The 109,715-nt window shown below is 62.1% G+C and carries 118 protein-coding genes and 1 pseudogene (1 of these 119 running past the window's edge); 60 read left to right on the plus strand and 59 right to left on the minus strand.

The window, feature by feature from the left end; genetic code table 11:
- Positions 1-33 precede the first annotated feature (33 nt).
- A complete protein-coding gene (locus AC1DWA_RS16020; RefSeq protein WP_477846443.1) occupies positions 34-876 on the minus strand; it encodes an NAD-dependent epimerase/dehydratase family protein in 843 nt (280 codons plus the stop codon).
- A gap of 86 nt (positions 877-962) precedes the next feature.
- Here AC1DWA_RS16020 and AC1DWA_RS16025 point away from each other — a divergent pair, with 86 nt between their 5' ends.
- The gene (locus AC1DWA_RS16025; protein WP_003940238.1) at positions 963-1,607 is read left to right on the plus strand and encodes a ScbR family autoregulator-binding transcription factor; all 645 of its coding nucleotides are present in this window, start codon (positions 963-965) and stop codon (positions 1,605-1,607) included.
- Positions 1,608-1,645: 38 nt separating this feature from the next.
- Here the strand turns inward: AC1DWA_RS16025 and AC1DWA_RS16030 are convergent, their stop codons facing one another.
- Complete coding sequence (locus AC1DWA_RS16030; RefSeq protein ID WP_070385230.1) at positions 1,646-2,533, minus strand: ScbA/BarX family gamma-butyrolactone biosynthesis protein; 888 nt, start codon at positions 2,531-2,533, stop codon at positions 1,646-1,648.
- Between the two features lie 167 nt (positions 2,534-2,700).
- Positions 2,701-3,246, minus strand: a complete 546-nt coding sequence (locus tag AC1DWA_RS16035) for a helix-turn-helix transcriptional regulator (protein WP_228117944.1) — start codon at positions 3,244-3,246, stop codon at positions 2,701-2,703.
- Between the two features lie 633 nt (positions 3,247-3,879).
- Between AC1DWA_RS16035 and AC1DWA_RS16040 the strand changes: the two genes are divergently transcribed.
- Positions 3,880-5,379, plus strand: coding sequence for a flavin-containing monooxygenase (locus AC1DWA_RS16040; RefSeq protein WP_477846444.1), 1,500 nt, complete (start codon positions 3,880-3,882; stop codon positions 5,377-5,379).
- Positions 5,380-5,747: 368 nt separating this feature from the next.
- Here the strand turns inward: AC1DWA_RS16040 and AC1DWA_RS16045 are convergent, their stop codons facing one another.
- The 3 genes from AC1DWA_RS16045 to AC1DWA_RS16055 form a co-directional block, all read right to left on the minus strand.
- Complete coding sequence (locus tag AC1DWA_RS16045) at positions 5,748-6,494, minus strand: phosphotransferase family protein (protein ID WP_020971013.1); 747 nt, start codon at positions 6,492-6,494, stop codon at positions 5,748-5,750.
- A 122-nt stretch (positions 6,495-6,616) separates the two neighbouring features.
- Complete coding sequence (locus AC1DWA_RS16050) at positions 6,617-7,486, minus strand: aldo/keto reductase (RefSeq protein WP_198586335.1); 870 nt, start codon at positions 7,484-7,486, stop codon at positions 6,617-6,619.
- Between the two features lie 184 nt (positions 7,487-7,670).
- The gene (locus tag AC1DWA_RS16055) at positions 7,671-8,129 is read right to left on the minus strand and encodes a hypothetical protein (protein ID WP_134998917.1); all 459 of its coding nucleotides are present in this window, start codon (positions 8,127-8,129) and stop codon (positions 7,671-7,673) included.
- A gap of 77 nt (positions 8,130-8,206) precedes the next feature.
- Here AC1DWA_RS16055 and lexA point away from each other — a divergent pair, with 77 nt between their 5' ends.
- Entirely contained in the window at positions 8,207-8,896 is a 690-nt protein-coding gene (gene lexA / locus AC1DWA_RS16060) for a transcriptional repressor LexA (RefSeq protein ID WP_477846445.1), read from the plus strand.
- 13 nt (positions 8,897-8,909) lie between these two features.
- Here lexA and AC1DWA_RS16065 read toward each other — a convergent pair whose 3' ends face one another.
- The 4 genes from AC1DWA_RS16065 to AC1DWA_RS16080 are packed head-to-tail and all read right to left on the minus strand — an operon-like array spanning position 8,910 to position 12,266.
- Complete coding sequence (locus tag AC1DWA_RS16065) at positions 8,910-9,323, minus strand: (R)-mandelonitrile lyase (protein ID WP_134998916.1); 414 nt, start codon at positions 9,321-9,323, stop codon at positions 8,910-8,912.
- A gap of 29 nt (positions 9,324-9,352) precedes the next feature.
- A complete protein-coding gene (locus AC1DWA_RS16070; protein ID WP_021331807.1) occupies positions 9,353-9,739 on the minus strand; it encodes a DUF2255 family protein in 387 nt (128 codons plus the stop codon).
- Positions 9,714-11,186, minus strand: a complete 1,473-nt coding sequence (locus tag AC1DWA_RS16075) for an MFS transporter (RefSeq protein ID WP_477846446.1) — start codon at positions 11,184-11,186, stop codon at positions 9,714-9,716. Before AC1DWA_RS16075 ends, AC1DWA_RS16070 begins: the two co-directional genes overlap by 26 nt.
- Positions 11,187-11,228: 42 nt before the next feature.
- Complete coding sequence (locus AC1DWA_RS16080) at positions 11,229-12,266, minus strand: zinc-dependent alcohol dehydrogenase family protein (RefSeq protein ID WP_477916819.1); 1,038 nt, start codon at positions 12,264-12,266, stop codon at positions 11,229-11,231.
- 167 nt (positions 12,267-12,433) lie between these two features.
- Here AC1DWA_RS16080 and AC1DWA_RS16085 point away from each other — a divergent pair, with 167 nt between their 5' ends.
- The gene (locus AC1DWA_RS16085; protein ID WP_007729733.1) at positions 12,434-13,318 is read left to right on the plus strand and encodes a helix-turn-helix transcriptional regulator; all 885 of its coding nucleotides are present in this window, start codon (positions 12,434-12,436) and stop codon (positions 13,316-13,318) included.
- A 26-nt stretch (positions 13,319-13,344) separates the two neighbouring features.
- Here AC1DWA_RS16085 and AC1DWA_RS16090 read toward each other — a convergent pair whose 3' ends face one another.
- From AC1DWA_RS16090 to AC1DWA_RS16110, 5 genes are all read right to left on the minus strand, one after another.
- Entirely contained in the window at positions 13,345-14,487 is a 1,143-nt protein-coding gene (locus tag AC1DWA_RS16090; RefSeq protein WP_477846448.1) for a GGDEF domain-containing protein, read from the minus strand.
- A gap of 118 nt (positions 14,488-14,605) precedes the next feature.
- Positions 14,606-15,070 carry an RrF2 family transcriptional regulator gene (locus AC1DWA_RS16095; RefSeq protein ID WP_020909359.1) on the minus strand — a complete coding sequence of 155 codons (465 nt, stop codon included), beginning with the start codon at positions 15,068-15,070 and terminating at the stop codon, positions 14,606-14,608.
- Positions 15,071-15,132: 62 nt separating this feature from the next.
- Positions 15,133-15,882, minus strand: a complete 750-nt coding sequence (locus AC1DWA_RS16100) for an SDR family oxidoreductase (RefSeq protein WP_477846449.1) — start codon at positions 15,880-15,882, stop codon at positions 15,133-15,135.
- Positions 15,883-15,956: 74 nt separating this feature from the next.
- Positions 15,957-16,805, minus strand: coding sequence for an LLM class F420-dependent oxidoreductase (locus AC1DWA_RS16105; protein ID WP_024487511.1), 849 nt, complete (start codon positions 16,803-16,805; stop codon positions 15,957-15,959).
- 44 nt (positions 16,806-16,849) lie between these two features.
- Complete coding sequence (locus AC1DWA_RS16110) at positions 16,850-17,170, minus strand: GYD domain-containing protein (protein WP_007729728.1); 321 nt, start codon at positions 17,168-17,170, stop codon at positions 16,850-16,852.
- An 81-nt stretch (positions 17,171-17,251) separates the two neighbouring features.
- Between AC1DWA_RS16110 and AC1DWA_RS16115 the strand changes: the two genes are divergently transcribed.
- The 4 genes from AC1DWA_RS16115 (at position 17,252) to AC1DWA_RS16130 (ending at position 19,393) form a co-directional block, all read left to right on the plus strand.
- Positions 17,252-17,434, plus strand: coding sequence for a hypothetical protein (locus AC1DWA_RS16115; protein ID WP_007729726.1), 183 nt, complete (start codon positions 17,252-17,254; stop codon positions 17,432-17,434).
- Positions 17,435-17,478: 44 nt separating this feature from the next.
- A complete protein-coding gene (locus AC1DWA_RS16120) occupies positions 17,479-18,294 on the plus strand; it encodes a DUF72 domain-containing protein (protein WP_069145496.1) in 816 nt (271 codons plus the stop codon).
- Between the two features lie 70 nt (positions 18,295-18,364).
- Positions 18,365-18,904: a hypothetical protein gene (locus AC1DWA_RS16125; RefSeq protein ID WP_256063875.1), complete on the plus strand. Its 540-nt coding sequence runs from the start codon at positions 18,365-18,367 to the stop codon at positions 18,902-18,904.
- A 33-nt stretch (positions 18,905-18,937) separates the two neighbouring features.
- Complete coding sequence (locus tag AC1DWA_RS16130; protein ID WP_007729721.1) at positions 18,938-19,393, plus strand: PPOX class F420-dependent oxidoreductase; 456 nt, start codon at positions 18,938-18,940, stop codon at positions 19,391-19,393.
- A 2-nt stretch (positions 19,394-19,395) separates the two neighbouring features.
- Here the strand turns inward: AC1DWA_RS16130 and AC1DWA_RS16135 are convergent, their stop codons facing one another.
- The gene (locus AC1DWA_RS16135) at positions 19,396-19,839 is read right to left on the minus strand and encodes a winged helix-turn-helix transcriptional regulator (RefSeq protein ID WP_019745592.1); all 444 of its coding nucleotides are present in this window, start codon (positions 19,837-19,839) and stop codon (positions 19,396-19,398) included.
- Positions 19,840-19,957: 118 nt separating this feature from the next.
- Here AC1DWA_RS16135 and AC1DWA_RS16140 point away from each other — a divergent pair, with 118 nt between their 5' ends.
- Positions 19,958-20,362: a PaaI family thioesterase gene (locus tag AC1DWA_RS16140; protein ID WP_019745591.1), complete on the plus strand. Its 405-nt coding sequence runs from the start codon at positions 19,958-19,960 to the stop codon at positions 20,360-20,362.
- A gap of 1 nt (position 20,363) precedes the next feature.
- Here AC1DWA_RS16140 and AC1DWA_RS16145 read toward each other — a convergent pair whose 3' ends face one another.
- Complete coding sequence (locus tag AC1DWA_RS16145; RefSeq protein ID WP_019745590.1) at positions 20,364-20,879, minus strand: MarR family winged helix-turn-helix transcriptional regulator; 516 nt, start codon at positions 20,877-20,879, stop codon at positions 20,364-20,366.
- A 58-nt stretch (positions 20,880-20,937) separates the two neighbouring features.
- Here AC1DWA_RS16145 and AC1DWA_RS16150 point away from each other — a divergent pair, with 58 nt between their 5' ends.
- Together AC1DWA_RS16150 and AC1DWA_RS16155 are read left to right on the plus strand one after the other, a co-directional pair.
- Entirely contained in the window at positions 20,938-22,371 is a 1,434-nt protein-coding gene (locus tag AC1DWA_RS16150; protein ID WP_069145499.1) for an FUSC family protein, read from the plus strand.
- Between the two features lie 58 nt (positions 22,372-22,429).
- The gene (locus AC1DWA_RS16155) at positions 22,430-23,029 is read left to right on the plus strand and encodes a TetR/AcrR family transcriptional regulator (RefSeq protein WP_182262913.1); all 600 of its coding nucleotides are present in this window, start codon (positions 22,430-22,432) and stop codon (positions 23,027-23,029) included.
- A 21-nt stretch (positions 23,030-23,050) separates the two neighbouring features.
- Here the strand turns inward: AC1DWA_RS16155 and AC1DWA_RS16160 are convergent, their stop codons facing one another.
- Positions 23,051-23,491, minus strand: coding sequence for a VOC family protein (locus AC1DWA_RS16160; RefSeq protein ID WP_029256408.1), 441 nt, complete (start codon positions 23,489-23,491; stop codon positions 23,051-23,053).
- Positions 23,492-23,666: 175 nt separating this feature from the next.
- Between AC1DWA_RS16160 and AC1DWA_RS16165 the strand changes: the two genes are divergently transcribed.
- Positions 23,667-24,830 carry a lipase family protein gene (locus tag AC1DWA_RS16165; protein ID WP_477846450.1) on the plus strand — a complete coding sequence of 388 codons (1,164 nt, stop codon included), beginning with the start codon at positions 23,667-23,669 and terminating at the stop codon, positions 24,828-24,830.
- On the opposite strand, the gene AC1DWA_RS16170 is transcribed toward AC1DWA_RS16165, so the two are convergent.
- Entirely contained in the window at positions 24,827-25,585 is a 759-nt protein-coding gene (locus AC1DWA_RS16170; RefSeq protein ID WP_477916821.1) for a TetR/AcrR family transcriptional regulator, read from the minus strand. The two genes, AC1DWA_RS16165 and AC1DWA_RS16170, sit on opposite strands and share 4 nt — an antisense overlap.
- A gap of 146 nt (positions 25,586-25,731) precedes the next feature.
- Between AC1DWA_RS16170 and AC1DWA_RS16175 the strand changes: the two genes are divergently transcribed.
- Genes AC1DWA_RS16175 through AC1DWA_RS16200 form a run of 6 tightly spaced genes read left to right on the plus strand, consistent with a single transcriptional unit; the run spans position 25,732 to position 32,942 of the window.
- Positions 25,732-26,754 carry an ABC transporter substrate-binding protein gene (locus AC1DWA_RS16175; RefSeq protein WP_041815331.1) on the plus strand — a complete coding sequence of 341 codons (1,023 nt, stop codon included), beginning with the start codon at positions 25,732-25,734 and terminating at the stop codon, positions 26,752-26,754.
- Complete coding sequence (locus tag AC1DWA_RS16180; protein WP_133727200.1) at positions 26,751-28,313, plus strand: multicopper oxidase family protein; 1,563 nt, start codon at positions 26,751-26,753, stop codon at positions 28,311-28,313. Before AC1DWA_RS16175 ends, AC1DWA_RS16180 begins: the two co-directional genes overlap by 4 nt.
- Positions 28,314-28,323: 10 nt before the next feature.
- On the plus strand, positions 28,324-28,671 hold the full coding sequence (locus AC1DWA_RS16185) for a plastocyanin/azurin family copper-binding protein (RefSeq protein WP_021331818.1): 348 nt from the start codon (positions 28,324-28,326) through the stop codon (positions 28,669-28,671).
- Between the two features lie 23 nt (positions 28,672-28,694).
- Complete coding sequence (locus tag AC1DWA_RS16190; RefSeq protein WP_477846452.1) at positions 28,695-30,497, plus strand: ABC transporter ATP-binding protein; 1,803 nt, start codon at positions 28,695-28,697, stop codon at positions 30,495-30,497.
- Positions 30,494-32,227, plus strand: a complete 1,734-nt coding sequence (locus AC1DWA_RS16195) for an ABC transporter ATP-binding protein (RefSeq protein WP_477846453.1) — start codon at positions 30,494-30,496, stop codon at positions 32,225-32,227. Before AC1DWA_RS16190 ends, AC1DWA_RS16195 begins: the two co-directional genes overlap by 4 nt.
- Before the next feature lie 25 nt (positions 32,228-32,252).
- Positions 32,253-32,942, plus strand: coding sequence for a SanA/YdcF family protein (locus tag AC1DWA_RS16200; protein ID WP_019745580.1), 690 nt, complete (start codon positions 32,253-32,255; stop codon positions 32,940-32,942).
- A gap of 72 nt (positions 32,943-33,014) precedes the next feature.
- Here AC1DWA_RS16200 and AC1DWA_RS16205 read toward each other — a convergent pair.
- The 8 genes and pseudogenes from AC1DWA_RS16205 to AC1DWA_RS16240 all read right to left on the minus strand — a co-directional run.
- Positions 33,015-33,632 (minus strand): annotated as a pseudogene (locus tag AC1DWA_RS16205) (methylamine utilization protein); the annotation flags it as partial.
- 74 nt (positions 33,633-33,706) lie between these two features.
- Positions 33,707-34,030, minus strand: coding sequence for a cupredoxin domain-containing protein (locus AC1DWA_RS16210; RefSeq protein ID WP_477846455.1), 324 nt, complete (start codon positions 34,028-34,030; stop codon positions 33,707-33,709).
- Positions 34,030-34,377 carry a plastocyanin/azurin family copper-binding protein gene (locus AC1DWA_RS16215; RefSeq protein WP_003940240.1) on the minus strand — a complete coding sequence of 116 codons (348 nt, stop codon included), beginning with the start codon at positions 34,375-34,377 and terminating at the stop codon, positions 34,030-34,032. Before AC1DWA_RS16215 ends, AC1DWA_RS16210 begins: the two co-directional genes overlap by 1 nt.
- A gap of 27 nt (positions 34,378-34,404) precedes the next feature.
- A complete protein-coding gene (locus AC1DWA_RS16220; protein ID WP_069145504.1) occupies positions 34,405-35,994 on the minus strand; it encodes a multicopper oxidase family protein in 1,590 nt (529 codons plus the stop codon).
- Positions 35,991-37,310 carry a hypothetical protein gene (locus tag AC1DWA_RS16225; RefSeq protein WP_477846456.1) on the minus strand — a complete coding sequence of 440 codons (1,320 nt, stop codon included), beginning with the start codon at positions 37,308-37,310 and terminating at the stop codon, positions 35,991-35,993. The genes AC1DWA_RS16220 and AC1DWA_RS16225 overlap by 4 nt, the downstream gene beginning before the upstream one ends.
- Positions 37,307-37,978 carry a methylamine dehydrogenase light chain gene (locus AC1DWA_RS16230; RefSeq protein ID WP_029256402.1) on the minus strand — a complete coding sequence of 224 codons (672 nt, stop codon included), beginning with the start codon at positions 37,976-37,978 and terminating at the stop codon, positions 37,307-37,309. Before AC1DWA_RS16230 ends, AC1DWA_RS16225 begins: the two co-directional genes overlap by 4 nt.
- A 75-nt stretch (positions 37,979-38,053) precedes the next feature.
- Positions 38,054-38,662 (minus strand): redoxin domain-containing protein, encoded by a 609-nt coding sequence (locus AC1DWA_RS16235; RefSeq protein WP_021345728.1) that lies wholly within the window; start codon positions 38,660-38,662, stop codon positions 38,054-38,056.
- A gap of 43 nt (positions 38,663-38,705) precedes the next feature.
- A complete protein-coding gene (locus AC1DWA_RS16240) occupies positions 38,706-39,296 on the minus strand; it encodes a MauE/DoxX family redox-associated membrane protein (protein ID WP_031330762.1) in 591 nt (196 codons plus the stop codon).
- 348 nt (positions 39,297-39,644) lie between these two features.
- Here AC1DWA_RS16240 and AC1DWA_RS16245 point away from each other — a divergent pair, with 348 nt between their 5' ends.
- A complete protein-coding gene (locus AC1DWA_RS16245) occupies positions 39,645-41,183 on the plus strand; it encodes an APC family permease (protein WP_020909340.1) in 1,539 nt (512 codons plus the stop codon).
- Positions 41,180-41,965 (plus strand): IclR family transcriptional regulator, encoded by a 786-nt coding sequence (locus AC1DWA_RS16250; RefSeq protein ID WP_477846457.1) that lies wholly within the window; start codon positions 41,180-41,182, stop codon positions 41,963-41,965. The genes AC1DWA_RS16245 and AC1DWA_RS16250 overlap by 4 nt, the downstream gene beginning before the upstream one ends.
- 2 nt (positions 41,966-41,967) lie before the next feature.
- On the opposite strand, the gene AC1DWA_RS16255 is transcribed toward AC1DWA_RS16250, so the two are convergent.
- The 4 genes from AC1DWA_RS16255 to AC1DWA_RS16270 are packed head-to-tail and all read right to left on the minus strand — an operon-like array spanning position 41,968 to position 46,076.
- On the minus strand, positions 41,968-43,290 hold the full coding sequence (locus AC1DWA_RS16255) for a bifunctional adenosylcobinamide kinase/adenosylcobinamide-phosphate guanylyltransferase (protein WP_477846458.1): 1,323 nt from the start codon (positions 43,288-43,290) through the stop codon (positions 41,968-41,970).
- A complete protein-coding gene (locus AC1DWA_RS16260; protein WP_477916824.1) occupies positions 43,290-44,078 on the minus strand; it encodes an ABC transporter ATP-binding protein in 789 nt (262 codons plus the stop codon). Before AC1DWA_RS16260 ends, AC1DWA_RS16255 begins: the two co-directional genes overlap by 1 nt.
- Positions 44,075-45,109, minus strand: a complete 1,035-nt coding sequence (locus tag AC1DWA_RS16265; RefSeq protein ID WP_477846460.1) for a FecCD family ABC transporter permease — start codon at positions 45,107-45,109, stop codon at positions 44,075-44,077. The genes AC1DWA_RS16260 and AC1DWA_RS16265 overlap by 4 nt, the downstream gene beginning before the upstream one ends.
- A 7-nt stretch (positions 45,110-45,116) precedes the next feature.
- Positions 45,117-46,076, minus strand: coding sequence for an ABC transporter substrate-binding protein (locus AC1DWA_RS16270; protein ID WP_020970983.1), 960 nt, complete (start codon positions 46,074-46,076; stop codon positions 45,117-45,119).
- 308 nt (positions 46,077-46,384) lie between these two features.
- On the opposite strand from AC1DWA_RS16270, the gene AC1DWA_RS16275 reads away from it, so the two are divergent.
- The 3 genes from AC1DWA_RS16275 to AC1DWA_RS16285 are packed head-to-tail and all read left to right on the plus strand — an operon-like array spanning position 46,385 to position 48,722.
- Positions 46,385-46,801, plus strand: coding sequence for a GntR family transcriptional regulator (locus AC1DWA_RS16275; protein WP_007729675.1), 417 nt, complete (start codon positions 46,385-46,387; stop codon positions 46,799-46,801).
- Positions 46,798-47,667, plus strand: a complete 870-nt coding sequence (locus tag AC1DWA_RS16280; RefSeq protein WP_477846461.1) for an ABC transporter ATP-binding protein — start codon at positions 46,798-46,800, stop codon at positions 47,665-47,667. The genes AC1DWA_RS16275 and AC1DWA_RS16280 overlap by 4 nt, the downstream gene beginning before the upstream one ends.
- Entirely contained in the window at positions 47,664-48,722 is a 1,059-nt protein-coding gene (locus AC1DWA_RS16285; protein WP_477916826.1) for an ABC transporter permease, read from the plus strand. The genes AC1DWA_RS16280 and AC1DWA_RS16285 overlap by 4 nt, the downstream gene beginning before the upstream one ends.
- 1 nt (position 48,723) lies before the next feature.
- Here the strand turns inward: AC1DWA_RS16285 and AC1DWA_RS16290 are convergent, their stop codons facing one another.
- Positions 48,724-49,365 carry a DUF4232 domain-containing protein gene (locus AC1DWA_RS16290; protein ID WP_134998904.1) on the minus strand — a complete coding sequence of 214 codons (642 nt, stop codon included), beginning with the start codon at positions 49,363-49,365 and terminating at the stop codon, positions 48,724-48,726.
- Positions 49,366-49,556: 191 nt separating this feature from the next.
- Here AC1DWA_RS16290 and AC1DWA_RS16295 point away from each other — a divergent pair, with 191 nt between their 5' ends.
- Positions 49,557-50,402: an alpha/beta hydrolase gene (locus tag AC1DWA_RS16295; RefSeq protein WP_003939910.1), complete on the plus strand. Its 846-nt coding sequence runs from the start codon at positions 49,557-49,559 to the stop codon at positions 50,400-50,402.
- A 24-nt stretch (positions 50,403-50,426) separates the two neighbouring features.
- The gene (locus AC1DWA_RS16300) at positions 50,427-51,500 is read left to right on the plus strand and encodes a VIT1/CCC1 transporter family protein (RefSeq protein WP_042924901.1); all 1,074 of its coding nucleotides are present in this window, start codon (positions 50,427-50,429) and stop codon (positions 51,498-51,500) included.
- An 8-nt stretch (positions 51,501-51,508) separates the two neighbouring features.
- On the opposite strand, the gene AC1DWA_RS16305 is transcribed toward AC1DWA_RS16300, so the two are convergent.
- Together AC1DWA_RS16305 and AC1DWA_RS16310 are read right to left on the minus strand one after the other, a co-directional pair.
- On the minus strand, positions 51,509-53,341 hold the full coding sequence (locus AC1DWA_RS16305) for an APC family permease (protein ID WP_477846499.1): 1,833 nt from the start codon (positions 53,339-53,341) through the stop codon (positions 51,509-51,511).
- A gap of 94 nt (positions 53,342-53,435) precedes the next feature.
- Positions 53,436-54,647, minus strand: a complete 1,212-nt coding sequence (locus tag AC1DWA_RS16310; RefSeq protein ID WP_041815323.1) for a DUF2254 family protein — start codon at positions 54,645-54,647, stop codon at positions 53,436-53,438.
- Positions 54,648-54,764: 117 nt separating this feature from the next.
- On the opposite strand from AC1DWA_RS16310, the gene AC1DWA_RS16315 reads away from it, so the two are divergent.
- Both AC1DWA_RS16315 and AC1DWA_RS16320 read left to right on the plus strand, forming a co-directional pair.
- Entirely contained in the window at positions 54,765-57,131 is a 2,367-nt protein-coding gene (locus AC1DWA_RS16315; RefSeq protein WP_477846463.1) for an arylsulfatase, read from the plus strand.
- Between the two features lie 47 nt (positions 57,132-57,178).
- Entirely contained in the window at positions 57,179-57,316 is a 138-nt protein-coding gene (locus AC1DWA_RS16320; protein WP_153211511.1) for a hypothetical protein, read from the plus strand.
- 8 nt (positions 57,317-57,324) lie between these two features.
- Here the strand turns inward: AC1DWA_RS16320 and AC1DWA_RS16325 are convergent, their stop codons facing one another.
- The 3 genes from AC1DWA_RS16325 to AC1DWA_RS16335 form a co-directional block, all read right to left on the minus strand.
- A complete protein-coding gene (locus AC1DWA_RS16325) occupies positions 57,325-58,980 on the minus strand; it encodes an FAD-binding dehydrogenase (protein ID WP_019745556.1) in 1,656 nt (551 codons plus the stop codon).
- Complete coding sequence (locus AC1DWA_RS16330) at positions 58,977-59,642, minus strand: TetR/AcrR family transcriptional regulator (RefSeq protein ID WP_029537099.1); 666 nt, start codon at positions 59,640-59,642, stop codon at positions 58,977-58,979. The genes AC1DWA_RS16325 and AC1DWA_RS16330 overlap by 4 nt, the downstream gene beginning before the upstream one ends.
- A gap of 141 nt (positions 59,643-59,783) precedes the next feature.
- Positions 59,784-61,115, minus strand: a complete 1,332-nt coding sequence (locus AC1DWA_RS16335) for an MFS transporter (protein WP_020909324.1) — start codon at positions 61,113-61,115, stop codon at positions 59,784-59,786.
- Positions 61,116-61,272: 157 nt separating this feature from the next.
- Here AC1DWA_RS16335 and AC1DWA_RS16340 point away from each other — a divergent pair, with 157 nt between their 5' ends.
- The 3 genes from AC1DWA_RS16340 (at position 61,273) to AC1DWA_RS16350 (ending at position 63,843) form a co-directional block, all read left to right on the plus strand.
- On the plus strand, positions 61,273-62,436 hold the full coding sequence (locus AC1DWA_RS16340; protein WP_003940457.1) for an LLM class flavin-dependent oxidoreductase: 1,164 nt from the start codon (positions 61,273-61,275) through the stop codon (positions 62,434-62,436).
- A 150-nt stretch (positions 62,437-62,586) separates the two neighbouring features.
- The gene (locus AC1DWA_RS16345; RefSeq protein ID WP_037133520.1) at positions 62,587-63,123 is read left to right on the plus strand and encodes a hypothetical protein; all 537 of its coding nucleotides are present in this window, start codon (positions 62,587-62,589) and stop codon (positions 63,121-63,123) included.
- A gap of 87 nt (positions 63,124-63,210) precedes the next feature.
- On the plus strand, positions 63,211-63,843 hold the full coding sequence (locus tag AC1DWA_RS16350; RefSeq protein ID WP_003940176.1) for a hypothetical protein: 633 nt from the start codon (positions 63,211-63,213) through the stop codon (positions 63,841-63,843).
- 10 nt (positions 63,844-63,853) lie between these two features.
- Here the strand turns inward: AC1DWA_RS16350 and AC1DWA_RS16355 are convergent, their stop codons facing one another.
- Positions 63,854-64,369 carry a CGNR zinc finger domain-containing protein gene (locus AC1DWA_RS16355; protein WP_003940315.1) on the minus strand — a complete coding sequence of 172 codons (516 nt, stop codon included), beginning with the start codon at positions 64,367-64,369 and terminating at the stop codon, positions 63,854-63,856.
- Between the two features lie 25 nt (positions 64,370-64,394).
- Here AC1DWA_RS16355 and AC1DWA_RS16360 point away from each other — a divergent pair, with 25 nt between their 5' ends.
- From AC1DWA_RS16360 to AC1DWA_RS16375, 4 genes are all read left to right on the plus strand, one after another.
- On the plus strand, positions 64,395-64,586 hold the full coding sequence (locus AC1DWA_RS16360) for a hypothetical protein (RefSeq protein WP_021331840.1): 192 nt from the start codon (positions 64,395-64,397) through the stop codon (positions 64,584-64,586).
- 103 nt (positions 64,587-64,689) lie between these two features.
- Positions 64,690-66,297 carry an AMP-binding protein gene (locus AC1DWA_RS16365; protein ID WP_387403286.1) on the plus strand — a complete coding sequence of 536 codons (1,608 nt, stop codon included), beginning with the start codon at positions 64,690-64,692 and terminating at the stop codon, positions 66,295-66,297.
- 127 nt (positions 66,298-66,424) lie between these two features.
- Positions 66,425-66,709 (plus strand): hypothetical protein, encoded by a 285-nt coding sequence (locus AC1DWA_RS16370; RefSeq protein WP_003939785.1) that lies wholly within the window; start codon positions 66,425-66,427, stop codon positions 66,707-66,709.
- 38 nt (positions 66,710-66,747) lie between these two features.
- The gene (locus tag AC1DWA_RS16375; protein ID WP_477846464.1) at positions 66,748-67,479 is read left to right on the plus strand and encodes a hypothetical protein; all 732 of its coding nucleotides are present in this window, start codon (positions 66,748-66,750) and stop codon (positions 67,477-67,479) included.
- 14 nt (positions 67,480-67,493) lie between these two features.
- Here the strand turns inward: AC1DWA_RS16375 and AC1DWA_RS16380 are convergent, their stop codons facing one another.
- Positions 67,494-69,449 carry an ABC1 kinase family protein gene (locus tag AC1DWA_RS16380; protein WP_477846465.1) on the minus strand — a complete coding sequence of 652 codons (1,956 nt, stop codon included), beginning with the start codon at positions 69,447-69,449 and terminating at the stop codon, positions 67,494-67,496.
- Here AC1DWA_RS16380 and AC1DWA_RS16385 point away from each other — a divergent pair.
- Entirely contained in the window at positions 69,424-69,774 is a 351-nt protein-coding gene (locus AC1DWA_RS16385; protein ID WP_477916828.1) for a hypothetical protein, read from the plus strand. The two genes, AC1DWA_RS16380 and AC1DWA_RS16385, sit on opposite strands and share 26 nt — an antisense overlap.
- Here the strand turns inward: AC1DWA_RS16385 and AC1DWA_RS16390 are convergent.
- Positions 69,752-69,889: a hypothetical protein gene (locus AC1DWA_RS16390; protein ID WP_021345701.1), complete on the minus strand. Its 138-nt coding sequence runs from the start codon at positions 69,887-69,889 to the stop codon at positions 69,752-69,754. The two genes, AC1DWA_RS16385 and AC1DWA_RS16390, sit on opposite strands and share 23 nt — an antisense overlap.
- A gap of 1,346 nt (positions 69,890-71,235) precedes the next feature.
- Here AC1DWA_RS16390 and AC1DWA_RS16395 point away from each other — a divergent pair.
- A complete protein-coding gene (locus AC1DWA_RS16395; RefSeq protein ID WP_003940398.1) occupies positions 71,236-71,610 on the plus strand; it encodes a hypothetical protein in 375 nt (124 codons plus the stop codon).
- A 34-nt stretch (positions 71,611-71,644) separates the two neighbouring features.
- On the opposite strand, the gene AC1DWA_RS16400 is transcribed toward AC1DWA_RS16395, so the two are convergent.
- Together AC1DWA_RS16400 and AC1DWA_RS16405 are read right to left on the minus strand one after the other, a co-directional pair.
- Positions 71,645-72,091, minus strand: coding sequence for a hypothetical protein (locus AC1DWA_RS16400; RefSeq protein WP_223257912.1), 447 nt, complete (start codon positions 72,089-72,091; stop codon positions 71,645-71,647).
- Positions 72,092-72,164: 73 nt separating this feature from the next.
- Positions 72,165-73,046 carry an alpha/beta fold hydrolase gene (locus AC1DWA_RS16405; RefSeq protein ID WP_021345697.1) on the minus strand — a complete coding sequence of 294 codons (882 nt, stop codon included), beginning with the start codon at positions 73,044-73,046 and terminating at the stop codon, positions 72,165-72,167.
- Positions 73,047-73,158: 112 nt separating this feature from the next.
- Here AC1DWA_RS16405 and AC1DWA_RS16410 point away from each other — a divergent pair, with 112 nt between their 5' ends.
- The 3 genes from AC1DWA_RS16410 to AC1DWA_RS16420 are packed head-to-tail and all read left to right on the plus strand — an operon-like array spanning position 73,159 to position 74,700.
- The gene (locus AC1DWA_RS16410) at positions 73,159-73,803 is read left to right on the plus strand and encodes a TetR/AcrR family transcriptional regulator (RefSeq protein ID WP_020970969.1); all 645 of its coding nucleotides are present in this window, start codon (positions 73,159-73,161) and stop codon (positions 73,801-73,803) included.
- A gap of 10 nt (positions 73,804-73,813) precedes the next feature.
- Entirely contained in the window at positions 73,814-74,263 is a 450-nt protein-coding gene (locus tag AC1DWA_RS16415; protein WP_477846466.1) for an FAS1-like dehydratase domain-containing protein, read from the plus strand.
- Positions 74,260-74,700 carry a MaoC/PaaZ C-terminal domain-containing protein gene (locus AC1DWA_RS16420; protein WP_021331850.1) on the plus strand — a complete coding sequence of 147 codons (441 nt, stop codon included), beginning with the start codon at positions 74,260-74,262 and terminating at the stop codon, positions 74,698-74,700. Before AC1DWA_RS16415 ends, AC1DWA_RS16420 begins: the two co-directional genes overlap by 4 nt.
- Positions 74,701-74,776: 76 nt before the next feature.
- On the opposite strand, the gene AC1DWA_RS16425 is transcribed toward AC1DWA_RS16420, so the two are convergent.
- On the minus strand, positions 74,777-75,631 hold the full coding sequence (locus AC1DWA_RS16425) for a hypothetical protein (RefSeq protein ID WP_477846467.1): 855 nt from the start codon (positions 75,629-75,631) through the stop codon (positions 74,777-74,779).
- Between the two features lie 123 nt (positions 75,632-75,754).
- Between AC1DWA_RS16425 and AC1DWA_RS16430 the strand changes: the two genes are divergently transcribed.
- The 4 genes from AC1DWA_RS16430 (at position 75,755) to AC1DWA_RS16445 (ending at position 79,848) form a co-directional block, all read left to right on the plus strand.
- Complete coding sequence (locus AC1DWA_RS16430; protein ID WP_477846468.1) at positions 75,755-76,816, plus strand: NAD(P)/FAD-dependent oxidoreductase; 1,062 nt, start codon at positions 75,755-75,757, stop codon at positions 76,814-76,816.
- A 118-nt stretch (positions 76,817-76,934) separates the two neighbouring features.
- Positions 76,935-78,122 carry an ATP-binding protein gene (locus tag AC1DWA_RS16435; RefSeq protein WP_021331853.1) on the plus strand — a complete coding sequence of 396 codons (1,188 nt, stop codon included), beginning with the start codon at positions 76,935-76,937 and terminating at the stop codon, positions 78,120-78,122.
- Entirely contained in the window at positions 78,119-78,838 is a 720-nt protein-coding gene (locus AC1DWA_RS16440) for a M50 family metallopeptidase (RefSeq protein ID WP_003940327.1), read from the plus strand. Before AC1DWA_RS16435 ends, AC1DWA_RS16440 begins: the two co-directional genes overlap by 4 nt.
- 173 nt (positions 78,839-79,011) lie before the next feature.
- Positions 79,012-79,848 carry an SDR family oxidoreductase gene (locus AC1DWA_RS16445; protein ID WP_046379384.1) on the plus strand — a complete coding sequence of 279 codons (837 nt, stop codon included), beginning with the start codon at positions 79,012-79,014 and terminating at the stop codon, positions 79,846-79,848.
- Between the two features lie 54 nt (positions 79,849-79,902).
- Here AC1DWA_RS16445 and AC1DWA_RS16450 read toward each other — a convergent pair whose 3' ends face one another.
- Positions 79,903-80,910, minus strand: coding sequence for an NAD(P)H-dependent glycerol-3-phosphate dehydrogenase (locus AC1DWA_RS16450; RefSeq protein ID WP_019745531.1), 1,008 nt, complete (start codon positions 80,908-80,910; stop codon positions 79,903-79,905).
- A 97-nt stretch (positions 80,911-81,007) separates the two neighbouring features.
- The gene (locus tag AC1DWA_RS16455) at positions 81,008-81,736 is read right to left on the minus strand and encodes a FadR/GntR family transcriptional regulator (protein WP_020909304.1); all 729 of its coding nucleotides are present in this window, start codon (positions 81,734-81,736) and stop codon (positions 81,008-81,010) included.
- A gap of 133 nt (positions 81,737-81,869) precedes the next feature.
- Between AC1DWA_RS16455 and AC1DWA_RS16460 the strand changes: the two genes are divergently transcribed.
- The 4 genes from AC1DWA_RS16460 (at position 81,870) to AC1DWA_RS16475 (ending at position 85,429) form a co-directional block, all read left to right on the plus strand.
- On the plus strand, positions 81,870-83,258 hold the full coding sequence (locus AC1DWA_RS16460) for a GntP family permease (protein WP_020909303.1): 1,389 nt from the start codon (positions 81,870-81,872) through the stop codon (positions 83,256-83,258).
- A 12-nt stretch (positions 83,259-83,270) separates the two neighbouring features.
- Positions 83,271-83,801, plus strand: coding sequence for a gluconokinase (locus AC1DWA_RS16465; protein WP_020909302.1), 531 nt, complete (start codon positions 83,271-83,273; stop codon positions 83,799-83,801).
- A gap of 72 nt (positions 83,802-83,873) precedes the next feature.
- Positions 83,874-84,314, plus strand: coding sequence for an SRPBCC family protein (locus tag AC1DWA_RS16470; RefSeq protein WP_477846469.1), 441 nt, complete (start codon positions 83,874-83,876; stop codon positions 84,312-84,314).
- A gap of 143 nt (positions 84,315-84,457) precedes the next feature.
- A complete protein-coding gene (locus AC1DWA_RS16475; RefSeq protein ID WP_041815310.1) occupies positions 84,458-85,429 on the plus strand; it encodes an alpha/beta hydrolase in 972 nt (323 codons plus the stop codon).
- 8 nt (positions 85,430-85,437) lie between these two features.
- Here AC1DWA_RS16475 and AC1DWA_RS16480 read toward each other — a convergent pair whose 3' ends face one another.
- Genes AC1DWA_RS16480 through AC1DWA_RS16490 form a run of 3 tightly spaced genes read right to left on the minus strand, consistent with a single transcriptional unit; the run spans position 85,438 to position 87,712 of the window.
- Positions 85,438-86,241: a transglutaminase-like domain-containing protein gene (locus tag AC1DWA_RS16480; protein ID WP_020970960.1), complete on the minus strand. Its 804-nt coding sequence runs from the start codon at positions 86,239-86,241 to the stop codon at positions 85,438-85,440.
- Positions 86,242-86,300: 59 nt separating this feature from the next.
- Positions 86,301-86,867 (minus strand): nucleotidyltransferase family protein, encoded by a 567-nt coding sequence (locus tag AC1DWA_RS16485; protein WP_046379382.1) that lies wholly within the window; start codon positions 86,865-86,867, stop codon positions 86,301-86,303.
- A gap of 2 nt (positions 86,868-86,869) precedes the next feature.
- Positions 86,870-87,712, minus strand: coding sequence for an alpha/beta hydrolase (locus tag AC1DWA_RS16490; protein WP_020970959.1), 843 nt, complete (start codon positions 87,710-87,712; stop codon positions 86,870-86,872).
- A 146-nt stretch (positions 87,713-87,858) separates the two neighbouring features.
- Between AC1DWA_RS16490 and AC1DWA_RS16495 the strand changes: the two genes are divergently transcribed.
- The gene (locus AC1DWA_RS16495; RefSeq protein ID WP_021331858.1) at positions 87,859-88,968 is read left to right on the plus strand and encodes a DUF6670 family protein; all 1,110 of its coding nucleotides are present in this window, start codon (positions 87,859-87,861) and stop codon (positions 88,966-88,968) included.
- Between the two features lie 18 nt (positions 88,969-88,986).
- On the plus strand, positions 88,987-89,562 hold the full coding sequence (locus AC1DWA_RS16500; protein ID WP_020909296.1) for a P-loop NTPase family protein: 576 nt from the start codon (positions 88,987-88,989) through the stop codon (positions 89,560-89,562).
- Here the strand turns inward: AC1DWA_RS16500 and AC1DWA_RS16505 are convergent.
- Both AC1DWA_RS16505 and AC1DWA_RS16510 read right to left on the minus strand, forming a co-directional pair.
- Complete coding sequence (locus tag AC1DWA_RS16505) at positions 89,545-90,189, minus strand: formylglycine-generating enzyme family protein (protein ID WP_030243927.1); 645 nt, start codon at positions 90,187-90,189, stop codon at positions 89,545-89,547. The genes AC1DWA_RS16500 and AC1DWA_RS16505 overlap by 18 nt on opposite strands.
- A gap of 26 nt (positions 90,190-90,215) precedes the next feature.
- A complete protein-coding gene (locus tag AC1DWA_RS16510) occupies positions 90,216-91,736 on the minus strand; it encodes a PucR family transcriptional regulator (RefSeq protein ID WP_223257826.1) in 1,521 nt (506 codons plus the stop codon).
- A gap of 175 nt (positions 91,737-91,911) precedes the next feature.
- On the opposite strand from AC1DWA_RS16510, the gene AC1DWA_RS16515 reads away from it, so the two are divergent.
- A complete protein-coding gene (locus tag AC1DWA_RS16515) occupies positions 91,912-92,376 on the plus strand; it encodes a nucleoside deaminase (protein ID WP_003940577.1) in 465 nt (154 codons plus the stop codon).
- On the plus strand, positions 92,373-93,704 hold the full coding sequence (gene codB, locus AC1DWA_RS16520; RefSeq protein ID WP_477846470.1) for a cytosine permease: 1,332 nt from the start codon (positions 92,373-92,375) through the stop codon (positions 93,702-93,704). The genes AC1DWA_RS16515 and codB overlap by 4 nt, the downstream gene beginning before the upstream one ends.
- A gap of 94 nt (positions 93,705-93,798) precedes the next feature.
- Here the strand turns inward: codB and AC1DWA_RS16525 are convergent, their stop codons facing one another.
- On the minus strand, positions 93,799-94,650 hold the full coding sequence (locus tag AC1DWA_RS16525) for a mechanosensitive ion channel family protein (RefSeq protein ID WP_020970954.1): 852 nt from the start codon (positions 94,648-94,650) through the stop codon (positions 93,799-93,801).
- An 80-nt stretch (positions 94,651-94,730) separates the two neighbouring features.
- Here AC1DWA_RS16525 and AC1DWA_RS16530 point away from each other — a divergent pair, with 80 nt between their 5' ends.
- The 4 genes from AC1DWA_RS16530 to AC1DWA_RS16545 all read left to right on the plus strand — a co-directional run bounded on the left by AC1DWA_RS16530 (position 94,731) and on the right by AC1DWA_RS16545 (position 98,458).
- Entirely contained in the window at positions 94,731-95,369 is a 639-nt protein-coding gene (locus AC1DWA_RS16530) for a DUF2461 domain-containing protein (RefSeq protein WP_003939783.1), read from the plus strand.
- Positions 95,370-95,797: 428 nt separating this feature from the next.
- Positions 95,798-96,790 (plus strand): ABC transporter substrate-binding protein, encoded by a 993-nt coding sequence (locus tag AC1DWA_RS16535; RefSeq protein WP_007729992.1) that lies wholly within the window; start codon positions 95,798-95,800, stop codon positions 96,788-96,790.
- Positions 96,791-96,873: 83 nt separating this feature from the next.
- Positions 96,874-97,659, plus strand: a complete 786-nt coding sequence (locus AC1DWA_RS16540; protein WP_029537092.1) for an alpha/beta fold hydrolase — start codon at positions 96,874-96,876, stop codon at positions 97,657-97,659.
- 70 nt (positions 97,660-97,729) lie between these two features.
- Positions 97,730-98,458 carry a Clp protease N-terminal domain-containing protein gene (locus tag AC1DWA_RS16545; RefSeq protein WP_019745512.1) on the plus strand — a complete coding sequence of 243 codons (729 nt, stop codon included), beginning with the start codon at positions 97,730-97,732 and terminating at the stop codon, positions 98,456-98,458.
- Positions 98,459-98,527: 69 nt separating this feature from the next.
- Here AC1DWA_RS16545 and AC1DWA_RS16550 read toward each other — a convergent pair whose 3' ends face one another.
- Positions 98,528-98,731 (minus strand): cold-shock protein, encoded by a 204-nt coding sequence (locus AC1DWA_RS16550; RefSeq protein ID WP_003939930.1) that lies wholly within the window; start codon positions 98,729-98,731, stop codon positions 98,528-98,530.
- A 346-nt stretch (positions 98,732-99,077) separates the two neighbouring features.
- Between AC1DWA_RS16550 and AC1DWA_RS16555 the strand changes: the two genes are divergently transcribed.
- Entirely contained in the window at positions 99,078-100,127 is a 1,050-nt protein-coding gene (locus AC1DWA_RS16555; protein WP_477916832.1) for an ABC transporter substrate-binding protein, read from the plus strand.
- A 46-nt stretch (positions 100,128-100,173) separates the two neighbouring features.
- A complete protein-coding gene (locus AC1DWA_RS16560; protein ID WP_019745510.1) occupies positions 100,174-100,893 on the plus strand; it encodes a dienelactone hydrolase family protein in 720 nt (239 codons plus the stop codon).
- Here AC1DWA_RS16560 and AC1DWA_RS16565 read toward each other — a convergent pair whose 3' ends face one another.
- The gene (locus tag AC1DWA_RS16565; RefSeq protein ID WP_019745509.1) at positions 100,894-101,619 is read right to left on the minus strand and encodes an SDR family NAD(P)-dependent oxidoreductase; all 726 of its coding nucleotides are present in this window, start codon (positions 101,617-101,619) and stop codon (positions 100,894-100,896) included.
- Between the two features lie 72 nt (positions 101,620-101,691).
- Between AC1DWA_RS16565 and AC1DWA_RS16570 the strand changes: the two genes are divergently transcribed.
- Positions 101,692-102,231, plus strand: a complete 540-nt coding sequence (locus tag AC1DWA_RS16570) for a MarR family winged helix-turn-helix transcriptional regulator (RefSeq protein WP_257207229.1) — start codon at positions 101,692-101,694, stop codon at positions 102,229-102,231.
- Here the strand turns inward: AC1DWA_RS16570 and AC1DWA_RS16575 are convergent, their stop codons facing one another.
- From AC1DWA_RS16575 to pcaH, 6 genes are read right to left on the minus strand one after another with little or no spacing between them, the layout of a single operon-like run.
- The gene (locus tag AC1DWA_RS16575; protein WP_019745507.1) at positions 102,232-103,443 is read right to left on the minus strand and encodes an acetyl-CoA C-acetyltransferase; all 1,212 of its coding nucleotides are present in this window, start codon (positions 103,441-103,443) and stop codon (positions 102,232-102,234) included.
- Positions 103,444-103,467: 24 nt separating this feature from the next.
- On the minus strand, positions 103,468-104,292 hold the full coding sequence (locus tag AC1DWA_RS16580) for an IclR family transcriptional regulator domain-containing protein (protein WP_007730008.1): 825 nt from the start codon (positions 104,290-104,292) through the stop codon (positions 103,468-103,470).
- A complete protein-coding gene (gene pcaDC, locus AC1DWA_RS16585) occupies positions 104,289-105,470 on the minus strand; it encodes a bifunctional 3-oxoadipate enol-lactonase/4-carboxymuconolactone decarboxylase PcaDC (protein ID WP_019745506.1) in 1,182 nt (393 codons plus the stop codon). The genes AC1DWA_RS16580 and pcaDC overlap by 4 nt, the downstream gene beginning before the upstream one ends.
- Positions 105,467-106,795, minus strand: coding sequence for a 3-carboxy-cis,cis-muconate cycloisomerase (pcaB, locus tag AC1DWA_RS16590; protein ID WP_019745505.1), 1,329 nt, complete (start codon positions 106,793-106,795; stop codon positions 105,467-105,469). The genes pcaDC and pcaB overlap by 4 nt, the downstream gene beginning before the upstream one ends.
- Before the next feature lie 11 nt (positions 106,796-106,806).
- Positions 106,807-107,448, minus strand: a complete 642-nt coding sequence (pcaG, locus tag AC1DWA_RS16595) for a protocatechuate 3,4-dioxygenase subunit alpha (RefSeq protein WP_019745504.1) — start codon at positions 107,446-107,448, stop codon at positions 106,807-106,809.
- Complete coding sequence (gene pcaH / locus AC1DWA_RS16600; RefSeq protein WP_019745503.1) at positions 107,441-108,160, minus strand: protocatechuate 3,4-dioxygenase subunit beta; 720 nt, start codon at positions 108,158-108,160, stop codon at positions 107,441-107,443. Before pcaH ends, pcaG begins: the two co-directional genes overlap by 8 nt.
- Positions 108,161-108,331: 171 nt before the next feature.
- Between pcaH and AC1DWA_RS16605 the strand changes: the two genes are divergently transcribed.
- Positions 108,332-109,078 (plus strand): CoA transferase subunit A, encoded by a 747-nt coding sequence (locus AC1DWA_RS16605; protein WP_007730016.1) that lies wholly within the window; start codon positions 108,332-108,334, stop codon positions 109,076-109,078.
- A protein-coding gene (locus AC1DWA_RS16610; RefSeq protein WP_019745502.1) for a CoA transferase subunit B crosses the window boundary here: on the plus strand, positions 109,075-109,715 show its 5' portion. The gene runs 7 nt beyond the window's last position; the window shows 641 of its 648 coding nt (coding positions 1-641); its start codon is at positions 109,075-109,077; its stop codon lies off the right edge, out of view. The genes AC1DWA_RS16605 and AC1DWA_RS16610 overlap by 4 nt, the downstream gene beginning before the upstream one ends.

Genomic DNA, 109,715 nt, shown 5'->3' on the forward strand with positions numbered 1-109,715 from the left:
GCAGTTGTTTTGGCGAGAGCAACCTTTGTGTCATCAGTACAGTCTCGACCGAAACCAGTGATCGAGACTGATCATGTCTATCTTGTGCATGTCGAGACCCAGCTGGGCAGCAGCTTTCACTGCGTCGGCGCGGGGGATAGAGCTTTGGGGCAGAGTCCAATTGGTCTCCCGCGCATGATGCTCGAGAAGGTCGATGACTGTCCGCGGGACAGGTTCGTTGACGTGAAGTGTTGAGCCGTAGCGAAATTGCTGTTCTGTCGACAGTTTGTAGATAGATCGGGCGAGTAGGTTTACGTCGACTACTGACAGGATCGCGCTACCATTGTCGATGATCGAGTCGAGTCGAGAGACGATTCGCGTCAGTGTCGGCAGAAACCATCTGTCGCCGGGTCCGTACACGAGATGGGGCCGGACGACGAGGCCTCCGGCGTCGCGCACGAACTCCTCGGCGAGGGCGCGCGTGCGGCTGGCAGGTGAGAGGGGTTTGAGAGGTGCGCCGTTGACGGGCAGGTCTCGAAACGGGCCTGGCCCGTACACCGCGGCGGTGCTGACGTAGAGCAGCCGTTCGACGCCGACGGCGACGGCGATCGACGCAACGTTTCGTATGCCGTGTTCGTTGACGCGAACGCACTGTTGTTCGTCGTCGCCCACGTACGACACGCAGCAGATGACGGTCGACGCCTGGCTCATTGCAACTCGTAGAGAGGCGCTTTCGTTAATGTCGCCGATAATGGCGGCAATTCCGTTGCGGCTGAGTTGTTTGGCTGCGCTGTCCGTGCGAACGAAACCGATTGCAGCGTTTCCGTCCCGGGAAACCAGCTGGTTCATCACTGCTGAGCCGATGAAACCAGTGGCTCCGAGTACCAGAGTCGTCATGGTGTGTCCGTGTCGAGGGCGTTGCTGCCGGGTCTTTCGACGTATCGTTGAGATTCATTCCGTCGGCAACGAGAGCTGGGTAGATCATGCAGGAGCGTGCGGTCCTCACGCGCCAGGCCGTCATTTTGGGTGCTGCGAAGAGCTTCGAGAAGTTCGGGTACTCCGCCAGTCTGGGCACGATCTTGCAACACGGGGGCGTGTCCAAGGGTGCGATGTATTTTCATTTCGCGTCGAAGGAGGAGCTTGCGCACGCGGTCATCGCAGCGCAGCACGGTATGGCGATGGAGGGTACCCGGAGGGTTGCTGCGCATTCCGACATCGCGGTCGAAACCCTGGTGCTTGTTTCGCAGGAGATGGCTCGGCAGCTTGTGACCGAGCCCATCGCGCGAGGTGGCATGCGGTTGACGATGGAGATCGGCAGTATTCAAGGTCCCATCGAACAGCCGTATCTCGATTGGATCGAGGCTATCAAGCAGGTGGCAACCCAAGCCGCCGAAGCCGGCGATATCGTCCCGGGCACCGATATCGACGCGTTGGCTCGATTTGTGGTGGGGTCGTTCACCGGAGTGCAGATTCTCTCGGAAATGCTTACGGGCAGAACCGATCTGTACGAGCGGTTGAGTCAGATGTGGAACTTGGTGCTGCCAACGATCGTCCGCGAGGACAAGTTGGCGCACGTCATGCAACTGGCGGCGCTTGCACCGAGAGAGTGGGAAGCACCGAGCGCTTGACGTGGAAGACGCGACGAGAAGAACGTGTTCGTTCCCTCTCATGATTGGTCCGCAACTGTAAGTTCAAGTTCCGCGGTGGTTTCCAGTTCTTGAGTGAACCGAACTCGGTGCACATGGCCTGACGCGTCAAGGGGGGTCGTTGACACCTCGCACGGCGTTTCCCATTCAGTGAACCTCGGAAAGACCGCCGAGAGTGAGGCGATCTTGGTTGCTGGGTTGCCGATGTGGAATCGGACCGCTTGTCGGGCGGCCTCGAAAAGAATCATTCCTGGGATGTGGTCGACGGGGTGGTCGAAAAGGGAGTGGTTGCGCGGATCGGGAGTGCAGAACATCGTGTGCCGAGCAGGATCAGTGCTGATGAGCACATCTCCATCGGTTAGGCGTCCGACTCGCTCCGATCCGACCACCGCGGTTCCGGAAGGAAGGATGCGCCGGCTCGGGCGGTGGTCTTCTCGTCCTTGCCGAATTCGACGGTATCCCTCAGGGCTGACTCCTCGCGCAACAGCTTTGCATCTGGCGACGTGCCGGTTGCCCTCTCTGAGGATCCCCGACACTTCGACCCCCGAGACCGCTCCGTCGCGATAAGTGAGGTTGTCCGCTGTCATCGAGAAACTCAACGGCTCCGCGACTGGTTGCACGTCGAGCGCATCCAACATCTCGAAGCTGAATGTTTCCATGAGGAACTTGTAGTGCAGTGGAATCTCGTATCGGGTGTGGCAGAGAAGCACCACTGCCTGTCGAAATGCTTCTGCCATCCCGAGTGGATCGTGTTGCTCGCTCGATACGTCGAATATCCGGTGCGAGACCGGGAGTTGCACAGCAACCTGGTACGCCGAGTCCGATTCGATCCGGTAGTCCGTCAAGAAAACCTCGGCAACAGCATGTCTGTGGACGAGATGCCGCGGCACTGTGCGTGTGTATTCCATTGATTGAATGCACCTTTCGATGTTCGCTCGTGTCTTCGGTGTCGTGTAGGAACCAATTTTCGACGTCCGGACACGTCGTCGAATCGTCAAAATTGACGATCTTTGCGAAGGTCGAGTTCGATCAGGGGTAGCACCCATCTCAACGAGTGTGTCTGGGGCACTTCCTGCTAGAAGCGTCCGATCCGAAGTTCCAGTGGGTGTCTACGTGCGTCGTGACCAGAGCGGCGGAGCATCGCGCATGCCTCCAGTTGGGAGTGCACCCCCAGTTTCTGCAGGATGCTTCGGACGTGGGCGCGAACCGTGGTCGGTGCGATGTGGGCGGTTCGAGCAATCGAGTCGACATTCGAACCGCCGTAGAGAAGACCCACGATCTCGAACTCGCGATCGGTGAGACTGCCGATTCGTGCGGATTCTTCGGTGCGCAACCGGATGCGTTGTACGAGCGAGGACTTCTCGTGTGCAAGTTGAGTGGAATTGGGGTTGAGTGCGGCCTGCAGCTCATCGAGCAGCGATGCGAACGGGAGTTGAGAGTTGAGCGCGGAGTGGGCGCCCGCAGCAAGCCCCCGAATCATGGAGCGGCCGCTACTGAGATCGCCGACCAGGACCGATCCCTCGAGTGCGGAAAGCTCCTTCACCTGCCAATCGACGCCCCCGAGTGGTAGGAGAACAAGCGCTCTACCGTGATCGCTGGTGTGGTGCCTTAACAGGCTCATGTCTGCGGTTTGTGGCGCGGAATAAGCCCCGGCGCTTATTCCGGCAGCGATTGCATTGGCGAACCCTCGATCGCTATGAGTGGTGTACACCGTGACTGTGCTGGAGTGTGTCATAGCGACTACATCACCGGCGGAGGTCCAGTCCGCCCGTTTTCCTCGTTGCAAATCCAAAACCGTTGGTTTCAGCGTGGTTTCGTCAGCGGGCTCGTTATCGGAGTGACCTCTTCACTGATGCGCACGAAGGGTGACAGCGATAGCGCAGTTGTCCGTCCGCCCATGGAGACTCGCGCGTCCGACACCTGATCGTGGACCTTCGAATTATGCTAGGGCGCTGAATATTTGGGCGATGAGTATCCCGCGTAGACGAGCCATTGGACGTTCCGTCGACGACGTGAACGACTCTCCAGTGGCTGGCGGCATTCAGTCGTCTCGATCGAGTTTCCGCGAGCCGGTGCGTCGCACTCTCAATGTTCTGTACCCAGTCGGGTCGAGATATTGACTGTTACCGTCAGTTGCACATACCCTGTACATTGGCGCTGACCTTAGGGAACCCGGCCTGAACCGGCCGATCGTTCTCGGCCACTGCCGACGCCAGATGTAGCTTCGCGACGACCTACGAAACGAGTTTCCTCCATGACAAAGCATGTCGACGTACTGATCATCGGCGCTGGCTTGTCCGGAATCGGCGCGGCTTGCCACCTCATTCGTGAGAAGACCGGAAGCACTTACGCGATCCTCGAGCGCCGCGAGAACATCGGTGGCACCTGGGACCTGTTCAAGTACCCGGGCATCCGTTCGGACTCCGACATGCTCACCTTCGGATTCGGTTTCCGTCCTTGGATCGGCACCAAAGTGCTCGCAGACGGCGCCAGTATCCGTGACTACGTCGAGGAAACCGCCAAGGAATACGGCGTCACCGACCACATCAACTTCGGCCGCAAGGTCGTGTCTATGGACTTCGGCCGTACCGCCGCGCAGTGGTCCGTGACCGTCCTGGTCGAGTCGACGGGGGAGACCGAGACGTGGACCGCGAACGTCCTCGTCGGCGCCTGTGGTTACTACAACTACGACAAGGGCTACCGCCCCGCCTTCCCCGGTGAGGACGACTTCCGCGGTCAGATCGTGCACCCGCAGCACTGGCCGGAGGATCTCGATTACACCGGAAAGAAGGTAGTGGTCATCGGTTCCGGCGCCACCGCGATCACGCTGATCCCGTCGATGGCCCCCACCGCCGGTCACGTCACCATGCTGCAGCGCTCGCCCACGTGGATCCAGGCGCTTCCGTCCGAGGACCCTGTTGCCAAGGGTCTCAAGCTCGCACGCGTTCCCGACCAGATTGCTTACAAGATTGGTCGAGCCCGCAATATCGCACTGCAACGCGCCAGCTTTCAGCTTTCTCGCACCAACCCGAAGCTGGCCAAGAAGCTGTTCCTCGCCCAGATCCGCCTGCAGCTCGGCAAGAACGTGGACCTGCGTCACTTCACTCCCAGTTACAACCCGTGGGATCAGCGCCTGTGCGTGGTTCCCAACGGGGACCTGTTCAAGGTGCTCAAGAGCGGCAAGGCCGACATCGTCACCGACCGTATCGCCACGTTCACCGAGAAGGGCATCGTGACCGAGTCGGGCCGCGAAATCGAGGCCGACGTCATCGTCACGGCGACCGGCTTGAACGTACAGATTCTGGGCGGGGCGACCATGAGCATCGACGGCGAGCCGGTCAAGCTCAACGAGACTGTGGCCTACAAGAGCGTGCTCTACTCCGACATTCCCAACTTTCTGATGATTCTCGGCTACACCAACGCGTCGTGGACGCTCAAGGCTGACCTGGCCGCGTCCTATCTGTGTCGCGTGCTCAAGATCATGCGCGATCGCAGCTACACGACTTTCGAGGTTCACGCCGAACCCGAGGACTTCGCCGAAGAATCTCTCATGGGCGGAGCCCTGACCTCGGGCTACATCCAGCGCGGCGACGGAGAAATGCCGCGTCAGGGTGCCCGCGGCGCGTGGAAAGTGGTCAACAATTACTACCGCGACCGCAAGCTGATGCACGACGCCGAGATCGAAGACGGTGTGCTGCAGTTCAGCAAGGTCGAGACCCTTGTCGAAACTGCAGACAAGGCCGCCAGCGCCTGAGCCGGCTCCACTCGAATCAACGGGCTGTACCTCGCATGTATCCGTGATCTTGTCGTTTTCGTTGGAGGGTCACGGTTCGCGCTCACCGGCGTTCCGAAAGTTGCTGCAGGAAGAGCGAGTCCAGACTTCGGTCTGCCATGTGGGCGGCTGGACGTGCTTGCCGCGGTCCGAAACTCGATTGAGACGACCACCGCTCGCTGACAATATCCAGGCGTTTGCCGGCTGACGGCAATCGACGGCGGCGCGAACGCGTCGCGACCTGCCTAACCGTGCCGTCATCGACACGAAATACTTTTGGCCGCAGCAATTTTGGCGCGAGTCGGAGGTTTGGCAGATTGGGGGAGGACGTCCTGATGGTTCGGTTATTGTCAGTCGCGCATCGCCTGTCGATTCAGCACGTCTACTTCGCAGCCCGGCGCGGCTGGATCGAAACCATGCTCGACCAGCCAGCGCACGCCTCTCAAGCTGCGCAACGACCACCACGCCTGGATGACCTCGAGGTCGACGTCAGCGCCGTAGCCCTCAACCACGTCATCGAGATGTTCCGGGTGGCCGAGGGTCAGTGTTGCGAGGTCGTACAAGGGATCGCCCTGCGCGGCTTCGGACCAGTCGATGACGCCGGCAACTTCGTCATCGGTTACGAACACATGGCAGGCTTGGAGATCACCGTGTGTGAATACCGGTGTCCACGACCTGAGCGCAATCTCGGCAATCCGACGGTTGGATGTAATCACTCCGGTGGCAACCACCCCGCTCCTGGTCAGCCATGCACATTCGCGGTCCAGTTCTGAGGCGATGTCGTCGAGACTACGGCCGGGCCAGGGCGGCAACGGTGCGTCGTGCAGCATTCGAACGGCGGCACCCGCTGCGGCCCACGCCGCTGAAGGCGTGGTCGACGGTCTGCCTAGGCGACCGAGCGCGTTTCCCGGCAGAGCGGCGAGCGCGAGCACGGGCGGCTTGCGCCACAGAATCTGCGCTGTCGGGATTGGGGCTCGGAGCATTGCTTCGACCTCGACGTCGGTATTCGACTGATCGGCGTCGATCTTGAGGAACACCTCGCCGACGCGCAGAGTCGCGCGCTCGCTATGGGCGACGACAACCTCGACTTCTGTCACGTCGGTCAGTATGGCTGGGATGCGCCTTGGCGTCGCCGGGTTTCTCGCGTGCGGTCATTCGCGATCGGAGCGCGGTATGTTCCGCTGACCTCCCGCACCTCAAACTTTCTCAACAAACTGCCTTACTGCTCCCTTGTTTGCTGCGTGACATCATCAAGGTCCGCCAAGTCAGTCTCACTGAGATCAATTCGCGAAGCAGCAATGTTGGCTTGTAGATGAGCGATGCTCGTGGTGCCGGGCAGGGGAATGACGGTGGCCGCGACCCCGCGCCCGCGCTGATGGACCCACGCAAGAGCGACCTGGCCAGCCGTCGCTCCGACACGAGAAGCGATGCTGGCGAGGGACCGAGCGACAAGATTGCCGGTGGAGTGGTTGAGGTTGCCGTGCCCCATCGGCGAATGTGCGACCAGTGTGATCCCGAGGTCGGCGAGCGTTGGGAGAAACAGTTCAACATCTCGCCGTATAAGGGACCATTGCTCTTGCACGGCAGTGATGGGGTGTACGGCATGAGCTCGTCGGATGTCATCGAGCGTGACATTGGACAGCCCCAGAGCCCGGATCTTCCCTGCCTGGCGGAGCTCGGCCATAGCGTTGACGGTCTCCTCGATTGGTGTGTCCTCGCTGCGGTGATGCAGGTAGTAAAGATCGAGGTGATCGACGTCGAGGCGCCTGAGTGAGCCCTCGATGGCCGCGCGCACCGTTGCAGAGTCCGCCCGAACATTCCAGTCATCAGGATGACCCGACGGCCCGCGGTAGACACCGAATTTGCTGCACAACGTGATGTGTTCACGGTTGGCGCCAATTGCCCGACCAACCAGCTCTTCGTTTCCATACATCTCGGCTGTGTCGAGCATGGGCACCCCGGAGTCGATCGCGGCGCGAACCAGTGCGGCGGGGTCGCGGTCAGCATCACCCCACCCGTTGTCGGTCAATCGCATCAGGCCCAGGCCCTGGATGGGCACATCATCGAATGTTTTCGGCGCGACAGTCATGAACGAGTACATTATCGGGGTCGCTGATCAGAACCAGGTCGCCAAAGAGGCCGATTCCGGCGACTTCGACATCTCGCTGCATCGCTCGTTCAGCGCTTGACGCGGTGCAGCTGTCGATCGCTGTTCCGAAGTGGGCGTAAACAGCTGAATATCACGCTGCGAAATGCCGAGTGTCCTGACTTGCTCAGGCTGATTCTGTCCGCTTGGCCCGCACGTTATGCACAACCATCGGGACAGTTATTGCCAGGGCCATCGCTATCACGAACACCGATATGAAAACCCAAGGACGTTCTGTAACGGATGCCCGGACGGTCAACACCGCTCCACTCGTAAGCAGGGGCATCCCTGCTGCCGCGAGTAGATCGACGTGCCGCGGGGCGACAGGAGGTCCGGCGAAGTATGGAACTCGAACCCCCGAGTTCTCCCGAAGCATCCGTCGCTCCGACATCGCATAAGTGCTCGCGCCGACTGCGAAAATGACCAGTCCCAGGACGACAAGACCAATTCCCGTTCGGGTGGTGAGTGCGGCAAACATGAACACCGATGTCACTGCCGGATAGAGAACCGCCATCTTCCAGAGTGGAGTCTTGGTCCGCGTGTCGACTGCAACACTGACCGGGCGCATCGGTTCGAGAGGCTCCATGAGCTCAGCGTGCCATGCGCCACTCGGGAAACAAACTGCCTGTGCCGTTTCTGGCAGGCTGCGGCTGCCTGGATTGGATGTCGGGACCCCTCACTACGATTCTCGTCGTGACCGATTACGACGATCTCGACATGTTCGGTGGCCTCGACGCCTCCTCCCTGCCGCTCCGCCAGCAGCAGATTCTGATGACCATCCGGGATCTCGTGGCTGCCAACGGGTGCACACCGAGCACGCGGCAGATCGGAGACGCGGTTGGTCTGCGCTCGACGTCGACGGTATCCAAGCACCTCAAGAGCCTCGAAGAAAAGGGCTTCCTCCGCCGAGGAGCGGCCATGGCTCGGCAGTTGGACGTGCGGCCGTTCCTCGTGGGAGCGAAGGAGCAATCGTCGTCGAATACGGTGACGGTTCCGGTCGTCGGTGACATTGCGGCCGGCGCGCCGATCCTCGCGGAGGAGCACGCCGACGAGGTGCTGGCGCTTCCTCGCGAGCTCGTGGGCTCCGGCACGGTGTTCGGACTTCGGGTGCGCGGTGAGTCGATGGTCGACGCAGCAATCTGCGATGGCGACGTCGTCGTGGTGCGGCGCGAGGACGAGGCCCATTCCGGCGAGATCGTCGCCGCGATGATCGACGGCGAGGCCACCGTGAAGGTGCTCCGGCGTCGCGACGGTCACGTGTACCTCGAGCCTCGTAATCCCGCATACAGCGTCATCGACGGCGATCGCGCGGCCATCTTGGGCAAGGTTGTTTCCGTGATGCGACGTATCTGAGAGGTGTCCGGTCTCAGCGATGGTTGGCGCGGGGACCGTTGTATTCCCCATCGGTGACTTTGTCGCCCCATGTCGTTTCGGTGCCTCCCTCGCCGGGTCCTTCCCACAGCGCAAGGTGGGTCATGAAACGGTCGGGTGCCGCGCCGTGCCAGTGTTCCTCTCCTGCCGGGGTATAGATGGTCTCGCCCGGGTGAACTTCGACGATCTCGCCGCCGCGAGCTTGAACCAGCGCGGTCCCGGAGACGATGTGGAGGGTCTGCCCGAGGGCGTGGGAATGCCAGTCGGTTCGCGCACAAGGTGCAAAGCGAACCATGTTGGCGCGCATCCTCGACGGCTCCTGGCCGGCGTAGATGACGTCCCACCAGACGTCGCCGGTGAACCAGTCGCTGGGTGCTTTGCTGGTGGGCTGGGGCTTCAAGATTTCCATGAGGTCTCCTCGGAATCGAAAGGGGCGGTTCAGTTCTGCGTCAGCGGAACAAGTCGAATGGTGTTGGGTGCGGCGGCGCGGCCGGTGACGGAGCCGACGATCTGCGGGCCGTAGCGGTCGTACTTGGTGTGGTAGGCGGAGTCGATCGCCGAGTGCGCATCCGGTGCGGCGGACTCGAACGCCACGTCCCGCTCAATTCCTCCTGCGCGGATTCGGCCCCTTCCACTTGCCGTTGCTCGGACGAACCACGGGTTGTCGGTTCCGTATGCCGAGCGCACGTACAGTTGGTTGTCGGCACGGACGACCCAAATCGTGACGTACGGCCTTGCGGTGCCGTCGCGGCGGTACGAGGAGATCTGCAATTCCTCGGCACCACCGATCTTGGTCAGTTCAGCCTCGGTCCACGAGTGCGACATCTCGGCTTCCTTTCTCCTGTTCGAATTGCTTTGTGGTACTTCGCGTTCTCGTAGCCGGGACGATCAGTGCGAGGACGATGACGAGACAAGCGGCCAGCAGGGCGGTGCCTGCGGTGAGAGCCGTTGATACGTGATCGGTGAGTGCCGTTGTGGCGTCGTCGGCAGAGGCTCCGGCGCCCGCGGAAACTGCGACGAGGATGCCGAGTCCGAGAGCACTGCCCAGTTGGTGTGCAGTGTTGACCAATCCTGATGCGGCACCGGCATCCTCGGCCTCTACCCCGGAGATACCGGCAGAAGTCAGCGGAGCGAAAGCCAACCCCTGCCCGGCGCCGATCAATATCGTCGGAAGTGCTATCGCAGTGAGATACGTGCTACCGGGATGGACCAGACTGAGCCACGCCATCCCGGCGAGGGTGACGGCAATGCCAACCGACAGAATTGCGGAATTTCCGAATCGTGGTGTCAGTCGCGGAATCAGCATCGCCACAGCAAAATTGACGATCGTCATCGGGAAGAAGGCGATGCCAGCTTGGAACGCGCTGAAGCCCATGACGCCTTGGAGTAGCTGAGTCGTGAAGTAGAAAAATCCGATCATGGCACCCAGATAGAGCATTCGGGCGGCGTACGCGCCGGATCGCTCCCGGCTGCGGAACAACCTCAGTGGCATGATCGGCTGCTCCGCTCTCGCTTCGTTGAGGAAGAGCAAGGTCAGTAGTATCGCCCCGGCCGCCAGTGTCGCAACAGTGATCGGTGAGGTCCACCCCGCTTCGGCCGAGTTGACGGTGCCGAAGACGAGTGCGGTCATGCCGAGTGTGGCGAGAACAGCGCCCGCCACATCGAAACGTCCGGAGTTGGGTTCGGTTTCCGGAATGAACCGGGGAGCGAGCGCGATCATCGCGATTCCGATCGGAACGTTGATGAAAAAGCCTGCGCGCCATGACACCCAGTCGGCAAGGGCGCCGCCGATCACGAGTCCGAGGCTGGCGCCTATTCCCGCCGCAGCGCCGTACCAGGCAACAGTGCGCGTTCGCTCCGGCCCGGGCGGGAAACTGGCGGTCAGTAGTGACAGCGACGCCGGGGCCACCACTGCGGCTCCGACGCCTTGGAGAGCGCGCGCCGCGATGAGCCACCAACCGTTCGGCGCGACCCCGACGAGAAACGACGCAATCGCGAAAATTGCGAGACCGGAGACGAATACGCGACGACGGCCGAAGATATCCCCGAGTCGAGCGCCCAGCAGGAGAAGGCCGCCGAACACCAGGGGGTAGGCGTCCTGGACCCAGGACAACCCGGTTGCCGAGTAACCCATGCTGCTTTGGATGCTGGGTAGCCCGCTGAAGATGATCGAATTGTCTAGCAGGATCATGAAATAGCTGATCAGAATGATCGCCAGGATCGCGGTGGAATTGATGCGACCGGCAACGGGACGGTTGGCAGTGTGGGTCACGCGCTTCTTCTTCGCAAGTGGTGGACGTTCGCAAGTGGTGGATTACGGGCGGACGAGGACCTTCAACGATTCACGGGAGTCCATGGCTCGATAGCCTTCCGCTACGTCGTCGAGCCCGACGGTGTGGTCGAAGACCTTGCCCGGCTCGATCTTTCCGTCGAGCACATCCRGCATCAGCTCTTCGATGTACGCGCGCACCGGAGCCGGTCCACCGGTGAGCGTGATGTTGGGTCCGAAGAGCGTCCCGAATCCGATTGGAGCTTCTTCGTATTGGGGTACTCCGACTCGGCTGATGACGCCGCCCGGTCGGACAACTCCGAGTGACTGCTCATAGGCAGGCATGTGACCTACCGCTTCGAGGACGACATGAGTGCCGTTGCCTCCGGTCAGTTCGCGGACTTTCTCGATGCCCTCGTCCCCACGTTCGGCAACTACATCGGTGGCTCCGAACTCGAGACCGAGATCCGTGCGGGTCTTGTGGCGCCCCATGAGGATGATGCGCTCGGCGCCGAGGCGTTTGGCGGAGAGCACTGCCATCAGCCCCACGGCTCCATCGCCGATGACCGTGACCGTCGTGCGTTGGTTGACGCCACCCTTGACCGCCGCGTGATAGCCGGTGCCGAAGACGTCGGAGAGCGTGAGCAGTGACGGCAGGAGTTCGGAGTCCTCACCGACCGGCGCCTTGACCAGGGTGCCGTCTGCCAACGGCACTCGGATGGCCTCCGCCTGCCCGCCTCCGATCCCGTTTCCGGCCCAGAAGCCGCCGTGTCGGCAGGACGTCTGCAAGCCTTCGCGGCAGAAGTCGCACGTCCCGTCGGACCAGGCGAAGGGGGCGATGACGAAGTCGCCCTTCTTCAACGTGGACACGTCGCGACCGGTCTCTTCAACTACTCCGACAAATTCGTGGCCCATCGGGGAACCACCGGGTGTTGCCGGCATGTTGTGGTAAGGGTGCAGGTCAGAGCCGCAAACGCAGGCCCTGACGACCCGCACGATCGCGTCCGTCGGCTGCTGCAGTACCGGATCGGGCACGGTCTCGACCCGAACGTCTCCGGCGCCGTACATGATGGTTGCTCGCATGGTGTCCCCTCTTGCTTCTGGTCTCGCGTGCTTGGAAGTCGACGTTTCTGCGTGAACCGGTCGACTGCAATCAGTCAACGCGGCGCCTCGCGAGCGCGGGAGTGTCTGTTGTTCCAGGTAACGGCAGTACCTCCCTCGGTCTTCGCCGCTCGAGTAACGTGAACTGCATGGACAACCGAGCCGAGATCCGCGAATTCCTCAGCTCCCGTCGTGCTCGCATCACACCCGAGCAGGCAGGGCTCCCGGCTTACGGCGGAAACCGTCGCGTCAAGGGGTTGCGCCGTGAGGAAGTCGCTCTGCTCGCCGGTGTGAGCATCGACTACTACGTGCGCATGGAACGCGGAAATCTGGCGGGAGCGTCGGATTCGGTACTCGAAAGCCTTTCCCGAGCACTGCAACTCGACGAAGCCGAAACTGCCCATTTGTACGACCTCGCGAAGGCCGCCAGTGCAGGCGCACCGAGTAGAAAGCGCCCCGCCCCCAAGGGCGTGAGCCCGGCGATTCAGCAGATACTCGACGCCATCACCGACGCGCCGGCGTGGGTACGCAATGCCAGGCACGACATGCTGGCGGCCAATCGCATGGCGCGCGCGTTGTATTCGCCAGTCTTGGCTGATCCGCGTAGGCCGGCGAACAACGCCCGCTTCGTGTACCTGGACCCGGCGTCGCAGGACTTCTTCGTAGATTGGGAACGCGCGGCAGACGACATCGCCGCGATGCTCCGCTCGGAAGCGGGACGCAATCCCCATGACAAGGCGCTGACCGAGCTCATCGGTGAACTTGCCACTCGCAGTGAGGTATTCCGCACCCGGTGGGCGAAGCACAATGTGCGCTTTCATCGGACGGGATTCAAGAAGGTTCGTCACCCCGTCGTCGGCGACCTGGAGCTGAACTTCGAGGCGATGGAACTGCCGTCCAATCCCGGGCTGACGCTGCTGGTCTACACCGCGGCGCCGGGGACGCCCACGGCTGACGCACTCAAACTCTTGGCGAGTTGGGCGGCAACCCAGGATCAGTTGGATCCGGCGAACGACAGCGAAGCGGCGCTCTGAGTTCGGTCGGCAAGTAGACCTGTCGATCAGCTCAGATGCGTTACCGCCCAGGCCACCTGGTCTCCACCCCGTCGCTTGGCTCGATACATCGCGTTGTCGGCGTCGGCAAGTATCCGATCGATGGTTCCTGAAGCGTCCGGGATTGTCGAGGACAGCCACACGCTGGCTCCGACGCTCACGGAAATCGACTGCCGACCGGCGGGCCGCGATATCGAATTGTGAATGTCCACCACGGTTTGTTCGATGCGACGTGGCTCCACGGGCATGAGAATCACGAACTCGTCGCCGCCTGTCCGGGCAACCAGCCCGACCTCTCCGACCGCTGAGTTCAGACGCCGACCGGCTGTCACCAGCATCCGATCACCTTCTGCGTGACCTAGTTTGTCGTTGACGCTCTTGAACGAATCGACATCGATCACCACCGCGAGGACAACGTGTCCTTGGAGTTCGCCGACACCGAACAGCTGTTGCCAGACGTTGTGCAGCCCACGTCGGTTCAGAGCAGCGGTGAGTGGATCGCGCCAAGAGTGTCGTGCATCGTCGGTCAAGTACAAGACGAGGAAATGCACGGTCATCGCGGCGGACGCGATAACACACCCGATGACGAATCCAGTGGACACCGACAGCGAAGAATCGGTATCCGGATCGGTTACAGCGCGAATTGTCAGTAGGGCAACGACGAACAGCGCGCCGACGATCTGTGCCGTGACTATTCGAGGGCTGTGGAATACCGACGAATAGTTCGCGACGACCACGAACAGAACGGCGCCGGTCAATGCCAGGAAGCTCGAATGGATTCCGGCGAGAAGTATCAAGGACAAGCAGATATTGGTGAGCGAAATGAAACGAACGGATTGGTGGTGGCTCGGCCAGGACCGTCCGAGTGACCAGCGAATCATGCAGTAGAGCGCGATCATGCATGCTGTGCCCGCCGCGAGCCGTTCAGGGAGGTCGGTTGCGCCACCCTTCACGAATTGAGCCAGTACGGCGAGTGCCACGAACACGGCGCACCAAAAGGTGACGACCACTCTGGCTGTCCCCAACATCGATCGAGCAGCCAGAAACCGAGGGAACCATTCACCGTCGTACGCAAGAGACCACCAGCGACGTAACAGTCCAGTTGTTTGACGAATGTTCTGCCCCAACCCCGCAGCGCCACTGACTCCCATGAAACCCCCTCCGAGATCTTGCGAAAATTCCCGGAAGATTCTTCGTCAAGATTTGATCCCCGAACAAGGTACCCGATAGTTGAACGATGGATTGATGCCTCGTGAGGTGTGGGCCGCTCTAAGGTGCGATCGGTGTGGTCAGGATCTTTCTGAGTGCCGGAAGATCCAGGGTTGCAGCAAGATCTGCAATCGTGACTCCCGACAGCGATGCGCGCCAGGCTTTTTCGGCGTCGGCCATGACTTTGGCAATTCCGCAGGCGGAACGGCATTGCTCCGGTGGAGCGGCGAGGATTCCTTGCTGTCGAATCTCCGTGCACCGGAACGCAGGTTCAGTGCCGTCAACCGCCTGGACGACGTCGAGAACGGTGATTTTCTCGGGAGCCCGGGTGAGGACGTACCCACCGTCTCGGCCCTCGGTCGGATTGACCAGACCGGCGTGCGCGAGCGCTCGCAGATGCTTCGCCAGGTATGTCTTCGACACCCCGTGAAGTTCGGCGAGTCTGGCTGTGGGTACCGGCCCCTCGGCCTGGCTGAGAACCACACAGCAGTGGAGTGACCACTCCACGCCTCCGGAAAGCTTCATGGTTGAACTCTATCGACGTGGTGGAACGTGATGCGGGCCGGACGTCGCTCGAGTGGTCGACGTCAGGCCTTCTCGGCAAGCCACGCGTCGTACGTTGTCGGCGCGATCCATGCGTCGGCGCCGGGTGTCGGGGTGAGTGCCGAGTTGTCGAGTTTCGCGCCGAAGTACCCGGCCTCGGGATCGGAAATCACCGAGCGCTTGTCGCCGGTGACGACGAACAGGCGCCGGACCAGTTCGTCGATGCCCAGTGGTTCGGGCCCGGCGATCTCGACCGTGCCGTTACGCGGCGCACCGGTCACTACCTCGGCGACGTGAGAAACGACGTCCCGTGATGCGATGGGCTGCAGATGTGCCTGTGTTGCATGGACCGTGCCGTCGGTGGTTCCGGCGTCGGCGATTCCGGCGACGAACTCGAAGAACTGGGTCGATCGGATGATCGTGTATGGTGTCGGGCCGGCTTTGACCAGGTCTTCCTGGGCGATTTTGGCTCGCATGTACCCGGAATCGGGCAGTCGATCGGCGCCGACGATGGACAGGATGACGTGGTGACCGACGCCCGCCTTCTCTTCTGCGGCGAGGATATGGCTGGTTCCGTCACGGAAGAAGGCCAAGACGTCTTCGTCCGACCACGACGGAGAATTGGTCAGATCCACGACGACGTCGGCACCATCGACTGCTTCGGCGATTCCTGCGCCGGTGGTGATGTCGATCCCGTCTGCGCGGCCGAGTGCCTTCACCTCGTGCCCGGCGTCAGCGAGCTTGGCGGCGACCTGGCTTCCGATCAGTCCGCTTCCGAAAATGACGATCTTCATGATTTTCTCCTTTACTCGGATAAGTTATGTCCAAGTATACTCGGACACAACTTATCCAAGTCAAGGGTGTCTGATCAGCCGAAGAGTTCGGCTGCGAGTGCTTCGTAGGTCGCGAGCGGATCACCCTCGGCGGGAAGTGCTTGGATCGCAACGTGATCGGCACCTGCCGCGACATGCTCCCGAAGTCGATCCGCGATGGACTTCGCGGTACCGCGCGCAACCAGAGCGTCGATGACGCGATCGTTTCCTTCGTTCGCCAACTCTTCGGGCGCAAAACCGAGGCGCTCGAGATTGCTCGTGTAGTTGCGCAGATACAGATACGGGTTGGCGACGGCGGGGCGACCGATTGCTCTGGCCTTCTCCGGATCGGTTTCCAGAACAACCTTGTGCTCAGGGGCAAGAATCTTCGAAGGGCCGAGGATTTCACGAGCTTCGGCGGTGTGTTCGGGGATGGTCAGGTACGGATGCGCGCCGGCAGCGCGATCTGCGGACAGTTTCAACACCTTCGGTCCCAGTGCGGCGAGGACGCGCCGCGATTCCGGGACCTGGGCCTCGTCGAGTTCGTCGAGGTACGACACGAGCGAGGCGTACGGCTTGGTGTAGTCGCCGGTCGCCTCCGGATGTCCGACGCCTACGCCGAGGAGGAATCGCCCCGGATGCGCGGCTTCGAGTCGGTGATAGGACTCCGCCACCTCGGCTGCAGGTGAGGACCAGATGTTGACGATTCCGGTCGCCACGGTGATGTGCTCGGTCGCGTCGAGAAGTTTCTCGGCGATCCGTAGATCGGCGCGTGGTGAGCCGCCGATCCAGATGGTGCCGAAACCGAGTTTCTCGATCGCTGTTCCCAGTTCGGGCGGCAAACCAGCCGCTCCTCGCCAGATTCCGTAGGTGCCCAGGTCAGGTGTTTTCGTAGTCTCCGTCACAGCGGGTGCAACTCGGCTGCTGCCGGGATCTATTCCTTCCGTCGTCATTTGCCCGGCGCGCGGTAGTCGGTCGGTCGCTTGACTGCCTCGTCGATCTGCTCCGGCGTGAGCAGCGTGATCGACTCCGAGCGTGCCGCACCTGCCGCAGCCGTGCGAATGCTCAATGCGGCTGCCGCGACGTCGTCCGGTAGGTTGCCGATGACGAACATGTCGTGACCGCCCAGCGCGAAGTGGCAGGATTCGACTGTGCCACCGATGCTTTCGACCATTCGCGTTATCGCGTCGCGCCGCGCAGTGCCTCCCTCCTGCTGTAGACCGGCGGCGCCGGAGGGTGAGTACGTCACTTGCCAGAGGTATTTCGGCATTTCCACTCCTTGCTCGGGATGGGTACTTCGATCGTGTACCCGTAGGGCGCTCGGTGGCAATGGGTAGGGGACAATCACGGCATGGTTGGAACTCCGGTGATCGTGACTATCGTGTCCGTGTGTGTAGGTTTTGTGATCTTCATGCTGGCTGCCAGTGGTGCACGCGGAAAGTGGGACCGTCGCCTCGTGATCGCGTTGTTCGTCGGTGCGGTGGTGTGCCTGACCGTCGTACCGGTATCCGTCGCGCTCAGTGCCGGAGTTTGAAACACGGAGTGTCAAAACGCTCGAGTGCCGCTTAGTCTGAATCGATGGCAGATATTCGGGTAGGTATCTCCGGGTGGACGTATCCCGCGTGGCGCGGAGATTTCTATCCGAAAGGTCTTGCTCACCGCAAAGAATTATCTTATGCCGCAGAGAGATTGACGTCGATCGAGATCAATGGCTCGTTCTATGCCCTGCAGAAGCCGGAAAGCTACACCAAATGGCGCAGTGAAACTCCCGAAGATTTTGTGTTCGCGATCAAGGGCGGCCGGTACATCACGCACATGAAACGACTGCTCGACGCCCGTGACGGACTCGCCAACTTTTTCGCCGCCGGAACACTCGCCATCGGTCCCAAGCTCGGACCGATCCTGTGGCAACTACCTCCGACGCTGCAGTTCGAACCGCAGCGGTTGACCGACTTCTTCGACGGTCTTCCCCGCACCACCCAGGCTGCAGCCGATCTGGCAGCACAGCACGACGACAAGCTCACCGAAGACCGAGTGTTCGCCCAGACCGAGAGGGACGTGCCGATTCGCTACGCGGTGGAAGCGCGGCACGCCAGCTTCGAGACCGACGAAGCCGTGGACCTGATGCGCGAGCACTCCATCGGTTTTGTCGTCGCAGACACCGCCGGCAGATATCCCCGCATCACCACTCCGACTACCGATTTTGTCTACGTGCGGATGCACGGGGACAAGGAACTGTATGCGAGTGGGTACACCGACGAAGCTCTGGACAAGTGGTCCAAGCGCTTTCGGGATTGGATGGACGAAGGCCTCGACGTGTACGTCTACTTCGACAACGACATGAAAGGCTTTGCGCCGCACAACGCAATGTCCTTGTTGGAGCGGCTGCGCTGACGGATCGCCTGGCCTGTCGGTGGGATGTGGAAGGCTTCCGCATGAACGCGAGGACCGAGGAGATACCACGATGACGCCAGAACAGCGGACGCCGGAACAGCGGACGCCGGAACAGTGGACGCCAGAACAGAGCTGGCCGACGCATTGGCCGAAGGTCGCCCGTGACATCGCCGATGCCACGGCCGACGCACTCGCGGCGGTGCGGGCGGCAAATCGTGACGGACTGCTCGTGGCTGTCGAGGAACTGCGCGGGCTCTCGTTCGAGCAGGTCAGCTCGGTTCACGCGGCGATCGTGCGCGAATTGCTCGAGGACACGCATCCGGACGGCTTGTCCAGCGAGGACGTGCAGGATGCGCTTACTGCCTGCGCCAAGTCCACAATCGTGTGGCTGCCGGATCTGGACGTGCAGGCGCTCGCTGCGGTCTACACCGGGGCGCTCGGGATTTCGGATTTGGAGGACGATTCGTTCCGCATCGGGCACGGCGCGTACCTGCGTTCGGCGGTTCTGGTCATCGGAAGTCTGTCGACCGGAGTGAAGAAAGCTCAGAGCGCGTACGTCATTCGTGCAATCGACGAAATCGCACGTGCTCAGACCATCGAGATGCCCTGAGCGTCAGCTCGTAAATCGAATTAGGCTGAGGTCATGTCCAAGATCGCCAGCGCAGATCGTGTTTCGTTTGCCGAACTCCTCGAGTTCATCAGGCCGCGTCATCGGGCCACGTTCGTCACGGTGAAGAAATCCGGCGAGTTGCAGATCTCTCCGGTGACGTGCGGGGTCGACGACGAGGGCCGGATCGTCATCTCCACGTACCCGGAACGGGCCAAGGCCGCGAATGTTCGCCGCACCCCGGCGGTGTCTCTGTGTATCCACTCCGACGAGTGGAACGGCCCGTACGTCCAGGTGAACGGAACCGCGGAGTTGATCGACCTCCCGGACTCGGTGGAACCGTTGGTCGACTACTACCGATCCATCGCCGGTGATCATCCCGACTGGGACGAGTACCGCGAAGCCATGCGCAAGCAGGGCAAGAGCCTGATCCGCGTCACCGTCGACTCCTGGGGTCCGATCGCAACAGGTGGGTTTCCGCCCGGACGCTGACGCTATCGAGCAGGTGGCGAGAGTTCGACTACGTGCGCATCTCTGGCGGCCAGCGGTTCTTTGCAGTGTGCGCAGACAACTTGGGCGTGCAGGATCTCACCGCAACGATGCTCGACGACGGTAGGCGGCGGACCCGTCGTCGCAAAGGTATCTCCCCATTCCATGAGTGCCATCAGGATCGGGTAGAGCGCCTTCCCTGATTCGGTGGCGACGTATTCGTAGCGCGGTGGATGGTCTTCGTAGCGACGCTTCGTGAGGACGTCGGCCTCGACGAGGGTGCGCAGACGCGCGGCGAGGATGTCGCGGCTCGCACCCGTGCCCGCGGCGATCTCGTCGAACCGTCGTTGCCCGAGGACGATTTCTCGGAGCACCAACAGTGACCACTTCTCGCCGACGACCTCCAAGGCGTTGGCGATGGAGCAGTTGCGTCCTTTTGTCGCCGTCATCTCTGGGGCCCCTGTTAGTTGGAAAAGTTAGTTGGGAATTCCAACTTAGCACTTGACGGTATGTATTCGAGGGCGGAAGGTAGGTCGAGAAATCCAACGGAGCAGATGAGGGGTCGTCATGACGGAATTGAATCTCGAGGCAGCAAGCGGATTTGTCAGCGCTGCCGGATTGCAACTGGACGAGGTGTCCGGCACGAAGGTCGTCGGACACATCGATCTGTCCGAGGCGCATCACACTCCGTGGGGTGTAGTCCACGGCGGTGTCTACACGACCGCCGTCGAGTCGGCCGCGAGTATCGGAGCCAGCACTGCAGTGGCAGATCGCGGCGAATTCGCCGTCGGCGTCCACAACGGAACGGATTTCCTGCGGGCGCGTACGGGTGGGCGCGTGGACGTCGTGGCTGTGCCGATTCAGCAGGGACGCGTTCAGCAGTTGTGGTCGGTGGTCATCACCGATCCGGAATCGGGCAAAGAGGTGGCGCGCGGTCAGGTGCGATTGCAGAACGTACCGCTGCCGAAATAGATCAGTCCCAGATCCCCGAGTCGATGTTGCGTGAGATTCGTTTGAGCAGCGCCGTCAACTGGGCACGTTCGTCCTCGTCGAGTCCGGTCAGTACTTGACGGTCTCGCTCGACGCGTCGGGGAAACTCTGCCTCGACCAATGCGCGACCGGCATCGGTGAGTTGAAGCAGAACCACCCGTCCGTCGTGTTCGAAACGCTGACGCTCGACAAAGCCCAGCTTGGCCAGACGGTCTGCGTGTTTTGTGGTGGCGGCGCCGCTGACCATCGTGACGGCGGTGACTTCACTCGCTCGCAGGGGGCGGTCACTGCGAGCGAGTGCACTCATCACGTCGAATTCGGCGCGAGAGACCCCGCTGGACGCCAGGGCGCGGTCGAGCTGGTGAAGAGACTGCGCGTTGATGCGGGCGATCCGGCCCATCACTTCGACGGGGGCGGTGTCGAACTCCGGGTAGGCGCGCTTCCATTCGCGACGGACTTTGTCGATGAAGTCGTCTTCGGATCTGTCAGTCGCACCCATGGCCCCATCTTAGCGACAGAATTCGCATTACTTCACAAGTAATTTACTGGTGAAATAAATGTATGCTGAGTCGGTGACCCGAACCGAAACCGCAGCCAGGACGCCCAGCCGTCTCACTCATTCGAGTGAGGCCATTGCACATACGGTCTCCGGGGCGACGTGGCGAGCGGCTTTTCGCGTCGGATCCGCCGACGCGACCATCGCCCCCGCGATCAGGGTCGGGCTCGCCACCGCCGTAGTCCTCGTGGTCGGCGGACTGCTCGGGCATCGGGAGTTGGCCGGCTTCGCGGCCTTGGGCGCGCTGTGCGCCGCGTTCGGTAGGTACGAGCCGTATCCCCGGTTGGCGGGCAAGCTGGCGATGGTCGGTGCCGCATTGGTGGTTTCCATCGCTTTCGGCAGCGCAATGGGTGTTGTGGGCGTTCCGATGTGGTTGCAGATCGGCATCCTCTCGTTGCTGGCCGGTGCGTCGTACTGCTTCATGTCGGGCTTCCGGATCACCGGACCAGGGCCCGTCATCCTCGTCTTCGCGGCGACCGGTGCAGCCGGATATGCCTCCAGTGTCGATGATCTGGCGAGGCTGGTGACTGCCGGTGCGCTCGGAGTTGTGGTCGGTTGGGTGGCCGCGATGCTCCCAGCGCTCGTACTGCCGATGGGACCTGCCCGTCTGGCAGTTGCTCGTGCAGTCTCTGCGGTGGGACGTCTCGAACAGTCCGGCACAGGCGCAGTGGAACCGGCGCTCGGATCGATTGCCAACGCCCGCTTGGTCATTGCGTCGAGCGGTCGGATCAAGTCGACCGTCGATCACGGACGCGAACTGGTCGCGGTGCTCGACGAAGCAGAAGCGGCAGTACAGCAATGGCAGTTGCACGGCGACGCGACTTTGATCCGGAGTATTGCTCAGCACGAGAAGGAACTTCGGAAGCTCAAGCGCTCCAGCATGATCGAACACGACCTCGCGCCGGCGCCCACGCTTGCCGCCCCCGAGGGCTATTTTCTCGAAGGATTGCGCCGACTGTATTCGCGCCCGGTGCGGATGAATGCTCTCCGCATCGTGGCGGCCTCGGCTCTGGCCGGTTGGCTCGCGGCAGGAGCCGGGTTGGAGCATCCGCTGTGGGCGTCGATGGGTGCCATCGCCGCGATGCAGGGACTGAACTACAAGCAGACCGTCCAGCGCGGGATTCAGCGGTTGGTGGGAAATGTCGGTGGCGCCGTCGTGGCCGCTGGGCTCATCGCTTTGACACTCGGCTACTGGCAAGCCGTTGCCGTGATCGTGATTCTGCAGACTGCTGCGGAGCTGCTCGTCATCAAGAACTATGCGCTGACGTCACTCGCCGTCACTCCGATGGCACTGCTTCTCATCGGTTTCAGTGCCCCGATCGGGACCGAAGCGGCAGTGGCTCGCGTCGCAGACACTCTCATCGGCGTGGTGATCGGTATCGTCGTCGCCGCTGTCACGATCAGTCGATCGGATCGCCACCACGTCACCGTGTAACCGGTACTGCTGTGTTTCCGGTACTGCTGTGTTTCCGGTACTGCGTAGGCTCCTGCAGGTGGAGGACAGCACGCCGATCGACGGCCGGAAACTGCGTTACCAGCATCGCCGTGCCGAATTGCTCGAGCAGGTAACCGCGTATGTCACGGCGAACGGCGTCGGTGAACTGTCCATGCGGCCGTTGGCCAAGGACCTGGGGATCAGCCATGCGACACTCATCCACCATTTCGGTTCGAAGGAACAACTACTCACTGAAGTAGTCGCCACCCTGCGAGACAGCTCTTCTCTCGACATCTCTTCCGGGACCGACATCGTCGAGATGTTGACGAGTTACTGGAATGGGCGCACATCAGCGGAATCGTTGCCGAGCTTTCGCTTGATGTTCGAGATCTACGGACAGGCGTTGTTGCATCCGGAGCGGTATCGCGAGTTTCTCGATCATGTGGTGGGGGACTGGTTGGGTGGTTTGACGGAAGCTGCGCTCGCGCATGGATGTCCGCCCGATCGCGCTGATCGCTACGCGACGATCGTGTTGGCGCAGATTCGGGGGTTGACGCTCGATCTCGTGACGACCGGTGACCGCGTCAGAATCGACGCGGCGTTTGCCGAATTCGCGGCCGCGATGGGCGCTCTGGTCAGCTCGTGGAAGGCGATCTGACGGTCCGATTGCCGTGACGCTTCAGGCGATCTGCTCGAACAGGGACACGATGATCCCTTCCGGCCCACGCACGTAGGCCATGCGCACGCTGTTCTCGTACTCGCCGATCCCGCCGATGAGCCCGTAACCATCCGCAGCCACCGCGTCGACCGCCGCCTGGAGATCGCCCACCTCGAAAGACACGTTGCGCAGACCGATCTCGTTGGCCATCGGAGCAGGCGATCCGGGTACGTGGTCGGGCGTGACGAAGGACGAGAGCTCCAGCCGTGACCCTTCGCCCGGAGGGCGCAGCATGGCGATTTCACACTTGGCTCCAGGGATACCGCAGACGGTTTCCACGAACTCGCCCTCCACGGATCCGGTGCCCTCCACCTCGAGACCCAGACCGACGAAGAACGCCGTCGCTGATTCGAGGTCCGCGACGGTGATGCCGATGTGGTCGAAACGCTGTACGTGTGCCATGGACACATCCTCCTACTGTTTCTTCGTGCCGGTTCGATACTGGGTCGGAGTCGGGGCCGGGATCTCGACATGTACGTGTCGCAAAGCTGCAAGATTTTGCTTGACCGATCGGTTAAACAAAATCTACGATAACGTCCAACGAGGTCGCCCACCGCACGAACCGGAGTCGTCAGACGTGAAATTCCAGTCGAAGTCGTTTGCCCGCATATCCATCGCAGCCCTCTGTGCTGCAACGATCGGCTCCGCCGTTGCTGCGCCCATCGCGTCCGCGCAGGCGCCGAGCGCGTCGCAAGCCACCGGCACTGTGGTGTCGAGTGAGCCGCTACCGAAGGATCTGTGGATTCCGGGTACCGCCGACGCCAAGCGATTCACGTACTGGACCATCGGTTCCAACGGCGGGCCCGCGCTGAGCAGTGGCGCGTACTACGTCCCGGCCGGCCCGGCACCGGAAGGTGGTTGGCCCGTCATCGCCTGGGCGCACGGCACCACCGGACTCGACGATTCCTGTGCCCCTTCGCTGGTCGGTCCCGGCCTGCCCGAACGTGACTACCCGTACCTGGGGCGCTGGCTCTCGGAGGGCTACGCCGTCGTCGCCACCGACTACGTCGGTCTGGGTACACCAGGGCTGATGCCGTACCTCGACGGAAAGGTGGAGGCGCACAGCGTAGTCGACTCGGTCAAGGCGGCCCGGGTCATCGACTCCTCCATCTCGAATCGTTGGGCAGTGGTCGGACAGTCGCAGGGCGGCGGTGCAGCCATCACGACGGCCCGCTACGCAACCGAGTACGGAGGGGATTCGCTCGACTACCGCGGTGGCGTGGGTACCGGAGTGCCGGCCAACATCGAGTTGACCCTCCTGCCTGCCGGTCCGGGCTTCCCTCCCATCGCCCTCGGCGGCGGGTTGACGTCGTACGCGCTCTACATCCTCGCGGGCTTGCGGGAAGCGCACCCCGAGATCGACTTGAATTCCTACCTGAACGACTTGGGAAGGGAAAAGGTCGACTCGGCCGAAAAGCTCTGCGCCGCAGACCTGGACGAGGCATCCAAGGATCTGGTCCTCGGTGACATCTTCTCCCGCCCGCTCAGTGAGATCCCGAACTTCCAGGGTCTGCTGAACGATTACATGGGTGTACCGACCAGTGGATACGACCGCCCTATCTTTATCGGCCAGGGCCTGCTTGACGTGGATGTCCCTGCACCGTCTGCACTTTCGCTGGTTGCAGCGTTGGTCGCCAACGGTGAACCGGTCACGTTCAAGACCTACAACACCGATCACAGCGGCGCTTTGGTCGAATCGCAGGCCGACACGATTCCGTTCGTCGCGAACCTGTTCCGCTAGGCATACCGAGAATCCAGATCATCCGCGGGGGGGGGGGGGGGGGGGGGGGGGGGGCGCGCCTCTAGACCGTCGAGGACACGGTCGAGTGTGTAGCGATAGTGTTCTGCCCGTGTTGCTTCCGCAGCATCCGGTGGACCGGCAAATTTCCCGATCAGTGTCTCCATCGATGAACGGGGATCTGAGGGTCCGTCGTTGCTCAGGCGTTCCAGCATCGCGCTGTGATCGGGTGAACGCTGTCCGCTGGGAATGCGCCTGGCGTCGTTCATGGCAATCAGTGTGGTTGTCGAAGTGAAGGCGACGGTGTAAGCCTGAGCGGCTTCTTCCCCGAACCCGGCGGCGGTCAGTGAAGCCAATCCGGCCTCCATGAGTTCCCGGCTGCGCTGGGTGGCAACTCCGTTCATCAGCAGCCACTGTGCCGCGCCTGGACACTCGATCAAGGCCTCTCGCATCTGCAAGAGCAGATGCGTCAGCCATTGACGCCAATCTTCTTGTGCGGATGGCACGTTCACGGCCGACACCGCACTGTCGACCACCGCAGCCGAGAGTGCGTCCCGATCTCCGACGAGTCGATAGACGACGGAGAACGACGTATCGAGTTCGCTGAGCAGCTGCCGCAGCGACCAGCCCTCGACTCCGTGCTCGCGACTGAGCCCGAGCGCCACGGTCAGCACGGCGTCCGCAGTGATCCCGGTGTTGTAACTCCGGCGGCGCTGTGATTTCGCGGCGGACTTCTTGTCAGGTGATGGCGCAGTCATGGTCCGACCGAGCTTAGCGGCGTCGGATCGGGTCGCGTAGTCGACGCAACCGATTGACGGATGAACTTAGGTGAGGTTTACTTGCCAAATCCGAGCAGTGCTCCGATTTGTAGCGAACCCCCGATTATTCGAAGCTGAAGGACACCATGAAGTTGAAAACGCGACCCGGTTACCTATCGAGGCTGGGTGCTTCGCTGCTGGTCAGTGTCGTTGCCCTGACTGCGGCCGCCTGTAGCTCGAGTGAGGCGGGACCGACGACGGAACCTGCCGAGGGAACGCGTGTTGTGTCCCACGAATTCGGTGAGACGTCGGTTCCGGGCGACCTCGGGCGAATTGTTTCCCTCGACGAATACGCCGCACTCGGTCTCCTTGCCGTCGGCATCACCCCTGACGTGGTCTTCACGTCGTGGGGATCGGAGATCGGCCAGGACATCTTGGCGTCAGCGGGTACCGAGGTGGTCACGGTGCCGCCGCTCGGTGCACCCCCGATCGAGCAGGTCCTCGCCCAGGATCCTGGACTGGTCATCTTCACGTCGATGGGCGATCGGAGCTACTACGACTCCCTTGCGTCGACCGTCCCCACAGTGCCGGTCCCGGCCGTCACAACTCCGTGGCGTGAGAATCTTGCCTTCTTCGGACGCGCTTTTGATCGTCAGTCGGTTGCCGACAAGTTGACTGTCGCTTTGGAAGGCAAGATCGCTGACGTCTCTGCTCGGTCCGGTGGTGAAGCGAACACCGTGTCGGTGTTGATGAGCAGTTCTGGAATCCTTGCCACTACCACCGAGCAGGCGCCGCCGTCGTTGCTGTTGGCGGAGAGCGGCTTCGGGCGTCCGGAATCCCAGCGAGCGAATGCCGCTGGAGGACTGCCGTATGCGCCCCTGTCCGACGAGGCGATCCCGGCGCAGGATGCTCGGATCGTAGCCGTGTTCGACGAGGGCGTGTACGAGTTCGGCAAGGTTGCCGGTGTTCCCGGGTTCTCGAGTCTTTCAGCGGTGCAGGAGAACCGAGTGGCCAAGGTCAACGGAGACATGTGGCTCGCCACTCATCCCTTCGCCACTTTCTGGATGATCGAGGACATGGATGCCATGGCTGCCGGCAATCTGACCGGCACCGGAACCGAAGCTGTTGCCGCGACGCGCTATCAGGAATTCACGGCGCTGACGGCATGAGTTCGAGTGCGTTGAGTCGGCGCCTGGCTCTGCGATGGGGAGCGGTGACTCTCGGCTCTGCGGCTGTGGGTTCTGCGGCTTTGGGTTCTGTGGCACTAAGTGCGTGCAGCCGTGGCTCGGCGAACGAAACCAGTTCTGAGATTTCACCGTTCGACGACGAAGTACGTGCTGCCGAACAGGCGAGAATTCGTAGCGGGCACACAGTCCAACGGAATCTGACAGCTGCACCGGCTCGGGTGAGTCTGGGCGCCAGAGGGGTGGACACGTGGTCGTACGGTGCAGAAGCGGTGGGTCCGGAGATTCGAATCTCCAAGGGAGACCGGCTCAACGTTCGGTTGCAGAACGACCTTCCGGCGGAGACCTCGGTGCACTGGCACGGCATTGCGATCCGCAACGACATGGACGGTGTCCCACCGGTCACCCAGGAACGAATCCGACCAGGTGCCGAGTTCACCTACGACTTCGTGGCCCCGGATCACGGAACATATTGGTACCACTCCCATTCAGGATTGCAGGCCGATCGAGGGCTATTCGGTGCACTAGTGGTCGAGGACCCGAACGACCGGACCGGAGCCGACGAGGACGTCGTCATCGTGATCGACGACTGGCTCGACGGGCTGGGAACAACCCCGGATGCAGTGCTTCGCGCATTGTCACCGGACGTACAGGGAGGACACCACGGGCACGGCGGAGCTCCACCGGAAGTCGATGATGCAGAGATTGATTCTGCCGCAGAATTTCTCGCCAGCGGTCACGGTAATTCCGAGGCGCTCGGTGGAATGGCAACGCACATCACGTATCCACTGCACCTGATCAACGGACGGCCTGTGGAAGATCCCTTCGTCGTCAGTGCAGCGGCCGGAACACGGCTTCGATTGCGGGTGATCAATGCCGGGGCGGAGACTCCGTACCGTTTCTCTGTCGCCGGGCACGAGTTGACCGTTGTCAGTGCTGACGGGCAGGACATAGCCTACACAGCCGGAGACGAGATTCTGATCGCACCCGCGCAGCGATACGACGTATTGGTGACGGTGCAGTCCGGTTCGTGGCCTATCGCCGCGAAGGTGGAAGGAAAGCCAGGTGGCGCCGCGTGCCTGCTTCGGACACCGGATTCGGTTGCGAGCGTCGACCTGACTTCTCCCGCAGTGCTGTCAGGGTCCGGCGGCCGACTCGTTCTGGAACCGACGCTTCGACCGTCGGGCGCGTGGGAACAGCGGGTACCGGATCGTGAGTATTCGGTTGATCTCATCCAGGCCGGGGATCGATACGTCTGGGGAATGGCGGGCACCGATGTGGGTCGGTTGATCATGAAGCAGGGCGAGCGAATACGAATCGTCATGAACAACAACACCGATATGTGGCATCCGATGCACACCCACGGGCACACCTTCTCGGTTCCCTCGTACGGCGGGCTTCGCCGAGACACCGTGATCGTACTTCCGCGTGCACAATTGGCGATCGACTTCGACGCCGACAATCCAGGACGGTGGATGTTCCACTGTCACAACGCGTACCACTTCGAGGCCGGGATGACTGCCGACCTCCACTACGTTCGATGAGGAGAGCAGAATGTCAGTTCGCACCGGGTTGACCACATTGATCGCTGTTGCAGCGGTGTTCACGCTGACGTCGTGCGGAGGTGAATCACAGGGTTCCACCGAGCAAGCGCCGGTCGAGATCTCGGTGAAGAACCTTGCGTACTCACCGAACTCCGTCACTGTGCACACAGGACAGACGGTCACGTGGATTTTCGAGGACCAGGGAATGCCGCACGATGTCGTGTTCGCCGAGCTGGGGATCAAGAGCGATCTCCAAGGAAGCGGAACCTACAGTCAGACCTTCGACAAAGCCGGAACGTTCACCTACACGTGCACACCACATCCGAACATGACCGGCACGATCATCGTCGAAGAGTGAGTAACTCGATGACAGTGAACTCGATGACAGTGAAGGAGACTGTGGCCTTCGAAGACTCGCCTGGTCTGGTCGACCGAGACGCTTTGGGTCGCATGATCGCTCCCGTGAGAAATCGCCTGCTCCTGGGTGCGGGTTTGTCGGCGCTGTCGGTGCCGCTACGATTCCTGCCCTACGTTTCGGTGGTCGAGATCGCGCGGGTGCTCCTGACCGACTCGTCGTTGAACCTGGTCTGGCTGTGGGCCGCAATCGGTGCAGCGGGCACAATTCTCGGTTTTGTCGTCTACAACGCAGCGCTGACCGTGTGCCACACCGCCGACGCGCATTTCAAATACTCGATCCGCTCGCGTATCGCTCGGCATCTGTCCCGAGTTCCTCTGGGGTGGTTTGCAAATGGTGGCACCGGTGAAGTGAAGCAGGCGATGACCGACGACGTGAAGCGGATGCATCTTCTCGTCGCTCACCTTCCCGCCGACGTGGTACCCGCGATCCTGTCGCCGATAGTGGCCCTGATCTATCTGGTGGCGATGGACTGGAAGTTCAGCCTGATCTTGGTCGGCTACATCGGAGTGTGTCTAGCTCTTGCCGCGCCGTCGATGCGCAGAGCCTATCGAACGAACGTCGACTCGTGGAATCTTGCGATGTCGACATTGACCTCTGCGACAGTAGAACTGGGCGACGGTATCGAGGTTGTCAAGACGTACGGGAGTGGGAGTCGCGCATTCGCGCGCTACTCGAGCGCTGTCGATTCGATGGTTGCGGTGTGCGTGCGCTGGATGTCGGGGATGGGAAGGCCGGTGGTCGCGATGTCGATCCTCCTCTCACCGGCGGTACTCATCGTGGTCATCACGGCGACGGGAACTGCAATGTTGTCCGGGGGTTGGATTACCCCGGTAGCTCTTGTTGCCTTTCTGGTCGTCGGAATCGGTGTTCCGTCGTCGGTTCTGCACATGGGAACGATGGCCAACCTCTACCGCGAAGGCCAACTGGGAGCGACTCACGTCGAGAGCATCCTCGGCGAACCAGAGCTGGCCGAACCTCAGGATGCAGTGCCTGCTCGCAGCACTTTGGTCGAATTCGACAGCGTCGGCTTCGAATACACCACTGGGCAGCGCGTCCTCGAGAACATCTCCTTCGAGATGCAACCGGGCACCGTGACCGCGATCGTTGGCCCCTCCGGCTCCGGCAAGACCACTTTGGCGCGTCTACTTCCGCGGTTCTGGGACGTGACGGACGGGTCTATTCGACTGGGCGGAAGCGATTTACGAGATCAGTCCAGTCGTGAAGTCTTGAGATCGATGGCCATCGTCTTCCAAGATGTTGTGCTCCTGCGGGACAGCGTGCGCGAGAATATTCGGCTCGGTCGACCGGATGCAACGGATCTGGAAGTGGAGACAGCGGCGAGGCGGGCGCAGATTCACGACGTGATCATGCGACTGCCGGACGGGTATGACACCGAGATCGGTGGTGGTTCGGGCGGTGAGCTGTCGGGTGGGGAGAAGCAACGCCTGACGATCGCCCGCGCCATCCTTCAGAACCCGCCGATCGTCATCCTGGACGAGGCGACTTCGCAGGCCGATCCCCACAGTGAATCGGCCGTTCAACGCGCACTGGGCGAGATCAGTGCAGACGGCGGCACCCTGATGGTGATCGCTCATCGACTGCACACCGTCCGATATGCAGATCAGATACTCGTTCTCGACGCCGGACGGATCGTGGAAAAGGGTACGCACGAACAGTTGTCGGGGCTCGGCGGAACCTACGCGCGGATGTGGGCGCTCCAGAACCCTCTCGTCGAAGACATATCTCCGCGAAAGGCGCTGCAATGATTCGAGACCTGGACGAAATCCTCGGGCGCGACAATGGGATGCGAGGTCAGATAGCAGGTTTCACGCTCGCCGGGATACTCGAGGGTGTCGTCTTTGCACTGATGATTCCGATCCTGAAAGCGGTGGTTCGCGGCGATTACGACGCCGCAGTTCCGTGGGTTGTCACGGCTGCTCTCGTGGCGGTGGCCTGTGGCGCCGTACGGTGGATCGCCGAGAATCGGGCGTACCGCATCGGAATCGAGGGTTTTGCCGGTGGAATCATGCATCGCCTCGGTGAGCACTTGGTGCAGGTTCCGCTCGGGTGGTTCAGCAAGGCAAACCGTGGAGCGTTCACTCGCCTGGTCACCGAGGGCACGGCTATCTTGATGAGCATCCCGGGAATGATCATCGCGCAACTCGTCACCGTCACGGTGACTCCAGCGACAGTGGCGATCGCTGTCTTGTTTGTGGACTGGCGACTGTCTCTCGCGATGGTCGTCTTCGTTCCACTGGGGATTCGGGCCTACCGCAACGTGCAGCGGGCGGTTGTTCCCGAATACGAGGCGATCGGCAAGAGCGAATCCGAGTTGGCATCGCGCGTCGTCGAATATGCACAGGCGCAGCAAGTTCTACGTTCGGCCGGTAAGAGTGGCCAAGGCTGGACTCGGTTGGACGAAGCTCTTGTGTCCAACCGGGACGCACACCTGCAGGAAATCGGATCGGTCGACAAGTATCTGCTGCGCTTCATGATCGTCGTTCAGGTTGCCTTTCTCACCGTCCTGGTTCTGGCGGCACTGCTGGTCACCATCGGGTCCATCGACACAGCAAGCGTGATCGTTGTTCTCGTGTTGGCCGTGAGGTTCGTGGAGCCGATGCAAATGCTCGCAGGATTCGGTGAAGGTATCTCACTGGCCCGGGTGTCGCTCGGATCTGTCCGAGAGATGATCGATGTACCGGTGCTGGCGGAGCCTGAGGTGCCGAAAGAGCCTACCTCGTATGATATTCGGTTCGATTCGGTCTCCTTCGGCTACGGCCCGGATCGCGTGATTCGTAACGTGAGCCTCGAATTCCCGGACTGCTCGGTCACTGCTCTGGTCGGTCCTTCCGGTTCCGGAAAGACAACTCTGGTTCGGCTGATCTCCAGATTCTGGGACGTCGACGAAGGTGCGGTATCCATCGGGGGAGCCGATGTTCGCGACATCGGAACGAGAGCATTGATGTCTCGGATATCGACTGTCTCACAGCAGGTTTACCTGTTCGACGGAACCATCCTGGAGAACGTTCGGTTGGCGAGACCGGATGCCACCGAGTCGGAGGTCCGTCAAGCAGTGGTGGATTCCAGGCTAGGCGAAGTGATCGACCGTTTGCCGAGCGGTGAGGAGACCAGGGTAGGTGAAGGCGGATCACTGCTGTCCGGCGGTGAACGTCAGCGGGTCTCGATTGCGCGGGCATTCCTCAAGGACACTCCGATTGTTCTTCTCGATGAAGCGACTTCCGCCCTCGACGGAGAGAACGAAGTCGCCATCACCGAGGCAATTCACCGATTGGCCCGTGGTCGAACGGTGGTGATCATCGCTCATCGCCTGTCGACTATTCAGGGAGCAGATCGCATCGTCTACCTCGAAGCCGGAGGGGTGGAGGAGGTCGGTTCCCACGAAGACCTGATCGCGCGAGGTGGAAAGTACTCGGATCTGTGGGCCGAGCGCAGTGGCGCGGAGGGATGGAGGATCGACCGAGCACTCGAGCCATGAGCAAACCGTGTGGTTTGATCGACGAATGGACGAAGCTGCTGCAGATCCAGTGAAACCGCCGCGCAAGCGCAGGTGGCCTCGTTGGGTCGCAGGCATTGCGGTGCTCGGAGCAGTTGTCTACGCGGGCTCGATCGTGTGGATCTCCGTGGCGTCGGCCGGACATACGTCAGACGCCGCCGATGCTCCCGACGCTCCGGTTGTGATCGTGCTGGGCGCGCAGATCAAGGACGGTAAGCCGATGGCTTTCCTGAAAGGGCGGCTGGACGCAGCAGTCGAACTGGTGGAAGCGGGAAAGGCTAAAGCGGTCCTGGTCTCCGGCGACGCGAACGGCGGCTCGGGTGACGAGATCGCGGCGATGACGAACTACCTGGTGGAGCAGGGAATAGATGAGCGTCGCATCGTGGGGGATCCGTACGGCCTCGACACCTATGACACCTGCTTCCGGGCCATACATACGTATGGGGTAACCAAGGCGTTGATCGTCACTCAGGGGTATCACGTGCCCCGCGCTGTTGCGTTGTGCCGAGACGTCGGCATCGACGCAGACGGTGTGAACAGCGATTGCGGGTGCGCAACTCCGACGCTGATCAAGAACGCCGCGCGGGAGTGGGTTCTTGCCAAGCCCAAGGCAGCGCTGGACATGCTCTGGAGTCGGGACGCAAAGGTGACGTCGCCGTCGGAGGACTCGGTCCAGGTGGCGCTGTCGATTCCCTGACGCGGGGTGAGTGCGCACGGTTTCTGTCGRGTGAACACACGCTCCGGAGAGTCGGGGCGGGTGTTCACGCGCGCCGAGTGCCAGGAGGTAGTACGCACTCGAGCGGATGAAGATCAGAAATCCCGGACCGATGATCGCGCCGAAGATCAGCGAGACTTTCCAGGGCGCCATTGTGCGGCGCAGATGGCGCGGAAGCTGTTGGCGCCGCATCGGAGTCGGCATCCTCACTGCACCCAACTCGTGCAGCCCGTACGCAACCGCGACGACGGCCCAGATGCCCAGTGCCCAGCTGATCGGGACGTACCCGGACATCGCCGCACCGAGAGTGCCGATCAATGCCCCGGTGGCGGCTCCCGTCGTGACCGAACCCAGAGCGTGCCAGCCGAGTCGGCGGACGGGGGTCGAGGTTCCCTTCCGATCTACCTGCTTCGGCGCGGCAACAACTCCGGCGACGGACATTCCGCAGGTCGACCAGTTCGCAGCCAGCGACGTAACCAGTCCGGCGCCGATAACAGCTGTGGTCAAAGCTGTTGTCGCAGATGGCGTGGACACGAGTGCGAGGCCGGCACCCGCAGCAGCGCCCGCCGCGACGAGGCTGACACGGGTCGCGGTGCCGACCGAGCCTTGAAGGGTCGGCCGGATGTCAGGGACATCGGTCTGCAGTGGGCCGTGTGAGAGAACAGTAGTCATCAGATCCTCCGAAGTGTTTGTGGTTCAGGAAAAGTGTTGAGCCGAAGTCGCAGCGAAAAGTGATGAGCCAGAGTTCACAGCACTGTGATGACGCCGATCATGTACGGGTGGACGGAGCACGAATACTCGTAGACGCCGACGCTCTCGAACGTGTGCCGGAATGTTCCGTCTCCGGTGATACCGCTGTCGAACAGGCCGGGTGATTCCACGTGATGCGGGAGTCCACCGTCGTCGAAGCGCCACTCGACGGTGCCGCCGTGTTCCACGGTGACATCCATCGGGCTGAACTGAACATTGCTGATCTCGACCACCACGTCGGGGACGGGATCTTCTGTGCCGCAAGCTGGGACACACGTCGCCGCGACAGCGAGGCCGAAGCCGGCGATCCACCTCCTCACTATTGAACGATCACGGTGCCCACCATCATCGGGTGGGGCGTGCAGTGGTAGGTGAAGGTGCCGGCGTCGTCGAACGTGTACGAGAAGGTTCCCTCGGTGAGCAACTCGCTCTTCAGCTTCCCGTCGAGATCACCGTTGCCGACCACGTCGTGGGGGAGTCCGCTGTCGTCGAACTTCCATTCGACGGTCTGTCCCTTCTCGATGGTGACCGATGCCGGTGTGTACGCCATGTTCTTCACCTCGATCACGACTGCAGGTTCGTCCGACGACGCACCGGCATCACTACTGCAGGCGGTGAGGCTCAGGGCAGCGCACGCGGCCAGGAAAGCGGGAACGAGTTTCTTCATGAGGTGTTCTCTCCATTCTTCGACTTGTCAGCGGACGTAACGCAGATTTGCCGTCATGCCGGCCTCGAAGTGGTAGGCGTTGTGGCAGTGGAACATCCACTCGCCGGGATTGTCGGCGTCGAACTCGATGGCAAGCTCGGTGCCGGGTAGGACGTTGACGGTGTCGCGGCGAAGTCCGCCGTAATCCGGTACCGCAAACGTGTGGCCGTGGGTGTGCATGGGGTGCCACATCGTGGACGTGTTCTTCATCGTGATCCGGACCCGTTCGCCCTGTTTCATGACGAGCTTGCCCGCATCGGCTCCCGCCATTCCCCAGACGTACCGATCGCCGGCCTGGATCAATTCGATGTGGTAGTCGCGATCAGGCGACTTCGTCTCGAGCCGTGCGGATTCCGTGGGCCGGAGTTCGCTTTCGATGACCAGTCGGCCGGCCAGTTCCGAGAGGTCTCCGCCCACATCCGGATTCGCCAGCGCCAACGCGTCGGTGCTGCGTAGGACGGTCGACGCATATCCATCTCGGCCCTCGACCTTCGCCACCACCGGCCATGTTCCCGACTTCACCGTCACCAGTACGTCGTAGCGTTGGGCCATTCCGACGATGATGGTGTCGGCGGGAGTTGGTTCCACGTCGTAGCCATCGGTAGCGACGATTGTCATCTCGTGACCGGCCACAGCAAACCGGTACGGAGTTTCGGCCGCTGCGTTGATGATTCTCAGTCGCAGGGTCGAACCGGGCGCTGCAGTGACGACAGCAGGATCGTTGGGTGGCCGCCCGTTGATCAAGTGCAGTGGATACGCGATGTGTTGAGTCATCCCGCCGAGTGGTTCGGAAGAACCGTGTCCACCGCTCACCAACTGTTGCGCGACGGACATGTCGGCTTCCGAGTGTTCCGCCGGAGTCGTTGCCCCACCGCCGTGTCCGCCGTGCCCGCCCGAAATTGCCGGGTTCAGGGCCATCAGGACGGAATCCGGTGTGGTACCCAATCCGTCGAGCCAGTCGTCGAGCACCAGAACGGCATCGGCGTCGGCCCCGGTGATGTCGTTCGGGTCCTCGACGATCATGGCGCCGAAGAGCCCCCGATCGGCTTGTAATCCGCTGTGCGAGTGGTACCAGTACGTTCCCGGATCCGGTGCGATGAAGTTGTACTCGAAACTCGAACCGGCGCCGATGGGTGCCTGCGTGGTGGGTGCCGCGCCGTCCATGTCGTTGCGGATTCGAATTCCGTGCCAGTGCAGTGTTGTTTCGGCGTCGAGGCCGTTCTGGACGCTGACGTTCACCCGGTCACCGGACTTCAGCCGAAGTTCCGGAGCCACCGCAGCGCCTCCGTACGTCCACGTGTCCACGAGGCGTCCGCCAAGATCTACCGTCGAGAATCCGGCGGCAAGGGCAAACGCAGCGGTGGTCCCGTTCCAGGCTCGCGCCGATTCTGCGGCGGCAACTTCGGGGTCGGTGGGCAGGATGTAGTCGAGATCGGTCGTGGGCGTCGGAGATGCTGCAGTGGAACTGCATCCGGCAATCGTCCCCATTGCGCCGAGCCCGAGTGCTCCGGCGCCGAGTGCTCCCAAACTCAGGAAGCGGCGCCGGCCCATCACCACACCGGATCCGGGACGACTCATCGGAGTACTTCTGGTGTGATCAACCCGCTGACATCACCGACGTTGCCCGAGACATCGACGGAACTGACCTGCTCGCCGGTGCTCGCGTTGTAACCCACGATCTTCTGCGGAGCGGAGCCTTCGACCTCAGGTCCCGAACCGAGCACGTAGAACGTGGCGCCGTCGACGGAAAAGGTCATGCTCTTGATGTCTGTCAAGCCGAGGTCTGCCAGCGTCAAGCTCTTCACCGGGGCGAAGGTCGTTGCGTCGGACAAGTCGATCTTGACCAGTGAGCCTCCCCGAGCAGAGTCCGGATGAATAGCCGTGTCCGTGTACGCGATTGCGAGCCGGGTTGCGTCGGCATTGATGACGTTCTCCGAGAATCGACCGGAGTCCTGCCCGGCGTTTCCGATCGGCTTGACACCTTCCTGAGGCAGTCCGTTGGAGAAGTCGAAGACGTACACATCGCCGTTCTCACTGACCAGCAAGGCTTTATTCGCTTCCGATGCCCACGTGACCTTGCGGGTGGAGACAAAATCCTCGGGTAGGACCTTGCTTCGGGCGGTTTCCTTCGGAACACCGTCGTCACCGATCGTGACGTGCAGCAGTTCCCGGGTGTCCTCGCAGACGCTGTACAGCTCGTGATCGACCATCCACGTGAACGGACCGCAGCCGACTATCTGGAGTGCACCGGTCGCTTCCTTCTTCTCGAGGTCGACCACTCTGATGCCGTACAAACCGTCGTCCCACGTGACGAAGAACTTGCCGTCGGACGTCACGGCGTTCGAGCCGGCACGGGAATGTACGCGTGCGACGTCCGGAAGCCTGACCTCGGCTGGTTCCAGCAGGTTTCCGGAGTAGGTGCTGACCGTGAAATCTGCTGCGCCGCGGGAACCTCGGGGGCGCCACACCTCGGCAGCGAGCACCGCAGGATCCTCGGCGGAATCCCCGACGAATCCGTGAATGACCGGATCCCAGATACCCGGGCCGACGGTGATCCGGCTCTCGGCTACACCGGTTTTCGGATCGATGACGTTGACGCTGAGCTCGAGCTGGCCGAATCCACCTTCGACGCCCAGCAAGCGGTCAGCTGCGATCGGGGTGATCGAACCGACGTGCAATGGCTCGGGAATGGTATCGCCGATTTCCTGGTCGTCGTGACCGAGGGAGATCCCCTCGCCCGGAGCAGTGAACGGAACTGTCGGATAGGTGACATCGCCTGCGCTGGAGGGTTCGTCGTTGTCGGACGAACTGCAACCGGCCAGCGCGAGTACGACTGTGAGTGGGATGACGGCAACGGCGGGGCGCGCCAGTTTTCGGGTTCGCGAACTGCTCATGATCCGGCACCGACCTTGGGGCGCTCGGCCGGTCGAGTCTGGCAGTCCTCACCGATGATGGGCGCCATCGTGCAGGTGTATGCCTGAGACTCGTCGGAGACACACCAGATGATTTCCTGGTCGTAGCTTCCGGAGACCGGGTTGTACATCACGGCCTGCATGTCCGGTTCGCCGCAGAATGCGTTGGAACACGAAGGTGCACCGCAGCAGTCGTAGTAGGCGATCAGATAGGTCTTGCCGGTATCAGGGTTGGTGCAGCATCCGACCCAGAACTCTGCGCCGGGCTTGCTGCCGGGGGCGCAGGTGGTGACACCGCCGCCGTTGCATGCGGCACAGGACGTTCCGTCCATGTTGCACCAGCGCCAGTACTCGCACTCGGCCGGATCTTTACCGTCGTAGACAGGGACAAGAGGTTCGGGGCCAGGTGCCGGCGCAGGAACCTCGGGCTCTTGGGCGAAGGCACTACGTGTCACAGGAAGTGTGCTGATCAGTGCCACTCCTGACACACCCATGGTCCACTTGCCGATCCGGCTGATCATGGACCGCCGCGAAACGCGTTCGGAGAGTTTGCGTCCGGTTCGACTGGTGAGCGAACCGCCCTGGCCCGCCATCCATTCGGCCTGGGCCTGAACTGTCGCCTCGTCGACGGGATATCGGTTCTCCGTCATGTTGTGCTGCGGGAATTCATTGTCGTCCAACGATTTTCTCCTGATTCGTGAAGAGGATCGAACTGTGCAGGAAGATCAGGCCGCGCTGCCGGATTTCGCCTGGGCATGAAGGTGCTGGAGTGAGGGGGTGCCGGATTCGAGCGCATTGAGCAGGCTTTCCACCTGAGCCATGTGATTGCACAGGCCCTTTCCTCGGATCTTGCCGTGCTCGTCGAGAATCACGCCGTACGGAGTGGTGCCCACCTGGTACGCGATACCGACGTCTCGAGCGTCGATGTAACTGAGCTCGGAACCGATCCCGCTGCCGGCCAGGAACTCGCGATGCTCTTCGGGTGTTCCGTCGGAGATGATGATCACGTCGAGATCCGATTCAGCTCGGGCCATTGCCCTTACGCCGGGAAGAAGACTCTTGCACGTCGAGCAACTCGGAGCGGTGAACAGCAGGAGTTGCGGCTTGTCGCGGTGACCACCGACTCCGACGATCCGTCCTTCCTGATCGATGAGACCGGCAAACGACGGGCCCGCCTGTTCGACCTTGGGGCCGGTATCCATCATGCGGGCACCGAGAGGTCCGAGACGTACTTGTACGCGGCCGATTTCACGAGCCAGAGCAAGAACCATCAAGAACAGTACGGCTACGGCGATCACCAGGATCACTGTCGCGACAAGGAGGAAAGTGGTCATCGTGGTAGTCCTGCCTTCGAGTTTTCAGTGGTGGGGATGTGAGTCACGAGCCGTACCGGGACGCGGTTTCGGCGGTTCGTAGGCGGATGGAGGCGCTCGACAGGTAGTCGTCGACCGGGCGTCGTCCGAGGTGGACCACCGAACGAATCTGTGCGAGAGCAACTCCAGCCAGAACGAGGAGGAATCCGAAGGTCGCCGCCACGACCTGGACGCCGATCTCAGCCTGTCCGGCGGTGACCGACAGCGCCACAGCGATCACCGCGAGTGTTCCGGCGCGAACGGCGTGGAACCATCCGATACGCGGAATCTCGCCGACTCCGAATGCAAAACATCCGCAGTCCAGATCGCGTCGCCCACGCAGGAGGTTGATCGTGAGGCCCGTGAAGAACGACGCGAACATGACGGCAGCAACCAAGGCGGCGAGGCGATGGGCCACGCCGAGAACCAGAAGGATGCCTACGACGGTTTCCGTGACGGGAAGGATGCGAGCGATCGGTACTTCGAGTCGCACCGGCAACACTTTGTATCCGCGCACCGAACGAAGGACCCCGTCGTGGTCGTTCAGCTTGGGAATGCCGGCGAGCAGGAGAACAAATCCGATGATCGCCGAAGTGGTGGCGCTGACCAAGTCCATGCTTCCTCCGTTCCTCTCGGGTAGTGCCGGTGGTGTGTGGGACACATCCTGTACGGGCGATGCTGCGAACCCGCGTCGACCGCGCTACGCCTGGACGAGGTGCAACTGAGAGAGCAGTTGTCGTGTGAGAATCGGAGAACTCGCAGGTCAAGGTGCTCCCGGAGGGGACGGATACCGTCGGCCGCCCTTGATCCGGCATGACGCTGGGTGGGAAACAGAGTCGGATTCTCACTTGAAAGTTCTGTGCGCGCCATCGTGGAAACTGCGCGGAAACATAAGCGGACTAACTTGACCGAATTCTGACAATTCGCTCGTAGGTTCGGGCCTGGACGCGACGGACGGTGACACATGGCCGTGAGTGCGGCACTGCGTGCAGCGATCACGCGAGCGCAGAATGCGGATCAACACAGTGAGCCCGTGTTCTCCCCGCTCCGTGGTCTCGGACGAGGACGTTTGACCCCGATCGACCTGTTGGGGCAATCACTCTCCACGATCGCTCCGGCAACGGGAATGGTGTTCATCGCCCTGTGGATGATCACCTACAGTCCCGGCTACGTCGGGTTGGCTGCTATTGCTGCGACAACTTCGGCGGTGTTTCTCGTTGCGTTCTGCATCACTCAATTCACGCGGAGACTGGCCGCAGCAGGATCGTTGTACAGCTTCGTCTTCCAAGGCTCCGGTATCCGGGCGACACTGACGGCGGGAGCCGCACTGGTACTCGGGTATCTCGGAATCTCGGTTTCGGTTTTCTCACAGGCAGTTCCGAGTCTGCTCGATACCATCGCCATTGTCGGCCCCGACGTGCGAGGAACTGCCGCGACGGTGATCACGACGGTGGCGATTGCCCTGGCCGTAGCGTGGATTGCAGTGCGCGGCGTCCGGTTCGCCACCCGAGCGATCCTGGTCGTCGAAGCGTGCTCGTTGATTCTCATCGTCGTGGTCATGCTGGCGACGCACAGTGACACGACAACTGCTGTTGCCCTGCCGAATCCGTCGCTGAGTGCAGTTCCGTTTCTCGCGATGCTGACGGTGCTCAGCATGGCGGGCTTCGAAAGTTCGGCCTTCTTCGGTCCGGAAGCGAAGCGACCACTCATCAGCGTCACACGCACGGTTCTCATTTCGCCGATCATCTGCGGGGTCCTCTTCGTTTTTGCGGCCTGGGCGGCGATGACCGGCCACGGCGCGACGATCGTCGGAGCGTACTTCGAGGGAACGGCATCCGGGGCCAGCGCGGAGGTGGTTCTGGCAGTCAAGATCGGAATGACGTGTTCCTGGTTCGCATCCACTCTCGGTTGTGCGCAGGCGGGTTCGCGGTTGTTGTATTCGATGGGGATCGAACGGGTACTGCCTGCGCCGCTCGCTCGCGTGCACAGACGGTTCCGCACCCCGTACGTTGCGGTACTTGCGTTCGTCGCGGTAAGTGCGGCAGGCGTATTCATCTATTCGGATACGGTTCGCGACGATTCGGGATCCTTCGACGGCGTGGTGGAGACCGCGTTGGTCTGCGCTTACACGCTGGTGGCCTTTGCTTCGTGGAAGTTCTTGCGCCGAATCGGGGAACATACGTCGCTGACCCGGATATGCACCCTGTCCGTGAGTACCGCCGGTGCTGGTCTACTGGTCTACATCGTTCTCGATGGTGCGGTTCACGGGATGTGGGCACTGCCGATCGCTGCTCTTGCTGTTGCGGTGTCGGGGACAGTGTGGAGTTCATTGCTTCGAAGAGCCAGACCGGAAAGCCTTCTGATGGTCGGCGCTTTCGACAGCGTCGAGACGGCGGACCTGTTGCCCGGTGCTGGCACTCTGCTGATCGACGGTGACGGGCGAAGGCGACTCGTTCCGGATCGTGGGACCGCCGAGGGTGACTCGCCGGAGCATGGGCGGTGACCGCGGACCGTGCAACCGCTGGTCCACGATCAGGCAAACAGATCGGCGACGAGACCCACTTCAGTGGACAACAACCGCGTGCGGTTCAGAAGGCGCTGGGGATGCTCGAGGCGGTGGCTCATCTGGGACCGGGAACAACCGCGAAGGAGATCGCCACTTTTGCAGGAGTTCCATCGGCCACGGCGTACCGGATGCTGAATCTGCTGGTGGCGGAGGGCTTTCTCGTGCGGGTGCCGGACCTGTCAGGGTTCGCGTTGGGGCGTCGGACTGCCGAGCTCTCGCATGCGGCGTCGTCGAGTGGTCCGGCGCCGACGCTGCACGAGCGCGTCGAGGACATGCGGACACACACGAGGTTCGGATTGCACGTCGCGTCATTCGCCGGTGGGCGCTTGCGGTTCGTCGACAAGGATCCGGATCACGAGATCATCGGAATAGCGGCACTGGCCAAGAACCTTCACACGAATGCGCTGGGGAAGGTTCTGTTGGCGCACGACGAGCGGTTGCTTTCGGGTTTGGAACTTCGCCGGGTCACGGAGTTCACCCTCGATGATTTCGATGCGTTGTATGAGCAGCTGAGGTCTGTTCGCCTGCAGGGTTTTGCATTCGAGAACCAGGAATGCCGCCTGGGTCGATCCGCGGTAGCAGTACCGGTTCGAGATCACGCAGACCAGGTGGCCGGCGGGTTGTGTGTTCAAGGAGCGAGCGGGCGAGTGACGGATGAGGATCGAGAGTTGGTCGGTTTTCTACTCGATTGTGCGCGTCAGCTCACCGGATTGCTCTGACGTCACACGCGCAGGCTCAGTGGGAGCCCGGCGGTCATCAGGACCACGGACTCCGATTCACTGGCGATTCGGCTGTTCACCAGACCGAGTAGATCGCGGAACAGCCTCCCGGACTTCGTGTCCGGGACGACGCCACTTCCCACTTCGTTCGTGACGGCGACAATCGGAACCGGACAGGCGGTCCAGGCGTCGGCCAACCGGTCGATATCTGCGTGGACGGCGCTGAGATCTTCTGTCGCCCACGCCTGATGTCGGTCCAGACGTGCGGTCAACCACGTGCCTAGGCAATCGAGCAGGATCGGTGTTGTTGCGGCCGCGAAAATCTCGGTCACGTCGGAGGTCTCTACCGTCGTCCACGTCGACGGCCTCCGCGCGCGATGCGACGCAATTCGTTCGATCCAGTCGGGATCGTCGTCCTGCGGATCCCCCGTGGCGATGTACGTGACGTTCCGGTAGCCGGCAAGCAGGCCCTCCGCGTAAGTGGACTTGCCCGAGCGGGCGCCACCGGTGACCAGAGTTCGATGGCCCTGTCCTACCCCGATCTCGAGCACAGCTCCATCCGAAACCGCTCGCGCCCCGGACACGCGAAGTGCTTCCGAGAGTTCGTTTTCGACTGGGTTGTGGTGCCCGAGGTGTACGGCGACCACATCGGTTCGATCGGTGATCGCGGTGCAATTGCGTAGTCGCGACACCGTCTCCGCGAAACTCGGCAGATCATGGTGCCCGGTGCCGTGGTCAGTTTTGTAGCCGAAGGTCTCTTCGAGAAAGACGGCGTCGAAACGGGCGTCGGCAAGTGCGTCGACAGTGGATTCGGGCAGAGGCCCGGTGTCGGTGGCCCAGAAGATTCGGGTTCCGGATGCGTCGGTGATGTCGTAGAGAAGGGTGGGTACTTCGTGCGCGGCTTCGAGTGCGCGAACACGATAGGTGCCCAACATGATCGACTGGCCGGTCTCGAGCGGTGTGAAGGTCACCGGGTCATCCGGGCCCACCCAGTCTCGGCAGAGAGCGAGCGCGTCGGGTGGTCCGAGAACCTGTAGTGGTTCGGTGCGCGAGGCCCAGGACCGGAACAGCAATGCCATCGGGCCGAGGTGATCGGGATGAGAATGCGTCAGCAGGATGTGTTCGACGTGTGCCAGCGTACAACCGAATCGCGACGCGGCACGCGGTATTTCGGGTCCACAGTCCAACAGGATTCTGTTGTCCACCAGGGCAGCAGTGTGCCCGCGAATGGTTTCACTCGACAGGGCGGCCAGGCAGGAAGGGCAAGTGCAGAACGGGTTCGGCCAACCGTCGGCAGCGCCGGTGCCGAGCATCACCAATTCCATCAGCGGGTGCCTTCCTGCCGAATCGGAACAACTATGGGACCGCTGGGCCGGTCCAGGATTTCGACCCGGGCGCCGTACACGCGGCCGAGGAGGTCTGCCTCCAGCACCGCTGAGGGTGTGCCGTCGGCAACCACGCTGCCCTTGTCCAGCAGCACGATTCGTCGACCGTACTGACCCGCGAGAGTGAGGTCGTGCATCGCGGCGATGACCGTGATGTTGTCGGCTTCACGCAGTTCCTCCACCAAGTCGAGAACCTGCTGCTGGTGACCGATGTCGAGGGCGCTGGTGGGTTCGTCCAAGAGCAGTACCTGCGGTTCTTGGGCCAGTGCCCGAGCCAGGACCACGCGTTGCAATTCGCCACCGGAAAGTTCGGTGGCTCGTCGATCTGCGAACTCGGTGAGGTCGAGCCTCTCGATCACCGAAGAGATCACCGAACGGTCAGTGGCGGTTTCGGTTCCGAAGCGTCGTAGATAGGGAGTGCGGCCGAGCGCAACCAGTTCCTTAACCGTTGAGCCCTCGGGTACTACCGGACGCTGAGGCATCAACGCGACGACGGCGGACATCGCCTTGCRGCTGGAATTGCGAGGACTCAGTCCCCCGACCGAGAGCTCACCGGTAGACGGAATCAATCCAGCGAGGGCATGCATCAAGGTTGTCTTGCCGGCGCCGTTCGGCCCGACCACGGCAACCCAATCGCCGGGTGTCACATCGAGATCGATGCCGTCGACGACGTCCTTGCCGCCGAGGTTGACTCGGAGGTCGCAGCATCGCACTGCGCTGTCGGTCATGCCGAGACCCGGCTGCGGCGCAGAACCAGAAGGAAGAACGGAGCGCCGATCATCGCGGTTACAACCCCGATGGGGAGTTCGGCCGGTGCCATGACCGTGCGGGCGGCAACGTCGGTGAGGACGAGAAACGCCGCTCCGAGCATGAGTGACAGGGGGAGAAGCAGTCGATGCGACGGGCCGACGACCAGTCGAACCGCATGGGGAACAACGATTCCGACAAAGCCGATGAGTCCACTTGCACTCACGACCGCCGCCGTTCCCAGAGTTGCGGCGAGCACCAGTACCAGGCGTGATCTGGCCGGGTCGACGCCGAGGCTGGCGGCTTCGACGTCACCTACGGCCATCACGTCGAGTACGCGTCGGTGTACCAGGATGACGGCAGATGCCAGCGCAACGTACGGCAGGACAACCAGAACTTCCGACCAACCTTCGGTGGACAATCCGCCGAGCAGCCAGGAATAGACCTCGCGAAGTGAATCGTCGAACCGCTGCTGGACAAAAGTCTGCGCTGCATTCGTGAACGCCGCGACTGCGACACCGGCGAGGATGATGACTACCGCGTTCTGCGGCCCGCCAATGCTGCGGCCGAGCGAATAAGTTGCGAACACGGCCAGCACACCACCGACGAAGGCGGCCATGGGAATTCCGAACATGCCCAGCGCTCCACCCGAAACGATGGCGAGGGTTGCGCCCAGTCCGGCTCCGCTGGAAACTCCGAGGAGATACGGATCTGCCAAGGGATTTCGGAACACGCCCTGGTAGGCGGCACCGGCAACGGCCAACATTGCTCCGACCAACGCGCCCAGGACTACTCGCGGAAGCCGGATCTGCCAGAGAATCGCCTGCTGTGTCGCGGTGAGACCGGAATCGAGGTTGATGCCGGGTATTCCGTCCAGAAGTTCGAGAATGGTCCGATCAGGCGTCAAACCGGCCGGCCCCACCAGGACACCGATCAGCAAGGCAGCGCACAGAATCAGCGCAGCGCCGAGCAGAACGGCCGTCCGATGATGGGAGATACCGGCTTTGATCATCGAGTGCTCAGGCCGCGGGAACTTGGGCAACGATGGCCGCGACGGCCTTCACCTGATCGGCGACACGAGGTCCCCAGCGGCTGGAGAGGTCTTCGTCGAGCACATGGATCTGGTTGCCGGTAACCGCTTTCATGCCGCTCCACCCGGGCCTAGCGGCGACGGATTCTGCTGTCACTCCACAGCATTGGGAGTCTGCGAGAAAGATGAGATCGGGATTGGCCTGCACCACGAATTCGGCGGACAGCTGCGGATAGTCGCCCTGCCCCGCGGCGTCGGCGATGCTCTTCATTCCGAACAGCGAGTAGATCTGCCCGACGAAGCTCGAACTCGTGACGGTGTAGAGCGAGGAGTCGAGTTCGTGGAAGTACGTCAGCGGTTGTTGGCGCGCAGGAACACTGGCGACAGCGGCGTCGATGTCCGAGCGCATGGTGTCGACAACTTCGGTGCCCTTGTCCTCGTGGCCGGTGGCCTTCGCGACGCGCTCGATCTGGGCGTAGACGTCGTCGATGCTTGTGGCTGCCGGTAGCAGGAGTGTCGGCACCTTCGCCTTTTGCAGTCCGGAGACAAGATCGTTCATGTCATCCGATGCGATCACCAGATCCGGTGCGTAGCCGAGGATGGCTTCGACGTTCGGTTGAAAGCCCGAGAGATCGGTGACCGGGATACCGGCCGGGTAGTCGGACTGATTGTCGACGGCCTTCACCTGATCGCCCGCGCCGACGGCCCACAGGGTCTCGGTGGCGCTGGGACTGAGTGACACGATCGACTGCGGACGTGACTCGATGGTGATGTCCGTGCCGGAATCCGTGGGACCGGAAACAACAGTCACCGGGAACGAGCCGTCCGAGGCGGCTGTGGTTGCGGGTGCATCGGACGTCGAGCTACTGCAGGCACCGGCAAGCAGTGCGGTGCTCACCGTCAGTGCTGCAAGTACAGATCTGAATCTACGTGTCGGCCGAGTACTCACAGCCACCCCTCCGCTAGTGGTGAAGGGTCGCGAGCAGCGCGGCCGCGAGGCGAAGCGCCACGAGCGGTCCTTCGTCCGAGAACCATCGTGTCGCCACGAGGCCGGTGACCTGACTCGTTCGCCTCGAGTAGTGACGGGCGAATTCACAGTTGCGTCGACAGTGCCGGGGTTTCACCGAACTTCACACGAGCAGCGTGGCACCCCGGTGAACCGGGGCATCTGCACTTTACAGGGGTCGTCTGGCTTGACCCGGGAGGTCAAGGCAGGGTAAATATCTATTCCACTAATGAACTAGTGAAAGGGTTCGGATGATCGACTTCCGTATCGACCGCCGATCCGGCATTCCCACTTACGTGCAATTGGTCCTTCAGGTGAAGCAGGCGCTCAGGCTCGGTGATCTCCAAGTCGGGGATCGGCTGCCCACAGCCAAGGACGTCGTGGGAGCGCTCGCGATCAACCCGAACACAGTCCTGAAGGCCTACAAGGAACTCGAGCGCGACGGACTTGTCGCCCCGAGGCCCGGATTGGGCACGTTCGTCGTGAAGTCCCTGGCCAAGCCCGGTATGGCGGAAAGCTCTGCGCTACGTCGTGAGTTGGCGCGTTGGGTTGCAGATGCCGTGGCCGCCGGACTCGAGCGCACGGACATCGAAGCATTGGTGAGTTTGGAGCTCGAGAAGACGTTCATCGAATCGGATCCGTCCGGAAAGCAGGGGGAGACATCATGACTGAGCAAGAATCGGCACTGACGATGCAGGACGTGGACAAGCGCTTCGGCAAGAAGAAGGTGCTCGACGCCTGCACTTTCGAGGTCGCAACGGGAAGCATCACTGCCCTGGTCGGGGTGAACGGAGCGGGCAAGTCCACACTGATGTCCTTGGCTGTCGGGTTGACGATGCCTGACCACGGTTCGATCTCCGTCCTGGGCAGCACGCCGGATCAGGACGGCATCTGCCCAGGCCTGTCGTACCTCGCTCAGCACAAGCCGCTGTATCCCAAATTCACTGTTGCAGAACTTCTTCGATTCGGTGCGTATACCAACGACAAGTGGGATGCGAAGTACGCTCTGGATCTGGTGGAGCGCGCTGGGATTGCTCTCGATGCAAAGGCGAAGACTCTGTCACCAGGTCAACGAACCAGGGTTGCACTGGCTTTGGCGCTCGGACGCAGACCGCAGCTGCTTCTACTCGACGAGCCTCTGGCAGATCTCGATCCGGTTGCACGGCGGTCTGTGGCGACCACTCTGCTCGAGGACGTTGCCGAGTACGGCACCACGGTTCTGTTGTCTTCACACATCGTTTCCGAATTGGCAGACATCTCGGATCGACTTCTTCTGCTGGGCGGCGGAAACGCGAGATTGTCTGGTCCGTTGGATGAATTGATCGCTGCCCATTACGTATTGATCGGGGACGGCGATCCCTCGGACGTGGTCGGCGCCGGTGCGGTCATTCATACCGACAAGGGGATGCGGTCGAATTCTCATGTGGTGGAGGGAGTCCGTCCGAGCCCTCGGGCCGGCTGGGTGATCGACGACGCAACTCTCGACGACGTGGTGCTCGGGCACCTGAGCGCAGAAACGATGGTGGCGGCATGATCTGGGTTACGTGGCGGCACCACCGGACATCGCTCATTGTGTCATTGGGATTCATCGCAGCTTTGGCTATAGCAGCGATAGTCGGCGGGATCGGAACTCGAAGTAGCTTGGGGGCAGAGGGCCGAGGAACGTACTTCGGGTGTGTCGGGGTCGGATGGGACTGTTGGGCGGATACCGCCGTTACCGGTGTGAACACGATCGCCGCTGCCCTGCCGGTACTACTCGGGGCGTTGGTGGGTGCGACCGTCTTCTCCCGTGACATCGACCAGCAAACGCATGTTCTCGGTCTGACGCAGTCGGTCAGTCGAGCGCGGTGGTTCTGGWTGYGAGTTCTTGTTGTCTTTCTTCCGCTGACTGTCGCAGCCGCGATCCTCGGTTTCATTCTCRAGGCCGCTCGGGTCGGGTTCGAGAGTTGGAGCTATGTGGTCAACGTCGGACCCGTTCAGTCGTACGGAATGAGTTCGATGATCTTCCCCCTGTTCAATTCCAGCGGATTAGTCTTGGGTGCATACACTTTCATGGCTCTGGTCGCCGGTACTGCGGTATCGCTGCTGGCGAGATCACCCATCGCTGCGGTGGCCGTCACCTTGGTCGCCGTCGCAGCCTTGATGGTGGGATTTCAGAATCTGGCCCGCCCGCATTACGCCGAACCGACTGTGCTGACACAAGGTATCGACCATGACACTTTCTACGCGACGTACGTTATGGATTCCTCGATGGCGTGGATCGTGCGGAGCGGATACACCGATGCCAACGGCAAGCCGGTCGAGATCGACTATCAGGCGTGCACTACCGATGCAGCCGGTAGTGAACATGATCAGCGATCCGACGAGAGCGACGTGGATTTCTATGTTCGCCAGAAAGCCTTCTTGGCCCAACTCGACGCCGAATATCGTGCGTGTGTGCTCGCGCAGGGAGTGGACCACTACGAAACGTGGTACCACTCGGTCGACCAGGTCAGACGATTCCAATTCACGGAAGCTGCACTCGTCCTGATCCTTTCGGGCTTGTTCCTCCTGCCGGCGCTCTGGGGCCTACGACGCCTCAAGCCGTGACTCAGCGGGCGACCGGCGCGACCGTCAGCTGGTTGATGTTCGCGCCGGTCATCGAGCAACCCTTGGTGGGGTAGGCAAGGAAGACCGAGTCGTAGCTGTTGGGCGGGTAAACCCTCAGTCCCGCAACGTCAGTCACGCCGCACTGATCTGCCGGGTAGTTCTCGACGTTCGTAGCTCGCACCAAAGACGTTGCGGCAGAGCCAGGGGCAAGGGATACGAGTGAACCGGATCCGGAGCGGCCGGCTGCAGCACCCACTTCGCTTCCGGACGCTCCCGTGACATAGGAGACGCCGGGGAAACCGTCGAGCGTGCACGTGCGGCCGCCCGTGTTGGTGAAGACCACCGGAAGCTCCACCGAACCGGCGGCGCCACTCGACTCGCCGAGGGTGACGTTCAGTTCCCCGATCGCACAGCCTTCGGGATTGGGGGCCGTCGAGGTTGTGGTTTGGGTGTGGTCGGTATGGGTCGTCGAAGGTGCGGCAGTACCGGTCTGGGTCGTCGGCGCAGAGGCGCTCGTGGTTGAGGCGGGTGCCGGTGAACTCTCGGCCGTTCCCGTTTCGTCCGAGCCGCAACCGCTGAGAAGGGCGAGAGCAGCAAGTGGAGCCGCCAACAAGCCGACGTTGCGCATGCGGTTGGGATTCATCGCTCTGTACTCCTCAAGCTGGTCGACAACTGGCTCCGGAACATCCGTGTCCGGTATATCCGAATCCGAGCCCGGATGTGCAGAAACGAATCAGGCTCGCCGGTGATCAGGACCTACTTCCCGGATGGATTGCCGCTGCGGATCTAGCATGAGAAATGACCTGTCCGGATCGCGACCACCGGGAGTAGCGCATGTTCACCTTCACCAGCGACGACGGAGTGGTCATTCATGTCCACGAATGGCCCACCGAGCAGGAACCTCGAGGGGTTGTTCAACTCGCGCACGGTATGGGTGAGCACGCAAAACGCTACGCACACGTCGCCGAAGCCCTGAATGCTCGCGGTTTCCACGTCTATGCGGCGGACCACCGCGGCCACGGTGAGAGCATGCACGCCGGCCCAGGCAACATCGGCGACGACGGCTGGAACCGCTTGGTGGCAGACATGGTGACCCTCACGGGCATCATCCGCGACAAACACCCCGGCCTGCCCGTCGTACTGCTCAGCCACAGTCTCGGTTCGTTCGCTTCGCAGCAGTACATCCTCGATCATTCGCACCTGATCGACGCCGTCGCACTGTCGGGGACTACCGCGGTCGATCAACTGATCGAGAGCCTCGTCAACGACGGCCCGGACGTCCTCGCCCAGTTCAATGCGGAATTCGAACCGGCCCGTACTCCGCACGACTGGCTCAGCCGTGACGAAGCGCAGGTGGATTTGTACATCAACGATCCGCTGTGCGGTTTCAGCCTGGACGACGCAGGCATGGGCGGACTTATCGCAGCGGGACCGAGGTTCGTCGACGTCGAGGGTGTGCGACAAGACCTTCCGATCCTGGTCTTCGTCGGCACCTCGGATCCTCTCAACGCCGCGCTGAGCCGTACCGACGTCGCAGTCGAACGGTACAACTCGGCGGGGATCGAAGACGTCACCTATTACACCTATCCGGGCGCCAGGCACGAGATCTTCAACGAGACCAACCGCGACGACGTCATCAATGATCTGACGACGTGGATGGACCGCGTACTCGAAGCGTGACCGCCTCACCGGAAGGGGAACACGATGTCCACAGTTCCGGCCGCACGACCCGATCCAGACCCGCGAGATGTCAAGCGCTGGAGACGATACCTCGCCGACGAACAAGCCGAGGCCGCCGTCTACCGCGACCTCGCGGGTAGGCGCAGCGGCGAGGAGCGCGAAATCCTTCTAGCCCTGGCCGACGCGGAGGGCCGACACGAGGCGCACTGGCGAGCGCTTCTCGGCGATCACGTCGGTAAACCACTGCGCGGCGATATCCGCACTCGGATACTGGGCTTTCTGGCCAGGCGCTTCGGCTCCGTGTTCGTGCTCGCTCTTGCCCAGCGCGCGGAGACGCGATCCCCGTATCCGAACGACGCCGACGCGACCGCATCGATGGGCGCGGACGAGAAGATCCACGAAGAAGTGGTGCGGGCCTTGGCCACTCGGGGTCGGAACAGACTTTCGGGGACGTTTCGTGCCGCCGTCTTCGGAGCCAACGACGGCCTCGTCAGCAATCTCGCTCTCGTGCTCGGCATCAGCGGTAGCGGCGTCTCCAACCAGATCGTTCTGATCACCGGCATGGCCGGGCTTCTGGCCGGCGCCCTGTCGATGGGAGCCGGCGAGTACGTTTCCGTCCGCTCGCAGCGAGAGTTGTTGGAAGCGTCCAATCCTGGTCCCGCGGCCAGCGAAGCCGTCGGACTGCTCGACGTCGACGCCAACGAATTGGCGCTGGTCTACCGGGCCCGTGGCATGTCCGCCGAGGAAGCGGACCAGCGCGCCGCCGAGGTCCTCGCGAACAGCACCTTCGGCGCCGCGGACGTTGTCGACGACCATGAAGCCGTCGGAACCGGATTGGGCGCAGCGGCGGCAAGTTTCTGCTTCTTCGCCTCGGGCGCCATCATTCCGGTGTTGCCGTATCTGTTCGGCCTGGAAGGCATGACGGCTCTGATCGTCGCGTCCGTACTCGTGGGGATCGCGTTGCTGACGACGGGCGTTGTGGTCGGGTTGCTGTCGGGCGGGCCGCCGTTCAAGAGGGCCCTACGCCAACTTGCGATCGGCTATGGCGCTGCCGGCGCGACGTATCTGCTCGGCATGTTGTTCGGGACCTCGCTCTGAGTGACGGGTCACGCGCGTAGGGCTGGATCGCGGTGAGCCGGATCGATCCGGACCGGAATTTGGCACACCACGGCCTCGGTGTGTTTGCGCAGTGCATGAGCGATCTCATCGGTCCGTTGGCTCGGGAGGAATCGGTGCCATCTGGTCGCCGGGTCGATGGTGGCGACGACAACAAAGGTTTCCCGGTGGGGGAAGTGTGTGCGGATGTATCGAGCGAGGGTGTTCCCCACGGAGTTCTCGGTGTCCTCGATGACGATCAAACGCGAATTCGGGTGTCGGGCTTGCCATCGGCGGGTGAAGTCCGTCGTCGATTCGTGGGCCAGGCAGACTCGAATTGCGATGGGCTGCGAAGACATTGCCGTTGCCGCGGCCATCGCGCGGGTGGAGAGCGACGTAATTTCGGACACGGGTACTAGGACCGCTGGTTTGTATCCGATAGACAGAGAATCGTTCTCACCCTGAACGGTTAACCGAGTACCGATATGTGTGTACGCACCGCGGATGCGTTCCATGCCGAGGACGAGCGCAGGGAGCGCGAGAGCGATCAACCAGGCGCCCTCGGTGAACTTCATGGCGGTAGTCACCACTGCTGCGATCGAAGTCAACGCAGCCCCGAAACCGTTGAGCGCTAGGCGCCACTTCCAGCCCGGCGTCTGTTCGGCGAGCCAGTGGCGCACCATGCCGAACTGCGCGAGCGTGAATCCGATGAACACACCGATGGCGAACAGCGGCACCAAGGTGTTCATGTTTCCGCCGGATCCGATGAGCAGGAGTGCACCGATGCCTCCGAGCGACAAGACGCCGTACGTGAAGACGTCGCGCGTCGACTTCCGGCTGAAGCGGTGCGGGAGCACGTTGTCGTCGGCGAGGATCCGCATCAGGTTGGGAAGTCCGCCGTACGAGGTGTTCGCGGCCAACGCCAACAGAATCACGGTGGAGAATTGGACGACGTAGTAGCCCACACCATTTCCGAGGGCAGCGGAAGTGAGTTGCGACAGGACCGTTGTTCCAGGGACCGGTGCGAGTGAGAACTTCTCGATCAACACGGCAAGGCCGATCAGCATGGTGCCCAACAGGATTCCCAGAGCTACTTCGGCACGCTGAGCGCTACGCACGCGAGGCTTCTTGAAGCTGGGTACCGCGCTGGCGATGGCTTCGACTCCGGTCAATGCGGCGCAACCACTCGAAAAGGCTTTGAGCAGAAGGAGAATGCCGATCGTGTGTGCGTTGTCGGCGAGGAAGGGAGCCGTGGCGGCGGCAGGGTTTTCCCGAAGTAGTCCGGCACCGATCACCGTGAAGATGCTGACGACAAAAACCACGGTGGGCAACATGAATACCCGCGCGGAATCTGCGATGCCCCGCAGATTCAGTGCCGTGATGCCGCCGAGTATCGCCAGTGCGATCCAGACCGTGTAGGGAAGAAGCGCAGGGAAGGCGGAGGTCAGAGCCGCGACACCGGCTGCGATCGACACTGCGACGTTGAGGGTGTAGTCGACGATCAACGATGCGGCAGCGGTCAGGCTTGCGCGCGGGCTCAGATGCTTCTTCGCGACGGCGTATGCGCCACCGCCTTCGGGAAATGCGGCGATCACCTGGCGATACGACGCCACGAGGACCACAAGCAGCACGGCGATGGCGATCGTCACCGGCACGGTGAAGCCGATCCCCGCGCCGCCGGCGAGGGCCAACACCAACACGATGGCCTCTGGACCGTACGACACCGAGGCCATCGCGTCGAGCGACAGACCCGCCAGTCCGGTTGCGACGGAGAGTTTTTGCTTCTCAGGTTCGCCGCCGGCGCGGGTGGTCGACGATATGACTCCACGGTGTCCGAGTATCACTGCATGTCTCACCGAGTCAGTATCGTCATTTCCCGTAGCTCTGAGACTGATCTTGACGATGCCTTGACGCGATCACCAACAAATCTGTACGGGTTCACAACGGCGGTTCGAGTCGCGGGAAGCCTTGTGACAGCTGATCAATCCAGCGGGCGCGCATGGCGAGAATATCGCGGTTCCGAGACTCCGATTGGGCGGCGACGTGCGAAAGTAGGTCGCGAAGTCGGCCCAAAACGAGTGGTGAGTTCGATGCCGAGGCTATGACGTCGTCCAGTCCGGTTCTGACGAAGGTCGTGAAGTCGGGTAGCGGAATCACCACACGCAGATCACCACGCTCGTCGACGACCCGGATCGAATCTGCGCGCACGGAGGCCACCAGAGAGAGGAGGTCCTCGATCTCGTCCAGAGCCTGCACGGCCGTCGCAGGATCGTTGATAGCGGGTGAGAGCGCTCTGAGCGCGATGTCAGCCAACAACCGAATCGCGAGTAGGGGGTCCTGGGTGAAGGTTCGCTCACTCCCACTGACCAAGGCGTCAAGAATCGTGTTGGCGGGCATGGGTCCGCCGTAGACGTCGGCGAGCGGCAATCCGTCTCGCAGCGTGCTACCCGGCGAAACTCGGAGGACCACCATGGATCGGCAGGATCGAGCGCTCTGCAGCAGATCTTCGACGAGGATCTGCTGCAGAACGGCTGGCGGTCGATGCCACTCGATAGTCGTGATCACCGGAAGTGTTGGTAGAGGAGGCAACTCCAGATCGGTGGCGGGGTACACGGCGGCGAAGACTGCTCGGCCACGACTCGAGATCGAGGTCAGTACAGGAGCCAACTGGATGGCCGAGAATGCGCGCAGCTGGAGCAGCCTGATCAGCGTCAGCGTGGCCAAGAGTGCCAGCACTGCGAGACTTGGCACGACCACGGACACATCCGTTTCGTTGCTGATGGCGAGCGCTGCAGTGATGTCGAAAACCGACTGGCCTATGGCGAAGGCAAACGTTCGCCACACGATGGGGTCGTCGCGGAACAACAACAAGCGAGGAGTGAAGGTGGTCGCGGCCCACTGGACGACAAGGAACAGTAGCGAGAAGATCACTGCGACTACACCCAGTAACCCCAGCCCGAGTGCAACGAGCATCTCGCTGACCTGACGGGCGGGAATCATTGGGCCGCTGCGTAAATATGGCATCGCCAGTCCGGCAGCCAGTCCTACGACGACGCACAGGATCTGGGTCAGGCCGGCACGCACACGGCGCCGGGGGACGAGGAAGGCATGCCCGATCGGGGTGGGAGCGAAACGTCCGGGCTGATCCACCCTTCAAGCCTCCACGCTGCGGCAATGGTGCGCCTTCACCCGAAACGGATGATGTCGACGCCGTCGTGATCCTGAAACGCTTGAAAGGCCCATGTGAGAGACAGAAGGCGAGACGTCATGACGGATCCGACAGGCCAGAGCCGCGCTGTACTACCGATTCCGGATCGACAACATCTTGGTCTGGTGACGTACGACGCGAAGGATCCGGACACGGAGTTTCCGCCGATCACTCCGCTACTGCCGCCGGCCGGGGCACCCAATGTTCTGGTGGTCCTGTTGGACGACGTGGGATATGGCGCGAGCAGTGCCTTCGGCGGACCAGCGGACACGCCGACTGCTGAGCGATTGCAAAGTAATGGGCTCACGTACACGCGGTTTCACACGACTGCGCTGTGCGCACCGACCCGCGCCGCACTGCTGAGTGGGCGCAACCACCATTCGGTCGGTATGGGCTCGGTCACCGAAACCGCGACCTCGGCTCCTGGACTTTCCGGTCTGCGCCCGAATACCAAAGCCGCACTGCCGATGACGTTGAAACTGAACGGATACTCGACGGCGCAGTTCGGCAAGTGCCACGAGGTGCCGCCGTGGCAGACATCCCCGGTGGGGCCGTTCACATCGTGGCCGACGGGAGAAGGCGGATTCGAGCACTTCTACGGTTTCATCGGCGGGGAGAACAACCAGTACTACCCGGCGCTGTACGAGGGTGTCGCGCCCGTGGAGGCGGACAAGACACCGGAGGAGGGTTATCACCTCACCGAGGACCTGGCCGATCACGCCATCGACTGGGTTCGGATGCAGAAGTCATTGGCTCCGGACAAGCCGTTCTTCGTCTACTTTGCACCCGGCGCCACACATGCACCGCACCATGTTCCGAAGGAGTGGGCAGACAAGTACGAGGGCCGGTTCGCAGGAGGTTGGGATGCGCAACGCGAATCGATTCTCGAGCAGCAGAAGCAGCGGGGAGTCGTCCCCGCGGATGCGGTCCTCACCCCGCGCCCCGAGGCCATTCCGGCGTGGGAGGACATGAGTGAGGAGATGAAGCCTGTCCTCGAACGCCAAATGGAAGTTTATGCAGGGTTTCTCGAACACACCGATTTCCATGTCGGCCGGCTTGTCGATGCGATCGAGGAACTCGGAGCTCTCGACAACACCCTCGTGTACTACATCATCGGCGACAACGGAGCGTCTGCAGAGGGGACGATCAACGGGGCCTTCAACGAGATGGCCAACTTCAACGGACTCGCCGCCATCGAAACACCCGAGTTCATGGCGGAAGTGAAAGACAAGTTCGGTACCAAGGACGCGTACAACCACTACTCCGTGGGGTGGGCATGGGCAATGTGTACGCCGTACCAGTGGACGAAACAGGTTGCCTCGCATTGGGGTGGCACTCGCAACGGAACGATCGTGCACTGGCCGGCTGGGATTCGGACCAAGGGTGAGACGCGGTCGCAATTCACCCACGTCATCGACGTCGCACCGACGATCCTCGAGGTCGCGAAACTGCCGGAACCGACCTTCGTCAACGGCGTCCAGCAATCACCGATCGAGGGGACCAGCATGGTCTACACCTTCGACGACGCCGAAGCCGCCGAACGTCACGATCTGCAGTACTTCGAGATGGCCGGCAATCGCGGTATCTATTACAAGGGTTGGAGTGCGGTCACCAGACACAGCACTCCGTGGCTGTTCGCGGAGGCACTCCCCGCTCTCGACGACGACGTGTGGGAGCTCTACGACGGGTCGCAGGATTGGACGCAGTCCAAGGATTTGGCGGCCGAGTTTCCGGAGAAACTCGCTGCACTGCAACGCTTGTGGTTGATCGAAGCAGTCAAGTACAACGTGCTTCCGATCGACGACCGAAGATTCGAGAGGTTCAACCCTCACATCGCGGGGCGTCCGCAGTTGGTGTCCGGGAACCGACAGGTTCTGTTTCCCGGAATGAAACGGCTGAGCGAGCACAGCGTGCTGAGTATCAAGAATCGATCGTTCAGTGTCACAGCAGCAGTCGACATCGCGGATGGCATTACTGCCAACGGTGTGATGATCGCGCAGGGCGGCAGGTTCGGCGGCTGGGCACTTTACGCGCGGGAAGGTCGCGCCAAATTCGTCTACAACCTGCTCGGCATGACCGAGTTCGTCGTCGGGTCCGACGTTGACATTCCGGCAGGATCACATCAGATCAGAGTTGAGTTCGCCTACGACGGCGGTGGTCTCGCGAGGGGCGGCGGTGTCACGATCTATCACGACGGTCACGAAGTGGGTTCGGGTCGCGTCGAGCAGACCCAACCGATGGTCTTCTCGGCGGACGAGACCACCGACATCGGTGACGATTACGGCATGCCTGTCAGTGTCGACTACAGTGGCGCAACCACATTCAACGGCCGTATCGAGGTAGTGCAGATCGACGTCGGCGACGATGACCATACCCACCTGATCGACCCGGAGGAGGTGGCGCGAGTGGCGTTGTCCAGACAGTGATTCCACTGACAAGAGCAGCAGTCACAATCTCCTGAGGGAGGGTCGCAATGCCGACCGTCATCCGTACTGTTCACGATCTGGTCCGCCACGCGCGCGGGCCGACGCACCATCACCACCATCAATCCGTGCATGAGGCACGGCGAATGCGCGCCCACCACATACTGGTCACGCATTCGCTCGCCTGATTTCGGGGCTACAGGTCGCGCGCCAGTGCTCGTCCGGCTGCGCGGCCGGAGAAGATGCAGCCACCGAGGAAGGTCCCTTCGAGCGCGCTGTAACCGTGGACTCCGCCGCCGCCGAAGCCCGCGACCTCACCGGCTGCGTACAGGCCGTCGAAGACACTGCCGTCGGCCTTGATGACCTGTGAATCCAGGTTGGTTTCCAAGCCGCCGAGGGTCTTGCGGGTGAGCAGGTGCAACCGGACCGCGATCAGTGGGCCGTTCTTGGGGTCCAGGATCTTGTGCGGTGCAACGACGCGCACGATCTTGTCTGCCAACAGATTACGGGCACCGTGGATGGCGGTGACCTGGAAGTCCTTGCTGTACTTGTTGTCGACTTCGCGGTCGCGGGCGATCATCTCGCGCTCGATGTCCTCGTAGTCGAGGAGCGGTTCGTCGGTGAGGGCGTTCATGCCGTCGACCAGATCACGAAGGTTGTTGCGCACCACGAAGTCTGCGCCCTTCTGCTTGAACGCCTCGACCGGTCCCGGCGCGCCCTTCTTGATTCGTTCGAGGAGGAGCTTGAAGTCGCGGTTGGTGAAGTCCGGGTTCTGTTCCGATCCCGAGAGTGCGAACTCCTTCTCGATGATCTTCTGATCGAGGATGAACCACGTGTACTCGTGGCCGCTGTCGAGGATGTACTTGAAGGTTCCCATCGTGTCGAAGCCGGGGAAGTTGGGGACCGGCAGACGCTTGCCGGTGGCGTCGAACCACATCGAGGACGGTCCGGGGATGATTCGGATTCCGTGGTTGGGCCAGATGGGATTCCAGTTCTGGATGCCTTCGGTGTAGTGCCACATGCGGTCGCGGTTGACGATGTTTCCGCCTGCGGATTCGGTGATTTCGAGCATCCGTCCGTCGACGTGTGCAGGTACTCCCGTCAGCATGTGCTTCGGTGCCTTGCCGAGTCGCTCGGGCCAGTTCTTCTTCACCAGTTCGTAGTTGCCGCCGATTCCACCGGAGGTGACCACGACGGCCTGCGCAGCGAACTCGAATTCGCCGATGGGGGTGCGCGAGCTCTTCACGCCGCGTAGATCACTGGAAGGTTCGAGGACGGTTCCGCGTACACCAGTGACCGCACCATCGGTGACGACGAGTTGATCGACTTGGTGGCGGTGCTTGAACGTGACCAGTCCGCGCTTCTGGGCGGCGATCACCTTGGTCAGGAAGACATCGACCACGCCGGGGCCGGTTCCCCAGGTGAGGTGGAATCGCGGTACCGAATTGCCGTGTCCAAGAGCCATTCCGCGGCCGCGTTCGGCCCAACCGACATTCGGCATCAGGCGAAGCCCCAGGTCGTGCAGGTACTGACGCTTGTCGCCGGCCGCGAACTCGACGTACGCCTTGGCCCACTGGCGAGGCCAGTGATCTTCGCGCTCACGGTCGAATCCGGCAGTGCCCATCCAGTCCTGCATTGCCAACTCGAGAGAGTCCTTGATGCCGAGTCGGCGTTGCTCGGGGCTGTTCACGAGGAAGAGTCCGCCGAGCGACCAGAATGCCTGCGCGCCGAGGTTGGCTGCGTTCTCCTGTTCCACGACAAGGACTTTGCGGCCGGCGCGTGTCAGTTCGTAGGTGGCGACCAGTCCCGCCAGCCCTGCCCCGACAACGATGACGTCAGCTTGTTCGCTCACGACAGCTCCTCTTCCGATTGGTTGTTCTGGATTATTTCGCTGTAGGACAGCAGGATTCGAGTGAAGATATCGCGGCGCAGTGCGAAGGCGGCGTTGGTGTCGGTGTCGACGAGACACTGCACGCTGGTGCCGTCGTGCACTGCGACCAATGCCCGTCCCAACGCAGTCGGGTCGCCGACGATTGTTCGCCCGACGTCGCTGAGTGCGGACTCCACAATAGGCAACAGGGTGCGAAGGATCGCGTCTTCACGGTCGGCAAGGGCTTTGCGAAGTGCCGGGTTGCGGAGCGCGTGGGCTGTGAATTCCGCGTTGATCCGGTACCACTGCGGGTCGACCGGAACCACCGCCACGATCCGGGCGACAGCGGCATGGATGTCGACGGTGTTACCGGCGGTGATCGACTCCGTCGCCAACCGCAGATCAGCGAGCATTGCTGCAGATCGTTGCTCCCACATCGCGAAGAACAGTTCGTCGAGTGAATCGAAGTTGGAGTAGAACGCGCCTCGGGAGTAACCGCCGCGTTCGCAGATCTGCTCGACCGTGGCGTGCCCGAACCCCGATTCAGAGAAGGCGTCCGCAGCCGCGTCGAGCAGGCGCTGCCTGGTTTGACCACGGCGTTTGGTGACACGCTTGGCCGGCGAGTTGTCCGTTCCAGTCGTCATCGGCGCCTCCGTCGGGGTGGAACCCAAACGATACACCGATGTATCCGATGCGAAGACGTATCTCGATTAGATCTTCTTGGCAGGTATTTCTATCTATATCTAGCAAATATGCAAGATAGGAAGATATTTGTATGACGACAGCTACAAGTGCAGATCACGCTTCCTGATCGCCGCAGTGGCGACGACGCTGATCGCCGAGGTGGCCACGAGATATCCACATGCCAGCCACGGTGAACCGCCACTGGCGCCGATCAGTGCCGTCAGAATCAGAGGTGTGACGCCGGAGGCGTAGATACCAGAGAACTGGTAGACGACCGACAACCCGGTGTACCGGATTTCTGTGGGGTAGAGGCTCGCATACAGCGTTCCCTGGGCGCCGTAGAACAAGGCATGAATCACTCCGAAGACCACGACCATCGCGACTCCGAAGAGCAGGAGATTCTCGGTACCGAACAGTGCGAAGGCGGGGAAGATCGCGAGGCCGTACGCGGCGATGCCCACGATGTAGACCCGTTGCGGGCCGAACCGATCAGTGAGTAAACCGGAAAACGGCAGCAAGATCGCCATCACTACTGCGGCCACGGTGACCACAAGAAGTACGGGAACCTTTTCGAAATGCAGAGTCTTGGTTGCATACGTGATTGCAAAGACGCCCCAGGTGTTGAACGCGGCGCCCTCGCCCCAGCGAGACAACATGCCCAGTACGGTGTTTCGCGCGGCTTTTCCTTGAAAGACTTCCCTGAGCGGGGCGGACGAGCGCTGTTCGAGGTCGCGAACGGCCTGAAAGGCGGGCGTCTCGTCCACCTTCAAGCGGACCACCAACCCCACGATCACAAGCACCAGGCTCAGGACGAAGGCGATGCGCCAGCCGAAACGGAGAAACTGGTCGTCGTCGAAGACTGTTTGAAGCAGCGCGAACATTCCTGTGCCCAATGCCAACCCGAGAGCCAATCCGATCTGCGGGATGCTGCCGAACAGTCCACGCTTCTTCTCCGGACTGTGTTCGACTGCCAAGAGAACAGCTCCGGCCCACTCGCCACCGAGAGCGAATCCCTGCAGGATACGAAGCAGCAGAAGCAGAATCGGTGCAACGACTCCGATCTGAGCGGCGGTCGGAAGAACGCCCATCAGCGCCGTCGCGATACCCATGATGAACATCGTGAGAGCAAGCGTCTTCTTGCGCCCGATGCGATCGCCGATGTGACCGAACACCACTCCACCGATGGGGCGAACGAGAAAGCCGACTGCGAAGGTCGCAAAAGAGAGCATGGTCCCGACGAACGAACTCTGGTTCGGGAAGAACAGTTGGTTGAAGACCAGACTCGCTGCCGTTGCGTAGAGGAAGAAGTCGTACCACTCGACCGTCGTGCCGAGCAGGCTCGCGGCGACGACGGTTCTCAATCTGGATCGCCGCTCGTCGTCGGTCTCGTTCGAGAACGGTGAATTGTGCTCGACTTCGGCAAACGTGGTCATCGGAGCCCCCGGGTCGCGGTGCAAATTCACGAAGGTATCGCCGGCGCCGAAAGTGGGCACCCCTAGCGATCAGGGTGATTTCAACCCTGTTCTTCGAGGTGGACTGTGGTTGTAATGACAGAAGAGTTCTGCCTGTACGTCGACGAAAGGAATCACCGTGTCACTGCGCTTCCACTGGTTCTTGCCTACTTACGGTGATTCCCGGAATCTGATGGCGGGTGGGCACGGCAGCTCGATGTCCGGTGATCGTCCGGCGACGCTGAAATACCTCAATCAGATCGGCGCGGCCGCCGAGACGAACGGCTTCGAAGCCGTCCTCACGCCCACCGGCGCGTGGTGCGAAGACGCATGGCTGACGACGGCGATGATGCTCGAGACCACCGAGACACTCAAGTTTCTGGTTGCTCTGCGCCCGGGATTGCTCAGCCCCACGCTTGCCGCCCAGATGGCCGCAACCTTCCAATGGCAGTCGGGCGGTCGTCTGCTGCTCAACGTCGTGACCGGCGGGGAGGACCACGAGCAGCGCACGTTCGGTGACTTCCTCGACAAGAACCAACGGTACGCACGATGCGGCGAGTTCCTCGACGTGATCCGCCAGTTGTGGTCCGGTAACGGTCCGGTTGATTTCTCCGGCGAGTACGTCAACGTGGAAAAAGCTACGCTGCAGCGTATTCCGGATCCGGTACCGCCCATCTTCTTCGGCGGATCTTCGCCGGCGGCCGGCACCGTCGCATCGCGCTACGCGGATACCTACCTCACCTGGGGTGAGACGCCGTCCGCTGTTGCCGCCAAGATCGCCTGGATCCGCGACCTCGCGGAAGTCCAAGGTCGTCACCTCGACTACGGAATCCGTTTGCACGTCATCAGCCGGGACACCTCGGAACAGGCATGGGCAGAAGCGGATCGGCTGCTCAGTGCGCTCGACCCGGCGACCGTCGAGCAGGCTCAGGCGAGTCTTGCGCGATCCGGCTCCGAAGGACAGCGTCGGATGCTCGAATTGCACGGCGGTGGTTCGGCTTACAAGGAGGGCGTCGGAGCGCGGTCGCTGGAGATTGCGCCGAACCTGTGGACCGGCGTCGGATTGGTGCGAGGGGGAGCAGGTACTGCATTGGTCGGTTCGCACCAAGAAGTGGCTGATCGGATTGCCGAGTACGCGGCGATCGGACTGGATCACTTTGTATTGTCGGGCTATCCGCATCTCGAAGAGGCGTATCAGTTCGGTGAGGGTGTGCGTCCGATCCTCGAAAAGCGTGGATTGGTAGCACCGCACGGTTCGGTCGGCGGACCGGTGCGAACGCCCTTCGTCTCCAGTGGGAACTGAGTCGAAAAGCTAGCTCTTCGAGAAGGGGACGTTTGTCCCGATCTTTCGGGCATGCCCTCCCGGCGGGGCAATTGGGCCATTTCGGGCGCTAGATCCGATCTAGGCTGCGCACTGTTGCCGAACTCAAGGCGCAGTACGAAAGGATCCTCGATGAAGCTGGGCACCAGTGGAGTACGTCGCGTAGTGGGAACCGTGGCAGTCGCCGCTGCAACCGCGGCAGGCGTCGCGATGGTCAATCCTGCGACTGCGTCGGCCGAGGTGGTCCCGCCGGTCGTCTCGTACAAGGTGACCGGAAACGATCTGGCACTGACGATCACGAACAACAACACGGGAATTGCCCCGTTGTGCCAGGCGTTTGTCGTCAACGCCGCGGATTCTGCTGCTGTGCTTGATGATCCGCTGAAACTGCTCGATCCGAACCTTGTGGTGTACCCCAAGATCACCGATCCGGCCTCGCTGTTCGACGTGGGCAAGGGGCAGACGGTCACCGATACCGTGACCGATGTTCCGGACGGAACCTACGCCGTGCTCGGTGCCTGCTCCGATCTTCTCGATCTCGAGACGTTGGGTAAGCCCGTTACTGGCGTGCCGAGCCTCGTTGTCATCGGTGGACCGTTCAGCGGCATCAATACCGGAAGCCTGAGCGACCTGTTCGGTAGCGGCAGCCTCGAAGGACTTTTCGGGTAGCTCACTGTCTGTCTCCCCAATTTTCCGACTGAGCGGTCTATTCTTCATGCATCTGGTGATCTGACCGACTTGCCTGGAGGTTCGGAAATGCGAAGTCGTGGATTCAAACGCGCTCTCGGAAGCATTGTCGCGGCGTCCGCCGCCGTCGTGGGACTGGTTGTCATGACTCCGGCGACGGCGTCGGCAGCACCAGCGATTCTTCCGCCTCCGGTATCGGTGAGCGCAGCGGACAATGCGATCACCTTCACCATCACCAACCCGAACCCGCGGTTCAGCTTCATCAACTGCACGGTGGCGATCCTCAATGCCAGGGATGTCCCCGACGTGATTCGCGATCCGGCAAAGCTGCTCCAGCCTGGCGTGTTGGTGTACCCGACCGTCAGTAACATCCTCGATCTGTTTGCCGTTTCGCCTGGGCAGACGATCACGCGGACCGTCGGTAATCTGCCGGCCGGGGTTTACGCCGTTGCGGGAGCGTGCGTTCGACTGCTCGATCCGACCAACCCCACTATCGCGATTCCGCAGGCAGTTGTGGTCGGCGGCTGGTTCGAGGGCGCGGGAACCGGAAGTCTCTCAGGATCTTTGGAGGATCTGGGATACAACACGGTTCAGGACTTGATCGACGCGTGGAATCGGATCAGCTCGGGAAGCAGCGGCGGTAGCTTTCAGTTCGAGTACCAAGGTGGCTCGGATTTCGAGGTAGTGGGTCCTACGTCGTAGTAGGTGCAACTCACTTGCGTGCACGATGACGCCGCACCGCGTCGCGGTTCGCGCACGTGGGGGAGCAGTACCGCTGATTGCCGTTGCGGGAGGTGTCCGCGTAGATGTTGGTGCACTCGTCCAGGGTGCATCGACCTAATCGGTGCATGCCGCGGCCGACGAGGTGTAGCGCCGTGCCTACCGAGAAGAGTGCCTTGAGGACCTCGGCGAGCGACTGTTGGGGATCGCGGTAGTGCAGATGCCAGCCGTCGTTCGCGTGGTTGGTCATGCGCGGATACGCCGACGCTTGCTCGAGCATGACGTTCACCAGTTCGGCGCGGGCTGCCTCCTCCGTGACGTCGACGATTTTCGACCACTCGATCAGAAGGTCGAGGGTCTCGTCGAGGTCCTTCTCGGCGATGGGGAAATCGAGAATGATGCCTGCATCGACGCAGCGTTCGACGAGTTCGGCCAAGGTCTCGGGGTTTCGATTGGCGAGGTCGGCGGCCAGCGTCACCGCATATTCGCCGTAAGGGTTGAGATGCACAATGCCATTACATCATGCTCGTTGCATGAAGAAAACAGAGATCACGCCGATCGGTTGCATCCATCGCTGGGAGGTCGAATCCCGGCACCGAACCAGCGAGGGGACGGTCACCTACCTGCGCTGCCATTGCGGGTCGTGGCAGACCTTGCTCGCCGAGTGGATGTCGGGTGGGGCAGCCTCGGCCGTCGCCGCACCGATAAAGGTCAGGTCCAGGTAATGATCAGCTAATCGTTCCGTTTTACCTCCGCCGACATGGAACGTGTTCTAGATTCAGGGTTATCTGCCTCGATGTCGCGGCGCGGACTCTGAAAGGAAAGACAATGCAGTTCAATCTTGCTGACATATTCGAGACCGTTGCCGGCTCAGTCCCTGATCGCGTTGCATTGACTTACGAGGGAGAGAACTTCTCCTACTCTCAGTTGGACGCGGAGGCTAACCGAACGGCCAACCTGTTCGCGCAAGCTGGCATCTCGAGCGGCGATCATGTAGCCCTGTTCCTGAAGAACAGCGTCGAACATGTCACGTCGATCCTCGGGTTGATCAAGATCCGTGCGGTCCCGATCAACGTGAACTACCGGTACACACCCGCGGAGCTCGAGTACATCTTCACCAACTCCGACTCGGTCGCAGTGGTCGTGGAACTCCCCGAGCATCAGCGTGTCCTTGCTTCCCTCTTCGGTGCATGCCCGAAGGTGAAGACGGTGATCGTGATCGGCGAGATCGACGCCGAACTGGTCGCAGCAGGAAAAGCGCATGAAGTTTCTGTGGTTTCGTTCGACGACGCTCGTGAACAGTCTCCAGTGGGGGAGTTCGACGCTCGTTCTGGCGACGACGTGTACCTCCTCTACACCGGCGGGACCACCGGATACCCGAAGGGCGTCATGTGGCGTCATGACGACTTCTTCCGTAAGCCGCTCTCCGGCGGCAATCCGTACGGTGAGGGAGCGCGACAGGATCTCGCCGAGATTGCCAGTGCTGCAAAGGAATTTCCGGAACTCTCGTTCCTCATTGCAGCCCCGCTGATGCATGGCGCCGCGTTGTACTCGCTGTTCACCTTCCTCACCCTTGGTGCGCGAGTTGTTTTACGACGCGAGTTCGACGCGGAGAAGGTCGTCGAAGCGATCGAGAAGGATTCGGTACAGGTGATCTTGATCGTCGGCGACGGCATGGGACTGCCGTTGGTCGACGAGATGGAACGACGCAAAGACGAGGTCGATTTCAGCACCCTGTTCTCGATCACCTCGGGTGGCGCGATCTGGTCCACCAGTGTGCGGGATCGCATGCTGGCGGTGAAGCCGGACCTGCTGCTGCGGGACAACTTCGGAGCCTCCGAGTCCGGTAACGACGGCGCCTTCTCCATCGACGAGGCGGGCAATCTGCGAATGCCGCCCTCGCCGAACATGATTCTGGTCGACGAGCGCCTCGAAGAGATTCCAGCGGGCTCCGACGACGTGGGCTACATCGCGCGCATCGGAAACGTCCCGCTCGGGTACTACAAGGACGAAGAGAAGACCGCCCGCACGTTCCCGACCCGCGCCGACGGCACCCGTCTTTCGGTGCTCGGCGACATGGGCAAGGTTGAAGCGGACGGCACGATTGTCTTCCTGGGCCGCGGCTCACAGTGCATTAACACCGGCGGCGAGAAGGTTTTCGCCGAAGAGGTCGAGGCTGCCCTTCACGCACATCCGGCGATCTCCGACGCGCTCGTTGTTCCCGCACCCGATGCGCGCATGGGGCAGCAGGTCGCAGCGGTGATCGCGACCTACCCCGGATCCGACGAGCTGACTCTCGAAGCGGTACAGGAACATTGCCGCAAGACGTTGGCCGGATACAAGGTGCCGCGCACGATCGTGCTTGTCGATGAAGTCAAGCGAACCCCGGCCGGTAAGGCGGACTACCGCTGGGCGACGACACTGGCGTCGTCCTAGCGGCGTGGAGTGGGCGACGACGATCTTTCACACGGATTTCACCACGACATAAGAGACATACCGGAAAGATGGTGCAGAGTAAGTCGTTCGCGCCTTGCGTCGTCACTCCACGAAAGGGCCTTGTCTCATGCTCATCATCGGAATACTCCTGTTCGGGATCGTCATCGGAGCGGGAGCCCAGCTGATTCTGGGGAAAACGACCGCACGAGTGGACTGGACCTTCGCGTTCATCGCGGGAATTGGTGGTTCGCTGGTCGGCGGATTGCTTGTGAGTTTGATTGCAGGCGACGGATTATCGTTGCGCCCGAGCGGCATCCTCGGGTCCCTTGCCGGCGCTGTCATCATCACCGCGGGGTGGCAGTGGTACCGCGGGAGGAACGCAACAACAACTACGCGTCCGTCTGATCGCTGATTTCCACAGTTCCGTCAGGGGACGGAGAGCGTCGACATATGAACGAACTACTCGATGAAGTCCTCACCGCACATGGCGGAGTCGAATGTTGGCAGTCCGTTTCAGCGATCACGGCGCGGGGACGTTTGGGCGGTCTGCTGCCTCAGCGCTTCCCAGGCAACAAGTTGGCGAAGTTCACGGTCGAGGTTGAAGTCGCCGAGCAACGCACTGTCCTCCAAGACTTTCCGCGTGTCGGCGAGTGCGCTGTGTTCGACAAGGGCGTCGTGCGGATCGAAACTCGTGACGGCGAAGAACTCGGGAGTCGAACCGACCCACGTCCAGAGTTTTTCGGGATGAGCGGACTCCGACGCAATCTTCACTGGGACGCACTCGACACCGCTTACTTCGCCGGCTACGCCTTTTGGAACTATCTGACGGCACCGCTGCTGCTCGCCCGCGACGACATCACTGTCACCGAAGCCGAACCTTGGCAGGAATCCGGGCAGCAATGGCGACGACTTCAGGCAACGTTCGCGCCGGCGATCGATACCCATTGCCGGCAGCAGACCTTCTATGTCGACAACGGTGGCCTCATCCGCCGTCACGACTTCGTCGCCGAACCGGTAGGCAACTGGGCGAAAGCTGCTCTCTACTGCGACCAGCATCGCGAGTTCGACGGCCTCACGTTTCCCACTCGACGACGTGTGCTCCCGAGAGGGCCAGGCGGCCGCGTTCTCTCGCGCCCGACGCTCCTGGCGCTCGACTTCGACGACATCGAGATCAAGCGATGAAGATCAGTTCTCGGTTACCTGTTGTCGAGTGTGAACAAACGGAACACGGTCCGCATGCACAGAACGACGCCGACGAAGCCCAGTACCGCACTCACGAGTGCGTAGGCCGACAGCTGAGGTGTGAGTTGTGGTCCGCCAGGCACGAACAGCAGGATCGCTGCGACAATCAGCGCGGTCACTCCCGCCGCCATACCCAGGGCGTTGTTCGCCGACCGTCGTAGCCATCGCCTGTCGTCGGGGTGTGCGACCGAGCGTGTGCGAAGTGTGAAGTTTCCCGATGCGATCGAGGTCGCGATCTGGTCGAGCTGACCAGGCAGGCGCCTGACCACCGCGGTTGTGACCGCCGTCGTCGACAGGATTGCCTGCGCGGCTGCAGTCGGGCTGGCGACCTGGGTCAACAGTCGGGGTACTTCGGCCCGAACAGCAGCGACGAGGTCGATCTGCGGATCCAGGAGCCGGAGGGCGCGCTCCAAAGACGCGAGCGAACGGAAAGCGGCGGCGACGTCTCCCGGCACTCCGATTCGGTGTTCTCGAAGCACGGTGAACATTCTCGCGAACGATGCCATGGAAACATTGGGTTGGACACTGAGCAGGGTGATCTCTCGGCCCACCTGGTGACGTAGTGCTCCGCGATCCACTTCGGGCGGTACGTCGAATGCCATCAGCATCGCGTCGACTGTCGCCACCGGATCACCTGCGAGGGCAGCGTTGAGGAGCACGGCGAACAAGATCCGTGTCTCGCCGTCCAGAACCCCTACTGCGCCGAAGTCGAGGAGCCCGACCCGGCCGTCATCGAGGATCATGATGTTGCCGGGGTGCAGGTCCGCGTGAAACACCCCGTGGACAAAGATCCCGTCGAGCAACGACGCAAGAAGTTCGTTGGCGATGCTGCTGCGGGTGTCGCGGTCGAGGCCGGTGAGCGCGGCCTCACCGTCGGAGAGCGGTGTGCCGTGAAGCCGTTCCATCACGAGCACCCGTCCGCTACTGAGGTTGGGGTAGATGTGCGGAACGACGATATCCGGGCGGTTCGACATGGTGGAAGAAATCGCGCCGGTATTCGCTGATTCGGTGCGGTAGTCGAGTTCCTCGAGCAGTGACGTGACGAGGCCCCCGGCGAGTCGATGAACTCCGATATCGCGTGCCCAGGGAAAACGGGTCTCCGCGAGCGCCGAAACGCGAAGGAAGATATCGCAATCCACGCTCACTTGTGCGCTCGCCTCGGGGCGTTGAACCTTCACCACAACGTCGACGCCTTCAACGGTGCGCGCGGAATGTACCTGTGCGACAGAGGCGGCGGCGAACGGCTCCACATCGAACGACGCGAACACCGACTCTGGTGCGTCGCCGAGTTCCGATGCCAGTAGCTCCGCGATACGGTCGGGATCAGCCGGGCGTGCCGAACTTTGCAGAGAAGAAAGGGCGCGAGCCAACTCGGGTGGTATGAGGTCGTCTCGCGTGCCGAGGATCTGTCCCAACTTGACGAAAGTGACACCGCACCGGTTGATTACTTCCACCAGTGCATCCCCGAACTGAGGCGCTGATGGCCCAGCACGGAGAGCGGGCCCGCCTCCCGCTCGCACGACGATGCCCATGATCTGGACGTACCGCTTCGTTCGGCGCCACGATTTTCGGCTGCGCTGCAATGCTTCTGGCGGGCCGGGTATGGACCCCGTTGGAAGGACAACTTCGAGGAAGACCAGTACTGCCAGGCACGCCGCGAATACCCAGAGTGCGACAACTCCGAAGAACGTGAGCGCTACTCCCACGCTCACCAGAAGTTGATCGTCCTGGCTGGCAATTCCTGCGAATGTCGCGGCGTAGCCAGACAGGGGGACACCCACCGAGAGCGCTATCACCGCGACCGCGAGGGTTCGCGGCCATCCGACTCTCGTCCCCAGCGTTCGTCGCATCACGCCCGCCAGTGCTGCTGCAAGAAATGGCGTCGTGACGATCCAGACCATCAAGTCCATTGCGATAGCGTACGGGTTCGCAATCTGCGATACATCCAGGAAAACCCCGAGCCCACCCCGACTGACGGGTAACAAGCCCGACAGTGCCCAAGCGTCGAACATGCTTGGGCACTTCGGTGTTCAGTCGCTCCGATGGCGACTCGTCCTGATCGACCGTCCAAAACTGCGTTCACTGACCATCCGCGAGGCCGAACTACGCATCATGCTCGTCAGCGAGGTCCCGGCCCCCTTCGTGCGGAGCTGTACAGCCGAAGAACAGGCTGCGATGGACGCCGAGCAGAAGTGGAACCGAGTGGGCTCCTTTAAAGAATGGGGCCGCCGGTGAACAGGTTGACGAGACTCACCGCGAAGAACTGGACGATCGCTATGGCGGTGGCAAACGGGTCGCCCGCATACGTAGCTTGGTTGACCCATTCGTTGAATGCGTTGATCGAACCCATTGTGATTCCTCCTGAGTAGTGATGGCGTGATTGATTGAAGCTGGTGGTATGACACTCGACACGAGGGACGTCAGTACGGACCCGGCGCAGTTGGGCATATGAGGCCACGAAAGGTCAGTGACGAGCGCCGACGGTACGCTGCGGTTGGTTGCCCTCTGCGTTTCGAATGTAGTTCCTCGACTTAGGAATACCGTGAAGGACGGGCGGATTCGGTTACGAGTATCCCGCGACAGACGACATCGTCAATATTACGATGTCGGCAACAAACGCGACGACGGCACCAATCGGATTCTGGACAATCCACGAAATTACTTCAGTCATGTTCTCGGTCCTTCCTTAGCGTAAGACGCGTGATCGAATACTCGACCAGCTATTGCAGTACCCGGCCCCGTTCGGCGAATTAAACCGTTACCGAGGATGATTGGCGCAAATAGATAGATCGCACACCGGGGGCGTTGAATCAACTCGCCCAATCGTTGCACCTCTGTGCTCCGGGTTCGATTCGTTACCAATACCTTTCGGAGAAGGGGTGATCAGTCCCATCAGCGATCGGTACCCCGTGTGCGAAGCCCTTTTCCGTAAACACGTGCCCAGCAACGTCGTAACGTCAGCGGTGGCAGTTGGCAAAGCCGACCGTCTTCTCGAGATCGTGGCGAGTTTTGCTGGGCAGATGTGACACTACCTTGCGGTTTCGCCGGATCAGTCTTCCTTTCGGAGATCGATGGCTGTTCTTCGTGTGGTTGTTACACAATCGACGGAATCGCTGTTGGTGGTGGCGATGCGCAGCTATTTCCCCTACGAATCTTCAGGAATTGCTTGCGACACCCGTGGATACGGATCCTCGATCTCCACCGAGCGCAATTCCATGTGCCGACAACATCGCAGTGCTTCCGACAGGATCGATGCGCCCAGAACCAATCGCCGTCACGCACAAAGGGCCAGACTGTTCTGGGAAAGACTCAAGCGCTCCTTCAGTTCCCGGCGATCTGTTGCGCAAGTTCGAGTTCACGCTTGGTCTAACTGGTCGACGCATAGTGGTGTACCGGTAGCCGAAAGAGTCCTGCCGGTCGGTTAGTGTTGACGGTGAAACACGACGTGGAGGTGGCTGTGAGAATCTGGAACTGGTTGATGCTCAAAATCTCAGCAATCGGCGGGTCGCCGAAGTTTCGGAAGATAGTCGACAGTCCGATTTGGGCGGGCGCCAATGACCGCAAGCTCTGACTGAGCGGGCGGCAGATTCTCCAATTTGCAATTGCCGACCTGCGACTGCGGGCACGCTCACGGCCTGCTGCGACGGGAACGCGACTGTCGACCTGAATTTATCCGCAATCGATATGGGAGGGCTTGTGGGAGTCTGGGGTCCGGGAAACTTTGACAGTGACACCGTCGCGGATGGGTTGGGGGCCCTGACCGGTCGAATCGTGGACGACATCACTGCCGAGTTCGAAGACGATTCGAGTCTGGAGCCGGATGAATGGGGCGGGGAGATGGTGCCGGCGTGGCTCGAGATCCTCACCGATATTGCCCAGACGAAACGAGTCGGTGTGACCTTTCCATCGACACAAGTGCTGATCGACTGGCGCGATCGATATCTGCGCGTGTGGGATGGCTACATTGACGAACTCGAACCGGACGAGGATCACAAGGTCGCTCGACGTGCAGTGCTCGTCCATACCTTCGAACAGGCGGTCGCCCTCGCAGCCGAGCGCGAACAGGCATAAACCTGGTGCGGCCGCGCTACTGACCATAGATCCGTCAGTACCCCGGTGGAACGACGGTGAACGTGAACCCTCCGGAAGTCATTGCGTTGGCTTCTTCGAACATCGAACAGAGAGCTTCGGCGGCGTCGGTCGCCAATGCTCGGGCAGCGCTGGGGGTTCGACCTCGGGCAGTCACCGCGAGCCCAGGTACGTCCGCATCTGTGATCGTGAGATCAGACTCGTAGTCGGAAGCGCTGCCACCGAGTATCTGCGCGAGTTTTTCAGCAGGAACAGACATGCCGTTGGAGGCTTCCCGATCGCCGATGTACGCATCGCGCGGGGACCCGTCGTAGAGTCCGGTTCGATTACTACTGAACTGAACTACTGCAGTTTCGGTGAAGGAGATCGTCTTCGTCCACCACAGACCTCCCACTACGACCAAAATGGCGGCGGCAACGGCCACCATTACCTGACCGCGGCGGTCGGAGAGGAATGTTCTCATCTGTCAGTTGTACCGCCTTGGCCGGCTGATTGACCGGCTTCATCACTACCTTGTCGGCGGCTGGTCCGCGAGATCACGTCCGCTTCGCGTCGTCATGATTGCGGACGAACTTCATGAGTCGGGGAATTACCCGATCAGGTATGTGTCCCAGGATTCCGTGGCCGGTTCCGGCATAAATCTCCACTTCGGCCTCAGGTACAAGATCAGCTAACCTCGCGGCCACCCGCTCGGGGCTGGAGACCACCGTCTCAGCGCCGGAGATTGCGAGCATTGGAACCGAGATCGACTGCACTTCTGCATCTTTGAGCATTCGTGCCCACCCGACACCGGGCCGGTAGTTCAATGCCTCTGTAACCAAAGCGAACTCGCGATCGCCGATGACGTACCCGGGGGACAGCCAATCGTTGAGCTTGCGAATATTTTTGTCGGTGCGGCGCATACCGGCGCGGACCATCTTCAGCAGCACACGCCACGAGGGCTTGTCGAAGACTCCACCCGGTTCGATTAGGGTCACACTCGCCAGTCGTTCAGGGGCGTGAAGTGCTACTAGAACGGCGTGCCACGCACCATGCGAGTAGCCGACCAGGTGGACGCGATCGACCCCGAGTTCGTTCAATACCTCGCCCACCCAGGTGGCGAAGTCGGATTCCCCGGTCAATGGAGCGGTCTGCACACTGCGGCCTGCAGTACCGATCGTGTCCAGCGCATAAACGACTCGGTCCCGGCACAGGTCCTCGATGACGATGTGCCATTGCAGACAATTGGCGCCGACTGCGTGCAGCAGGACGATCGGCGTCTCCGTGCCGGTCCCCGACCTACGGACATGGGTGGTTCCGAACGATGTCGGCACGTCGAGTTGTGTCGACGGAACCGGCCAGGTGCCTTCCAGTTCTCGGTAGATGCTCTCGTACGCCTGCTTTGATGCTTCGTTCTTGAATCGTCCGATCTTCGGCATGAGCCTCCCTCTCGCTGCTTTCAATTTTGATGGTATGACCGTATCACTAATGCGGTACGTGCGTATCATTAACGAGTCAAAGTCATCCATTCGAAAGGGGAAGGACAGCCTCATGCCGCGACTGGTCGACCATGAAGTGAGGCAACGGGAGATCACCGATGCGGTGCGGCGAGTGATTGTCGACGGTGGGCTCGCGGCGGTGACATTTCAGTCCGTTGCTGCCGAGGCTGGGATTTCGGTGCGACTTGTGCAGTACTACTTCGGCACGAAGCGGGAATTCCTTCTCGCGACGCATCAAGCTGTGCGTCAGGATGCGGGTGCTCGCTTGATGCAGGAGTTGTCTGTTCTTGGCGCGGAAGCGACACCCCGCGAGGTTATTTCAGCGTTCCTTGTCGGCATGCTCCCACTCGATCGACAACGTCGGGAGGAAGCGATTGTTCTCGGTGCCTTCCACGCTGCCGCACTGACCGGACAAGGAATCGCCGCCGAGGAAACCCTCACTGCCCCAAGAGAGTTGACAGCGCTCATTTCCGGCCAGCTTCAACGAGTGACCAATCGGGACGCGGTTGCGCCGTCAATGGATCCCGACCTCGACGCCGAGCTCATTCTGGCGGCTGTCGCCGGGCTCGCCCAGGGGATGCTTCCCGGCTACGCCACAGCAGAATTGGCGGCCCAGTTGGTTGAGCGTCTCCTCGATCGCATTCTCGGGCCGACGAGACCTCAGGCCACGAATGAACCCGAAGTCGGCCGCCGTTAGTATTCCGGGGATGTCTCCTGTGAACCCAGCGCTCGCCGGCCGGGTGTTTCCCTCGTCTTCGTACCTTGTCGGGCGCGAAAAGATTCGCGAGTTCGCTCTGGCGGTGCGTTCGAGCAATCCCTTGCACCATGATGTCGGTGTCGCCAGGGAGGCCGGGTTCGTCGATGTCATCGCGCCGACAACATTCACAACCGTTGTCCAGCAGCGAGCGATCATGGCACTGCTGCGCACGCCGGATACTGGGCTCGATCCGACTCGTGTGGTCCATACTTCCGAGAAGATCGAGCATCAGCGTCCGATAGTCGCCGGCGATGACCTGTCTACGACACTGACGATTACAGGGGTGACAGTGCGAGCAGGCAGTGCGATCCTGTCGACAGTTTCCGAGATCCACGACGTGACCGACGCTTTGGTCGCAACGGTCACCTCGACCCTGATGGCGCGAGGAGAAGGCGCATGACCGTACCCGTCGTGCCGGTTTTCGAAAACCTCGTCCTTGGTGACATCGTCGCGAAGGTTGATCTGGTCCTCACTCGTGATGACCTAGTTCGCTACGCCGGTGCCTCCGGCGACATGAACCCGATCCATTTCAACGACGCAATCGCTACTGCGGCTGGGCTACCGGGAGTTCTGGCGCACGGAATGCTCACTGCCGGAATTGCTTTGCAGGCCATCGTCGACTGGGTTGGTGACCCGAGCGGTGTGATCTCGTATGAAACTCGCTTTACTCGGCCCGTCGTAGTCGATGCCGTCGATGGTGCTGATCTCTCCATCGCTGCGAAGATCGCGCGGATCGACTCCACAACGCGGACTGTGCGTATCGATGTCACCGTCATGCACAAGGGCCAGACGGTTCTGGGAAAGACCCAAGCGCACCTTCAGTTCCCGGGCGCCTGACAGGATTGCGGGCTGTCACTGGTCACATCGGGACCTACGCATCCGGGCGGGAGATCAACTGCATTGTGGCGCAGCACTACCGGAAAGACACCAACAGCTCGTCCGACGCTTGCATCGGTGCGTATCCGTCGGCGATGACGCGCCGACAGCCGTCGAGTTCGACGGTGAGTAATCGTTCCTCGTTCGTAGGACGGTCCACGTAGATCGTCGACGCCACCTCGGTGGCCACCGCGTCACAGTCGGGAGCGGGTGAAAGTCCGTCGAAGGTTTCCGTCGTAGACGATGTGCCTACGAATTCGGTGGCGGAGAATCGGCAGAAAACGCTGTCCGCCGACAGCGACGTCAGCGCCGCGGTACCTGTTGTGGCTGGTCGGTAGGCCGGCCGGCAATGCGACAGTTCGTAGATCTGGTCGTCGGACAACGCTATTCGGTGTTCGGTACTGCCGACCGGTGTCAGTTCCTTGATGGCGGCCAGGCCACCGGGTTTCGGTAGTCCACACGAATCGGAGGGATACCCCGGCCGAGTTGCTCGGCCTCGATCGTCGACCAACCAGAATTGGTCCAGGACAGCCAGGCTGTAGTTGTCACCGCAGCCTTCGGGGAACCAAGTCTTGTGCGCGGACGAGCGGTTCAGCATTTCCACCGCCCGACTGAAATCGCCCTCCCAACGATGAGCAGAGAAGCTGACGGTTCGGTCGGCTGCCACGTTGTCGCTGACAAACGGGTCGCACGTGACTGCGGCGACGGGTACGAAATCGTCTGGAACCGTCGCCGTTGATGTCGTCTGGAGCGGGCCGATCGGATACGGGGTCGCGCACCCCAGCGTCTCGGCGTCGACTATTGCGGCAACTGGTCGATCGGGGATGGTCACGTGCCAAATGCCGGCAACAGCGAGGATGACGATCACGACTGCGAACCAACGCCAGAGCATGAGCACACCGTATCGTTCCCGATGTACGCCGAGCGGGAACAGGCCTAGTCCTCCGTTAACCGCCGACGTCCTCGCATCCAAATTGAGTGGATCCAGGTTGCGGCTCGTAGATATGGTCCATTGGTGACGGAACCAAATGGTCGAAACGACAGACCGATCCTGGTGATTGGTGCCGGCGTCGTCGGCGCGTCGATCGCGTATCACCTGGCGCGCGTTGGTCTCCGAGTCACCGTGCTGGAGCACGGCTCGGTGGCCGAAGGGGTGACCGGCAACTCCTTTGCCTGGGTCGGCCTCTCGAAGAGCGCCGCAGAAACTTACTCAGATCCGTTCCGGCAAGGCGCTGCAGTCGAATTCGACCGCCTGGAGCGCGAACTCGTCGAGCCAATCGGTGTGCGCCGCAGAGGTGCGATCACCTGGGAAGAGACGGAAGCGGAGACCCGAGCGTTCGTAGATGCTCATCGAGCACTCGGCCATCCCGTCGACCTCATCGGTAAAGAGGAAATCCTTGCTCGTGAGCCGGGATTGCGGACGGCCCCCGCGGTCGCAGCGTACGCGCCTGATGACGGTGGCGTTGACCCGGTTGCGTTCGCTCGATCGCTCCTGCGAGGTGCCGAAGAGTGCGGTGCCACAGTGTATTCCGATGTCAGTGCGCTCGGGGTGCTCACGGAGGGCATGAGAGTGTACGGAGTAATGACTGCCGACGGTCCCGTCTACGGATCGGCCACCGTGCTCGCTGCGGGTACCGCGATCCCTGGACTCGCGGCGTCGGCGGGAGTCGACGTCGAGGTCGACGCCTCCCCGTGTTGCCTCATCAGATTCTCGACGCCCCACCCATTGGTGAACGGAATACTGTCCTCTCCGGATTTCGAGATCCGGCAATTGGACGACACGACACTGATTGCGGCTGAAGATGTTCCGGTCGGGTTCTCCGGAGATGCTCGTGAGCTTGCGGGGCCGACGCTGCACGCGATCCGCAGTCAGCTCGTGGACGGTGACCAAGTGGAACTGATCGAGGCGGTAGTCGCTGACCGTCCCATCCCGCGTGGTGGCCGCCCGCTGCTGGGCTTCGCCGAAGGCGTGTCGGGGCTCTATCTGGCCGCGACGCATCCGGCGATCATTCTGGCCGGAGCAATTGGAGCCCACGTGGCCGGGGACTTCGCCCGAGCGTCGAGCCTGGACGGTTAGACGACGATGCCGGAGCCCGGTTCGACAAGGTCGAGCCGATATTGCGGTTCCTAGTTCTCTCTAGGACACGCGCTAGAGAGCGGGATATTCGTCTACTCTGCTTGTACCGTCGATGGGCATGGACCCCGTGCGCAATCCGTATGCCCCCGGTGCCGGTCAACGCCCGCCGGAACTCGCCGGGCGCGACAAGCAGATCGACGCCTTCGACGTCGTTCTCGAGCGAATTGCGCGTGGCCGCCCGGAACGAAGTGTTGTCCTCACCGGCTTGCGTGGCGTCGGCAAGACCGTCCTGCTCAATCAGTTGCGCTCGGCCGCGATCTCCCGAAGTTGGGGGACCGGCAAGATCGAGGCGCGCCCCGATCAGGATTTACGACGCCCACTCTCGTCGGCGCTGCACATGGCAGTCCGAGAGATCGCGGTCTCCCATCGCGATCCCGAGCGGGTCGAGCAGTTCCTCGGAGTCCTCAAATCGTTTGCCCTACGCGCCACTGCGGACAAGGGAATGCGCGAGCGCTGGCAGCCAGGCATCGATGCACCCGCGATCAAGGGTCGGGCAGACAGCGGCGACATCGAGATCGACCTCGTCGAGTTGCTGCTCGACGCGTCGTCGCTGGCCAGGGATGTCGGCGTCGGGATCGCCATCTTCATCGACGAGATGCAGGACCTCGGTGCCGCGGATGTCTCGGCGATCTGCGGGGCCTGCCACGAGTTGAGTCAGGACGCGGCACCGTTGATCGTCGTCGGGGCGGGGCTTCCGCATCTGCCTGCTGTGCTGTCGGCGTCGAAAAGCTACTCGGAGCGCCTGTTCAGCTACCACCGGATCGACCGCCTCGAGCGTGAAGCTGCAGATCAGGCACTGATTGCGCCTGCTGAGCGTGAGGACGTCGAGTTCACCGAATCCGCGCTCGACGCCCTCTACGAAGCGGCTGACGGGTACCCGTACTTCGTTCAGGCCTACGGAAAGGCCACGTGGGATGTGGCGGCGTCGAGTCCGATCACGTCGGAAGACGTGCGCGTCGGCGCGCCGACGGCTGAGGAAGAACTCGCTGTCGGCTTCTTCGGATCACGGTACGAGCGAGCAACGCCCGCGGAGCGTGAGTACATGCGCGCCATGGCCGATCTCGCCGGTGACGACGGACCCGTCGCAACCGCGAAGATCGCCGTCGAGTTGGGGCGCAAGCCGGCTTCCCTTTCGCCGGCACGCGATGGACTGATCAAGAAGGGACTGATCTATTCGGCAGAACGTGGGTCCATCGGATTCACGGTCCCTCACTTCGGCCGATACCTGCGCGGACAAGCGGAGTGAACGCGCTCGAAACCGCGTGGGATCGGGTGGCGGCGCTCAGTCCCAACCCACCGGCGTGGGTAGTTCAACTGGCCGCGTTGATCGCCGTGATCATTGTTCTCGAACCACACCTGTGGCGGATCGCCCGTAACGTCGTCACCATCGCACACGAGGGCGCTCATCTGATTGTCGCCGTCCTGGTCGGTCGACGGTTGAAAGGTCTTCGCCTGCATTCGGATACGTCGGGTGTCGCTATTTCGTCGGGCAAACCGACCGGCTTCGGCGTCATTCTGATGACGTTCGCGGGGTACGTCGGACCGTCGATTCTCGGACTCGGCGCGGCCGGGTTGTTGGGCGCGCAGCGTGCGGTCTCGGTGTTGTGGATCGGCGTATTCGTGATCGCGGTGATGATGGTTCTGATCCGAAACCTCTACGGAGTCTTCTCACTTGCCGTGGTGGGAGCCGTGTTGTTCGGACTCGTCTGGTGGGGGACCCAGGAGCAGCAGGTGGCTGCTGCCTACTTCTTGACGCTCTTCCTGCTTTTCGCCGGACCACGCCCAGTCGTGGAGCTTCAACGGCAGCGAATGCGACGAGGCGGGGCACCGGACTCGGACGCCGACCAATTGGCCAGGCTCTCACCGATACCCGCGATCGTCTGGGTCGGTTTGTTTCTGCTCGTGAACGTCGCGGTGCTCGTGCTCGGCGGATGGTGGATCCTGCGCCCGGTGGGTGGCTGACCGCATTGATCAGTTGTCCTGACGGGACAACTGATCAACGATTATTGATGCTCCGCGGCCGTAGTCATCGCGTGAAGGCGCTCATATCGTGGAAGTCGACGAGTGGTCGTGCCGGGACTTCCCGCGGCCACAACCGCAGCGACGAAGACCGTCGACGATGACAAGGATTCGTTTTGGACGACAAGAACTTCCGCGGACGAACCGCGATCATGTCCGGGGGAAGCCGTGGCATCGGACTTGCCATCGCCCGTGCGATAGCGCGCCGCGGCGGAAACGTCGTGTTGCTCGCCAAGACCGATACGCCTGACCCCCGGTTGCCCGGAACAATCCACACGGCTGTGGACGAGTTGAACGAGCTTGGGGGTCATGCCGTTCCCGTCGTCGGTGACGTGAGGAACGACGACGACATCGCGCACGCCGTCGATGCAGCGGTAGAGCACTTCGGTGGTATCGACATCGTGGTCAACAACGCGAGCGTCCTCGACATTTCGAAAACCGAAGACCTCGCGATGAAGCGATTCGATCTGATGCAGCAGGTCAACGTCCGTGGCACTTTCGCGCTCACCCGAGCGTGCCTTCCGTACCTTCGGGTTTCGGCCAACGCGCACGTATTGACGCTGTCGCCACCGCTCAACTTTTCGCCGCACTGGTTGGGTGCTCATCCGGGCTACATGCTGGCCAAATACGGAATGACATTGGCGGCCTTGGGTATCGCCGCGGAGTATTCAGGTGCACCGATTTCGAGTAATTGTCTGTGGCCGGAGACCATGATCGCCACGGCGGCCGTCGGAAACCTGCTCGGGGGAGACGAAAGTATCGATCACTCGCGTTCACCCGAGATCATGGCTGATGCGGCTATCGAGATTCTCGGACGTCCCGCCGGCACGGATACCGGTCGGACGGTGCTCGACGTCGATGTCCTGCGCGAGGCGGGGATTTCGGACTTCTCGCAGTACGGCGGTCAGTCACCGTTGGCGATCGATATCTTCGTCGACGCTCCAATTCCGTGATCTCGGGCGATCTACAGGTATCTAGCCAAATCGCTAGATACCTGTAGATCTTCCTCACGCCACCTCGTGCTCGCCGCCCGGGGCAACCTTCTGAAGTCCGCGATATGCGTCGCTGGCACTTTGGCGACCACCGATGACGGCCTCGACCTCCGCGGCAATCGGCATGTCGACTCCGTATTCGCGAGCCAGATCCATGACGGTAGGGGCAGTTTTTACTCCCTCGGCGACCTGGCCGAGCTTGGCGACCGCCTCCTCGACGGTCAATCCCTGCGCCAGAGCTTCGCCGACGCGACGGTTGCGAGAAGTCGGAGCCATGCAGGTGGCGATCAAATCGCCGACGCCCGTCAAGCCGGCAAAGGTGCGCGGGTTGGCGCCCATCGCTTCACCGAGTCGGGTCATTTCGGCGAGACCGCGCGCGAGCACCATCGCACGAGTGTTGTCCCCGACTCCCAGGCCGTCGGCCATGCCCGAGGCGATGGCAACGATGTTCTTGAGGATGCCGCCGAGTTCACAGCCGAGCACGTCGGTGTTGCGGTAGACGCGGAAGACCGACGACGCGAACAGGGGTTGCAGCGCGGCGGCGACGCGATCGTCCTGGGTGGCCACGACCGATGCCGCGGCCATGCCGTCGACGATCTCTTTGGCGATGTTGGGGCCCGCGAGCAGTCCGACGGGATGGCCTGGCAGGCACTCGGCGATCACTTCGGTGGGGCGCTGCCGGGTGCCGGGCTCGAGGCCCTTGGACAGTGACAACACCGGGACCCACGCCCGAACCTCGTTGGCGATCTCGGCGAGGGTGGCGCGAACGGCGTGCGAAGGCACCCCACATACGAGTACGTCCGCTTCACGAGCGGCTTCGACCAGATCCGAGGTTGCCTTGAGTCCCTTGGGAAGTTTGCGCTCACCAAGGTATTTGGAGTTGGTCCGTTGCGAATTGATCTCGTCGGCCGCTTCGGAATTTCGTGCCCACAGCAGGGTGGGAGTGTTGCGGGCAGCGAGGCCGGCCACCGTGGTTCCCCACGATCCGGCACCGAGGACGACGACGCGTACCGGGCGGGCCATCAGAGTGCGCTGTTCTGGGTAGCGAGTGCTGTCATGGCGCCAAGCGTTCCACTTGCGGAGCAGTTGCGGGCCAATTCCGGCGAGTCTGTGGCTCGACTTACAGATGAGGCGGCGGTTCGGGGCTTTCGCGCATTGTTTCGACCGCTTCTGCGGATTCCGCGACGATCGAGCGCATCGCGGTTTCTGCAGCGTCGGCGTCGCCGGACTGAATGGCTGATGCGACCACTCCGTGCAGGTGAATCGCTTCGGGGTCGGCCTCGTGGGGCATCAAGGAGTGGCGTGTGCGGCCTTCGAGTATCTCGACGACGATCTGCGACATCGCCCGCAGCATCGGGTTACCGGAGGCGGCGAGCAGGGTGCGGTGGAAGTCGGAGTCATGGCCGAGATAGGCACCGGTATCGGCAGCGCGAGAGGTAGCTGACATGCCGATGACGGCTGCGGTCAGCGCGCCGCACTGCTCGGGTGTTGCGCGAGTTGCGGCCAGTCGCGCCGCCAGGGGCTCGATACCGGAACGGAGTTCACTCAGGATCGAAAGCTGCTCGAACCGATCAGGACCGGCCAGTTGCCAGCGGATGACATTGGGGTCGAGCGAGTTCCAGTGTTCGGAGCCCAGGATGGTGATTCCGACGCGTCGACGAACCGAAGCCAATCCGAGAGATTCGAGAACGCGGACAACTTCGCGGATGACGGTTCGCGACACGTCGTAGCGCGTTGCCACCTCGTCGGCGGAGATCGTGGTTCCCGGGGCGAGAACGCCACCGACTATGTCTTGGCCGAGCTGTTCCAGCATCGAGTCGTGTAACTGCTGAAACGGGACAGAAGGCATACGTAGATCGTCCCATGCGTATGGAGTAAGCCCGGTGCAAGGCGAATAAATACTACAAATTAGTGTCTGCTCTTGAAATTGTAGGTTAATTAAGGAACAGTGACCTCAATCACTCATCGGACTGGGAGTCCCTATGAACACCACAGCATTGCTGGCGGCCGAGGTCGTCCCCGCTGGTAGCGACGCACGATTGATCATCGCTGCAGTCGCCGGCGTCGCGGTCATCATCGCGCTGATCACCTGGCTCGACCTGCATCCCTTCCTTGCGCTGTCCATCGGCGCGGTAGGTGTCGGTCTGGCGGCCGGCCTCGGTTCGGCAGAGTCGGTTGCAGCATTCGCCACCGGTTTCGGATCGACCATGGGAAGCGTCGGAATCCTGATCGGTTTCGGCGCGATGTTCGGCAAACTCCTCGCCGATTCCGGTGGTGCCGACCGAATCGTCGACACACTGGTCGGCCGCTCCAGCACCAAGGCACTCCCGTGGACCATGGCTCTGGTCGGCGCGGTCATCGGTCTGCCGATGTTCTTCGAGATCGGTCTCGTTCTGTTGATGCCGGTCATCATCCTCGTCGCGCGGCGATCCGGATTGTCCCTGATGCGCATCGCGATCCCCACCCTCGCCGGCCTCTCGGCCATGCATGGGTTGGTTCCCCCGCACCCCGGGCCGCTGGTTGCAGTCTCGGCTTTGAACGCAAACCTCGGCCTCACGCTCGCGCTCGGTGTCCTCGTCGCGATCCCCACTGTTGTTCTCGCCGGTCCGGTCTTCAGCAAGTACGCAGCGCGGTGGGTCGACGTGAAGGTTCCGGATCTCTTTGTCACAGGCGAAGATCGAGGTGAAGAAGCGAAGCAGCAGCGCCCTTCGTTCGCGGCGACTCTCGCAGCGATCCTCCTCCCGGTTGTTCTCATGCTGGGCAAGGCATTCGCCGACGTGATCGCACCCGATTCCGAGGCACTCCCCAAATCCGTCCTCGACTTCCTCGGAACACCCGTTGTGGCTTTGGGTCTCGCGGTTCTGGTTGGAATGGTGCTGCTGGGTCGCGGCGGCGGAATGGACCGCAAGGCCATCTCGAAGTCGCTCGAGAGTTCCCTACCTCCCATCGCAGGCATCTTGTTGATCGTCGGCGCCGGTGGCGGTTTCAAGCAGGTCCTGATCGACACCGGTATCGCCGGAGTGATCGCCGACGCGATCAAGGGCAGCAGCCTTCCCGTGCTGTTCCTGGCCTGGCTGGTGGCGGTATTGATCCGCGTCGCAACGGGTTCGGCGACGGTGGCAACGGTGACGGCGTCGGGCATCCTCGCTCCGGTTGCGGCAGACCTCTCGTCCGCACATGTCTCGCTGATGGTCTTGGCGATCGGTGCAGGCTCGCTCTTCCTCTCGCACGTCAACGACGCCGGATTCTGGTTGGTGAAGGAGTATCTGGGCGTCAGCGTGGTACAGAACCTCAAGACCTGGACCGTGATGGAATGCATCATCTCGGTATCGGGTCTGGCCGGAGTGCTCGTGTTGAGCGCATTCATCTAGGTAGGCGAGCACATGAACAGCGAAGCGGCACAGCAGAAGCAGTATCCCGTGCTCGTCCTGATGGGTGTCTCGGGTTCGGGAAAGTCGACGGTCGGCGGCATGCTCGCCGGAGCGATGGGTTGGGACCTTCAAGAAGGCGACGATCTGCACCCGCAGGCGAACATCGACAAGATGGCGACCGGGCATCCGTTGAACGACGACGATCGCTGGCCCTGGCTCGACAAGATCGCCGTCTGGATCAAGAGCCATACCGACGCCGGTCAGCCGGGCATCGTCACGTGTTCGGCACTCAAGCGCAGCTACCGCGACGTGCTTCGCGGTGAGCACGTCGTGTTCGTGCACCTCGCCGGTTCGCGGGATCAGATCGGCCAGCGATTGACCGCGCGCCTCGATCACTACATGCCCGCCTCGCTCCTCGACTCCCAGATCTCGACGCTCGAGGCCGTCGACCCGGACGAGCAGGCCATCGTCGTCGACGTGGGCGGTAGTCCCGCCAAGATCGCGGAGGAGATCCTGCGACGGGTGGAAACATTCGAATACTGAGCAAGCCAGGCGTGTAAGCACCCGAGGTTCGGGTTACGGTGCATGGGTGACTGCTGCTACTCAGACGGCCTGATGGTGACCGACTTCGACTTCCACAGCGTCTGGACGCTCCCGGCCTCTGCCGACCGCGTCTACGCCGTTCTCGCGGACGCCGAGCGGTATTCGCAATGGTGGCCTCAGATACGCCGAGTCCGGGCGACCGACGAGCACTCGGGCTCCATGGCCATCCGCAGCGCTGTCCCTCTGACGCTGCTCGTCTTCGGGCGACGCGAGGTCGAAGACCCCGTTGCCCGCCATCTGCAAGTGCGCCTCTCCGGCGCAATGACCGGGTGGAGTAGCTGGGTGGTACGCCCCGCTGAATCTGGCTGCGTCGCCGACTTTCGGCAACAAGTAGCGGTGTTCGGAGCGCTCGGTCTGGCCTCGAAGATCGCGAAGCCGGTATTCGAGTGGAATCATGAAGCGATGATAGTTGGCGGGCACCGCGGACTCTCCGCGTATCTCTCCCGGCCGTGATTGCGAGCCGAACTTGCACATACTCGAGTAATTCATGCCTACCCGTCGTGTCGTTTTGACGCAGCGTCAGTTATCGTTCACAACAGCAGTCGACAAGTATGTGTAACTCACATGCACAAAACGTCTTGACCTGGGAGGACGCTATGCGGACGCGAGATTCGACGGTATGGCATTGGAATGTGAGTCCGCGAGCGCGGGTTATCTTCTGTCTGACCAGGACGTTCGTGAAGCCGATGTTCACCCTCTGGCCGACCACCGAACGCGGCATCCGCCAACTCGAGCGACTCGACGCGATGGCGGACAAACTGCCGAAGCCGAAGAACCTCGACATCGAGCCTTTCACGCTTGGTGGTGTGCCAAGCGAGAAGGTGCAGCATCCACGCAAAGCGCAGGGCGAGTTGGCCGGCGCCACGATCCTCTACTTCCACGGCGGTGGGTTCGTCTTCTGCGGTCTGGCAACGCACCGCGCGCTGTGCGGTTTGCTCTCGGCGAAGGCCGGAGTGCCGGTGATCTCCGTGCGCTACCGTCAGCTGCCGGAAGGTTCCATCGGCACCTCCGTCAAGGATGCGATGGCCGCGTACACCGCGTTGCTCGAGACAGCGGAAGACCCGAACAAGATTGTGCTTGCCGGTGATTCGGCGGGCGGTTACCTGGCCATGAAGGTCGCCGAAATTGCCGCACTGCGCGGAATCACGCGGCCCGCTGCCGTGGTGGGATATTCCCCTCTTCTCAACGTGAACCTCGAGGACCACGATCCCGATTTCATGAAACGCGATGCCTACCTGCCGATGTCACAGGTCGAAAAGCTCAAGGACCGGTGGCTGGAGGGTCCGGACGAGATTCCTGGTGCGCAGTCTCCGATCAACGCCGACGCCAGTCTGATTCCGCCGTCGTTCCTGGTGTCCGCCGAATACGAACTGATGCGTCCGGACGTCGAGATCATGACCGAAAACCTGATCAAGGCAGGACAAGCCGTCGAAACGCACATCTGGAGTGGGCAGATCCATGCTTTCCCGGTGATCGGCAAAGCTCTTCGGGAGGGTAAGGCGATCGTTGATCTCACAGTCAAGTTCCTCGAGCGAACGATGGCCTCGCAGAACCAGATCAGCGCCTGAGGTGTTTGTCAGCCGATCGACGTGAGTGTTGCGTAGTCGTCGTTGTCGAGAACGCCCTCGACGACTGCGCGAACTTCCGAGGCATGCAACGTGATCGAACCGCCGTGGTTGTCGAGGAAGGCGGTATCCGCGGCGTCTCGCCCGGTCGAGATCCGCACAAGATTGCTGCGCGGCGCCAATTGCGTTGCGTCGACAACGCGCCACACGTTGTCGATACTGGCTTCGACGACGGCGTGAAAATCCATCGGATCGCAGCCCGGCGCGTAGACGGCCACCAGGCGAGCGGGAATCCCCACCGCGCGTAGCAGCGAGATGGTCAGGTGCGAGTAGTCGCGGCACACTCCGGCGCCGGCCAGCAAGGTGTCTACCGCACTGTCGGTGCCACGGCTGGTGCCCGGGACATAACTCAAATGTGTACTCACCCAGCGCGTGACTTCGAGGAGGAGTTCGGCCGGGGGAGTGGCGAGATCGAATTGCCCGGCGACAAAACCGAAGAACTTGTCGGCCTCGGCATAGCGACTGGGGCGCAGATATTTCGACACGTCGTAGTCGCCGACCGACGCCGGTTCTGCGCGGCCGATGACGGTTGCGTCGTAGCTGACGATCAGTTTGCCTGGGGCGCAGTCGAGTAGGTGAATCCGGGTGCCGTGTTCGGCGATGACCTCACGGGGTTCGATCGGATTGCCGTCATGGACGAACGACATCGTTTCCAGCAGTTCGACACCCGGCGCGCGCGTCACCGCGATCTTGAACTCCAGGTTGGTCGCCTCGTCGATCTCGATGTCGAGCAGGGCGGCGACGGTACGTTTCATCGGATCATCTTTACACCGAATTCGGACACCCACCACCTGGGAGGATTGTGACAGTGCGATCAGGCTTCGGGGTAGTCGACGTCGACGCCGCTGCTGAGGTCGCTGCACTCCACCAACTCCACGCCGTGTTCGCGTAGATAGGTGTTGGCGCCGCCGTCCCCGGTGAGTGACTCTGCAAGCGTCGGCCAATGGTCGCGTCCGATCAGGACAGGATGGCCGGGCCTTCCGTGAAAGACAGCTCTTCGCAGTATGTTTCGTGATGGGATGTCTTGACCCGCGATTCGCGTCACGGTGTCGGTGTTCAGGTCCGGGACATCGACCAGGGAGATCGCTGCCGCCTCGGCACCCTCGATCTGCATGGCTGCCTCGAGTCCGCAGCGTAGTGATGCGCTCATTCCCCGTTCCCAATCCGATTTCACCACAATGACATCGGTGGTGGGCAGCAGTTCGACGGCGTCCTCGGCCTGTGCGCCGAGAACCACGATGACCGGTGAGAGTCCGGCGGACTGCAGCGTCGCCACCCCGTGGCGAAGCCAAGGCTGGCCGTCCGTGCCCGTAACGAGAGCTTTCGGTTTGCCCATGCGGGATCCGGCCCCGGCAGCCAGCAGGATCCCGCACGTCGACATGATTATGCTCCGGTGACCCGCGGGCGCAGCCACTCGATCAGATCGTTCAGAACCTCTTCCTGCTCAGGCTCATTGAAGATCTCGTGATACAAGCCGTCGTACACCTTCAAGGTGACGTCCGAAGAACCGGCCAACTCTGCTACGAGCTTGCTGCCGGCGGGGTCCGTCAATCGGTCGTCCGAGCCGTGTTGAAGCAGTACGGGAATGGTGAGCGATGGCAGGCGCGCCGGGAAGCCTTCCGCGGCGGTGATCATGCCGCGCGCAATTCCGGCAGGAACCTTGCCGTGGTGAACCAGCGGGTCGGCGTTGTACTTGTCGACAACCTTCTGATCACGCGATACGGCAGCCGCTTCCAGGTTCTCGACAGGCACGTCGGGGAGGTACTTGCCGACGATCTTGCCCAGCTGCATCACGATCTTCGGAGTGCCGGTTGCGATGATCACAGCAGGTCCGGACAGGGCGAGTGCTTTGAGATCGGCCTGATGGTCGAGGGCATAAGAAAGTGCGATTGCGCCTCCCATGCTGTGGCCGAGCAGGAACTTGTCCTTGCCGGGATGTGCCGCCGTCACGATCGAGAACAACGTGTGGACGTCGTCGGTGAAGTCGGAGAATTCCTTCAGGTGAACGCGCTTGCCGCCAGAGCGCCCGTGTCCGCGATGGTCGGGTGCGTACACGATGAGCCCGAGTTCCCCGAGCCGCGCAGCAACATGGTCGTAGCGCCTCGCGTGTTCGCCGAGTCCGTGGCACAGGACAAGAACCCCGGTGGGTTCGCGGTCCGGTGTCCACACGTCGTAGACGATCTTGGTGCCGGCTACTCCGGTGAACGACGACTCTTCGTGCTGCATTGTTGCGCCCTCTCTGCGACCGGTTCCGGTACGCGGATTCTCACATGTTATTCGCCCCGTGGGCAGGGCGCGGGTGTTCAGGGTGTGAGGTCGTCGAGGAAACTTCGACACTTGTTTGTTACGGCTGGTTACATTAACTTAGGGGCGTGACCGGACAAACCGTTGATCGTTCCGACCCTGTTCCAGCCACCCGCTCGCGCCGATTGTGGCGACCCGCGGTTCGGGCCTTGCTGGACGGCGCGCTACCGCTGATCGACAAGCGAATGGCGGAATCGGTACGCCCGTTCGATCGGCCCGACATGATGCGTCCGCACCTGGCTTCGCGGAAGTTCGCGTGGACGCACTACGGGATCTTCGTTCCCCGGCTGCCAGGGCCTTTCCGTTACCTCAACATCATGACGTTGATCGGTGCAACCGGGACGGTGGTGTTCGACAACGACTATCTCGCTGCACCCGACGCGCGAAACACCGCAACCGTGCTGAGTTCTACCGCAGCGCCGGGGCATCGCTTCTATCGGGCGTACGACGCGGCCGATGAGTGTGCGTTCGAAGAAGATGGTTCGCGAATCGCCTTCGGTGACAACCTGATCATCGACAACAGCTATCCGAAGTTCCGTGTCACCGGACGATACGACTCTTTCGACGTCGATCTCGAGATCGTGGCATCAGATCAAGCGTCGTGGTTCGTGCGCAATCCCGTCTACGACCACGTCAGTCTGCTGGCGCAGTGTTCCGGAACGATCTCGAGTCCGGATGGCCCGGTGAGTATTTCGGCTCCGTGCACCGTCGAATACGCGCGGTGCATGACACCGCAATCGTTGACTCGCCGCGCCCTTCCCGAGTCGTGGAAGCTCCCGGCCGATTTCTTCACCTACCAGATCGTTCAGCTCGACGACCGGCATCAATTGTTGCTCACCGATGTTCGAGCATCAGGGGTTACGGCGTGCAAGCTCGCCTACATTCGGACGGTGGACGGCAGCGCAAGAGTCTTCGACGATGTGGTGTTCGACGTACTCGAATACGCTGACGCATTGCATGTCGACCCACGGGGACGTGAGATGCGTGTGCCGCGCGTACTGCGTTGGCAGGTACGCGATTACGGCAGGGCGATTGTCGAGTTCGAGGCCGAGATCGACTCGGAGTGGCGCTATGGTCACGGTAAGGGATACGTCGGCGCGTACACCTACCGGGGGAGTTTCGACGGTGCGTCGATCAACGGCACCGGTTACATCGAATGGGTGGACTGCGAAGTGTAAGGCACCTAGTGTGTATCGGTGCCTTTCGTAGACCCCGCCTCGCTGACGACTCGTCCGCAGAAGATCCTTGTCGCGGGGACCTCGGGCGCCGGAAAGACGACTCTCGCCGGTCGAATCGGGCAGCTTCTCGGGATCGAACACACTGAGTTGGACTCGCTGTTCCACGGGCCCGACTGGGTTCCGCTCGAGAGTTTCGAAACCGAAGTACGACGCTTTTCCAGCGAGCCGGCCTGGGTGACCGAGTGGCAGTACGGCGCGGTGCGTGAGCTTCTGGCCGAGCGTGCGGACCTGATGCTGTGGTTGGATCTGCCTCGGCGGACGGTGATGCGCCAGGTGATCACACGAACCGTGCGTCGGCGATTGCAGCGAGAGGTGTTGTGGAATCGCAACATGGAGCCGCCACTGCACACCATTCTGTTCGATCCGGATCATGTGGTGCGCTGGGCCTGGCGAAGCGACGGACGCAACGTCGGGCGTATGGCCACGGTCCTTGTCGATGTGCCGTCGTTGCCGATAGTTCGGCTGCGCAGTCGAGAAGAGATCGAGGCTGTGCTCGAAGTCCTCGGCCGTCTGCCCTCAGATCGTCTGAGCTAGGCGAAATCCCAAGTCATCGATAGCAAACGTCGGGTGGCTTCGCCTCCGTACGGTAGCGCCGCAACCGCGCTCACTTTCGGCCCAACTGCCGCCGCGGAAGATCCGGTACGTGCCGTAAACCTCGGGGTCGTAGAGATCCCAGCACCATTCCCAGACATTGCCGATCATGTCGTACAGGCCCCAGTTGTTGGGTGCCTTCATCCCGACGTCATGTGCTCGTCCTTCTGAATTGTCGCTGTACCAGGCAATCTCGTCGATTTCGCCGTAGCGGTAGCCGGAGGTGCCGGCTTTGCACGCGTACTGCCACTCGGCCTCGGTGGCGAGTCGGTAGCCGGTTGCCGCCCGGTCCCACCGGGGAGACTCGGTGTCGATGTCGTGATACGCGGGCGACAGACCGTCCGCGACTGACAGTGTGTTGCAGGTTGCGATGACGTCTTTCCACGAGAGGTCGACCGCGGGTTTGCTCGGATCGTCCGCCGAATCTCCGTGAAGCAGTGCCCTGGTGGTGAGATGGCGAGCGAGGCGGAATGATTCGACTTTCGAGGTCCACGCAGTGCCTTTGCGATCGTCTCTGAGATGCACCTCGCCGGCAGGGATCTCGATCATCAATTCCGCTGCTCCGGTCATTCGTTCATCATCGCAGAGGTTGTCGCTCACCCGGGGAGACGCTCGAACGCAGCTTGTGGGTCAAGGCCGGTACGCATGCGCCATGCGGTCAGTGCAAGCCCGAGACACACCACCTGCGCCGGATCGTCGAGGGAAACTCCCATCAGCTTCTCGATACGAGTGAGCCGTGCATAGAGCGACTGGCGCCGAATGCCGAGGAAATCCGCGGTTCTCGCCTTGCCGCCCCGGTGTGCGAGGTACGCGTCGAGTGTCCGGACGAGATCGGCGGAATGTGCTGTGTCGTAAGCGATCAGCGAACCGAGTTGCTCCGTGACGAACGAGGACAAGGAAGCGGGTGTCGTGCCGGCGGCGAGCAGTCGTTGGACGCCGACGTCCCTCGCGAGGATCACTCCGGTCCGGGTGCCGAAACGCCGCGCGATCTGGACGACTTCGCGAGCTTGCGCGACCGCCGCCCCGACGCCCGACAGATCCTCGACCGGCGTCGCCACTCCGAGCGTGCGTACCGCGGAACCGCCCGGCCCGCGGCGTAGCAGCTCGTCGGCTTCGGTGAACGCAGTCCGCACTCGAGCGGGGGATGCGGACGCCCACCCATGCGCGAGCACGATGACGTGATTGGCCGCAGTCCCGACGACACAGGAGCCGAGCACGGCCCGCACGGCGTCGCGTACTTGGTCAGCGAGCTCTCGAACCGGCGTTTGCCGATCGATGTCGACAGCGGCGACGAGGACGTGGTGCCCCTCCGACAATGGCGTCCACCCGGCCGCTGTCAGTCGTTCGGACAAGTCGCCGTGCGATGTGAGCACACCGCCCACCACGTCGGTGATCACCGATTGGGCGAGTGACTGTCTTGGGCCGAGATCGCCGTGACGGCCGAGTTCCAGAGCCACCGCGACGGCGGCGCAGTTTGCGACGGCGGTTCGGCGTGTAGTTGCGGGCCCGCACAGGACAAGTCGACCGAGTGAGTTCGTCGGACCGCGTACGTCGTGGATCGTGCGTTCGGTCTCGGATCGCTCTGCGCCGGTTGTGCTGCGCTCGACGGTTCTGCCATCCGCGTCGAGGAGATCGACGCCGCACCCCGCGAGTCGTGACACCTTGTCGAGCAGCGCGGTCATACCCTGGCCTGCCACCACGAGACTCAGAAGTTCTTGCCAGACAGGCTCGCCCGCCTGTGCCGAACCGAGAGTGCGGCGGAGCATGAGGTCGTGAAAGTCTTCGACCATCCGCTCGAAGGGCACTACTGCGTGCAGGGCCAAGAACGCGAGCCCGCGTCGGCGCGATGCTTCGACGAGTTCGGGAGGGGCCGTGAGGAACGAGCGGCCGACCTCCATCGCGAGCGCGACGCATCCCGCGTCCGCCAACTGGTCGATGTAGGCGGTGAGCTGCTCGGGAGATCGCCCGTGCAGACCGAGGCCCGTGGTCAGGAGGACCTCACCTCCGGACAGCAGCCCACCCATCTCGTACACCTCGGACGAATGGACCCAGCGGACCACCGCGGTATCGACGTCGCCCGCGAGCACCTCGATTGCGGCGGCCTTGAACGAGGGCATCGCAAGAACTTGTCGCAGAGTCGGGAGCATTTCTATATCGTCCGCCGAGGGGGCACTTCGTCATAGAGCTAGTTCTGCCGAACTGACAGGTTGTCCCTTGTCGGGCTGTTACCACCGTGGTCGGATTGTGACACGAGCCACAATCGACGATTTTGGTCAGACTCCAGGAGCGCACATGAACCACCCGGCACACACCGATGAGTATTTTCTCGGACTTGCGATCGAACAGGCGAAGATCGGTTGGGAGGAGGGCGGCGTGCCGATCGGCGCGGCGCTGATTCACCGCGGCGAGGTCCTCGCAGTCGGACGCAACCGCCGGGTTCAGATGAACAGCGCCATCCGTCATGGAGAGACCGACTGCATCGAGCGCGCCGGACGACTGCCGGCCTCGGTGTATCGCGAGTGTGTCCTCTACACGACTTTGTCACCGTGCTTCATGTGCGCCGGAACGGCGCGCCTGTACGAGATCCCTCGAATCGTAGTCGGCGAAAATCGTTCCTTCGAGGCGTCGGAAGAATGGTTGCGCAGCAGCGGAATTCAGGTCGACGTCGTCGACGACGCGGAGTGTGTGGCACTGATGGACCGCATGCTGGCCGAGCGCCCGAGCCTGTGGCTCGAAGACATCGGCGAAGTTGTATGAGCAGCGCCGTCGAACCTGCCACGGTCGCAGGCGATTCGGAGAGCACAGGCCACCCGATCGATCCGGACTATCCCGTTAGTCCGGTTCCGCTTCATGCACGAAAGCCGTTCTTCTCGCTCGCGGTGGTGTTGTTGGGGTTCACCATCTTCACACCGACGATGTTGGCCGGAGCAGCGCTCGGTACCGCGTTCTCGTTCTGGAAACTGATGGTGGTGATCGCCGCCGGATCCGCCATCTTGGGGGTGTACGTCGCCATGATGGGGTTCGTCGGAGCTCGAACCGGGCTGACGACAGTTGTGATGGCGCGCTACAGTTTCGGCACTCGCGGGTCCAAGCTCGCTTCGATCCTGCTGGGCGGTACCCAGATCGGCTGGTACGGAGTCATCATCGGCACGATCGGCGATCTCACCGCGCAGGCATTGGGCTGGGATTCCTATCTCGCGCGGGCGTCGGTGATGATCGCGGCGAGCATCTTGATGTGCATCACCGCCTGCTACGGCTACCGCGGAATGTATTGGGTCTCGCTCGTCTCGACGCCCTTGATCCTGGCGTTGGCCTGCTGGGTCGTGTTCCGGTCCCTCGAGGAAGTCGGTGGATTCTCCGGCCTGGTCTCGGTTCAACCACAGACGACCATGACGATCGCGCTCGCAATCACCACTGTGGTCGGCACATTTGTATCGGCGGGAACGCAAGCGCCCAACTGGACCAGGTTTGCCCGTTCCGGATCACAAGCGGTGTGGGCCTGCGTTATCGGGTTCCTGCTCGGAAACGGATTGATGATCCTGTTCGGTGCCATCGGAGCCATCACGTTCCACGAGGGTGACTTCGTGCTGATTCTCTACAACCTCGGGCTTGTCGGCTGGGGCCTGGTCTTGCTTTTCGGGAATCTCTGGAAGAGCAACGCCGACACCGCTTACGCCTTCGGGGTGGCCGGTGCCGAACTGTTCAGAAAGCCCCGCAAGACCCCGTTCGTCATCGGTGGATGTGTGATCGGAACGGCACTCGCCCTGACCGGTGTGCACAACCATCTAGTCGACTACCTGAGCCTTCTCGGAACGTTCATCCCGCCATTGGGCGGTGTGATCATCGCGGACTTCCTGTGCCGCTGGCGGCGCGGCATTCCCGAGAGTTACACCCCGCAGCCGGTCCACTGGCGAAACCTCGCCGTCTATGCCGTCGCAGCGTTCCTCGCATGGCTTTCCGGTGAGTTCGAAGTGGGAATCCCGCCGCTGATCGGCATCGTCGCAGCGATTGCGCTGACGATGTTCCTGCACAGGGTTTTCGGTAACACCTCGGCAAACCGGGAGGTCTCGACCTCCACCGTCTGAAGCACGCTTCAGAGACCGGCGAGCCCCTGGCGGTATCGACCCCGCCGGGGGCTCGCGTAGTTGATGAAAAGGGCAGACGCTTCCGTCCCAACCGTCACCGCAGAACAGGCAGGTACGGTGCCTCGATTCCCTGCTCTTCGAACGCAGTCAGCGCCGAGCGTGCAAATGCGCGCTGGACTGCCCACTGGCGCCCAGGCTTGACCTGCGCCGTCACTCGAATGGTAATTGCCTCGGCAGTAACCGAATTGACTCCCAGCATCTCCGGTTTGTCGATCATGTCCGCCCTGATCGGTTCGGACTCCGCCGCCTCGAGGACAGCTCGCGTCGCCACCTCGCACGCTTTGTGCACGTTCGCGTTGTGGGCGATCGGGAGATCAAGAACTGCAGTGGCGTAACCCTGACTCATGTTGCCCACTCGCAGGATTTCGCCATTGCGGCAGTACCACAAGGTGCCGTTGGCATCTCGAATCGTGGTGACACGCAGGCCCACTGTTTCGACGGTGCCGACCGCGTCGCCGAGATCGACGACGTCGCCGACACCGTACTGATCTTCCAGCAACATGAAGATGCCGGAGAGGAAGTCACGCACCAGGTTTTGTGCACCGAAACCGATGGCAAGACCGATGACGCCGGCGGATGCGATGAACGGCGCGACGTTGATCCCGAGGATGCCGAGGATCTGCAGCACACACCAGACGAGGATGACGATGGACACCGTCGATTTGAGTACCGAACCGATGGTCCGGGCTCGCTGCGATCGGCGCTCGTTCACCTTGGCGTTCGGAGACTTGCGAGGCTTCGACATTCGATCGATCCCGCGGTGCAGTGCGAAGCGCAGAACGACTGCGAGCGCCACGTAGATCGCGATCTCGACGGGTCGGTGAATCAGCCAGTCTCGGTTGGTGTCGGTCAGTTCCCATGCTTGTATTTCGGAAATCATCCCCATGCAGTCTACGGATTCCCACCGATTCGGGCATCGTCGCAGGGCAGGCGGTCCAAAGCCGTACAGGCAGCTAGGCTTACGCCATGGCTGCGTTCACTGGCATACCCGTTGCTGCACTCGACTTCTACGAAGACCTGGAGGCCGACAACAGCAAAACCTGGTGGGCAGCGCACAAGGAGACGTACGACGAAGTGGTTCGTCGTCCGATGGCGTCGTTGACCGCGGCGTTGGAGGACGAATTCGGCACGGCCAAGCTCTTTCGGCCATATCGTGACGTTCGATTCTCGAAGGACAAGATCCCGTACAAGACGCACCAGGGAGCGTTCGTCGGTCTCGCCGAGAGCTGTGGCTACTACGTGCAGATCGACGCGGCAGGGTTGATGGTGGCCGGTGGTTTCTACGCCAGCAGTTCGGAGACCATCGCGCGTTATCGTGCGGCTGTCGACGACGACGTTCGAGGGCCGGAGCTCGAGAAGATCTTGGCCTCCGTCGAGAAGGCCGGATTCACGATCGGCGGCGACAAGCTCAAGACGGCACCTCGCGGATACACGGTCGACCACCCGCGGATCGAATTGCTGCGTCACAAGTCGCTGACTGCTGGTCGTAGTTACCCAAGCCCGTCGTGGCTGGACAGCGCCAGGACATTGAAGGAAGTTCGCACAGCGTGGCGCGCACTGACGCCCTTGGTCGAATGGTCCGGACAGGTGCTCGGACCGAACTGACTGTCCGACAGAAAAGTGTGACGTAGCCGTAGGAGAGTTCACCTCGAGTTCATCGAAACTCGAGACGCCTGGGGCTAGCGTGATGTGCGTAACCGAAAGTTTCGGCCCCGCTTCGAGTCGCAGCGCCGCAGTTCGAAGCCATTTTCTCTCGATCGACATCGTGAACAACCCGTGTCAGTGGAGACCATCATGGCTATGTTTCTCGCTCTCGTCCTGATCATCTCGGTCCTCGGAATCGTCGGCACCTACCTCGCGTTCAGTGCGGTCTACTTCGTCGAGATGCGCAAACTCGACAAGTAAGGGGTGCGAATTGGCCTGATTCGACTATTTCTGGGCCGATCGCGACGACCCTCCCTGCGTACGCTGTTAGGGCATCCTTATCCGCTCGCAACAGTGGATGATTCATTTCTTCTGGAGGTTCGACACGCATGCCCGCTCAATCCACGCTCTTGCTTCCCGAGGGCTACTCCGACAACCGCCTCGTTTCGGACCTCACACGTCGGCAGTTCGGCTTCGGTGCCGGGATCGCCGGACTGGGCGCGTTCCTGGCGGCCTGCGGTGACAGCGGGAGCAGTTCGGGTGAAACCGAAATGCGTTCTGTGACGACACCTCTCGGTACCTACGACATTCCCGTCAATCCGAAGAGGGTTGTCGCGATCGACTCGCGGCTCGATCTGGAACCTGCTGTAGCTCTGGAACTTCCGCTCGTCGGCTACACGTACGCCCAGGCGACACCGTGGGTGCCTATCGATTCGTCGGTGCCGTTCCTGTCGGAGATCCCCAACCGCGAACAGATCTTGGCGCTCGAGCCCGACCTGATCGTGTGCCTCAACTACGAGAGCGAGTGGTGGCCGGTCGCCGAGATGTCCACCATCGCACCGGTTCTGACGACCGAGTTCACCGACGACTGGCGTACAAACCTCTCGCGGTTGTCGGGCTGGCTCGGTCGAACGGCCACACTCGATCGATTGACGCTCGACTACGACAATCTGATTTCCGACATCCGCAGTCGTCATGCCGAGAAGATTGCGTCCAAAACCGTTGCCAGTGTCTCGTTCATGCCAGACACGAACACGCTGTACGTCACGAGCATCCGTACGTCCGAGAAGGGCGACAAGCCCAGCGACATGACGCTCGGCGACATCGGTGGCAAAACTGCCACCTCGGAGGGCCTCGATCCCGAGGGCGGCGTCAGCCTCGAAGGCCTCGATGTGCTGGCCGGCGTCGACGGCTTCATGATCACCGAAAACGAGGACAGTGCCGCGTACCAGGCATTGGTGGCGAGCAAGCTGTGGCAGCGACTCCCGGCAGTGCAGGCTGGCAACGTCACCAGTCTGGGTGGCTCCACGTTCTACGGTTCGATCTACACGATTTCATACGTGGCACAGGGTTGGGATGCCCTGTACAACAAGATCAGCTGAAGCCTCTGCCGACCGGACCGATGAGTTTCGGTAACGCGGGCGGTCTAATCAGGTAGGCATTGACCAAACCTGAGGAGATCGACGTGCAAACAGAGCAATCCCCAGCGGTAGTGCAATCCCGCGACGGCACGACCATCGCATACGAACGCTCCGGTGCCGGACCAGCAGTGGTTCTGGTTGCCGGAGCGTTCTGCGATCGAGGATGGTTCGATTCTCTCGCTACTGCGTTGGCGGCGGACTTCACGGTGTACTCGTACGACAGGCGCGGACGCGGGGACAGCGGTGACAGTCGTGCGTTCTCGATCGACGCCGAGGTGGAGGACTTGCGGGCGGTCGTCGCTGCCACCGGTGAAATGCCGCTGGTCTACGGATTGTCGTCGGGTGCTGCGCTGGCTTTGGAAGCCGCTGCGCAGGCCGTTCCGATGCGTAAGCTCGCCGTCTACGAGGCGCCGTACATGGACGACGACCAGCGTGACGAGACTGCCCAAAGTGACCTGGAGCGGTTGATCGCGGCCGGCGACAGGGAAGGTGCTGTGACGCGTTTTCTGGATCTGACCGGTGCATCCCCGGAGATGGTCGACGAGATCAAGCGGAGTGCCGATTGGCCCGACATGTGCGCCATTGCGCACACCTTGCCTTACGACGTCGCCGTGTGTGATCACGGCTGTCAGTCGCTCGACTGGCTTGCCTCCATTGCCGTCCCTACATTGGTCATGTACGGCGGTGACAGTGGTCAGTGGGCGCCTTCTTCGGCGACGCGAATCGCTGCAAAAGTCTCGGGGACAAAGACTTTGGAGATCCCCGGTCAGGGTCACGGCGTTGCCGACGACGCTATCGTCCCGGCTCTGCGCGAGTTCTTTTCCGGCTAATCGCTGGGCGGCGAAAACGATCGTCAACCCAGGGTTGACGTTTTCGATTGCGTCAACCTATGGTTGACGCATGAGTAAACCAGTGGAAATGACCAACAAGGTTCGACTCGACGACCTCATCGACGCGATCAAGAAGGTGCACACCGACGCGCTCGACCAACTGTCCGACGCCGTGATCGCCGCTGATCATCTCGGTGAAGTTGCAGATCACCTGATCGGCCACTTCGTCGACCAGGCGCGCAGGTCGGGAGCGTCGTGGACGGAGATCGGTGCGAGCATGGGTGTGTCGAAGCAGGCTGCGCAGAAGCGTTTTGTTCCCAAGGCGCCGAGTGATCAGAAGCCGATGGATCCGAACGAAGGGTTCAACCGGTTCACTCCCCGGGCGAAGAACGTCGTCATGGCCTCGCAGAACGAAGCCCGCGCTGCCGGTAACGCAGAGATCCAGCCCGAGCACCTGCTCCTGGGGCTTGTCGAGGAGCCTGCCGGGTTGGCTGCGAAGGCGATAGTGGCGCAGGGGGTGGAGCTCGGGTCCGTCCGAGCTGCAGTGGCCGTTGTACTCCCGGCTCCGACTTCCGAACTGCCAGAACTTATTCCGTACGACGCTCGCGCGCGCAAGGTCCTGGAACTGACATTCCGTGAGGCTCTTCGCCTGGGCCACAACTACATCGGAACCGAGCACATCCTGCTCGCGCTGCTCGAACTCGAAGACGGATCAGGTGTTCTGGCTGATCTCGGAATCTCGAAGTCGGTTGCGGAGTCGAATATCGTGGGAGCGTTGGCCGTCATTCAGGATCAGTGATTCAGGGGTGAATCTGATGCAGAAGAGGGCCGCACCCTTGCGGGTGCGGCCCTCTTCTTGTGTCACTGATTAGACAGCGCGCACATTGGTGGCCTGAGGACCCTTCTGGCCCTGGCCAACCTCGAACTCCACACGCTGGTTCTCGTCGAGCGACTTGTAGCCGTTGCCCGAGATTTCAGAGTAATGAACGAACACGTCCGGTGTTCCGTCGTCGGGAGCGATGAAACCAAAGCCCTTTTCGCCGTTGAACCACTTCACGATGCCCTGTGCCATACCGATACTCCCTACAAACTCGATCCGGGCCCTCACATCGAAGTCCCGATCTCGATGTGTCTATCCTCCCACGCCGCGCAAGTCGAACGGTGGGCGACGTGCAAAAGACGGTAATTCGGAAGCTTTCGAGGAGGGAATGGCAACTGATCTTCGACTGATTTTCGCCGCTGGACCGACCCGATCACCGAAGGCAGGGACTGGTGGCTCGCCCAACTGCCTGCGGTGATAGATCAGCGAGAATGTACTTGTCCGCTCGAGAACGGTCCATAGTTGTCGCTCCGATCTCTCGGAATCGCAAACGTAGGAACCCTATGGAAGATGAGGGTGGGCTAACCTCTCATTCGCTGTGCCCTCGGCGCGCGCAGCAGTCGCCGAGAAGGAGAGTGCATACATGTACGGAACGATTTGTGAGTCCRCGACGTCTGAACTGGTGGACCAGCTCAGTCGCCGTGGGTTCTTCGGCGTCGGCGCAGTGGCAGCGGCCGCCATCCTTGCGGGTTGTTCGACTACGTCAGATGCCGCTGATGCCGGCGAACGACGCGAGGTGATCAATGCGCTCGGCACCACCACGATCTCGGGGAAGCCGGAAAGGATCGTTGTTGCCAGCGATTTCACGGATCTCGAATTCCTGCTCTCTCTCGGCGTTCACCCAGTCGCCTACGGCAATACGGGTGCGTGGGACCGCGGTGCACTGCCTTGGCAGAGCACCGCTGGAATAGCCGATCTCGAAAGCTTCGACACCACAGGCGAAATCAGCCCGGAAATCATCGCGCGCTACTCACCGGATCTCATCATCGGAATGAAGACCTATCTCGAACCGGCAGCCGAGAGGCTCAGCCAGATCGCGCCGGTCATCGCGCTGGACTGGACCACCTCGTGGCGTGACGGCGTCGCCACGGTCGGGCAGGCCGCTTTTGTCGACGAGGCCGCTGCTGCAGCGATCGCCAGGACCGACGCCCTGATCTCCGACACCGCCGCTTCGCTGAATGGCTTGGGTGGCAAGACGATCATGATCGGCTCGATGTACGGCGATCAGTTGTATGTGCAGGGGGATGCCAGTGCGCCCGGGGTTCTGCTGCGCGAACTCGGACTCAACTATCGCGGATACAACGCCGAGCAGATGACTGCGCTGTCGATGGAGCAGGCGGAGGTACTCGCACCCGCAGACATCTTGCTCAGCCTCGCTTCTGATCAGGAAGCGACGACGAGGTTGGAGAACTTCGCAGTTTTCCAGAACCTCCCCGCGGTGAAGGCGCGAGCCTATGCGCCGGTCGAACTTCTGCTCTCGAATGCCTTTGTCGACAATTTCGGTCCACTGAGCGCGCCGTACGCCTTGCCACAGCTCGCCGAGGTCTTGACCGGGCTTGCGGCGGGCCAGGGAAAACAGCTCCCCTGACCTCGCTTCCGAGCCTACGGACGCAGCGTCGGCCTAGCATCGAGACATGGTGGACATAGATCTGACGGGCCGCGCCGCAGTAGTCGGCGGATCACAACCGCTGCGAGCGATACTCGAAACACCCACTACCCCCGGCCCGTGGCCGGGGGTAGTGATGATTCACGAGGCCTTCGGGCTCGAGGAGGTGATGCAGCGGCAAGCCAAGCGACTGGCCGCTGCGGGGTTCCTGACGCTCGCTGTCGACCTCTACAGCGCGGGCGGGGCGAAGCGGTGCCTCGTGCCGACCATGACGTCGATGCTTCGAGGACACGGCAAGGCGTTCACCGACATCGAAGTCGCTCGCAGTTGGCTTTTGGAATCCCCGGACTGCACCGGAAAGATCGGTGTCATCGGATTCTGCATGGGCGGCGGCTTCGCGATGGTCAGCGCCGGAGATTTCGATGCTGCCTCGGTCAACTACGGTCAGCTTCCACGCAAACTCGATGAGGCCGTGGTGGATGCGTGCCCGATCGTCGGGAGTTTCGGAGGCAAGGACTTCTCGCTCCGGGGTGCGGCAGCGAAGCTGGAGACGGCGCTCAGCAATGCCGGTATCGAGAACGACGTCAAGGAGTACCCCACCGCCGGCCACGCGTTCCTCAACGACGCGGAGGCCGGACCCAAGGTGCTTCGTCCGTTGGAGCGCATCCTCGGAATCGGTCCCGATCCTGTTGCAGCGCAGGACGCCTGGAAGCGAATCGACTCGTTCTTCGAGCGCCACCTGGCCTGATCAGCGACTGGTTCTCTCACCGCCGTTGACTGCCAATACCTGACCGGTGATCTGCCGGGCGCCAGGTGAGGCCAAGAAGTGGACGGCTGATGCGATGTCGTCCGGTGTTCCGGCGCGCTTGGTGGTGGTGGACTCGATCAGCATCGCGCGACGCTCGTCCGTCAGAAAGTCTCGGAAGAACTCGGTGTCGGCGATGTAGCCGGGGGAGACGATGTTCGCGGTGATGCCTTCGGGGCCCAGTTCGGCGGCCAGATCGATATTCCACGTCGCAACTGCGGCTTTGGCAGCGCCGTACGCGCCCGCGCCCTTGTCGGCGGCGATCGATCCGATGGTGATGACGGCACCGCCGCTGGGGATTCGATCGCGAACTGCGGCTGTGGTCAGCACTGCCGAGATGAGATTGGAGTCCAGATTCGCACGCCACCCGGCGGCCAGGGATTCCAGATCTGACGGTGCCTCGCGATCGAAGTCCGTGTTGCCACCGGCGCAGTGCACCACGACGTCGATGGTTCCCGGAAGCGAATCCTGCAGCCGCTTCAGGTCTTTCGGGTCGGAGTTGTCACACGTCAAGGCGTGAACATCGGAACCCAACTCCTCTGCAGTCTTTTCGAGTGGTTCCGTGCGTCGGCCGGTGACAAAAACTGTGTCTCCCTCTCGGGCGAACGCCGCTGCAACTGCGCGTCCGATCCCTGTTCCGCCGCCGGTGACCAGAACTGTGCGTGTCATGCCTACCTCCGTGAGCTACGTTTAGACCTATACGAAGAACGTATCATTTAGAGCTAAATGAGGTGTGCAGTGGTGGGCGATTACAACCCGGACGACGCGGTGGACGCGGTTGCGTTGGCCTGGCTTCGCGAAAGGCCGGGCACGCCCGTAGAGGGTATCGGCATTGTGACCAGGCTGTGGATGTGCGCCAAGCTGCTCGGTGAGGATCGCCGACGGGTACTCGCCTCGGCCGGTGCGGACACAGCCACGCTGGACCTACTCAGTGTCCTGCGGCGATCCGGCGAGCCGTATCAGTTGACGACTCGCCAGATCACCGAGCAGACCGGAGTCACGGCCGGTGCGATCTCGCAGCGACTCGCGCGCGCGGAGAACGCGGGTCTGGTGGAGAGGTCTTCTGCCGCGGAAGGGTCGCGAATAGTGCTCGTGACCCTCACTGCCGCCGGTCACGAACTGGTGGAGCAATTGGTGGACCGAGTCCTCGGCCGCGAAGCCGAACTGACGTCGATTCTCACCGAGCAGCAGCAGGCCGAACTCACCGAACTGCTGCGTGTCTTTCTCGACGGTCTACGCGGCGAACTCGGTGACCCTGGCGTCGCGCACGTCGGGGCTTGATCAGGACAGGCGCTCGAACACTGCAGCCAGGCCCTGCCCGCCGCCGATGCACATCGTCTCGAGGCCGTAACGCGCTTCGCGACGGTCCATCTCGCGCAACAGGGTGGCCAGGATTCGTCCACCCGTGGCACCGACCGGATGGCCGAGGGAGATGCCGGAGCCGTTGGGGTTGACGCGTGGGTCGTCGGCTTCGAGCTTCCAACTCTGCAGGACTGCAAGTGCTTGTGCCGCAAAGGCTTCGTTGAGTTCGATGACATCCATGTCCGCCAAGGTCAATCCGAGGCGGCCGAGTGCCTTCTCCGACGCCGGGACGGGACCGATGCCCATGGTGCGCGGGGGAACTCCGGCAACGCTCCAACTTGCCATGCGTGCGAGGGGTCGCAGTCCGAGTGCGCGGGCTTTGTCTGCGGTGGTGACGATCGCCAGCGCTGCGCCGTCGTTCTGGCCGCTGGCATTACCTGCCGTCACGGTGGAGTCCGGGTCGATCTTTGCGCGCATGGGACGAAGGCGTGCAAGCGATTCCATCGAAGTGTCGGCCCGCGGATGCTCGTCGGTGTCGACGAGCAGGGCCTCACCCTTGCGCTGCGGAACGGATACCGGAACGATTTCCTCGGCGAAGACGCCGTTCTTCTGTGCGGCAACGGCACGCTGATGCGACTGCACCGCGAGTGCGTCCTGATCTTCGCGACTGATGGAGAACTCGGCGCGCAGGTTCTCTGCCGTTTCGATCATTCCGCCGGGAACCGGGAAGTCGCGTCCGCCGGCTGTCACGCGGGCGCGCGCGAGACGATCGCTGAGCGCAACACCTTCACCCTTGACACCCCAACGCATTCCGGTTGCGTAGAACTCAGCCTGGCTCATCGACTCGGCACCACCCGCGAGGACCAGATCACTGCCACCGGACTGAACCTGCATGACGGCCTGGATGATTGCCTGCAATCCCGACCCGCACCGGCGATCCACCTGCATGCCGGGAACATCGACGCCCAGACCGGCGTTGAGCGCCGCGATGCGTCCGATCGCCGGAGCTTCACCGTTCGGCGAAGCCTGGCCGAGAATGACGTCGTCGATCTCCGCGCCGGAAATGCCGGTACGCGTGACGAGTTCGGCGATCAACGTCGAGGCGAGATCTTCCGGGGCTACGTCACGGAAGACACCGCCGAAGCGGCCGACAGGGGTGCGGAGCGGTTCACAGATGACAACGTCAGGCATTGGTTCTTCCTTGGGTATGCCCGGTCAGCGAGTGGCTGCCGAGTGATTGTTGGACGACTGAGTACGTCCGAGATCGACGGAGATGGCGTCCGCGGTGGCGACTGCGGCCGGAACCAGTTCACCGCGAACAGCTTCGGCGCTGTAGCGGGCGGCTTGGGTGGAGATGTTGACAGCCGCGACCACATCACCGGTTGCGTCCCGGATGGGTGCGGCGAGCGAGCGCAGACCCTCCTCGAGTTCCTGATCGACAATCGCGAATCCGTCGGCGCGAATCTTCTCGAGTTCGGCACGCAGACCGTCGGCGGTGGAGATGGTCTTGCCGGTCAGGCGGGCGAAGGACACTCGGGCGAGGTAGGCGTCCAGGGCGTCGTCCGGCAAGCCGGCGAGCAGAACCCTACCCATGGATGTGGCGTACGCGGGAAAGCGCGTGCCGATGGTGATGGAAACCGTCATGATGCGGCTGACCGGAACACGGGCCACGTACACGACGTCGTCGCCGTCGAGGATCGACACGGACGTGGATTCACGGACCTTGGCGGACAAGGCTTCCAGATGCGGCCCGGCGATCTCGGGAAGGGACAGACTGGAGAGGTAGCTGTAGCCGAGTTCGAGGACTCGCGGCGTCAACCAGAACACCGAACCGTCAGTACGTACGTATTCGAGTTCGACGAGTGTGAGCAGGAAGCGGCGAGCAGTCGCACGCGTGAGATCGGTGTGCCTGGCAACCTCGCTGAGGGTGCGACGCGGGTGCTCACCGTCGAAAGCCTTGATGACGGACAGCCCACGGGCCAGCGACTGCACGTAGTCCGGTGACGGTCCCGGCGCTTGCTCGCTGCTGTTCTCACTCATGTTGTCTCGTTCTCCTCAGGTTCGGCCGAGAGGTCTGCGAGTGCTTGCTTTCCCAGCGCAAAAGCCAAGTTGCTGTTCGGCACACCCGCATAAACCGCGGTATGGAGAAATACTTCCACGAGTTCGTCGGGATCGATCCCGGCACGCAGCGCAGCGCGAATGTGCATGTCGAGTTCGTGTTCGTTGCCGACGGCAGTGAGGATCGCGAGAGTGAGGAGCCTGCGGGTGTGGTGATCGAGGCCGGGGCGTGACCAGATGTCGCCCCACGCCGTGCGAGTGATGAAGTCCTGGAACGGGGCCGTGAATTCGGTGGCACCGGCGATGGAACGATCGACGTGGGCGTCGCCGAGCACCTGACGTCGTACGGTCATACCTGCCGATACCGCGGCGCTACGTTGGGCGAGCGCAGATGTGTGCGAGGCAATATGCGTTGCAAGCAGTTTGGTGACGCGCCCGGCCTGTTCGACGTTGGCGAGGTGTGCGCCGGGATCGACCACGTGCAGTACCGCATCGGCGATACCGTCGGCGATCGCGCTCAACGTCGCCGGAGGTGTCGACGGATCCTGCTCGCCCGCGACGAGGAGCGTCGGAGCGACGATGCGGGCCAGGTCGGCGCGGCCGTCCCACATCGAAAGCGCCTCGCAGCAGGCGGCATAACCCTCGTCGGGTGTGGCTTCGACCATCGCGACGTGGCGGGCGACAAGCTCCGGATCGTTTTCGGCCAGTCCCGGCGTGAACCAGCGTCCGACGACGGCGGCCGCGATGGACGCGATGCCGTCCGCACGGACAGCCTGCGCACGATCGATCCATGGCTGAGTCGGGGCGAACTGCGAGGACGTGCACATCAACGTCAACGTCTCGACGCGAGTGGGGTGGTGCGCGGCGATCCACTGGCTGACAGCGCCGCCGAGGGAGAGCCCAACGAGATGTACGGACTCGAGTTCGAGCGAATCGAGGAGAGCGATGACATCGCCGGCAAGATCGGCAATGGAGTAGGGGCCCGCAGGCACCGGTGACTTGCCGTGGCCGCGATGATCGACGGCGATGACGCGGTAGCGATTCGACAGCGCGTGAATCTGCGGCTGCCACATGGACAGATCGGATCCGAGTGAACCCAGGAGAACCACTGCCGGGGCATCGGGATTGCCGGTCTGTTGAAAGTTGAGCGCGACGCTCATCGAGATCCTCCTGTGGGGCGTTCGGCGAGGGCGCGGTCGACCAGATCGGTGGCGTGGCCCAGATAGTGTGCGGGGTCGAGTAGTTCGGCGATCTCGGTTTCGCTCAGGTGCTCTGCGATGGCGGGATCACGATCCAACCTGGTTCCGGAAGTGGCTGCCGCGGTGACGATGTCGCGTGCTCGATCAGTGTGTGCGGACAGGGCCTTGGTGACACGCTCGGCGAGAATCAGGCCACCGGTGATGTCTAGATTACGAGCCATCGACTCGGTGTGTACTTGCAGGCCGGTGAGGCTCACGGAAAGCTGGTGCGCTGCTCCGCCTGCCAGACGCAGGAGATCGGTGACGGTTTCCCACTCGGCGTGCCAGGGGCCTGCGGCGCGAGCGAATTCGTGATCCATGTTCGACAGGGCTGTGGCCACCAGGGCGGGAGTACGTCGCGCTGCCGCGCGGGCGGTGATCGCGGCAACCGGATTCTGCTTGTGCGGCATGGCCGATGAGCCGCCCGGAGCGCTCTCGGCGACCTCGGACAGCTCGGTGGACGCCATGACGGTGATGTCGGTGGCGGGCTTGGAAACGGCGCCGGCGACGATACCGAGTGTGGTCGCGAGTTCTGCGATGGTCACGCGGTCGGTGTGCCAGGGAGTGACCTGCCTGGCCAGACCGAGTTCGTCGGCCAGCGCGTCCGCGATCCTGAGCCCGTCGGGATACAACGCAGCGAGTGTTCCTGCGGCTCCGCCGAATTGAACCGGCAACGTGGACAGCACGATTTCGAGACGAATCGCTGCGGCGTCGAGTGCGGTGAACCAACTCGATGCCAGTAGCCCGAAGGTGGTCGGAAGTGCTTGTTGTCCCAGGGTTCTCGCGACCATCGGAGTAGAGCGATGGATGCGGGCGAGGTGGGCGGCGGAATCGGCGGCGCGGGTCAGGTCGGCCAGAACCACTGTGCCCGCGCGTCGCGTCAACAGCATCAGCGCACAGTCCATGATGTCCTGACTGGTGGCGCCCGGGTGCACCACGGAGGCAGGCACACCTTCCTGTCCCACCCTTTCGCGCAGCATCTTCACCAGCGGAATGACGGGATTTCCGCCGGTGGCCGACGCGCGGCCGAGCGCCACGATGTCCAGGCCGCCCGGTTGTGAGAGTTCAGCTGCGGCGGTCGCCACCGCGGCGCAATGTTCCCCGTCGGCCAACCCGACGGTGGCCATCGCACAACTCAGTGCGGCCTCCACGTCGAGCAACGCGGTGACCCACGCCTGGTCGGACAGGTGCTCCGATACTCGGGTGGCCCCGAACACCGGGTCGAACAGTGCGCCGCGAGTGGGCATGTGTACTCCTCTTACAGCTCGAAGAATGGCGTCTCGACGCCGTTCGCGTCCTCGTCCTGAACATAGACCGTCCAGGAGTACCCACCGTCGACCTTGGTTGCAACCAACTTCGCGCGTTCGGTTTCGCTCAGTGAGGACAGCACCGGATCTGTTACGTGTGCGTCGGTGTCCTCGGGGAAGTACAAGCGGGTGACCAGGCGGTCGAGCATCCCTCGAGCGAAGACCGACACGTTCACGTGTGGGGCCTCGTCCGCATCCGTTTCAGTGGGCTGCGCTCCGGGCTTGACGGTGTGGACCAATGCGGTACCGGTGGAATCTGCTGCGCTGCGCGCGAATCCGCGAAAACCAGCCGGAGTGAGGTCCACTGCGCCGCGGGGATCGTCCGGATGGTTGAAGCGCCCGAGCGTATCGGCCTGCCACGTTTCGATCATCGCGTCGGCGACGGGTGTGCGGGCGCCGTCGATCACCGTGATGGCCAGCGTGATTCGTCCGGGGGCATCGGCGGGAGCGGCGTCGGGGCCGTCCGTCCAGGGGAGGCCGATGTGCCAGTACGGTCCGACGGTCTGGGAGGGCGTGACACCGAAGGGGGCAGTGGTGAAGTCGCCGGGGACGACCGGATAACTGGGTGCGGGCTTCGCGGTGCGATCAGTCATCGTGGTCTTCCTCGTTCTCGAATACGGAGGCATCACGGCCGCGCAGGACGATGTCGAAGCGGAACCCGAGAGCCCAGTTGGGGACTGTGGCGTCGTAGTCGAAGACGCTGACCATGCGGTGACGTGCTGCTTCGGGTACCGCGTTGTAGATCGGGTCCTGGAAAAACATCGGATCGTCGGGGAAGTACATCTGCGTCACGAGGCGCTGCGTGAATGCCGTGCCGAACAGCGAGAAATGGATGTGGGCCGGTCGCCAGGCGTTGTCGTGGTTCATCCACGGGTAGGCGCCCGGCTTGATCGTGGTGAAGCTGTAGTGGCCGTTCGCGTCGGTCACGCAGCGACCGAGCCCGTTGAAGAACGGGTCCAGCGGTGCGGGCCAGTTGTCGCCGGTGTGGCGGTAGCGTCCACCGGCGTTGGCCTGCCACACCTCGAGCAGTGTGTGGGGGACCGGCTTTCCGTCGCCGTCGAGTACACGGCCGTGAACGACGATGCGCTGTCCCTGTGCTTCGCCGCCGTTGGCAATGGTCAGGTCGTTTTCGCCGGCGCCGACGCGATCTTCGCCGAATACCGGCCCGGTGAGCTCCGTGAGGCGCTGGGGGAGCAGCTTCAGCGGTTGCTTCGGGTGGCGAAGAGAAGTGGTCTTGTAGTCCGCGAAATCGGCCGGGGCGTTGACGCCAGTCGGCCGCTGGTACCTCGGCGGTAGATGCAGCATAGGGAACCTCGTCGTTCGGTTACGTGAAGTTGTTCGCAATGTGTACATGTGTTGCGCTCTGCGAACAGAATAGTTCGTAGATGTGACCCAGGCAATGCCGGGGGCGAAAAATGTTCGTGATGCGCACGGGGGTTCACAATACGTACGCACCGCGCTACTGTGATCGACATGATGGACAAAGTCATTCCCACTGCTGCCGAGGCCGTCGCCGACGTGCCGGACGGCGTCACGATCGCTGTCGGAGGTTTCGGGCTCGTCGGAGTGCCGGAAATCCTCATCGATGCGCTCCTCGAGCAGGGCGCGACATCACTCGAAACGGTGAGCAACAACTGCGGCACCGACGGGTTCGGGCTCGGAGTGCTTCTGGAGAAGGGGCGTATCCGTCGTACTGTCAGCTCGTACGTCGGCTCCAACAAGGAGTTCGCGCGTCAGTACCTTTCCGGTGAGCTGGAAGTCGAACTCACGCCGCAGGGCACGCTCGCCGAGCGCATGCGCGCCGGGGGAGCGGGCATCCCCGCGTTCTTCACCCCGGCCGGCGTCGGCACCCAGGTCGCCGACGGTGGCCTGCCACTGCGTTACGACGGCAACGGCGGCATCGCAGTTGCCAGTCCGCCCAAGGAAACTCGTGACTTCGACGGCGTCACCTACGTGATGGAGCGCGGCATCGTCGCCGACTATGCACTGGTCCACGCCTGGAAAGGTGACCGGCACGGCAACCTCGTCTACCGCGCGAGTACCCAGAACTTCAATCCGGCTGCAGCAACGTCGGGGCGCATCACCATTGCGCAGGTCGAGCACCTCGTCGAGCCGGGTGAGCTCGACCCTGCCGAGATCCACACGCCGGGCATTCACGTTCAGCGTGTTGTCCACGTCGGCCCCGTGACGGTCGGCATCGAGAATCGGACGGTACGAGCATGACTTCTGTACTACCCACCAAACTCACCCGCGAAGAGATGGCGGCCCGCGTCGCGCGCGAACTCGAGGACGGGCAGTACGTGAACCTCGGCATCGGTATGCCGACGCTGGTTCCGAACTACCTCCCGACCGACATCACCGTTGTATTGCATTCGGAGAACGGCGTTCTGGGCGTGGGGCCGTACCCGACCGAGGACGAACTCGATCCCGAGCTGATCAATGCGGGCAAGGAGACCATCACCGTTCTCCCCGGTGCGTCGTTCTTCGACTCCTCAGCGTCGTTCGGCATGATCCGCGGCGGCCAGGTCGACGTTGCCGTGCTCGGTGCCATGCAGGTCAGTGCCACCGGAGACCTCGCGAACTGGATGATCCCCGGCCACATGGTCAAAGGCATGGGCGGCGCGATGGATCTGGTCCACGGCGCAAAGCGCGTCATCGTGATGATGGAGCACGTCTCGAAGAAGGGTGAGCACAAGATCGTCGAGGAGTGCTCGCTTCCGCTGACCGGTAAGGGCTGCGTCCAGCGAATCATCACCGACATGGCCGTGATCGACGTGACTGACGACGGTCTCCGCCTGGTGGAGACGGCGCCGGGCATCAGCGTCGACGACGTGGTTGCCGCTACCGGAGCGAAACTGAT

Source organism: Rhodococcus sp. P4_F3_2 (genome assembly GCF_056401335.1).

Excerpts from the sequence above, each read along its gene's own strand:
- AC1DWA_RS16460 (WP_020909303.1), top strand. The coding sequence starts at position 81,870 with ATGAACACCACAGCATTGCTGGCGGCCGAGGTCGTCCCCGCTGGTAGC.
- AC1DWA_RS16335 (WP_020909324.1), bottom strand. The coding sequence starts at position 61,115 with ATGACCACGTTTGCCGAAGTCGAGCACAATTCACCGTTCTCGAACGAG.
- AC1DWA_RS16470 (WP_477846469.1), top strand. The coding sequence starts at position 83,874 with ATGGTGACCGACTTCGACTTCCACAGCGTCTGGACGCTCCCGGCCTCT.
- AC1DWA_RS16315 (WP_477846463.1), top strand. The coding sequence starts at position 54,765 with ATGACGGATCCGACAGGCCAGAGCCGCGCTGTACTACCGATTCCGGAT.
- AC1DWA_RS16515 (WP_003940577.1), top strand. The coding sequence starts at position 91,912 with ATGAACCACCCGGCACACACCGATGAGTATTTTCTCGGACTTGCGATC.
- AC1DWA_RS16435 (WP_021331853.1), top strand. The coding sequence starts at position 76,935 with ATGGACCCCGTGCGCAATCCGTATGCCCCCGGTGCCGGTCAACGCCCG.
- AC1DWA_RS16255 (WP_477846458.1), bottom strand. The coding sequence starts at position 43,290 with ATGGAATTGGTGATGCTCGGCACCGGCGCTGCCGACGGTTGGCCGAAC.
- AC1DWA_RS16215 (WP_003940240.1), bottom strand. The coding sequence starts at position 34,377 with ATGAAGAAACTCGTTCCCGCTTTCCTGGCCGCGTGCGCTGCCCTGAGC.
- AC1DWA_RS16140 (WP_019745591.1), top strand. The coding sequence starts at position 19,958 with ATGACGGAATTGAATCTCGAGGCAGCAAGCGGATTTGTCAGCGCTGCC.
- AC1DWA_RS16475 (WP_041815310.1), top strand. The coding sequence starts at position 84,458 with ATGCGGACGCGAGATTCGACGGTATGGCATTGGAATGTGAGTCCGCGA.
- AC1DWA_RS16565 (WP_019745509.1), bottom strand. The coding sequence starts at position 101,619 with ATGACACGCACAGTTCTGGTCACCGGCGGCGGAACAGGGATCGGACGC.
- AC1DWA_RS16415 (WP_477846466.1), top strand. The coding sequence starts at position 73,814 with ATGTCTCCTGTGAACCCAGCGCTCGCCGGCCGGGTGTTTCCCTCGTCT.
- AC1DWA_RS16085 (WP_007729733.1), top strand. The coding sequence starts at position 12,434 with ATGGACAACCGAGCCGAGATCCGCGAATTCCTCAGCTCCCGTCGTGCT.
- AC1DWA_RS16410 (WP_020970969.1), top strand. The coding sequence starts at position 73,159 with ATGCCGCGACTGGTCGACCATGAAGTGAGGCAACGGGAGATCACCGAT.
- AC1DWA_RS16230 (WP_029256402.1), bottom strand. The coding sequence starts at position 37,978 with ATGACGGAGAACCGATATCCCGTCGACGAGGCGACAGTTCAGGCCCAG.
- codB (WP_477846470.1), top strand. The coding sequence starts at position 92,373 with ATGAGCAGCGCCGTCGAACCTGCCACGGTCGCAGGCGATTCGGAGAGC.
- AC1DWA_RS16380 (WP_477846465.1), bottom strand. The coding sequence starts at position 69,449 with ATGGACTTGATGGTCTGGATCGTCACGACGCCATTTCTTGCAGCAGCA.
- pcaDC (WP_019745506.1), bottom strand. The coding sequence starts at position 105,470 with ATGAGCGTCGCGCTCAACTTTCAACAGACCGGCAATCCCGATGCCCCG.
- AC1DWA_RS16400 (WP_223257912.1), bottom strand. The coding sequence starts at position 72,091 with ATGAGAACATTCCTCTCCGACCGCCGCGGTCAGGTAATGGTGGCCGTT.
- AC1DWA_RS16365 (WP_387403286.1), top strand. The coding sequence starts at position 64,690 with ATGCAGTTCAATCTTGCTGACATATTCGAGACCGTTGCCGGCTCAGTC.
- AC1DWA_RS16195 (WP_477846453.1), top strand. The coding sequence starts at position 30,494 with ATGATTCGAGACCTGGACGAAATCCTCGGGCGCGACAATGGGATGCGA.
- AC1DWA_RS16160 (WP_029256408.1), bottom strand. The coding sequence starts at position 23,491 with ATGGCACACGTACAGCGTTTCGACCACATCGGCATCACCGTCGCGGAC.
- AC1DWA_RS16525 (WP_020970954.1), bottom strand. The coding sequence starts at position 94,650 with ATGGGGATGATTTCCGAAATACAAGCATGGGAACTGACCGACACCAAC.
- AC1DWA_RS16575 (WP_019745507.1), bottom strand. The coding sequence starts at position 103,443 with ATGCCTGACGTTGTCATCTGTGAACCGCTCCGCACCCCTGTCGGCCGC.
- AC1DWA_RS16130 (WP_007729721.1), top strand. The coding sequence starts at position 18,938 with ATGTCCAAGATCGCCAGCGCAGATCGTGTTTCGTTTGCCGAACTCCTC.
- AC1DWA_RS16425 (WP_477846467.1), bottom strand. The coding sequence starts at position 75,631 with ATGCTCTGGCGTTGGTTCGCAGTCGTGATCGTCATCCTCGCTGTTGCC.
- AC1DWA_RS16510 (WP_223257826.1), bottom strand. The coding sequence starts at position 91,736 with ATGCCCTCGTTCAAGGCCGCCGCAATCGAGGTGCTCGCGGGCGACGTC.
- AC1DWA_RS16480 (WP_020970960.1), bottom strand. The coding sequence starts at position 86,241 with ATGAAACGTACCGTCGCCGCCCTGCTCGACATCGAGATCGACGAGGCG.
- AC1DWA_RS16135 (WP_019745592.1), bottom strand. The coding sequence starts at position 19,839 with ATGACGGCGACAAAAGGACGCAACTGCTCCATCGCCAACGCCTTGGAG.
- AC1DWA_RS16110 (WP_007729728.1), bottom strand. The coding sequence starts at position 17,170 with ATGCCGAAATACCTCTGGCAAGTGACGTACTCACCCTCCGGCGCCGCC.
- AC1DWA_RS16405 (WP_021345697.1), bottom strand. The coding sequence starts at position 73,046 with ATGCCGAAGATCGGACGATTCAAGAACGAAGCATCAAAGCAGGCGTAC.
- AC1DWA_RS16580 (WP_007730008.1), bottom strand. The coding sequence starts at position 104,292 with ATGAGTGAGAACAGCAGCGAGCAAGCGCCGGGACCGTCACCGGACTAC.
- AC1DWA_RS16530 (WP_003939783.1), top strand. The coding sequence starts at position 94,731 with ATGGCTGCGTTCACTGGCATACCCGTTGCTGCACTCGACTTCTACGAA.
- AC1DWA_RS16175 (WP_041815331.1), top strand. The coding sequence starts at position 25,732 with ATGAAGTTGAAAACGCGACCCGGTTACCTATCGAGGCTGGGTGCTTCG.
- AC1DWA_RS16560 (WP_019745510.1), top strand. The coding sequence starts at position 100,174 with ATGGTGGACATAGATCTGACGGGCCGCGCCGCAGTAGTCGGCGGATCA.
- AC1DWA_RS16295 (WP_003939910.1), top strand. The coding sequence starts at position 49,557 with ATGTTCACCTTCACCAGCGACGACGGAGTGGTCATTCATGTCCACGAA.
- pcaG (WP_019745504.1), bottom strand. The coding sequence starts at position 107,448 with ATGACTGATCGCACCGCGAAGCCCGCACCCAGTTATCCGGTCGTCCCC.
- AC1DWA_RS16120 (WP_069145496.1), top strand. The coding sequence starts at position 17,479 with ATGGCAGATATTCGGGTAGGTATCTCCGGGTGGACGTATCCCGCGTGG.
- AC1DWA_RS16145 (WP_019745590.1), bottom strand. The coding sequence starts at position 20,879 with ATGGGTGCGACTGACAGATCCGAAGACGACTTCATCGACAAAGTCCGT.
- AC1DWA_RS16450 (WP_019745531.1), bottom strand. The coding sequence starts at position 80,910 with ATGGCCCGCCCGGTACGCGTCGTCGTCCTCGGTGCCGGATCGTGGGGA.
- AC1DWA_RS16345 (WP_037133520.1), top strand. The coding sequence starts at position 62,587 with ATGAAGCTGGGCACCAGTGGAGTACGTCGCGTAGTGGGAACCGTGGCA.
- AC1DWA_RS16020 (WP_477846443.1), bottom strand. The coding sequence starts at position 876 with ATGACGACTCTGGTACTCGGAGCCACTGGTTTCATCGGCTCAGCAGTG.
- AC1DWA_RS16050 (WP_198586335.1), bottom strand. The coding sequence starts at position 7,486 with ATGACTGTCGCGCCGAAAACATTCGATGATGTGCCCATCCAGGGCCTG.
- AC1DWA_RS16190 (WP_477846452.1), top strand. The coding sequence starts at position 28,695 with ATGACAGTGAAGGAGACTGTGGCCTTCGAAGACTCGCCTGGTCTGGTC.
- AC1DWA_RS16180 (WP_133727200.1), top strand. The coding sequence starts at position 26,751 with ATGAGTTCGAGTGCGTTGAGTCGGCGCCTGGCTCTGCGATGGGGAGCG.
- AC1DWA_RS16505 (WP_030243927.1), bottom strand. The coding sequence starts at position 90,189 with ATGACCGGAGCAGCGGAATTGATGATCGAGATCCCTGCCGGCGAGGTG.
- AC1DWA_RS16280 (WP_477846461.1), top strand. The coding sequence starts at position 46,798 with ATGACTGAGCAAGAATCGGCACTGACGATGCAGGACGTGGACAAGCGC.
- AC1DWA_RS16240 (WP_031330762.1), bottom strand. The coding sequence starts at position 39,296 with ATGGACTTGGTCAGCGCCACCACTTCGGCGATCATCGGATTTGTTCTC.
- AC1DWA_RS16115 (WP_007729726.1), top strand. The coding sequence starts at position 17,252 with ATGGTTGGAACTCCGGTGATCGTGACTATCGTGTCCGTGTGTGTAGGT.
- AC1DWA_RS16375 (WP_477846464.1), top strand. The coding sequence starts at position 66,748 with ATGAACGAACTACTCGATGAAGTCCTCACCGCACATGGCGGAGTCGAA.
- AC1DWA_RS16350 (WP_003940176.1), top strand. The coding sequence starts at position 63,211 with ATGCGAAGTCGTGGATTCAAACGCGCTCTCGGAAGCATTGTCGCGGCG.
- AC1DWA_RS16320 (WP_153211511.1), top strand. The coding sequence starts at position 57,179 with ATGCCGACCGTCATCCGTACTGTTCACGATCTGGTCCGCCACGCGCGC.
- AC1DWA_RS16535 (WP_007729992.1), top strand. The coding sequence starts at position 95,798 with ATGCCCGCTCAATCCACGCTCTTGCTTCCCGAGGGCTACTCCGACAAC.
- AC1DWA_RS16185 (WP_021331818.1), top strand. The coding sequence starts at position 28,324 with ATGTCAGTTCGCACCGGGTTGACCACATTGATCGCTGTTGCAGCGGTG.
- AC1DWA_RS16275 (WP_007729675.1), top strand. The coding sequence starts at position 46,385 with ATGATCGACTTCCGTATCGACCGCCGATCCGGCATTCCCACTTACGTG.
- lexA (WP_477846445.1), top strand. The coding sequence starts at position 8,207 with ATGTCGGGACCCCTCACTACGATTCTCGTCGTGACCGATTACGACGAT.
- AC1DWA_RS16550 (WP_003939930.1), bottom strand. The coding sequence starts at position 98,731 with ATGGCACAGGGCATCGTGAAGTGGTTCAACGGCGAAAAGGGCTTTGGT.
- AC1DWA_RS16220 (WP_069145504.1), bottom strand. The coding sequence starts at position 35,994 with ATGAGTCGTCCCGGATCCGGTGTGGTGATGGGCCGGCGCCGCTTCCTG.
- AC1DWA_RS16090 (WP_477846448.1), bottom strand. The coding sequence starts at position 14,487 with ATGGGAGTCAGTGGCGCTGCGGGGTTGGGGCAGAACATTCGTCAAACA.
- AC1DWA_RS16390 (WP_021345701.1), bottom strand. The coding sequence starts at position 69,889 with ATGGGTTCGATCAACGCATTCAACGAATGGGTCAACCAAGCTACGTAT.
- AC1DWA_RS16545 (WP_019745512.1), top strand. The coding sequence starts at position 97,730 with ATGAGTAAACCAGTGGAAATGACCAACAAGGTTCGACTCGACGACCTC.
- AC1DWA_RS16225 (WP_477846456.1), bottom strand. The coding sequence starts at position 37,310 with ATGAGCAGTTCGCGAACCCGAAAACTGGCGCGCCCCGCCGTTGCCGTC.
- AC1DWA_RS16200 (WP_019745580.1), top strand. The coding sequence starts at position 32,253 with ATGGACGAAGCTGCTGCAGATCCAGTGAAACCGCCGCGCAAGCGCAGG.
- AC1DWA_RS16300 (WP_042924901.1), top strand. The coding sequence starts at position 50,427 with ATGTCCACAGTTCCGGCCGCACGACCCGATCCAGACCCGCGAGATGTC.
- pcaB (WP_019745505.1), bottom strand. The coding sequence starts at position 106,795 with ATGCCCACTCGCGGCGCACTGTTCGACCCGGTGTTCGGGGCCACCCGA.
- AC1DWA_RS16095 (WP_020909359.1), bottom strand. The coding sequence starts at position 15,070 with ATGAAGCTTTCCGGAGGCGTGGAGTGGTCACTCCACTGCTGTGTGGTT.
- AC1DWA_RS16035 (WP_228117944.1), bottom strand. The coding sequence starts at position 3,246 with ATGAGCCTGTTAAGGCACCACACCAGCGATCACGGTAGAGCGCTTGTT.
- AC1DWA_RS16070 (WP_021331807.1), bottom strand. The coding sequence starts at position 9,739 with ATGTCGCACTCGTGGACCGAGGCTGAACTGACCAAGATCGGTGGTGCC.
- AC1DWA_RS16290 (WP_134998904.1), bottom strand. The coding sequence starts at position 49,365 with ATGAATCCCAACCGCATGCGCAACGTCGGCTTGTTGGCGGCTCCACTT.
- AC1DWA_RS16370 (WP_003939785.1), top strand. The coding sequence starts at position 66,425 with ATGCTCATCATCGGAATACTCCTGTTCGGGATCGTCATCGGAGCGGGA.
- AC1DWA_RS16465 (WP_020909302.1), top strand. The coding sequence starts at position 83,271 with ATGAACAGCGAAGCGGCACAGCAGAAGCAGTATCCCGTGCTCGTCCTG.
- AC1DWA_RS16170 (WP_477916821.1), bottom strand. The coding sequence starts at position 25,585 with ATGACTGCGCCATCACCTGACAAGAAGTCCGCCGCGAAATCACAGCGC.
- AC1DWA_RS16235 (WP_021345728.1), bottom strand. The coding sequence starts at position 38,662 with ATGACCACTTTCCTCCTTGTCGCGACAGTGATCCTGGTGATCGCCGTA.
- AC1DWA_RS16150 (WP_069145499.1), top strand. The coding sequence starts at position 20,938 with ATGTATGCTGAGTCGGTGACCCGAACCGAAACCGCAGCCAGGACGCCC.
- AC1DWA_RS16055 (WP_134998917.1), bottom strand. The coding sequence starts at position 8,129 with ATGGAGCCTCTCGAACCGATGCGCCCGGTCAGTGTTGCAGTCGACACG.
- AC1DWA_RS16030 (WP_070385230.1), bottom strand. The coding sequence starts at position 2,533 with ATGGAATACACACGCACAGTGCCGCGGCATCTCGTCCACAGACATGCT.
- AC1DWA_RS16330 (WP_029537099.1), bottom strand. The coding sequence starts at position 59,642 with ATGACGACTGGAACGGACAACTCGCCGGCCAAGCGTGTCACCAAACGC.
- AC1DWA_RS16420 (WP_021331850.1), top strand. The coding sequence starts at position 74,260 with ATGACCGTACCCGTCGTGCCGGTTTTCGAAAACCTCGTCCTTGGTGAC.
- AC1DWA_RS16100 (WP_477846449.1), bottom strand. The coding sequence starts at position 15,882 with ATGAAGATCGTCATTTTCGGAAGCGGACTGATCGGAAGCCAGGTCGCC.
- AC1DWA_RS16125 (WP_256063875.1), top strand. The coding sequence starts at position 18,365 with ATGACGCCAGAACAGCGGACGCCGGAACAGCGGACGCCGGAACAGTGG.
- AC1DWA_RS16605 (WP_007730016.1), top strand. The coding sequence starts at position 108,332 with ATGGACAAAGTCATTCCCACTGCTGCCGAGGCCGTCGCCGACGTGCCG.
- AC1DWA_RS16360 (WP_021331840.1), top strand. The coding sequence starts at position 64,395 with ATGAAGAAAACAGAGATCACGCCGATCGGTTGCATCCATCGCTGGGAG.
- pcaH (WP_019745503.1), bottom strand. The coding sequence starts at position 108,160 with ATGCTGCATCTACCGCCGAGGTACCAGCGGCCGACTGGCGTCAACGCC.
- AC1DWA_RS16265 (WP_477846460.1), bottom strand. The coding sequence starts at position 45,109 with ATGATCAAAGCCGGTATCTCCCATCATCGGACGGCCGTTCTGCTCGGC.
- AC1DWA_RS16485 (WP_046379382.1), bottom strand. The coding sequence starts at position 86,867 with ATGTCGACGTGCGGGATCCTGCTGGCTGCCGGGGCCGGATCCCGCATG.
- AC1DWA_RS16025 (WP_003940238.1), top strand. The coding sequence starts at position 963 with ATGCAGGAGCGTGCGGTCCTCACGCGCCAGGCCGTCATTTTGGGTGCT.
- AC1DWA_RS16490 (WP_020970959.1), bottom strand. The coding sequence starts at position 87,712 with ATGCAGCACGAAGAGTCGTCGTTCACCGGAGTAGCCGGCACCAAGATC.
- AC1DWA_RS16245 (WP_020909340.1), top strand. The coding sequence starts at position 39,645 with ATGGCCGTGAGTGCGGCACTGCGTGCAGCGATCACGCGAGCGCAGAAT.
- AC1DWA_RS16040 (WP_477846444.1), top strand. The coding sequence starts at position 3,880 with ATGACAAAGCATGTCGACGTACTGATCATCGGCGCTGGCTTGTCCGGA.
- AC1DWA_RS16065 (WP_134998916.1), bottom strand. The coding sequence starts at position 9,323 with ATGGAAATCTTGAAGCCCCAGCCCACCAGCAAAGCACCCAGCGACTGG.
- AC1DWA_RS16455 (WP_020909304.1), bottom strand. The coding sequence starts at position 81,736 with ATGCCTTCTGTCCCGTTTCAGCAGTTACACGACTCGATGCTGGAACAG.